Below are 115343 nucleotides of genomic sequence, written 5' to 3' on the forward strand. Positions count from 1 at the left end.
ATCTTGCCGAGAAAATTCTACTTTTGAAGCCCCTTATTCACGGGGAGGATTACCCTAGAAGAGTTCAGACCCTTGCGACTTCCGAACGGTCGCGCGCTTGCTGCATAAAGTTCACATTTCGTTCGCGCTTAGCGCAGGATTTTGAACTGCTCTTGTTCCGACCCCGATGCCGACGCCATCCGCGCCTCTGCCGCGCCAACCCCGGGGCGGCGTACCAACACTCTCCGAATTCGAATCCATAGTTCTGATGGCCATCGGCTACTTCCAGCCCATCACCGGCGCCGAACTCTCAAAATCTTTGGGAAGAAGATCAGCCCCACCCCAGGCGCGCGCTATACCTACGTCACGACGAAGCACTTCCTTTCGACGTTCGGCATGGAAACGCTGCACGATGCCGGATATCGAGGCGCTCGAGGACGCGGGACTGCTCAGCAGAGAAACTGTGCAGGAGGAGGCAATGGCGGCCGTGGGCGAGGGCGAGGAGGAATGAGGGCGCCTACCAAGCGAGACAGATAGCCGACATCATCAGGAGGGCGCGAGACGGGCGGGAGGATGCCGTATTCGCATTATGGCAATGGCCAATCGATCGAAGCAGGACGAGCACCTGAACATGGCGGGCGTATTGACGTCGACTTCCTGGAGAGCAGGTCATAAGAAATAGTCCGGCGGACTCTTCGGTGTCCGATGAAGAGCAAAACAGTCGGGACATTTCGATGCCGGAGAATTCCGAAACCCGTGGGCGGGATGCTGACGTGAGGAGTCAGGTCGCGCGACCCTCGGTACCGCAAGGTCTTGTATCGTTGATCCTCAACGCCGTTGCCGGCTGGGTCGATGCGGTCGGCTATCTCGCCTTGCTGTCCTCAGTCCAGATGTTCTCCTCTTTCATGAGCGGCAATCTGACCAAAATCGTGACCGAAGCCGTGAGTGGCAATGGTGCGACATCGTTGAAAATTGCCGGTGCGGTTCTCGCCTTCTTCGCGGGCGGCGTTGTTGGTCGCCTGGTCAATGCGGGCGAAGCGCGGCGCGATCCGGCGTCGCTGGCGCTGGTCGCAGGCGTGCTCGCTGCCTCGGCGGTCAATCTGGAGATGGGCGGCTCCGCATATCTGACGCTGGTGGCTCTGGCAGCGGCGATGGGCATGATCAACCATGCGTTCAGCGGTCACATGGGTTTCGAGGTTCGCACGTATCTGAGCGGGATATTGGTGACGCTGGCGGGGAAGGTGGCCGATGCGATCGCCGGGCGGGCGCGCTGGCGCGAGGCGGTGGCACCGGTGGCGACATTGCTCAGTGTCCTGGTCGGGGCCTTCTTCGGGGCATTGACGGTCATCCACGCGCCGCTTGTCATCTCAATCGCCCTGCCTGCCGCCGTGATCGCGGTCATCGTCATCGCTTTGCTGTTCGGGCTGGTCGGCCGGAGAGCAGCGTGATGCCGAAGGACTGAAGCCTGCGGCGGCGATCGTGTTGTTTTCCGGATCGGGCCAATGCTCAGCGTTCATAGCGCAGGCCTATGATGGCGAGATTTGTTTTGGCACGGAGAATCCCGTCAAATGACGTCGGCTATGCCGGCGTCGAGGGGTGTGCGATAGGTCAGCAGGATATAGCCGAGTACGGCATAAAAGCCGACGGTGGCGATGAGGTCGAAGACCGCGGGGCGTCCGAGTGCTTCGGCAAGCGCGGCTTCGGTCTCGGGCGAAAGCCGGCGCTCGTCGATCAGCATGTCGACGGCGCGGGCAATCAAGCCGTCCTCGCCCTCCGGCATGGCGCGAAGCGCTGCGATGCGTTCGGCGGAAAAACCGAGCCGTGTCGCGCGGTCGACATGGTGGTTCCACTCATAGCTTGAACCGAAACGGAAGGCGACGCGCAGGATCACGACTTCCGAGCGCTCCGGGCCGAGCGCGGTGTCCTTGACCACATGCTGGCGCAGCGGCGCCCAGGCGCGCAGCAGGTCCGGGTGGTGCGCCATGGTGCGATAGACATTGAGCGCGCCGGCGAAGCCGTTCTTCAGCTCGGCGATTTCCTGTGGCCATTCATTGTCCTCAATCGGCGGCAGGATGGGTTTGTCGGTCATTGCAACAGGCTCCACTCGGTATTGCATACAGCCCAGGGGGCCGAATGATCGTCCCCGCGCTGCGGGAAAGACAGGTCTAAATCCGGCCTGTCCATCCAGCGGACCAGCCGGATCCTGATTTTGCTTCAGCGATTGACCAAATCTGGCGTTAGAAGTTCCGGCAAGTTCGACCAAACAACCACACCAGACCCTCTAGATATGGAATCTTATCGTGGGCGGCCCGGGATGCTTGTGTCACTGGTACATCGTCACCGCTTTCGAGGCCGTCGTTTCAAACACAATCTCACGCTTTCAAGCGATGCGTTGGGCGCGGGGGCTTTCCTCCATCACCGCGATCATCTCTCTCACCAGACGCTCGGACAATCGGCCGCGCACGGACTCATAGCGGGGGTCGGACCATAGATTGTTTGCCTCGTGCGGATCGGCAACCAGATCGTACAGCTCGCCCCATTCGAAATTCATGAAGATGGTCAGCCGCCATTGCTTGGTGATCAAGGTGCGGATGCGGGCGGGCTCTTCGAGATTGTAACGCGCGCCGCTGTCGTGGTGTTCGATCAGCAGGGCGTCGCGAATTTCGCCGCCCTCGGCCATGGCCGGGATCAGGCTTTTCCCCTGCATGCCCCAATACGGCCTGATGCCTGCCCGCTCAAGGATTGTGGCCGCGACATCCACCGTTGAAGCGAGCGATCCGGACTTGGCGATGGCGTCGGTGTTGGTCGGGTCGCTCCAGATAAAAGGCACCCGCGTCAGGCCGCGCATCTGCAACATTCCCTTCAGGAGAAGGTTGAAGTCGCCCATGTAGTCGCCGTGGTCCGAGTTGAAGATCACAACGGTGTTGTCGGCATGCCCGGACTCTTCAAGCGCCTGCATCACCTTGCCGATCTGATCGTCGATCATGGTGATCATCCCCGCGGTAAGCGCCATCGCCTCGCGGATTTGCCGGTCGTCGGCGTAGAACGCGGTTTGCAGAAGCGGAGCGGTTTCCCCGTTCTCCCACATTTTCCTGATGTGTTCGAGAATGGGGTTGGGGTTTTTGTGGGCGGAGTAGGGCAGGCTCACGTCAAAGTCGTCCGGATCATACATGGACCAGTATTTGCCCGGCGGATTGAAGGGGTGATGCGGGTCGGGAAACGAGACAAATGCGAAGAATGGCGTATCGTCGCCCGCGCGATCGCGCAGCCATTCCGCAGCCCTGTCGCCGATCCAGGCCGTGGGGTAACTTTCTTCGGGCACGGGCGTTCGATAGGCCTGAGGACACGTATAATCGTGCGGCAGCTCATTGGCCGGATCATGCAGATCCCGCCAGTCGGGGTGCGTTCGGCGAAACCACTGGCCGTAATGTCCGCCGCATTTGTCGCCATGGCCTGTCACCATCTCCACATGCTGATAGCCATAATAGGGCGTCTTGATGTTGTAGGGCTCCGTCTTTTCGTAGCTGCCGGGCGCCTCCTCATCGTAGCTGGTCTGCTCCGGCTTCCAGGCCTCCGCGATCGGTCCGGCTTCAAACGGCTTGCACCCGAGCGGCCTTGCGTCGGTGAAGGTCTGCAGATGGCTTTTGCCGATTGCGGCGGTGGCATAGCCTGAAGCAGCCAACACCTCCACGAATGTGTTCGCCCGCTGGGTGAGCGCGCAGCCATTGTAACGCAGCCCATGAACGGACGGATACCGCCCGGTGATCAGCGAAGCCCGGTTTGGCATGCAGACGGGCAGCGCAACGTGGAAATCCTCAAACGATGTTCCGTTTTCCGCGATGCGGTCGATATTGGGCGTTTTGACGACGGGGTGTCCGGCGCATCCAAGCCAGTCGGCGCGCTGCTGGTCCGTTATGAAATAGAGAAAATTGGGCCGCTTAGCTGTCATCATCGCCGCTTTCGGTGTCGGTTTCGCCAAGACCCGGAAATGTCTTCTGCGACAGTTTGTGAAGGTTTCTGAAGATGAGCTCCGCCTTGCCGAGCGGCACGAGCGCGTGTTCACGCATGGCAAACTCGGCCCGCGTGCCTTCTCCGTTTCTGATCGCCTCGATAATTCTCTTGTGATCGAACTGGGATGTCGCAAAACCCTCGACCGCTTCCTCATCGCTGAAGGCATGAAACAGCGGAGAGGCGCGAAACGGGCTTTCTTCAAGCCGCCGCGTCAGAACTGAATTGCCGGCCATGCTTGCGATCGTCGCGTGAAACCGGACATTCACCTCGATAAATTCGTTTCGGGCGGATTCACCGCCGTCGCCCCTGGCGATAAGGTCGTCCACGATCGCGATGCAGCGCATCATTTCATCTTCGTATTGTTGAAATCCGCCTCTCTCTGCGGCAAGGCGCGCCGACATGCCCTCAAGCGTGGCCCGGACTTCAATGATTTCCCGCATCTCTTCAATGGTGAACCGCCGCACGCGAAAGCCGCGATGCGGTTCTCCTTGAACAAGGTCTTCCTGCTCAAGCCGCGCCAGCGCGAGGCGCACCGGCGTGCGTGAAACATCAAGCAGCCTGGCGAGTCCGACCTCGGTCAACCGGTCGCCGGGGGATATCTCGCCGGTCATGATCAGGTGACGCAGGCGCTTCGTCACCGCCTCTGTGTTGCTGCTCGACGCAGATCGTGATTGCATGCAATTTACCGCCTCTTTAATCCTTATGATCGGAAAATCGCAGGATTTTGGACGTAATTCAACCCGAAAATTCACATACAACAAAAAATGATTGTTGAATTGCATGCAATTATATGAAATGAGTTGCGAGGGAGAGACGTTCATTTGGATCGGCAAGGCTGTCACCATGCATCCTATCGGCATGCATCGACGCGAAATATGGCCCCGCCGGCCGGTGAAATGAAAATCGGGTGCGACGGGCACCGAGAGGGAGGCGTGCCAATGATATCGAGAACTCTGACCGTTGCCATGGCGGCGGTGCTTTTGACCGGAGCTTCGGCCAAGGCCGAAACCAGCGTGGTCTTCAACAATTATCTTCCCGAGCACAACGAGATCATGCGCAATGTTATTCGGCCTTGGGCAAATGCGGTGGAAGAAACCTCTGATGGCGGCATCGAGATCGATTTCACGGCGTCGTCCCTGGCGCCGCCCCCGCGCCAACTGGAGATGATCCGGGCGGGCGTCGCCGATGCGGCGATGAATATTTCATCCTTCACGGCGTCTCAGTGGCTTGCGCCGCTGATTTCGGAGCTGCCGGTTTTGTTCGATCGCGACAGCGCCAAGGCGCATTCCATTGCTCTCTGGCGCACATATGAGAAGTTTTTTCGCGAAGCGGAGCCCATTGACGGGGTCCATGTCGTGGCTCTGGTGGCGCTCACGGGCAATCACATCTGGAACAACAAGCGTCCTGTCGAGGAGGCCGAGGATGTCAGCGGGCTCAAGCTGCGCGTCAATCCGAATGGCGTCCCCGTGATCGCGGCAATGGGCGGCGTGATTGTGTCGCGTCCGGCGGTCGATACATTTGAACTCGTCGAGCGCGGGGTCGTCGATGGCACCGTCCTGCCGATCTCCTCGGTTGAGGGGCTCGGTGTGCTTGAGGAACTCAAATACGCAACGCTTTATCCGGGCAGCCTTTATCGATCGACGGCATCAATCATCTTCAATCAGAAGGTCTGGGATGCCATGCCGGAAGCTGACAGGGCCGCAATCGAGAAGGTCAGCGGCGAAGCGCTGGCGGCGCTTGCGGGCGGCAATCTTGACGATGCGACCGAACAGGCCCGCGCCGCGCTGGAGCCGGCGGGCATAGAGGTCATAGAAGCCGGCGCCGATCAGATAGACGAGCTGCGTCAAAGCGAAGAGGTTGAAGCGGCAATTGCAAAATGGAAGGAAAAGGTTGCCGGGCTTGGTCTTAATCCTGATGACGTGATCAGCTTCTATCGGGCCCAGCTTGAGGCGTTGGATAACTGAATGGCCGCCGCTCCGGATCCGGCGACCAGCCGCGCCAGCACGGTTTTCGAAACGACCCTGAAGGTTGTCCTGACGGTCACACTGTTGGGCATTCTCGTCCTGACATTCTTCGATGTCGTGGGTCGTTACGTATTCAACGCGCCGATCCCCGGCGCCTTTGAAATTCAGCAATATGGCATGGGAGTCCTGATCTTTGCGGGTCTGCCCCTCATTACGTTTGACCGCGGCCATATCACCGTTTCCCTCATCGATGGTGTTTTTGCGCGGCATGCGATGCTGAAGCGCGTTCAGGGCGCGGCACTGAATTTGATCAGCGCCGCGATCGTGGCGCTTCTGACCTATTGCCTCTGGGATCAGGCGGAAAAGGCAATGCAGTGGGGCGTGACCTCGGCGTTTCTTGAGTTGCCGCAATATCCCGTGATGTTTTTCATGGCGTTCATGGGCGCCGTAACCTGTGTGGTTCTTCTGCTGCAGGCGGTGACCGGCATTCGGGGGCTGGAGGGTGACGGGCAGGGAAGCAAAGCCGGGGGAGGCTGGGAGCTATGATTGCGGGTCTGGTTGGAATGGGCTTGCTTCTGGCCTTGGCGTTTATCGGGGTGCCCCTTGGCTTTTGCATGATGCTCGTGGGCTTCGGCGGTTTCGCGTGGGTGCGCGGAACCGACGCGGCGCTTGCCATGCTGGGCCAGACCGTGACGTCAAACAGCATGTCATACGGGTTTATTGTCGTTCCCCTGTTCGTGTTGATGGGAAACTTCATCTACCGGGCGGATCTGGCCTCGGATCTCTATAGAGCTTCGTATGCCTGGTTCGGCCGTTTTCGCGGCGGGTTGGCCATGTCCACCATCGTCGCCTGCGGCGGCTTTTCCGCCGTGAGCGGATCGTCCGTCGCAACGGCCGCCACAATGGGCAAGGTGGCGTTTCCGGAGATGACAAAATACGGCTACAGCCCGTCATTCTCCGCGGGTACGATTGCCGCGGGCGGGACGATCGGCATTCTCATCCCGCCTTCGGTCATCCTGGTCCTTTACGGGATCATAACGGAGTCGGATATTGGCGCGCTTTTCATTGCCGGAATTCTGCCGGGGATTTTGACGGTCCTCGGATATTTGCTGGTCGTTGTCGGATTGACGACGCTGTTCCCGCGCATCGGGCCCAGAGGGGAAAGTTTTTCCTGGAGATACCGTTTTGCCTCGCTCAAAGGGGTGTGGCCGGTCATGTTGCTGTTTTTCTTTGTGATCAGCGGCCTCTATTTCGGAATGTTCACCGCCACGGAGGCGGGTGGCATGGGGGCCGTGGGGGCGCTTGTCTTCTGCATTATCCGAAAAAGGATAACATTGCGGGGTTTTCTGGAGTCGATTTTCGAGGCCGGCAAAATGACGGCGATGGTATTCACCGTGGCGCTTGGGGCGCTCGTTTTCTCGAACTTCATAGAAATCGCCCGGATGCCGGCAGAACTCAAAATCTGGATGGAGACGCTGGCGCTGTCGCCGATGCAGGTGATGTGGCTGATTCTGGCCATCTATCTCTTGCTGGGCTGCGTGTTCGAAGGCGCGGGCATGGTGTTGTTGACCGTTCCGCTCTTCGCCCCGCTCGTGTCGCTTTTGGGTTTTGACCTCGTCTGGTTCGGCATCGTCGTTGTCGTCGTCACCGAAATTTCGCTTGTGACGCCGCCGATCGGTATGAATGCCTTCGTCATGAAGGCGGTTATCCCGGAGCTTTCACTCAGCGCCATATTCAGGGGAATAGCGCCGTTCTGGGTGGCGGATATCTGTCGCCTGGCGCTGATCGTGTTTTATCCGCCGATAGCGCTTTATCTTCCCTCGGTCATGGGATGACGGGGCCGCGCCTCTTGGAGGGCGGCTCTTAGCCCGAGGGCGCATTCTCGATCGGCAGGGCGGTTTTGTATTTGACCTGCTTCAGGGCGAAGCTCGACTTGATATTCGCGACCCCTGGAATCGTGGTCAGATAATTGATGATGAATTTCTGCAGCAGGTCGACATCGGCGACCGCCACGCGAATGAGGTAGTCGCTGTCGCCTGTCATGAGATAGCATTCCATGACCTCGGGATAGGATTCCATCTTGCTCTCGAACAGTTCGAGCGCGTTTTCCACCTGGCGTTCGAGCGTGACCTGAATGAAGACGCTGATCGACAGGCCGACGGATTTGGGGTCCACCAACGCCACGTAGCGGTCGATAACCCCTTCCTCCTCCAGGGCGCGCACGCGCTGCAGGCAGGGCGAGGGCGAAAGCCCCACGCGGCCGGACAGTTCCACATTGGTGATTTTGCTATCCACCTGCAGCTCGGACAGGATTTTTCGATCTATTTTATCAAGCGTCATCTGCCGCATTTTATTTCCTTGGAATTTCATTTGGCAGCATGAAAACCTGATTATTCTGTTTTTGCAATATATGAACGGCAGAACATATTCCGTCTCTTCGCCTATGATCGAAAAAACACAGCGTCGGGGAGGCGAGCACATGAGTAAAGTTGAACTTCAAATTGGCGGTCATATCGATCCCGATCCTCTGGAGACGCGCGAATGGATCGAAGCGCTCACTGCGGTGATCGACGCCAATGGAAGTTCGCGTGCCCAGTTCCTGCTCAGGCAGTTGGAGGAGGTCGGCCGGCGCAACGGCGTTTTTGTCGGCGGTCAGCCCTATTCCTCCTATCGAAACACGATCCCCGTGGCCTCTCAGCGACATTATCCCGGCAACCTCGCCATCGAGGAGAAGCTGACGTCGATCATGCGTTGGAATGCACTGGCCATGGTGGTTCGCGCCAACAAGGCCTATGGCGGCCTGGGCGGCCACATCGCCAGCTATGCCTCCGTGGCGGAAATTTTCGAGGTTGGGTTCAATCATTTCTTCCGCGCGAAAACCGAGGCGTTCGGCGGCGATCTCGTTTACTTCCAGCCGCATTCGGCGCCGGGCGTTTACGCGCGCGCCTTTCTGGAAGGCAGGCTGAAGGAGGAGCAGCTTGACAATTACCGGCAGGAACTCTCGGGCAACGGGCTCTGTTCCTATCCGCATCCCTGGCTGATGCCGGATTTCTGGCAGTTCCCGACGGGTTCGATGGGGATCGGCCCGTTGAACGCCGTCTATCAGGCGCGCTACATGCGTTATCTCGAAGCCCGTGGATTGGCCGATACCGCCGGGCGGCACGTCTGGGGCGTGTTTGGCGACGGCGAGATGGACGAGCCGGAATCGGTCGCCGGCCTGACGCTGGCCGCGCGCGAAAAGCTCGACAATCTGACCTTCATCGTCAACTGCAACCTGCAGCGGCTTGATGGACCGGTGCGCGGCAACGGCCAGATCATTCAGGAGCTTGAGAGCCTGTTTATCGGTGCCGGCTGGAATGTCATCAAGGTGCTCTGGGGTTCGGAGTGGGACGGCCTTTTCGCCCGGGACAAGGATCTGGTCCTGCTCAGGCGCTTTGCCGAAACCGTGGACGGGGAATACCAAAATCTCGGCTCCAAGGACGGCGATTACAACCGCCATAAATTCTTCGATATCGACCCGGCCACGCGCGATCTGGTTGCGCACATGACCGACGACGAGATTCACACGCTCAAGCGCGGCGGGCACGATCTCAGAAAACTTCATGCCGCTTTTGCCGCCGCCAAGGCGCATAAGGGCCGACCCACGGTCATCCTCGCCAAGACCAAGAAGGGCTACGGCATGGGCAATGCCGGCGAAAGCAGGATGACGGCCCACCAGTCCAAGAAACTCGACATGGAAGCGCTGGTGAGCTTCCGCGACCGGTTCAAGCTGCCGTTGAGCGAGAAAGACCTCGAAGACCTGAAATTCTACAAGCCGGCGGATGACAGCGAGGAAATGCGCTATCTGCGCGAGCGCCGCGAGGCGCTTGGCGGATCGATGCCGACGCGGCGCACCACCGTTCAGGGCGCCGCGCTGCCCAACATTCCCGAACTCGCGGACTATGCGAAATTCGCGCTGGAGGCGGACGGCAAGGAAATGTCGACCACGATGGCGGCGGTGCGCATGCTCAGCGCGCTCTTGAAGGACAAGTCGGTCGGTCCGCGCATCGTGCCCATCGTCGCAGATGAGGCGCGCACCTTCGGGATGGATAACCTGTTCCGCCAGATCGGCATTTACGCGCCCGAGGGCCAGCTCTACGAGCCGGAGGATGCCGGCTCGATGCTGTTCTACAAGGAAGCGAAGAACGGCCAACTGCTCGAAGAGGGCATCACGGAAGCCGGCGCCATTTCATCCTGGGCGGCGGCAGCCACCTCCTACTCGGTTCACGACACGGCGACATTGCCCTTCTACATCTATTATTCGATGTTCGGCTTCCAGCGCGTCGGCGACCTGATCTGGGCAGCGGCCGACCAGCGCGCCCGCGGGTTCCTGCTCGGCGCGACGGCCGGTCGCACGACCCTGTCGGGGGAGGGGCTGCAGCACCAGGATGGCGCAAGCCATGTGATTGCCGCAACCATTCCGAACTGCAAGGCCTACGATCCCGCCTTTGCCTACGAGCTCGCGGTGATCATGCATGCGGGCACCCTGCGCATGATGGATGAGCAAAGGGACGAGTTCTATTATCTGACCGTGATGAACGAGAACTACGCCCAGCCATCCATGCCGGAAGGATGCGAGGAGGGAATCTTCAAGGGTCTGTACAAGCTCGGCGAACGCGGCAAGGCGCGATCCAAAGTCAAGGTCAGGCTTCTCGGTTCCGGCACGATACTCAATGAGGTCATCGCCGCCGCCGATATCCTCGCTGACGATTTCGGCATCGCGTCCGAGATCTTTTCGGCGACGAGTTTCTCGGAGCTTTCACGGGAGGCCCGCAGCGTCGAAAGGCGAAACCGGCTTTCGCCCCAAAAAGAGCGGGCGAAGTCCTATGTCGAGACATGTCTGCCCGGCACACTGCCGATTATCGCCGCGACCGATTATGTCCGTGCCGTTCCCGAAATGATCGCCCCCTATGTGGAAGGCCGTCTTGTCGCCCTCGGCACAGATGGCTTCGGCAGGTCCGATCAACGCGAGGCCCTGCGCCGGTTCTTCGAGGTCGATCGCGAAAGCATCGCCATCGCTGCAATCGAGGCGCTTGTTCGGGCGGGGCACAGCGAGCCCGAGACTTTGACCACGGCGCTCAAGTCGTTCGGGATCGACGGCACGTCGCCGGATCCGTGGACAGTTTGAGGGTGTCGGACATGAGCAAGACCATAGAATTCACGGTGCCCGATATCGGCGATTTCTCCAACGTGCCTGTCGTCGAAATCCATGTCGCGCCGGGCGATACCATAGCGATCGACGACTCGGTCATATCGCTTGAATCCGACAAGGCCACGCTGGATGTGCCCTCCACCATTGCCGGGCGGATCGTCGAAGTGTGCGTCGGGGAGGGCGACAAGGTCAGCCAGGGCTCGCTGATCGCCATCGTCGAGATCAGCGACGAGAATGCGGCTTCGGATGAGGGTGAGACGCGGCGCACTGAGAAAGAAATGGCTGTGGAGTCGGCCACGGCCGAACCTCCGGGCATAGCCGTCGCCGCGCCGGCGCCAAAGCCGGCGTCGGCAACAACGACGGCGGCGGTTGCCGATGGAAGATTGGCCCATGCCTCACCCGGCGTTCGCAAGCTCGCGCGCGAACTCGGCGTCGAGATCGGGTCGGTGAGCGGGAGCGGTCCGAAGGGCAGGATAACGCGCGACGACCTGCATGCCTTTGTGAAATCGAGGCTTGGCGGCAGTGCGCCATCGGCAAATGCTGCCTCCGGCGAAGGCTTGGACCTTCTTCCCTGGCCGAAAGTCGATTACGAGAAATTCGGTGAAACGGAACGGGCGCCGCTTTCCCGTATCGCCCGGCTTTCCGGCCCGAATCTCGCGCGCAATGCGACGATCATTCCGCATGTCACCAATTTCGAAGAGGCCGACATCACCGAACTGGAGGCATTCCGGAAATCTCTCAATGCCGCTTCCAGGGACGGCCTCAAGCTTTCGATCCTGCCGTTCGTCGTCAAGGCGGCGGCGGCCACGCTGAAGCAGCATCCGAAATTCAATGCGTCCCTGGACGGCGATTCACTCGTCCTGAAGAAATATTTCAATATCGGGGTGGCCGCGGATACGCCGGAGGGGCTGGTCGTGCCCGTCGTCAAGGCCGCGGACCAGAAGGGGATCAGCGAGATCGCCGCGGAAATGGTTGAGCTCGCCGCTTTGGCCAGAGCCGGCAAGCTCAAGCCCCAGGACATGCAGGGCGCAACCTTCACGATATCGTCGCTGGGCGGCATCGGCGGCACGAATTTCACCCCGATCATCAACGCGCCCGAGGTCGCCATTCTGGGTATGACGCGGGCCAGGATGCAGCCGGTGTGGAACGGAGAGGATTTCGAGCCGCGCCTGATACAGCCGCTTTCCATGAGCTGGGATCACCGCGCCGTCGACGGCGTGGCCGCCGCGCGCTTCCTGGTGACGCTGAAAGACATGCTGTCGGATTTCCGGCGTATCACCCTTTAGGAGATCTGTTGATGAAAACGGACATCAAGGTCCCCGCCATAGGGGACTTCGCCAATGTGCCCGTCGTCGAGGTGAGCGTCGCTGTGGGCGACATCATCGCAGTCGACGACACGGTCGTGATGCTGGAAAGCGACAAGGCGACGCTCGATATCCCGTCGCCGGTGGCGGGCAGGGTTACGGCCATACACACCGCGGTCGGCGACCGCGTCAGTGAGGGCAGCGCTATCTTGGAGGTCGAATCCGAAGCTGGTTTGACGACCGGGAGAAGCGAAGCGGCAAGAGAGGAGGGCGCGCAGCCGGGTGCGGACGCGGAGGCCGAACTTGTCGTCATCGGGGCGGGGCCGGGCGGCTACACGGCCGCCTTCCGCGCGGCTGACCTCGGCCTGAATGTGACCCTCGTCGAACGCGACCCTTATCTTGGGGGCGTCTGCCTGAATGTCGGGTGCATTCCGTCCAAGGCGCTGTTGCATGCGGCCAAGGTGATTGACGAGGCGGCGGCTATGTCGGGCCACGGCATCGCCTTCTCCAAACCGGAAATCGATATCGATCGATTGCGTGCATGGAAGAGTGAAGTGGTCGCAAAGCTGACGGGCGGGCTGGCCGGCCTTGCCAAGAAACGCAAGGTCAAGATCGTACACGGGTCTGCCGTGTTCGAAGGCGGCAATCTCGTGCGCGTTTCGCATGCGGGCGACGGGCAGACGATCGCCTTCGATCAGGCGATCATCGCCTGCGGCTCCGAACCGGTGCGGCTCCCTTTTTTGCCGGACGATGACAGGATCATCGACAGCACGGGCGCACTCGAACTTGCCGATATCCCGCAGCGTATGCTGGTGCTGGGCGGCGGCATTATCGGCCTTGAAATGGCGCAGGTTTATCACGCGCTCGGCGCGCGCATCACCATTGTCGAGCTCATGGATCAGATCATCCCGGGGGCTGACAGAGATATCGTCGCGCCTTTGATGAAACGTATCGAAAACCGCTACGAGAAGGTGCTCCTGAACACCAAGGTAACCAAGGTGCAATCCGAGACGGCGGGATTGAGGGTCACATTTGAAGGGCCGGACGGAACCCGCGAGGAACTGTTCGACAAGATCCTCTCGGCTGTGGGCCGAAGGCCGAATGGCCGGCTGATCGGCGCTGAAAAAGCGGGGATCAGTGTCGACGAGGGCGGCTTCATCACGGTCGACCGGCAGATGCGGACCAGCCGGGAGAATATATTCGCCATTGGCGATGTCGTCGGGCAGCCAATGCTGGCGCACAAGGCCACGCACGAAGGCAAGGTCGCCGCGGAAGTCGCTGCCGGCCAGAAATCCGCCTTTGATGCAAGGGCCATTCCCTCGGTCGCCTATACCGAGCCGGAGATAGGCTGGGTGGGCCTGACGGAAAACGAGGCCAGGTCGAAAGGCATCGCTTATAAAAAGGCGTCTTTCCCCTGGGCGGCTTCCGGGCGGGCGCTTGCCATGGCCGGTTCGGACGGTGTTTCCAAGCTGCTGTTCGACCCCGATAGCGGGCGCGTTCTCGGCGCCGGCATTTGCGGCCCGAATGCGGGCGAACTGCTTGCCGAAGTGGCGCTCGCCATCGAGATGGGGGCTGATGCCGAGGACCTGTCGCTCACCATTCATCCCCACCCGACCTTGTCCGAGACCATCGGGCTTGCCGCCGAAATCTTCGAAGGAACAATCACAGACCTTTAACGTGAAGCTGCTGTTCGAGCGCGTCTCGTATCGGCTCATTCCTTCTGCATCCAGTCCGGCGTGCAGCATTGTCCACTAGATGGACAAATTCGAATTTCGACTGGATTTCAATCGGATGGCGTCCTTATGGTGGTGAAAGCGACACGGAAACAGGTTCCGGCTCTTACTGAAAAAACGTAGCCCGAGGGTGCGTCGTCACAGTGAAAGCCGGACGGGAGGAGTGGATAGATGTCGATCATTTCCCTTGGATATATGGGTATCAATTCCAAGAAACTGGGCGATTGGGAAGGCTTCGCCACGGATCTGCTTGGTATGCAGAAGGTGGATCAGGGCGGACCCATGCGCATGTTCCGGATGGATGACCGCAAGCAGCGCCTGATCGTGACCGGCGAAGGCGAGGAGGATCTTGCCTTCATGGGCTGGGAGGTCGGCTCGCCCGCGGACCTGGAAGCTCTGGCGGCCAGGCTCGAGAATGCGGGTTTCCCCGTCACCTTGCACGGCGCGTCCCTTTCCGATCAACGCCACGTTTCCCGACTGATTTCCTTCCATGATCCCGACGGCAACCGGCTGGAAGCCTTTTGTGGCCCCGAGATCGCAAGCGATCCCTTCCTGTCCGGACGTCCGATCAGCGGCTTCAAGACCGGGTCTCTCGGCATGGGTCATGCGGTCCTGCATGTCGCCGACGTCGAGGGAATCCTGCATTTCTACAGGGACATACTGGGTTTCAACGTGACCGATTACGGCCTGAAGCCCTATCCGCTCTACTTCTTCCACGTCAATGGACGCCATCACAGTTTCGCGATGGTCGGTTCCGGCCGCAAGGGCATTCACCACTTCATGGTCGAACTGCTCTCGCTCGACGATGTGGGCCAGGGCTATGACATAGCCCAGCAGCGCGACGAGGGGATCGCCTATACGCTCGGCCGGCATTCCAACGACCATATGATGAGTTTCTACACCAACACGCCGTCCAAGTTCTTCGTGGAATACGGCTGGGGCGCGCAGGTGGTTGATCCCGAGACCTGGAAGCCGTTCGAGACGCATGAAGGTCCGTCGACCTGGGGGCATGAGCGCGTCTATCTGCCCGAGGACGATGAAGTCAGAATCCGGATGCGCGAGATGCGGCACAAGAATGCCCGCGACGGGTTCCGCGCGCCCGATCCGAAGCCGAACTGCGCTTGGCTCGATAGCATCGTGCACGCAGAATAAAACAGTAAGTTGAACACATAAAAACCGGAGAGGAGACGACGTTGCGCGTAGCATCATTCATTTTGCCCGAGGGCACTGCATCTTATGGAGTGGTTGAGGGAGATACGATCAGGGATGCCGGCGCCGGACTGCGCGCCAGATACCCCGACCTCAAGGCGGTGATTGCGGCAGATGCGATCGGAGAATTGCGGTCCGCCGATGGCGAAAGCCTGGCGGTCGACAGCGTCAGCTTCATCCCGACGATCCAGAATCCGGACAAGATCATCTGCATCGGGCTCAACTATCTGGGCCACATCAAGGAGACCGGCCGGGACCGGCCGGAATATCCTTCGATCTTCACCCGATACCCCTCGACGGTCGTTGGTCACGACCAGCCCATGATCCGGCCGAAGGCGTCGGACAAGTTCGATTATGAGGGTGAGTTCGCGGTGGTCATCGGCAAGCGCGGACGCGCCATCGCAAAGGACAAGGCCTTCGATCACGTGGCCGGATATACCAGCTTCAATGACGGCTCGATCCGTGACTATCAACGGCATACGACCCAGTTCTGGGGCGGAAAGAACTTCGACCGGTCGGGCTCGATGGGGCCGTGGATCGTCACGCCTGACGAACTGGGCGACGTCGACAGCCTGACCCTGGTCACGCGGCTCAATGGCGAGGTGATGCAGGAAACGTCTATTGGCGACCTGGCGTTCAACGTGCCGGATCTGATTGCCTATGTCTCCACGATCACGGAACTGCTGCCGGGCGACATCATCGCAACGGGCACGCCGAGCGGCGTCGGTTTCTTCCGGGATCCGAAGGTGTTCATGAAAGCCGGCGACCGGATCGAAGTCGAGATTTCCGGCATTGGGACTCTGCGAAACACCATCGCCGACGAATAAGAAAACAAGACAAAAAGGCTGGAGGACAAAGATGATACCGACGCACGCGGATGTTGCCATCATTGGCGGCGGTCCCGTCGGGCTGACCGCAGCAAGCCTGCTGGGCAGACTCGGCATCAATTGTGTTCTGTTCGAGCGCAACCAGACGACCGCCTTTCATCCGAAGGGTCACGTGGTGAATACCCGGACCATGGAGATTTTCCGGATGATGGGCATAGCCGAGGGCGTGGACGCGGAGGCGCTTCCCCTTGAACGACACGCCGGCATCGGATTTGTCACCAGCCTGCTTGGCGATGAAATCGGCGCGATCAAGACGCGCAGCGATCCCGAATGGGCGCGCATCGAGCGCACTCAAAGTCCGGTGTTGAAACGGTCATGCCCGCAGGACAGGCTGGAGCCGGTAATCCGCAACCATGCGGAGGGCTTTGAAAGCGTGTCGCTGAACTTCGGCTGCAATGTCACCGGCATCGAACAGCATGATGATGGCGTCACGCTGAGCTGGGAGGACGCCGGCGGCGCCTCCGGCAGCACGCAGGCAAAATACGTGATTGCCGCCGACGGCACGCGCAGCGAAGCGCGCGATGCGGTCGGCGTCGGCATCAGCGGCGAGTCGATGGGGCAGCAGATCGGCATCTATTTCCACGCCGATCTTTGGGAGTATGTGAAGGACCGGCCTTACCTGCTCATGTGGATCTACAACGCCAGAACATCGGGCGTGCTGATATCGCTGGATGGGCGCAATCGCTGGACCTACAATTTCGGCTATGCAGAAACCGAGACGCGCCACGATTTCACCGAGGAGCGCTGTCTGGAGATACTGCACGCGGTGATCGGGACGGATGATATCGACATCGAAATCAAGAACATCATGCCCTGGCGCATGCAGGCGCGCATTGTCGATTCCATGTCCTCGGGGCGCGTCTTCTTTGCCGGCGATGCCGCGCATCCGTTGCCGCCCACGGGCGGGCAGGGGGTGAACACCGGTGTTGCCGATGTGCATAATCTGGCGTGGAAACTGGATTTCGTGCTCAGGGGATTTGCCCCCGAAGGCCTGCTGGAGACCTATGACACGGAGCGCCGGCCGGTTGCCAAGTTCAACGTCGAGCAAAGCGCGCGCAACGCCCGGGCCATGGAGAAGAAGGGCCTGTCGGGAATGCTGTTCAATGACAGCAAGTTCCTGTCCAACATTGAGGGACCCGCGGGCGCCGCGAACCGTGCCAAGCTCGCCGAGGGCATTCCGGAGCAGCGCGCCCATTTCGACTATCCGGGTCAGACCTTCGGCTTTCACTATGATTCCAGCCTCGTGACGGGCGATGGCACCCCAGAGCCGCCGATCGAGGTTGAAACCTACACGCCGACGGCGCGTCCGGGGCACCGCGCGCCGCATATTCCGGCCCGTTTCGAGGGGCGGGACATTTCGATCATCGACCTCTTTGATCTTGAGGCCTTTACGCTTCTCGCGGGCCCGAAGGGGCAAGCCTGGAAGGCGGCGCTTGATGGCCTGGACGGCAAGACGCTGCCGAAGGTGAATGCCTATCTGGTGGGACATGGCCTCGAGGTCGAAACCGATCTTGAAGCCTGGGAAGACCTCTACGGGGTTTCCGATGAAGGGGCGGTCCTCATCCGTCCCGATGGACATGTGGCGTGGCGCAGCTCCGTGAGCGGCGATGCCGATGCCCTGATTGCCGCGCTTCGCAGATCGATCGGCCTGAATGCCGGATCCGAAGATGAAACCGCTAAGAGAAAGACCGTATTGAATGCCGCATCCTGAGTATCAGACAGCAGTCATCATCAAAGAAGCGGGTGGTCCCGAGGTTCTTGTCGCCGAACGGGTGCCGGTCCAGAGCCCCGGCCCCGGCGAAGTGCTGATCCGGGTCTCCGCGGCCGGCGTGAACAGGCATGACGTTCACCAGCGTGCGGCAGGAAAGCACAGCGACGGTCAGGCTGTTCCCGGCCTCGAGGTCTGCGGCGAGATCGTCGCCGCGGGCGAAGGCGTGCGCGGCGTAGCCGAAGGCGAGCGCGTCATGGCGCTGGTTCAGGGCGGCGGGTATGGCCAGTATGTCACCGCGAATGCGGGACTGGTGATGCCGGCGCCCGACACGCTTTCCGATGCCGAGGCGGCAGGCATTCCCGAGGCGGTGTTCACGACGTGGTGGAACTTCTTCAACCTCATGTCGCTTGAGAAGGACCAGTTCGCCCTGTTTCACGGCGGCACCAGCGGCGTCGGTCACATCGCGCTGCAGGCTATGTCGGCGCTCGGGTACAATGTTCTGGCGACCTGCGGCAGCGAGAAGAAGGTGTCGGCCGCGCTGAATTTCGGGGCCAAAGCCGCCTTTCTCTACGATGATCCCGACCTTGCAGACAAGGTTCTGGCCGCAACCGGCGGCAAGGGCATATCCGCGCTTCTGGATGTCTCCGCCGGCGCGCATGTGGCGCAGGACCTGAAGATGATGGCGCCGGACGGGATGATGGCGCATCTGTCCGGCGGCGGCGGCGCCTCCCTCAGCGTTCCGTTGCGCGACCTCATGGCCAAGCGGATTCGTATCTCCGGTTCGCTTCTGCGCCCGCTGCCGCTGGCGCGCAAGATCGCGGTCGCGAAGATGCTCCGCGCGGATGTCTGGCCGCTTCTCGGACGCCAGGTGCGACCGCAGATCGAGGGCCGGTTCGACTTCAGGAAAGCCGCCGACGCTCATCGCATGATGGAGAACAACAGCCATATCGGCAAGATCATCCTCGACGTCGTTCACGACTGACAGGCCGGCGCAGACATCTCCCGGCGGCGGTTGAACCCGCCGCCTGTTGGCCTAGTGTGACCGCTCCGCCTTTTGTTGCTGTAGTCTTGGATAGACAGGGGCAAGGCGAGCTTTGATCGACCGCCCGGCTTGGCATCGCCCCCGATTTTCCCATAATAGAGCTCGCGGACGCGAAACATGCCACTGGACAAGCCCTGCGCTTGTTTATCCGGAGACGAGTTGAGAATGGCCACCAAGGGCGGATCACGCTACAAAAGGATTCTCGACCAGTTCACCGAAGACCGACCGGCATGGACCGTTGCCGATCTGGCGGAGCAACTGGAAACGGCCAGCAGCACCCTGTACAAATGGGTCGGGGAGCTCGTAGCCCTCGGCTTTCTGGAAGCGACACTCGATGCCCAGTATCGGCTGGGGCCGGCGTTCCTGGAGTTCGAGCGCCGTTTGCGGCGAACGGACCCGTTGCTGCGGGCGGGCGAGGTATTTCTCACGGAACTTGTCGAAAAATCCGGGCTCGAGTGCACGGCAATTCTCGCGCGGCTTTACGGCAACAAGGTCATGTGCGTCGCGGATGCGCACAGCGCGAACATGCAGTTGACCAGCAGTTTCGAACGAGGCCTGCCGATGCCTCTGACGAGGAGCGCCACGTCGCGGGCGATCCTCTCCGTCATCGAGTCGCGCCGTCTGAAGCGTTTCCTGCAGCGCGAAACCGAACTGAAGGGACCGTCCCTGAACCGTTTTCTCGAAGATGTCTTTGCCGCGCGCAAACAGGGCTACTGGATCTCCCGCGGCGAGGTCGACCAGGGCGCGATCGGCATCGCGGTTCCGCTTTTCGACCGGCAGTTGGGGCTCGAGGCGTCGCTCAGTCTCGTGGTAAAGACCGATAACGTCAGCGAGGAAGAGCTTGGCAGAGTGACCGCTCTGCTGACGCAGACCGTTGAGCGGATACAGGCGTTTCTGGCGCAGCAGTATAAAGCGCCGGAAACGACATAACATTTCAGGGCTGCAGCGCTTTGGACAAGGACGGCAACCCTGAAAACATTGTGTTATGACCGCAGAATGGCCTTGCCCCAGGTGTTTAGCGAGCGTGCTTCGTGGGGCCAGTCTTCGCACGGACGGTCATGAATGACTTCGAGTTCGGCGGAGATTTCGATCCAGTTGCCATCCGGGTCCGCGATAAACGCAAACAGATTGTGGCCGGGTCCATGCCGGCCCGGTCCCCACATAAGCTGGATTCCCTTGCTGGCGAAATGCTCGCACCAGTCGCGCAGATAGTTCCATTCGCCGGCTTCGTAGGAATGGTGATCCATGCCCGTGCGGTCGCCGTCAAAGGCGGCGATGGTGTGGTGCTCGTGATTGGACGTCACGAAGATCGTGGCGATTGAACCGTCGTCGCGCACGACACGGTCAACCATGCGGAAGCCGAGCTTCTTGTGGTAGAATTCATGGAAGCCCTCGATGTTCTGCGTGCGATAGGTCATGTGCTGGACGGGGCCCCAGATGGGGGCTGCGGCATTGGCGCGCGGCCAGCCCATCGTCTTTACATAAGCGGCTTTCGACAGTCCGAACACGACGAGATGACCGTCGTAATCGCGCACCGCAAAGGCGCCGTCCTCGAAATAGGGAGACGGGCTGTCGAGGATTTCCACGCCCTGCGAGCGGGCGCGTTCGCGTATCATCTCCAGTCCATCGGTGTCGCGCACCGCAAGGCCGGAAAATCCGAGCTTCTGGTCCTCCCCCTTCAGCACGATCATGCGGCGGGCCGGCCCTTCGCAACGCCACTGGGTCTCGGAGATCTTCTCGACCTCCATCTGCATGGCGTCGCCGTAGAACGCGGCGAGCCTCTCCGGGTTCGCGCTCTCGAATGCGACGTGGTGAAGATATGCGCCGGCTTGGGCGACGGTATCGGGCATTTGTACTCTCCTCAAAGTTTTTACGTTGCAATATTATCTAAAAAAGAGAATACTGCAAATGAATTGACGTGTGGGGAGCAAATCCTCGATGCGCGAGACGTGTATGGGGCATGCCGGCCGCAAACGCCGCAACCCGGAAAGCAGGAGGGCCGAAGCCTTGAAGAATAGCGAAGGAGGCTTTCGCGCGGAGACATCCGCCGTTAGCCGGGCAACGGGCGCATCAGACCCCGAACCGGCAATCAGTTGCGCCGATATATACGATACTTTTCATGCCGCGTTGGGTGTCTGCAGCCTCCAGTTCAGAAATCTCGGAAAGCGGGAGACTTTCTTCGGGCCGGCGGAGACGGTCGCGACATTCGAGGATCATACGCCGGTTCTCGAATGCGTTTCCGCTGCCGGCAACGGGCGTGTCCTCGTGGTGGACGGGCAAAGGTCGCTGACGACCGGCGTGATGGGCGACCGACTTGCGGAAATGGCGAGGATGAATGGTTGGGCCGGCGTCGTCATCAACGGCGCGGTTCGCGACAGCGCGGCCATCGACGCCATGGCATTTGGCGTGAAGGCGCTCGGCGTGACGGCAAAGCGGGGCTGGCAGGCGACTTCGGGCAGCTTCGGCGGACAACTGCGCTTTGGCGATATCACCATTGATCGCGGCGATTGGATATATGCTGATCGGGACGCGGTGCTGGTCAGCAAATCGGAGCTGAACATGGCCCTCGTGAAGGGTGCCGCAGTGGCGGAATGAGATGCCGATAAAGCCGGAAAGGCGCAATGTGAAGGAGGCTCCTGACCCTTCAGAAGAAACGGGCCGCCGAGCAGACCAAGACGCGGTGATCGCGCGGCGGCAGGGAGGATTCCACGTGACTACGGGTAGCAACATGACTGAAGTTATCGAGACCGACGTACTGATTGTCGGCGCGGGACCGGTGGGCCTGTCGCTGGCAAACGAGCTGGGATACCGCGAGGTCGATTATATCCTCGTAGAGGAGGGGGAGGGGAAGATCTTCTTCCCGGCCGGCGAGAATATCTTCTCCCGCACGATGGAGTATCTGCGCCGCTGGGGCATTGCCGATCGTGTGCGCTTCGGCGATGCGATATCGCCTGACTGTCCGCGCAATATGGGGTTCTGCACCACGCTGGAGGGCTGGCCTCTGGCGCTTTTCCCAGGGGTCTCAAACGCCGAAGCCCCACAAAAGGATGCGCATTCGCCGGAAGGCGGGTTCTTCTATCCCAAGAAAGGGTTCGACCCTGCGCTTCGTGAGGCCGCCGAAGAAAAGGGCGGCGATTTGCGATATGGCCACAGGCTGATTTCATTCGATCAGGACACAGACTATGTGACGAGCACCGTCGAAGACCTGCAAACCGGAGAAATCCGTCAGATACGCAGCCGGTATCTTGCAGCCTGCGACGGCGCGCGCAGCACGGTCCGCAAACAGCTTGGCATCAGCTACACCGGAAGCTTCGGCGAGGGCTTCAACTTTGCGGTCTATTTCCGCTGTGAGGGCCTGGGAGACAAACTCAACCGCTTGTTCGGACGCAAGATGGCGCAGGTGCATACCGTGTGCCACGCCAACCGCGCCTATATCACGGCGGTTGACGGCCGGGATGAATGGCGGTTCTCCATGTACACGGAGGAAAAACGGGACTTCGACCCGAGAGAAGTAGTGGCCGCGGTCATCGGCCCGGAGCTCGCCTTCGAGGTGATCCAGGCCCAGCCCTGGACGGGACACCGCGTGGTGGCGGAGCGCTATCGCGATAATCGCGCGTTTCTGCTGGGCGATGCAAATCATCTGCGCTGGCCGAAGGGCGGTTTCGGCGCCAACACCGGCATCGGCGATGCCGTGGACCTGGGCTGGAAGCTTGCGGCGCGCTTGCAGGGATGGGGCGGAGAGGCCCTGCTGGACAGCTATGAGGCCGAACGGCGGCCAATCGCCATACGCAATACCAACGAGGCGGCGAACAACCGGGTGTTCGACAGCATGATCGCGCCGGAGCAGCATGTGGAAGAGGTCGGCGAAGAGGGCGCGGAAGCGCGCCAGCGCTTGAGAGACCGCCTCTTCGCCCTGCGCTACCGGGAGTTCGCAACAGCCGGCATACAATTGGGGCACCGCTATCGCCAGTCGCCGGTCTGCGTTCCGGACAACAGTCTGGAACCACCGGACGATCACATGCTCTATCGCCCGTCAACATATCCCGGCGGCCGGGCGCCGCATGCCTGGATGAACGATGGCCGCTCGACGCTCGACCTGTTCGGCAAGGCGTATGTACTGATGGTCTTCGGCACGATAGCGGGAACCGATGCATTTCTGGCCGAAGCCAAACGAATGGGCATACCTGCCGGGATGCATCTTATCGAGGAGGAAGAAATCGGCGCGCTCTATGAGAAGCCGCTGGTGCTCGTGCGACCAGACGGGCATGTCTGCTGGCGCGGCGAACGGGTTCCGCAAGCAATGACGGAATTGTGGAACACGGTCACGGGCCGGCGTTGCGCTGCGGAACCGTAAATGCGCCGCAGGCGCGCCTGCTGTTGTCCGGTCCCGTCCTGAAGTTCGGGAACCGGCGGATCGCCGCGTCAAACCTTTACCGTGACCGCCGCCCATGCGATATCTCGTCTGGATGCGGCCGATCTCCACAACGCGCGGGTCTGTAGCAAAGATGAGCCAACTCAATCACGTGCGATCGTTGCAGCGCGGTATCGCGATCCTACAGATCATAAACCAGAAGAACGGCCTCAAGGCCGCTGAAATCGCCGCGATCGCGGACATCCCGCGGCCGACCGTCTATCGGCTCCTTGAAACGCTGGAGCAGATGCGCCTGATCGTGAAGGATCAGACAAGCGACAGCTGGCGTGTTGCCATTCACGCGAAATCGCTCAGCTCCGGCTTTCGCGACGAGGACTGGGTCATTCAGACTGCTGTGCCCGAGATGGTGCGGCTGGGGCGCCAGGTGCTGTGGCCGCTTGATCTGGTCGCATTCCGCAATTCTGTCATGGAGATCCGGGAATCCACGCATAATTTCAGTCCGTATTCCCTGGATCACGGCATGGTCGGCCTGGGCCTGCCCGTGCTGGGCAGTTCCAGCGGGCGTGCCTATCTGGCCTTTTCCCCGGATGACGAGCGGGAGCATGTTCTGGCCGGCCTGAGCGTTGAGTTGGGCGTTGAGCCGCCTTTCATGACCGTGGATGGCCCATTGGAAAAGATACTGGAAGAATGCAGAGATCTGGGTGTCGGGTTTCGTCGCGAGGGCTTTCGCAGCGGAACCATGAGCATTTCGGCTCCGGTGGTTTTCAGGAAACGCGTGATTGCATGCCTGACGATGGTCTGGATCAAGTCGGCGCTGAGCTTTGAATCAGCCGTGGCCAGCTATCGCGAACCGCTCATCGAAGCCGCCAACAGGATCTCCGCTCAGGTCGAAAAGCTCGAATACGAGATCGAGGAACTGGGCGATTGATTGTTCCTGCCTGCACGCGCTTTCTGCCGGCGCGCAAGAGGAGGGGTGGCGCTGCCCCGTATCAAAGCGGGGACAGCGCCTGAACGCTTCAGAGTTTCGAAGCGTCGATATTCAGCTTGTTGTCCGTGACAGCCGCCCGCTCGCGCGCCAGCGCGCGCTGGAACGAAGGGCGCGCGCGAACGCGCTCGGCATGGGCTGCCAGCGCGGGATAGTCCTCCATGTTGAACGCGCCCTTGGCCGCCGTGGAGAACACCCAGTATAGATAGACATCGACGATCGACCATTGCTCGCCGTACCACCATGTGGACTTCGACAGCGTTTCCTCGACGAAGCGCGCTTCCTTGTTCAGCTTCTCCAGACCGTCCTCGGCAATGCCGCTGACATTGCCCTTGGTCCATTTCTTGGGATTTCGGATCTGGCGTACCATCGGATGCAGCATGCTGGCGCACCAGGCAAGGTCGCTCAGCCCGCGGGCATCATCAAAAACATCGCCGCTGCGCGGCAACAGGCACGCATCGGGGAAGCTCTGATGCAGGTAGAACAGAATTGCCGGATTCTCGGTCAGGGTCTTGCCGTCGACCGAGAGTGCCGGAACCTTTGCCTTCCGGTTCTGCGCGATGTAGTCGGGGCTATACTGCTGATCCGAGCGAATATCGATCCAGCGATCGAGATAGGGCGCACCGGTCTCCTCGAGCGCTGTCAGTGTTACGCGTGAGCACGCGCCAGGATAGGCATAAAGTACGGTTTGGCTCATGTGTGTCCTCCTCCGGATACGAATTTATCGATTGGCGTGATTGATATTCGCTGGCCGTGAATGCGGCGCGAGCGCCGCCGGATGGCTGGATAAGCCGTGTCATAGCCTGCGTTTAGGCTGGGATGATCAGGCTCGGCTCAACGAACCAGGGAGCGCACATTGGCCGCCGGCGGCAGCATCTCGCGCACCTGTAGATCGCACTCGAATATTTCCCGCAATCTTTCCCTGACCGTGTGGCCATGTTCGACCACCAGGCTTTCCGCGCGCGAGGATTGCCCCCTCCGGACCGCCCCGTAAATCGCCTTGTGCTCTCTGTGAGCTTCCTCCATTCGGGCCAATCCGTCCTCGTCCTTCTTCACGGTGAACAGAAAGGTCGAGGGTGATACGAGCGGCATGCGGCTAAGGTTCGCATAGACCTTGTTCAGCGTCGAGCGATTGGCGGCCTGGATCATGTTGAGGTGGAATTTCTCGTTCGCCCGCGTCCAGCGCGAAAGCTTCTCTGCCGAGGTTCCGGCGCCCGACAACAGGTCGTCGCACTCGGCGATGCATTCTTCAAAGACCTCTATGCCTCTGCCGGTCAGATGCCCTTCCTCCATCGCGGTGCGGATGGCGAGGCCCTCAAGGGCGCTGCGGACGTCGTAGGCGGACAGGATATCGTCAACGGTAAATTCGCAGACGGTGAAACCCCGGTTGGGATGGCCTTCGACAAGGCCATCCGCCTCCAGCATGCCCAGGGCGACGCGCACCGGAGTGCGCGAGACGCCGAATGTTTCGGCGATGTCGCGCTCCTGCACGCGTTTGCCGGCGGACAGTTCACCGCCCAGTATCATTTCGCGCAGCCTCTGCGCCACGATTTCGGTGTTTGTGAGCGTTCCCGCGCGCACCTGAAGTTTGCTTTGAGACTCTGTGTTTGAATTGGCCACCTGACACTCCAGTGTTTCAGACCTCACCTTGTACATCAATTCCGGCCTCTTGGGAGCGCCTGAACATTTGCGGGCAGCGCAAGTCAGCTCTTGTGTAACCGAGGTTTTCGACAAAATAGCATGCCATTTTGCAAAAAATCAATAATTCTCTTTGATTTTTGCCATCCATCAATTAGTTTGGCATGCCAGAATGGAGTTGAGGCAAATCCGGGAGGATCGGGCAAGGATTGCCCGACAGGTGTTTTGTCTCAAAAGCGGGAAGGGGACGCTCGGCGCGGGACAGCATGTTTTTCAGATATATCTGCCGCTCCAATTCGAGTTAACCGAAGCAAATTCCGTTCTGGAGGCGTTCAGTATTCTGATTCTGCAGGGTGATATTCGGGAGAATGACCTGAAGCAGAATTCGAAGGCGCAAAATTAAACTTTCTTTGGGAGGAAAGATTGTCAAAACTTACCAAATTTACCAAGGGGATCGCCGCTGTTGGCGTTGCCTGCTCGATGCTTCTTTTTCCGGTTACCGGCGCTTCTGCGGCGGAAAAGCTGCGCATGGTGACCAGCCTTCCGGCCCCTTCGTTCCTTTACAAGGACATCATTTCGGTCTGGGCGAAAAATGTGACGGATGCCTCCAACGGCACGCTCGACGTCGAGGTATTCCCGGCTGGCGCCTTGGGTCGGGATCCCGCATCGCACCTTGATATGGTCTCCAGCGGCGTGGCCGACATCGGCTATATCGTGGCCGGCTACACGCCGGGCGCCTTTCCGGAAACGACAGTGATGGAGCTGCCTGGCGTCATTCCTTCCGCGACGGTTGGCTCGGTTGCCGGCGCCATGATGGTCGAGGAGGGCCTGTTCAAGGGCGTAGGCATGGACAAGGTGAAGATACTGGGCATGTTCTCGACCGCGCCCACGCTTTTGCACACCACCTCCAAGGTCGAGACCCTTGATGAGGTCAAGGGCATGCGGCTTCGCGGAGCGGGCCCGCAGCTGCTGCATTCGATCGAGGCGCTCGGGGCAACCCCTGTCGGCGGCATCACCAGTTCAAACCTCAGCGAGGCGCTGTCGCGCGGGCTCGTGGCAGGTTCGGTGAATGAATGGGTGGCAGCGACGATTTTCGGCGTTATCGAATCCGCGAAATTTCATCTCGACGTCAATATGGGGACCTCTCCCATCATGGTCGTGATGAACAAGGCGAAATACGACGCCCTTTCGGATGAGCAGAAAGCGGCGATCGACAAGAACGCCGGCGAAGCCTTCTCACGGCTGTGGGGCGAGCAGTTTGACGGGAACAACGAAAAGTTCCGCGCCAAGACCCTGGAAGATCCTTCCCAGCAGATGGTGACCCTTTCGCCCGAGGAGAAGGCCAAGTGGGAGGCCCGCTTGCAGACCGTGGTCGACAGCTGGATCGAGCAGACGCCGAACGGCCAGCAGATCTTCGACAAATACAGCGAGGCGGTTGCCGCGGCGAGCCAGTAGGTTCGCCCGAACACGGGCGGCGGCGCGCGTGAAAAACGCACCCGTCCGCCGTTCGTGTTCGCTTGTCATTCTCTCCAATGCCTTGCCGCGAAACCAGAACCTCACCGTTTTCGAGGGGAGTAACTCCTGTGTCCTCCATAGATAAAATCACGCGCTACGCGACGCGCTGGTTGGCGCTGCTGGGGTTTGGCGGCCTTCTCGTGCTTGCGATCACGACCGCGATCGATGTGCTCTCGCGGTCGCTGCTGTCGGCTCCGATCCATGGCGTCAACGATGTCAGCTCGGTCGTCATGGCGGTGGTGATCGCCTCATGCATACCCGCCAGTCTCTACGACCGCAGCAATATCTCGGTCGAGATACTCGGCTCCATGGGAGGGCCCTCGCTCGAACGGGTGTTCCGGGTATTCGCGAGCCTGGTGGTTCTGATCTTCATGTCGCTGATGGCCTGGTACTTCGTGCCCTATACGGAAGAAACCTACAGGACCGCGCGTCAAACCTGGGTGCTGGCCTGGCCGGTCTGGCCCTGGTGGGCCGCGGCAACAGCGTTCCTCTTTCTTGCCGCCTTCGTTCAATTGCTGAATTTTATCAATGATATAATCGTGATGGTCACCGGCGGGCGGGTCGATCCGCAAGGAGTCGAAACGAAGCTTGTGCCTTCCCGCAACCCGAATTCTGAAAGTGACGCATAAAAATGGAGCCTTCTGTCATTGCCCTGATCGGCTTTGCCGTCATGTTCGCTCTGGTCGCGGCGCACGTGCCGATCGGCGTTTCGATGGCCGTTGTCGGCGTTGTCGGCTTTGCCTTTCTGGCCGGCTGGGGCCCGGCGCTGTCGCTTCTCGCTTCGGAACCCGCCTCGACAATGGCCAGCCTTGATCTCGCGGTTATCCCTTTGTTCATGCTGATGGGCGGTCTTGCCACCGCCGGGGGGCTTGCCAAGGACATATACGAAACCGCGGAAGCGCTCGTCGGGCACCGCCCCGGCGGGCTCGCCGCCACGACCGTCGTCGCGAGCGCCGGTTTCGGCGCCGTCTGTGGCTCGGGCGTTGCCACCACCGCGACTTTCGGGCGCGTCGCGCTGCCGGAAATGCTCAAGCGCGGCTATTCCCCCGGCAGCGCCGCCGGCTCTGTCGCCGCCGGTGGCACGCTCGGCATCATCGTGCCGCCGTCGAGCATCATGATCCTGTACGCCGTGCTGACGGAACAGTCCGTGCTTTCGCTCTTCACGGCGGCGGTGGTGCCGGCCCTCCTGTCGGTGACGCTCTACATGATCGCCATCTGGATCGTCGCCAAGCGTAATCCGGCCGCAATGCCCGGAACGGACCGCCTGCCTTACAGGGACCGGATCAGGGCGATCGGCAAGTCCTGGGGCGCGATAATGCTGGCGGTCATCGTGCTGGGCGGCATCTACTCGGGCGTCTTCACGGTCAACGAGGCGGCGGCGATCGGCGTGGTTCTGGCATTCCTGTTTGCGATCTTCCGCGGGCGTCTGAACCGCAAGACATTTCTGGTCGTGCTCTCCGACGCCAGCGTGTCGACCGTGATGATCTACATCATGGTCTTCGGCGCCATGATCTTCTCCTACTTCATCAGCATATCGGGCGTGACGACCGACATCGTGGTCGGCATCAACAATCTGGACCTGCCGCCGCTCGGTGTGATCTTCATCCTGGTGGTGGTCTATCTCTTCCTCGGGTCGATCTTCGACGAGGTGGCGGCCATCGTCGTCACGCTGCCCTTCGTGCTGCCGATCATCATTGCAATGGGTTATGATCCGGTCTGGTGGGGCATATTGAACGTCGCGCTCGTGGGCGTCGGCATGCTGACGCCGCCAATCGGGATCAATGTGATGCTGCTGAGTTCGATGCGGCCGGACATTCCGCTGTTCACGATCTATCGCGGAATCACGCCCTACTTCCTGGCCGATTGCGTCCGGATCCTGATCCTCGTCCTGTTCCCGCAGGTAACGCTGTGGCTGCTGCATGCCGGCTGAAGCGGCGTCCGCGCCTGGACCCGCATACGATGAGACCGTAAACCCGCCACCGATCTGGCTGATGATGCAGGGAGGCCGCTATCTGCTGGAATACCGTACTTTTCCACCTGCAATCATCTCTGGCCAAGCCAATTCGTTATCTCGTCGGCATGACGGTCTGGTGAACCTTGGCGTAAATTGTCCCGAAAGAATGGCGAAGGACCCCATCGGGAGTTCTCGCCTTTTTCCCTATTGTGATATCTGTCGTTGTCCTTATTGCAGCAAGCGCAACGGAGGAAACGTGACGCTACTGCATCGAACTCGATAATTACCGGAGTTTTAGACTGTGAAAATTCCGCTTCAGAGCCATCGGCGGGCGTCGGCGAACCGAGGTGTGCCAGCCGCCTTTCTCATATTACCGCAAAATCAGTCAAACCGGACATAGCCTCATTTTTGTCATTCTAGCTATGCCAAGCTCTTGTTCGGTCATCAGAATCTTTCCGTAGAAAACCTCATAGCGACTTCGTCGAAGGTTCATATCGTCCCTGATTTTTACATTGCTGAACGTTGTCCCGGGCAGCTGATGAACAGTTCCCATCATCGTTCCGATCAGCCGCTCGATGTGTCCACCGAAGCGCGGTGTCGCTGGCGGTCGTCGCCAGCCCAGGCGGCTGAACCTGTGCATTGCCAGCATTCATAAGCCGCCATTTGTCTCGAAAACCATGAGCACGAGGTTTCGGACAGCTTTTTGTCCTTTACTCGAGTTCACGATGTCATTGCGTTCTTTTTGAAAGAAATGCCGACAAAGTGAAGAGTTGCCCTCTGCTCCGCAAGTCCGGGTGGATTTCACCACACAGGTCTTTGGATGGCAGCTACCTCTCCTTTCTATCGTACCGTACGTCGCGGCATGCCAGGCCTGCGGCGGGAGCGTTTCAGCCGTTCGAAAGCGGCGCTGAGGTGGGAGGTCACAGAGGAGCGCGCCCATCGCTCGTTGCGGGCCCGGAGCGCGTGGAGAATATCCTCGTGCTGCTGAATGCTTTCCTGGATTTCGTTATCCGAGTAGATGTAGAAACCGCCCAACAGTTTGGGATATTCCAGCAGCGAGGTGCCGAAATTGCGCAACCTTGCGCTGCCGCAGGCCTGATAAATCTGCATGTGAAATTCATGGTTCACCGACTGGACGATGTCCCTGAAATTACGGGCTTTGCCTTCAAACGCGCGAGCGATGTCGCGGTTCATCTCTTCCATTTTTGTGATATCGGCGTCCGACATGTTGCGCGTCGCCCAGGCGGCGGCCAGTCCTTCCGCGAGAATGCGCAGCTCGAAGATTTCCTCGATATCATTGTCGGTCCACTGACTGACCACGGCGCCGCGCTTTGGCGCGGCCTCGAGCAGACCTTCCGTGATCAACCGCTGAAGCGCTGCCCGGACGGGGGTGCGGCTGACATGCAGTTCGGCCGCGATATGTTCTTCCCGCAGTTTTTCCCCGGGTGAGAAGTGGCCCGCGATCAACCGGCGCCTCAACTCCGTGTGTACATCGTCACTGACGCTCATGCGACACCTGACCTTATCATTCAACTCTCATAGGCTTGTCCGCGAAAAGACGAGTCTCTCGTCGGTAGCCGGCAGGTTAGAACGCAGGTCTCATGGATACAAGCTGTCATCCGTAACTTGAAACCTTCCCATTCGCCCTTCAACGATAGAGCGCCTGAGGGTTTTCCGACATGATCCGGCGCAGGACGGTTTCATCGCCGGCCGCCGTGCGAATGAAAGAAAGGAGCTTCGAGAAGTCCGGGGGCTTACTCTCGGTCACATGCGGCCAGTCGCTTCCCCATATGAGCCGAGAGGAATCTGCGGCGATCAGCTGCTTTGCGACATCAAGACTATGCGCCCAGGAGAGGTCGTCCATATCCTCATGGTAAGGGCCCGAAAGCTTGACCCAGACATGCGGCAGTTCATAAAGCCGCAGGAGCGCCTCCAGATCCGGGCCAGGACCGGGACGGCAGCGGCCGAGGTGGTTGAGCACAAGCGGGACGCCAAGATCGGCGAGCATCTCATGATGGCGGGAGAGCTCCCTGGCCGGCAGGTGCAGTTCGAGATTCCAGCCGAGATCGCGGATCAGGGCGGCGGTTTTCGGCATGTCTTCGATCTGCGTCGCGCCGGCTTGAACCTGATTGAAGCGCACCCCCCGCATGCCGGCCTCGTGCCACGCTGAAAGCGCTTCGCGCTCGACATCCGGCGTGATCACGCCGGTCGCGCGGTATCCCGCGCCAAGTTCAGCGAGCGCGCGCAGCAGGACCGTATGATCGCCGCCGTAGAGGGAGGGTTGCACCAACACGCCGCGGGTCAGGCCCAGCCCTTTGGTCGCCGCGCGGTAGTCGGCGCAACTGGCGGTCCGGTTCGCGATGACGGCATTGGCAACGACCGGGGCCGCGGCATCGAGGCTGTGAAAATGGCAGTCCCAGGCGCCGGACGCGGTGTTCGTGGTCATTGCAGGCTTTCCGGCAGCCAGAGCGCAATCTGGGGGAATGCGATCATCAGGCCGATCATGGCGATGATTGCGCCGAGGAAGGGCAGGATCCCGATGAAAACGTCGTTTGGCGACCCCGATTTCCGCAGCCCCTGAACGACATAGCAATTGATCCCGATCGGCGGCGTGATCATCCCGGCCTCGATCACCATCATCAGGATGATGCCGAACCACACCGGATCATAGCCGAGACCGATGATGAGCGGCGCGGTGACCGGGACCGTCAGCACGATCATCGAAATCCCGTCCAGCACGCAGCCGAGCGCCATGTAGAACACGATGATAATGCACAGAACGGCCAGGGGCGGCATTGCCAGACCGGAAATATAGTCCGTGATCTGCTCGATAAAGCCGGACATGCCGAGCGCAAAATTCAGGAAATAGGCGCCGATCAGAAGCAGCATGATCATGCCCGTCGAACGCATCGTGCCTTCAATCGCCTTGTTGAGCATGGCGATGGAGAGCGTGCCGTTGAAGGCGCTGAGGATCAGGGAAGCGGCAATGCCGAGCGCGGAGGCCTCGGTCGGGGTCGCAACGCCGGCATAGATCGAACCGACAACGACGATGAAGATAAAGAAGATCGGCAGCAATTGCGGCAGGCTGCCCAGCCGGTCGGCCCAGCCATAGGTCTCTTTCCTGCCGCCCCAAGACGGAAAGAACACGCAACAGAGAATTACCGCCAGCATGAAGATCAGCGCCAGCAATATGCCGGGGATGAAGCCCGCCAGATAAAGCTGCGGGATCGAGGTCTGGGTGATCGCGCCATAGATGATCATATTGATGGAGGGCGGGATCAGCGTGCCCAGCGTTCCGCCGGCGGCGACCGTGCCCAGGAACAGTCGTTCATTGTAGCCGTTCTTCTCGATCTCGGGAAAGGCGATCGTGCCCACGGTGGCGGCCGTGGCCACGCTGGAGCCGGAGGTGGCGGCGAACATGGTGCAGGCGGCGATATTGGTGTGCATCAGACCACCCGGAAGGCGGTTAAGCCATGGCAGCAAGGCGCGGTACATGGACGATGCGCTGCCGCTGTGCAGCATGATTTCGCCCATCAGGATGAACAGAGGAATGGCGACCAGCAAGTCGTTGGTGGCCGTTTCCCAAGTGGTGATCCCGATCACCGAGATGATGTTGACGGGCAGCCAGAACAGGCTGAGCAGAATGCCCGCGAACAGCAGGACAATTCCGACCGGAATGCTTGTCGCGATCAGGCCGAAGAGGCTGCCGATAAATCCGAGAATAGACATGGCTTTTGTTCCGGGGCTTTTTAGAGCCTTTCCGCATTTCACGGAAACGCGGAAAGGCTCTGTCTTTTGTTTTTACGCAATTCCGGACGGTGAACCGGTATCCACTTCACCTGGAATTGCTCTAGAGGTCGCCGAGTTCTTCGAGGCTCTGATGTCCTTGCGCTCCCGGGTGCTCAACCGTCTGGGGAAACCTGCGCAACAGTCCGATGAGGACGAGCGCCGAGACCAGCGTGAAAAGCAACAGCCCGAGCAGGAAGAGCGCATGCGGATAGACCAGCGGAATATTGAGCAAGGTCGAGGTCGCATCGAATTCGATGGCTTCCTTCAACTGAAGCCACTCGTTCCAGCTCAAAATGGCCGCGCCGATCAGCATGGTCATAGCGGCCAGAACATCGAGTGACCCCCGAATGCGGGTGGGCAACAGACGTTGCACGACATCGAGCCGGATATGCGCGGTGAACAGCGCCGCATAGGCAATCGCAACGCCGGTGGCGAATGCGAAAACGAAACCGGTGATCTCGGTCGACCCGGTAATCGAGACCTTGAACAGCTTGCGCGAGATCGTATCCACGCAAATCATCGCAGCGATGCCGAGCAGGCCATAACCACCGGCGCGGGAGGCCAGGATGGTAACCTGTTGCAACAGCGAGCGCTTTTTGGGGACAGGTGCGGATGTCATATGCGGATTTCCCACGTCAGCGGTTTCAGACACATCGAAGCTGCGATGCCGAAAGGCAAAGGGCCCGATCAGGTCTCTTGACCCGACCGGCCCCCGTTGCCAACCGGCTCTACTGCTTCATCTCAATCCCGACAAGCTCGCCGATCGTTGCATTCCACTCCGATACACAGGCTTCACCGCAATTGCCGGCGAAATTCGGCAGCACCTTTTCCTGCGTTAGCCGCGCGACCTCGGCCAGTTCGGCCTCGGTCGGAACCGTGACGGTCGCATCATATTTCTGGAACGCGCCGCTGTCGTCGCATTGCGCGTCGCCGGCGGTGCACCACAGGCCCATATTGTGGTTGCGGATCTGCGTCGGCCAGGCCATTTCCTGCTCGAAATATTCGCTGGCAAGACGCAGCCATTCCTGAACTTCCGGCGCCTGCTTGTTGAACCAGGATTCATTCACGATCCTGATCTGCGGGGCCCAGCCGGTGTTCAGCGCATAGACATATTTCGTGACCTCCGGCAGCTTGGCGATATTGCCGCTGGCGGTGCCGGTGATGCCGCAATCAATAACGCCGCGCTGCAGGGCCGGCGCCATCTCGGCAAACGGCATGGAAACTGCAGTCGCGCCGAGCGCGGTGATCAGATCGGCCTGCGTGCCGCTGAAAACGCGAACGGTTTTGCCCTTCAGGTCTTCGAGGCTTTCAACCTTTGCGCCGCACCACAGAACGAGACCAGTGGTCGGCCAGCTTGCAAGCGCAACCGATCCCGCCTTCTTCGACAGGGTCTCATTGATGACCGGCATGAAGGCGTCGCTGCTGGCGCGTACGCCCTCGATCGTTGGCGTGACGCCGGAAATGTCCATGCCATCCAGAATCTTCATGTTTTCGCTGGCATAGGACGCAACGGTATCGGCCATGTCGTAGACCCCCGAGCGCACCAGGGTGACCATCTGCGAACCGGGCACGCCCAGTTCGGTGATCGAGCTGAGCTTGACGTCGATCCGGCCATCGCTGAGCCGCGGCACGACCTCCTCCCAGAAGGGCTTCTCAAGCATGCTCCATTCCGACGTGCTGCTGTCGATCGCCAGCACTGAAACCTGGGTCTTTTCCGGCAAGGTCTTCGCCAGTTCCTGCAACTGCGCCTCGGTCACCTCGGCCTGCGCCGAGCCGTGGGCTGCAAGCGAAAGCGTCATCGCCGCGGCAAGTGCTGTCAGTGTTTTCTTTTCCATGGTTTTTCTCCTCCTAGAGCGTTAACTGTCAGTCGATATATTCAACGTTGCGGTTGGCCAGAATTTCATTCACCCAACTGCGATCCACCGTGCCGTTGCGGATCGCGGCGATCTCCTGTTGCTCCGCAGCCTGTTTTGCGCGCGCAGCCTCAAGGATTTCCGCCGCCTCGCCGGCCGGAACGCAGAGCACGCCGTCGCCATCGCCAAGGATCAGATCTCCGGGCTTGATCACCATCCCGTCGATCGCAACCGGAACATTGATTTCGCCGGGGCCGTCCTTGTAAGGGCCGCGATGGGAGACGCCGGCGGCAAACATCGCCATGCCGCTTTCGCGGATTTCCTCCGCATCCCGGATCGCGCCATTGATCACGAACCCGGCCACGCGGTTTTCCTGCGCGAGATAGACCATGATCTCGCCCATGATCGAGTTGGTCAGGTCTCCGCCCGCGTCGACGACGATGACGTCGCCCTCTTCCGCCATGTCGATCGCCTTGTGCACCATCAGATTGTCGCCGGGACGGGTCTTTACCGTCAGCGCCGGGCCGGCCATGATCCGCCCTTCGGCATGGTACGGACGCAGCCGCGACCCGGCGGCGGTCATCCGGTTCATCGCGTCCGAAACATTGGCGACGGGAAGGCTTGCAAACCCCTCCACGAGAGCGCTTTCGACCCTGGATTTGCGGGCATGAATTCTGAAGCCGGCAGTCATTTCTTCTCTCCGATAGTCAAATGGTGGTGTGTGGGAAGCGGCCGCCAGGCTTTCAGAAAGCGGCGCAAACGGCGCCCGGTCACGACAGACCTGCGGAAAGCCAGCGCACCGCCTCCGCTACATTGGCTGGTGCCGCAGGCCTTTCCTGTGAAATCCGCTGCGATGTTCTTGCATAAGCGGCCAGAACCGCATCGGACACCGGGGTCTGCAGCCCGAAACTGCGCGCCTGGGCGATGGCATCCTCGACCTCATGCTCGCGCCGGGCGGCATGCAGGACATGTGTCCGCACCATGGCATCGAGCAGGTCGGGAAAGGGTCGTGCGCTGATATCGGCAAGATTTTCGCGCAGCTCCGCCTCAAGCCCCATGCGCTGCGCGGTCGCGTAGCACTCGACGGCCAGCGCTTCGATGCCCTTGGACATCAGCGTGCGCAGGAGCTTCAGTCCGCCGGCTTCTCCCGGAAGAGAATTGGCCATTGCGCGGGTGTTGAAGCCAAGACGATTGAGCGCCGCAGACACGTTTTCGGCCTCAGCGCCTGAGAGAATGATCGGCGAACCTGCCCCGGACAGATCGACCGACCCCATGATGGCGCCATCGACGAAAGCAACCTCGGTATCCGCCAAAATCGCATCGCAGTCGCGCATCAGCGTCATCGGTGAAGACGACAGGTCGGCATAGGTGAAAGCGCCGGCCCGCTTCGCGACATCGCGCGCCACGCTTGCGGCGACGGCCGAGGGAAACACGCCGAGCACCAGCGAGCCGGGCGTTATATGGTCCGGCAAGGCTGGTACGACCTGATGCCGTTCATCGCGAGCGGTGGCAACCGGATCGACATAAAGAGGCTGCTCGCCGGCCTGTTCCAGTTGCTGGCCGAAGGCGCGGCCGACCTCTCCATATCCGATGATGATGATTTCGCTGGCAGCGGCAATTGCAGTCATGGAATCTCCCCTTCGGGCCGAGATAATCCATTTTTGGATACAAAATGCAACGATAAAATACAAAATGGACCGATAATCGGCGTAAATTCCGAAAATGATATTTATAATGTTTTTGTTTTGCATTTTCCGCCGATTTGCGGACCTCCCGGATTCCCTCCCTGCAACCGCGCGCCGCGAACTGGATCAAGCGCAGTCAAGCAATCGCTCATATTACGAGCGCGCAATGAATATTAGAGCTCTCGGCGGTTCCTGCGGTTGCGGTGTCCAGTTCTTTTGAAAGCCCACTGAGACCGAAGGCCGGATTTGGACACGCCTTGTCCAAGACCCTGGGTCGACAGCGGGCCAGCCGGAGCCATGATTTGCCTTACTTCGTCAGCAGATCAGGCGTGACCACCGACATTTTGGCCGGGATCAACAGTCTGGGCCTTTTCGCAAAAAAAATGGAATTGACCGCGGGCGGCTACGGGGCGGGTCCTTGCCACGTTGGGGTCACGCTATGCGTGCATATTCGCCGATGGCGTTGGCTTTCAGATAGAAATCCTTCGGGCGGCGGATGTGGCTTTCGATGATGCTCCACAGCCGGTCGGCGTCGCCAGCGACAAGGGCATCGATCATTTCGAAATGCTCGGCGATCGCAATCTCGCGGATTTCGCCGCTGGTGAAAGCGCGGGTGCGGATGGGATGGGTTGCGAAGGTGTAGTGCTGAATGGCATCGGCAAGCTGGCGGTTGCCGCATGCCCGGTAGAGCGTCTCGTGGAACCTGTTGTTGAGTTCGAATACCGCGCCGAACTGCTGCTGGCGCGACGCCTCGCGGTGGCGGCCTGCAATCTCGGTCAGTGCTTCGATCGTGTCAGCGGAGGCCGGCTCCCTGAAGCGGCGGGCCGCCTGCCGCTCCAGGCATTCCCGGATTTCGTATAGCTCCTCGATCTCGCGGATCGAATAGTCGCGCACATGCACGCCCTTGTTGCGCTCGCGTACCACGAGGCCGGTCTTTTCCAGCTCAGAGAAGGCGAGTCGGACGGCGTGGCGGGTGGCGCCGGTCCGCGCGATGATCTCGTCTTCCACCAGTCGTTCGCGGGGATGGCGGTGTCCGGAAATGATCTCGCGCTGCAGTTCGCGGTGCACATCCTCCCAGTTTTTTGCTTGTTCTGACACGTTCTGCCCACTCCCGACCCGATTCACAGATTTGCCGCGACATTAGCATATCTCAAATGGAAGACAATTATCGTTGACATTATCGATAATAATGCCGATAAAGCCGGAAACGGGAGGAAAATGTGTATCGGATAGGCAGTGGAGCGGGCTTTTCAGGCGATCGGGCGGATGCCGCCATCGCCGTCGTCGCGGCGATCGCCGCGGCGGGGGAGGGTGGAGCGATCATGTTCGAGACGCTCGGCGAACGCACCCTCGCGCTCGGCCAGATCGCCCGGCGCAAGGACGCCGCGCGCGGCTACGAGCCGCTGCTTGAAGACATGCTCGCTCCAATTCTGCGACCGGCCCACGAAGCCGGCATCACCATCGTCGGCAATTTCGGGGCGGCCAATCCCCCCGCCGCCGCCGCCGCCATCCGCGCGCTCGCCGACAGGCAGGGCATTGCCGGGCTGAAGATCGCCATCGTCACGGGCGACGATCTCCATGGCCGCATGGACATCGCAACCGCCGAACGCTGGGACGGTGACGGACGCCTTCCGGAATTCACTGGCGAGATCGTCGCCGTCAACGCCTATATCGGCGCCCGCGCCATCGCCGAGGCGATCACGTCCGGCGCCGATGTGGTGGTCACCGGCCGTGTGGCCGATCCGGCGTTGGCGCTCGGGCCGCTGGTTGCCCATTTTGACTGGGACTGGAACGACCTCGACCGGATCGCTGCCGGCACGCTCGCCGGCCATCTGCTGGAATGCGGCGCGCAGGTCACCGGCGGCTATTTCGCTGATCCCGGCTTCAAGGATGTGCCGCGCCCGGCCGAGATCGGCTTTCCGATCGCCGAGGTGGAGGCCGATGGAAGCTTCGTGATCACCAAGCCCGCTGGTACCGGCGGTCTTGTCAGTGAGCGCACGGTCAAGGAACAGCTTCTTTACGAAATTCACGATCCGGCCGCTTATCTCACGCCCGATGTCACGCTCGACATCAGCGAGGTGACGGTGCGCCAGATTGGTGAGGACCGGGTCCGGGTCGAGGGCGCGCGCGGCAGGGCAGCGCCGGAAAAACTCAAGGTAACGGTCAGCTATCACGGCGACTACTTCGGCGAGGCCGAGATTTCCTATGCCGGCGCCAATGCGCTCAACCGCGCGCGCCTTGCGCAACGGACGATCCGCGAGCGGGTCGAGCTTCTGGGGCTTGATGTGCGGATGCGCTCGGACATTTTCGGCACGGTCAGCGTTTTTGACGCCGATTCTGGCGTGATGCTTTCACAGTTTGCCGGCGGACCGGATGGCGACTATCGCGTCCGCTTCGCCTTTGACAGCGAAGATCGCAAGGCGGTTGAACGCGCCGTCGCCGACGTCAACGCGCTTTACTGCTGCGGTCCAGCCGGCGGTGGCGGCGTGCGCCAGAGCGTGCGCCCCCGCGTGCGCACGCTATCCTATCTGGCCCCGCGCTCGCTGGTGACGCCGTCGTTCTTCTTTCTCGGCGAGGAGACCGCATGACCCCTGGCAAGACGGTTCTCCTGCATCAGATCGCCCATGGCCGTTCCGGCGACAAGGGCAACCGTTTGAATGTTAACGTGATTGCCTATGAACCACGGCACTGGGATGTGCTTCGGGAGCAGGTCACCGAGGAACGGGTCGCTGCCCTTTTCGCCCATCGCGGGGCAACACGCGTGAAGCGTTACGAACTGCCGCGCCTCAACGCGCTGAACTTCGTCATCGACGACGCGCTGGAGGGCGGCGTCAATGCAAGCCTTTCGACAGACACGCATGGAAAATGCCTGTCGTTTCTGGTGCTGGGGCTTGAGATCCGGCTGCCGGCCGAAACGGCGCCGGCATAGCAATTTAACGGCCCGCGAAGGGCAAAGGGAGGAGAACCGAAATGGCATTCTGGACAAAAACCACCAAGACGCTGCTGCTGTGTGGCGTTGCCGCCGGCGTAAGCGTTGCCGGCGTTAACGCTCAGGACTATCCGCAGGGCGGGACGCTGCGCGCCGCGATCTCGCAGATGGCGCCGTCGCCGGACCCCGTGGTCACCACTTTCGGCGTCAACTGGATGACCGCCACCATCGCATGCGAAGGGCTTTTCGCCATTGACGAGAGCTGGACGCCGCAGCCGATGCTGGCCGACAGTTTCGAATACAGCGACGACGGCAAGACGCTGACGGTTACGCTGCGTCCCGAGCTGAAGTTCCACTCCGGCGCGCCGGTCACATCGGCCGATGTCGTCGCCTCGCTCAATCGTTATCGCGATTCCGCCGGCATTGGCGCCGCGCTGAAAAACGCCACCGCATCGATCGAAGCGGTCGATGACATGACCATCCGCTTCAACCTCAACACGCCGACCGCCATCGTGCCCGGCCTGATCGCCAGCGCCCAGGCCGCGATCATGTCGGCGCAGTCGCTGGAAGACGCGTCCGCGACACAGGCGACCACCGGGCTCGATTGCACCGGCCCCTACCAGTTGACGAGCTATCAGCCCGATCGCGGCGCGGTGCTGACCCGCTGGGATGACTACCAGGCGCGCGCGGAACCGTCCTCGGCCTTCACCGGCAAGAAGCACGCCTATGCCGACGAAATCGACCTGATGCTGATGCCGGAGCCATCGGTGCGCCGCGATGCGCTGCTGACCGGCCAGATCGACATCGCCTACGAACTGCCGACTGATTTCTACGACGCGCTGCAGGCCGATACCGGCACTGAGGCCGTGGTCGTGCCCAACAACCAGTCGCTCACAGTGGTGTTTAACACCAAGGAGGGGCCGGCGGCCGACATCAATCTGCGCCGCGCGATCTACTATGCGCTGGAAATGGACCCGATCATGCTGGCCTCGGTCGGCAATCCGGAATTCTACACGCTCGATCCGAGCTGGATCCCCGATCCGAACTCGTTCTGGTACACCAAGGCCGGCGTGCCCGACGGTTTCGGAACGCCGAAGCCGAATCTTGTGCAGCAGTATCTTGATGCGTCCGACTATGATGGCGAACCCATCCGCTGGCTGGTCGCGGCCGAGCAATACCAGAAGCACTTTCTGACCGCGGTCGTAGCCCAGCAGCAACTCGCCGACTACGGCATCAATGTCGAGCTGGTGGAAAGCCCGATGGCCAACTATATCCAGTCGCGCGCCAATCCGGCGGACATGGATGCGTTCTCGAGCTTCCTGCCGACCTATGTCGACCCGACCTCGATTGCCTATCTCAATCCGAGCTATCCGGGCTTCTGGACCGATCCGGAAAAGATGGAGCTGATGGACAAGATCGCATCGACCATCGACCAGGACGAGCGCAAGGCGATCTTCGAGAAGATCCATACCCTGATCTATGATCAGTTCCCGTTCATCAAATACGGAACGGAAGCCAATATGTACGGCATCCGCAGCGGCGTCGGCAATGCGCCGGCCGTGCCGAGCCGCGGCTACGACCTCTACAACGTCGCACCGCCCCAGAGCTGAGATGAGCGTGACCGAGACCGATACCAACGAGCCGGGCATTGGCGAGCGTGAAACGTTCGCCAGCGCCAACAGGAGCGTCTGGCACAGGCTGGCAACCAACCCGACAGCGGTGATCTCGATCGCGCTTCTGGTGTTGATCAGCCTCAGCGCCATCCTCGCGCCTGTGATCGCGCCCGGCAATCCGATGCGCATCAATCCGGTGGACAGGTTCCAGCCGCCGAGTTTCGCCCATCCCTTCGGTACCGACAATCTCGGTCGCGACATGTTCAAGATGGTGCTTTACGGGGGGCGGACATCGCTCCTCGTGGGCCTGATCGTCACCGCGATCTCGATGAGCATCGCGGTGATCTTCGGCGCGATCTCCGGCTTCTACCATAAGGTGGACATGGTGCTGATGCGGTTCGTTGACGGGCTGATGGCGTTTCCGGGCATCGTGCTGGCGACCGCTGCCGCGGCGATCCTCGGGCCATCGAGCCGCACCGTCATCATTTCGCTGTCCATCGTGCTGATCGCGCCGTCGCTCAGGGTGGTGCGCGGCCAGGTACTTGTGGTGCGCGAACTGCAGATGATCGAGGCGGCGCGGGCCGTGGGCGTGCCGACGCTCAGGCTGTTCACCCGCTATATCCTGCCGGCCGTCAGTTCGCCGATCCTGGTGCAGGCGTCCTTCATCTTCTCCGCCGCCGTGCTCGGCGAGGCCGCGCTCAGCTTTATCGGCGTCGGCATCGGCCCGCGTGAGTTGAGCTGGGGCAACGCACTGACGGAGGCCCGCAACTATATCGCCGCCGCGCCCTGGATCGTGGTGTTTCCCGGGCTGGCGCTGATGCTGACCATCCTCGCGCTCAACCTTCTCGGCGACAGCCTGCGCGATATTCTCGACCCCCGACTGGCAAGGAGGCGCTGACATGCTGCGATATCTGGCAAAACGCTTCCTGATGATCCTGCCGACCATCTTCGTGCCGCTGATCCTCGTCTTTCTTCTGCTCCGGCTGTCGCCGGGAGACCCGGCAGGAATGATGCTCGGCGATCAGGCAACGCCGGAACAGATCGCGGCGCTGAGGGCCGAGCTCGGGCTCGACCAGCCGATCTGGACTCAGTTCTTCATCTGGCTGAAAGATATTCTGACCCTTAACCTCGGTGACTCCATTTTCTTCCGCAAGCCGGTGATGGAGGTGATCCCGCCCTATGCCGCCGTCACCATCCAGCTTGCCGCCGTCGGGCTGGTGCTGGCCATCATGTTCGGCGTCACGCTTGGCACGCTGTCGGCGATGAAGCGCAACAAGCCCGTCGACCGCGCCGTGGTCACCTCCGCCGTGCTCGGCATCTCGCTGCCGGAGTTCTGGTTCGCTCTGCTGTTGATCTTCGTCTTTGCGGTCACGTTGCGCTGGTTTCCGGTCGCGGGCTACAATCCGCCGTCGGCCGGGCTGATCGCCTTCGCCTCGACCATCTTCCTGCCGGCGCTGGCGCTCGGCATTCGCCAGTCCGCGCTGATGACCCGGATGATGCGCTCCTCCATGCTTGATGTTCTGAACGAGCCCTATATCACCACCGCGCGCGCCCAGGGCCTGCCGGAAAGCAAGGTCATCGGCCAATATGCGATGCGCACGGCCTCGATCCCGGTCGTGACTGTGGCCGGCCTTTCGGCGGGCTACATGCTCGGCGGCGCGGTGGCGATCGAGATCATCTTCGCGCTGCCCGGCCTCGGCCGGATGCTGGTGGAGGCCGTGGGCCGGCGCGACTATCCGCTGGTCGAGGGCGGCGTGCTGACGATCTCGCTGGTGCTCGCCGTTCTAAATCTGGCGATCGATATCGTCTATGCCTGGCTCGACCCGCGGATACGCTACCAATGACCGAGACAACACCACCCGTCGTCCTCGATGTCGAGGGCCTCAACCTGTCCTTCCGCACCCCGAACGGCCTGTTGCCGATCATCACGGACGTTTCCTTCAATGTCCGTCAGGGCGAGGCGGTGGCGCTGGTCGGCGAATCCGGCTGCGGCAAATCCGTCACCGCCAGCGCGGTCATGGGGATCGCGCCTGACAATGCCGTGATCAGCGGCCGGATCACGCTCAACGGAAAGGTGATTTCCAACCTGCCGCCGAAACAGCGCCGCGCGCTCTGTGGCCGGCATATGGGCTTCATCTTCCAGGAGCCGATGACGGCGCTGCACCCAACGCTCACCATCGGCCGGCAGATGACAGATTCCATCCGTCACAATCTCGGCCTTGGGCGGACGGCCGCGACCGACCGCGCCGCCGAACTGCTGGACCGCGTCGGCATTCCGCGTCCGCGCGAAATCCTGAAGGGCTATGTCCACCAGCTTTCCGGCGGCATGCGCCAGCGGGTTATGATCGCGCTGGCGATCTCCTGCGGCCCCTCGCTGGTGATCGCCGATGAGCCGACGACGGCGCTCGACGTCACCATCCAGGCGCAGGTGCTGGACCTGCTCGACGACATGCGCCGCGAGCTTTCGCTCGGCATGCTGTTCATCACCCACGACCTCGAAGTGGTGGGCGATTTCTGCGACCGGGCGGTGGTGATGTATGCCGGCGACGTGGCGGAGCGGGGCCGGGCGGCCGATATCGTCCGCCGGCCGGAGCATCCCTATACCAACGGACTGCTCGCCGCCGTGCCTGCCGATGACGATCTCCGCGACCGGCTGACGCCGATTCCCGGCAGCGTGCCGCCGGTGGGCCAGTGGCCGGAAGGCTGTCGGTTCGCGCCGCGCTGCGCCCGCGCCGACGCGGTCTGCCTTGAACGGCCCGTGCTTGAACCCAAACGACAGACCGAAGCCCGGTGTTGGCACCCGATGGAGGAACAGGCATGAGCGAACCTCTCCTGAACGTTACCGGCCTTTCGAAAAGCTTCAGCGCGGTTCAGGCCGTGCGCGGCGTCGACCTTGCCATCCCCAAGGGCAGCACTTTCGGCCTTGTCGGCGAATCCGGCTCCGGCAAGTCGACCACCGCCCGGCTGGTGCTGCGGCTGATCGAGCCGACATCCGGCGAAATCCGTTTTCGCGGGCGCGACCTGTCGAAACTCGGCGCGGCCGCGTTGCGCGCCGAACGGCGGCATATGCAGATGATCTTCCAGGACCCGTTCGGCTCTCTCAATCCGCGCATGTCGGTGCGCGAGACGCTCGTCGAGCCGCAGCTCGTACACGGCGTCGGCACGCCGGCTGAGCGCGTGCGCACCGCAGCCCGCCTGCTGGACGAGGTGAGCCTGCCGCAGGCCGCGCTCGACCGGTTTCCGCACGAGTTTTCCGGCGGCCAACGCCAGCGCATCGCGATCGCCCGCGCGCTCGCCACCAATCCCGAGCTGATCGTCGCCGATGAGCCGGTATCCGCGCTTGACGTCTCGGTTCAGGCGCAGGTGCTGAACCTGATGCGCGACCTTCAGGATCGCCACAACACCACCATGCTGTTCATCTCCCATGATCTGAGGGTGGTACGGTTCATGTGCGACGAAATCGCGGTGATGTATCTCGGCGAGATCGTCGAACAGGGCCCGAGCGCGCGCATCTACAGCGCGCCGGCGCATCCCTATACGAAGGCGCTGCTCGATTCCGTGCCCGGCAAGGGCCAGGAACGGCGTGCGCGGCTTTCCGGCGAGATTCCGAGCGCGCATGCCATTCCCTCGGGCTGCGCGTTTCGCACCCGCTGTCCGCTCGCCTTCGACCGCTGCACCCGCGAAGCGCCGGCGATGCACGAAACCGGCGACGGGCAGCGCGCGGCCTGTCATCTTCTGGAAGAGAGGGCGGCATGAGCGCTTTTGAGGAGATTGCCGCAAAGAGCCGAAAAGCGACCTATCACGGGCTTTCAGACGGGAAAACGGCGCGGTTCATGAATATCCGTTATGCCGCGCGGCCGCTTGGGTCGTTGCGCTTCCGTCCGCCGCGCCGGACCGAAAACGAGGGCGATATCGATGCCCGAAAACCCGGCTTCGCTCCGCCGCAGCAGCGCAACGATCCGCCCGCCTGGGCGCCGCGCGGCGAAGGATTTCAAACCGGCGAGGATTGCCTCAACCTCAATATCTGGACGCCGGCGGTCGACGGGGCAAGGCGGCCGGTGATCGTCCACGCCTTCGGCGGCGGGTTTCAGACGGGGTCGGGGCAGGGGACGTTTCATGACGAGCCCGGCTTCGTCGCCCGCGGCGATGTCGTTCTGGTGCGCCCCAATATGCGCGTCGGCGCGCCGGGCTTCCTGCACCTGGCCAAGGCCTTCGGTCCGGATTATGCGAGCGCCAATCGCGGCATGCTGGATTTCGTCGCGGCGCTTGAATGGGTGCGCGACAATATCGCGGCCTTCGGCGGCGATCCGGACAATGTCACGCTGGCCGGCATGTCGTCCGGAGCTTTCACCATTTCGGCGCTGTTCGGCGTCGATGGCGTAGCCGACCTGTTCCGCCGCGTCTGGGTGATGAGCGGGCCGGCAAGCCGGATCATCGATCCCGACACGGCGACCGACATGGCCGCCGATTTCCTCGACCGCGCCGGCGTCGCGCCGGGCGATGAGGCAGCCCTTGAGGCGATCGGCATCGACGATATTCTCCGCCTGCAGAGCGCGGTGCTGGCCACCCATCTCGGTGAGCGTAACGCGCCGGGCGGGCGTACATTCGGCATCGTTCTCGATGGCGTCAGCCTCAACCGCCACCCGATGGAAGGCCTCGCCACGGGACGCTTCAGGACGCACGGCATTGTTACCGGCTGGACCCGCGACGAGGCGCGGATGTGGTATGCCATGGGCGTGATGCCGGAGGTCAAGGATCGCGCCGGCGTGCTGCGCACCATCCGGCTGTTCTTTCCCGACGACGCAGACGCGAGGCTCGCCGCGCTGGAGCAGGAACGACCGGGCGCAGGTTTCAGCGAATACGAGGAAGTCTTTCTGTCGCGCACCATCTACCGCGATCCGGCCATCGCCATGCTCGCCGCCCACAGCGACATTGGCGGCGTCGGCTACGGCTACGAATTCCGCTGGTCCCCGCCCGGCGAAAACGCCCGCCTCGGCGCCGCCCACGGCTTCGACGAACCCTTCGTTTTCGACAGCACGGATCGTTTCCCGCTTGTCCGTGGGGACGAGGATGCCCCCGCTCTCGCCCGCGCCATGTCCCGCGCCCTTTTCAGCTATGCACGCAACGGCGATCCGGGCTGGCCATGTTTCGGCGCGGAGGCTTTCCGCAAATCATGGGGCAGCGCAGACGGCGGCTGAACCTTTCGCCCACCGCCAAGGAGGCGCCCCTATTCCATTTGGAGTGCGCCTGAGATCGCATTCCGGCCCGCCGAATGACACCCGCTTTCCCGTTTTCTGCCCATATCGGCCATTCCGCAGCGCAACTTATTGCAGGAACTAAAAAATCAACGCCAATACAGTTGGCGACCGACAGGTCACCGGTTCATATCCCCTCAAGACCTTGCACTTGGTGCAGAATTTGAACTCCCTCTTGTTCTGCCCCACGTTGAACTGCCGACCGCCGCCGCGGGACGCAGGGTTTACCAGCAGCAGAAGCCGCCATCGACCAGCAGGTCAACGCCGGTGCAGTATGAGGCGGCGTCGGACAGCAGGAAGACGGCGGGGCCGACCATTTCGTCGACGCTTGCCATGCGCTGCATCGGCGTCTGGCTTTCGAATTCCTTTGTCTGGTGCACCATTTCGGGGCGGGTGTTCATAGGCGTGGCGGTATAGCCGGGGCTGATCGAATTGACGCGGATGCCGCGATCGACCCATTCCATCGCCATCGATTTCGACATGTGGATCACGCCGGCCTTGGATGCGTTGTAATGGACCTGGTTGAGGCCGCGATTGACGATTACGCCGGACATCGAGGCGATGTTGACGATCGAGCCGCCCATACCATGGGAAAGCATGGCGCGCGCCTCGGCCCTGCAGGAGAGCCACACACCCTTCATGTTGATGTCCATCAGCGTCTGATACTGATCCTCGGACATCTCCTCGCAAGGATTGGCATTCGCGATGCCGGCCGCGTTCAGCGCCAGTCGCAGCGGCCCGAGTTCGGCTTCGGTTCTCGCAACGGCGTCTTCAAGGGCCGCCTCCGAGGTCACATCGGCCGCGATCTGCAATGACCGGCGACCGGTTTGCGCTATGAAGGCGGCGGTATTGGCAAGCCCGTCATCGGTGCGCCGGTCGACGAGTGCAACGTCGGCGCCGCACTGGGCAAGCCCCATGGCGATGCGCTGGCCGATGCCGCTGCCGGCACCCGTCACCAGGGCCACCCGACCCGAAAGATCGAACAGAGCCGGGGCGTTCAAGGTAATTTCGGCGGTCTCATTCATTGTCTATGTCTTTCTGCTATGCGGCTGGCATGGGCGGTCATCATCATGGCCCGAGAGGGTCACGACATGATCAGCCCGCCATCGACATTGATGGTCTGGCCGGTGATGTATTCGGCATCGTCACTGGCGAGGAAAGCGATCAGGCCCGCGACATCCTTGCCTTCGCCGGCGCGCTTCATCGGAATGTTCTCGACCCAGCTCGCCATCAGTTCGCCGGGGCCGAAATCGCCGAGCATCTTACCCCAGACGCGGTCGTTGTAGTCCCACATATCGGTCTTGATGATGCCGGGGCAGATGGCGTTGACAGTGATGTTGTCGAGCGCCACTTCCTTGGCCAGGCTCTGGGTCATGCCCATCACGCCGAATTTCGATGCGGCATAATGCGGCGTGTAGATGAACCCGTCGCGCGCCTGGCCGGAGGCGATGTTGATCAGCCGCCCGCCCTTGCCCGACGCCCGCATATGGCGGATCGCCTGCTGGCAGCACAGGAACGCGGCCTTGGTGTTGACCGCCATGGTGGCATCCCATTCGGAAACTGTCAGGTCTTCGACCTTGGCGATGGTGATGATGCCGGCATTCTGCACCGAGATATCGACGCTCCCGAAGTCGCGCTCCGCGCGGTCGTAAAGCGCTGCCACCGCTTCGGGATCGGTGACGTCGCAGATCACGCCGGTCGTCTTCGCGCCGGTTGCGTCCGAGAGCGACTTTGCCGCCTGTTCGACCTCGGCCTCGACGGAGGCGATCACGAGATTGGCGCCCTCCTGCGCAAAGCGTGTGGCGATCGCAAAGCCGATGCCCTTGTTGCCGCCGGTCACGACGACGGTTTTGCCCTTGAAGCGGTTCATGATGAGCTCCCTGTATGTGTCAGGCCGTGGCCAGTTCCATCACCGAGACGTCATTGGCCTCGCTATGGTCGAGAATACCCGTCTGCCGTCCGGCCGCCATCACGAGTATGCGATTGGAGACGCCGAGCACCTCTTCAAGATCGGAGCTGACGACGATTACTGCGACGCCGTTTTCCGCCAGGCCGTGAATGATTTCATAGATCGAGGATCGCGCACCGACATCGATGCCGCGCGTCGGCTCGTCGAGCAGCACGACGCGCGGATTGCGGGCGAGCCATTTGGCGATCACGACCTTTTGCTGGTTGCCGCCGGACATCTCGCCGGCCTTCTGGTGGCCTTTGCCCTTGACCCCGAACTTCGCGATATTGTCGTCGGCGAAGGCGCGGATACGGTTCCTGCTCAGCCAGCCGCCGCGGCCGACCGTCTCGAAATTCGAATAGGCGATATTTTCGGCGATCGTGTGATCGAGGATCACGCCCTGCAGCTTGCGGTCCTCCGGCACCAGAACGATGCCGTTTGCGATTGCCTCGGCCGGCGAGGCGGGGGTGATGTCCTCGCCGTTAAGCTTGATCGTGCCGGCGGCGATCGGGTCGGCGCCGGCGATGGCACGCACCAGTTCGGTGCGCCCAGCGCCCACGAGGCCGGCAATGCCGAAGATTTCGCCGCGCCGGACCGAAAAACTGACATCATTGAACCGCCCGCTCGGCCCCGAAAGGCCCTTGACCTCCAGAACAGTCTCTTCGCTCGGCGTATGCAGCGGCGGAAACATCTGCTCCATGCTGCGCCCGACCATTGCCTCGACAATGGTGCGCACGGGAAGATCGGCGGTATCGAATTCCTGAACCTTGTCGCCGTCGCGCATGACCACGATCCGGTCGGCGATCTGCTTGATCTCCTCCAGCCGGTGGGAAATGTAGATGATGCCGACGCCCTCGGCCTTCAGCCGCTCAATCTGCTTGAACAGGAGCCGGGTTTCCTCGCCGCCAAGCGCGGCAGTTGGCTCGTCGAGGATGAGGAGCTTCGCATTGAGTGTCAGCGCCTTGGCGATCTCGATCAGCTGCTGGCTTGCCGTCGACAGGTTCTCGACCTTGCGGCGCGGCGATATGTTGAGGCCGAGCCGTTCCAGGCCATGCTGGGCGCGCCGGTTCATTTCTGCGCGGTCGACGCGTCCGTTTTTCATGGGATAGCGACCGACGAAGATATTCTCGGCAATCGTCAGATGCGGCAGCAGCAGCAGTTCCTGATGGATCATGCCGACGCCGGCGTCGATCGCCTCGCGTGGGTTGGCGGGCGCGTAGGTCGCGCCCTGCCAGGTCATCGTTCCGGATGATGGGAGGACCGTTCCGGAGATGACATTGGAAACGGTGGACTTTCCAGCCCCGTTTTCGCCGAGCAGCGCCACGACTTCGCCGGCATGGATATCCAGATCGATCCCGTGCAGCACTTCGACAGGTCCATAGGACTTGCGAATGCCCCTGAGGGACAGGATTGGAGATGTGCCGTTTTCCGTCATGGCGCTGCCCTTTTTCACAATCGTTTCACCCGAAGGCGTTACGGATGCTTCTCGACATACTGCGGAGCGGTTTCGCAGGTCGTCAGAACCGCATTGGGGGTCTGGCGCTCCGGCACGCTCTCGCCTGCTGCGACCTTGATTGCCGAATCAACGGCAAGCCGGCCCATCAACTGGGTGCTCTGGGTGGCCGTCACCACAAACGGACCTTCGCATTTGGCCAGATATTCGAGCGCGGCCACATCGCCGTCATAGCCGCCGATGATGACCTGATCGTCAAGACCGGCAACGTCGACAGCCTTGGCCGCACCCATGGCGAGACCATCGGCCTGGCCGAAGATGATCTTGATATCGGGATGGGCCTGCAGCATGTTCTGGGCAATCGAGAAGCCCTCATCCGGCGACCACATCTGGCTCCACTGTTCGGTGACCAGCTCGACGCCCGGATTTTCTTCGACAGCGCGCATGCAGCCCTTGGTCCGATCGACTTCCGGCGTCGTACCCTTCTGGCCATGGATCATCGCCATCTTTCCTTCGCCGCCGGCGAGATCGATGATGTGCTTGCAGACCTGATAGGCGGATTCGATGCTTTCGCCGGCAATGAACGTGTCGCCGGGCGCGCCTTCGGGCGTGCGGTCAACATTGATGACCGGAATGCCCTCGGCGCGGGCGAGACGGGTCGGGACGGCGGCGGCAGCGGCGCCGGCAGGGATGTAGATGAAGGCGTCAATGCCCTGGGTCATCAGGTCCTGCACCTGGCTGACCTGGGTCGCCGTGTCGTTCTTGGCGTCGACAACGATCACCTCGATGCCCTTTTCCTTGCCGTAGCCTTCAACGCCGAGCTTGATCTGGTTGAAGAAGTCCGCCTGAAGGTTGGGAACGGCAAGACCGATCTTCTTTACTTCATCGGCCAACGACGGGCCGGCGAGAGCGACGGACGCAAGCGCAACCGCCATGAATTTCTGGTAGGCTTTCATGATATTCTCCTCCTGGTGTTTCGGGCTTCAAGGCCCGGTTTAAGCCCGGTTGCGCGGGCTTGGTTTTTGGCCGAAAAACCGGCCGAATGCTCAGTTTCCCCTGTGCTTGAAGGTTTCGGCCGCAACGGCGAGCACGATGACCGCGCCGATGATGACGGCCTGAAGGAACGGGGATACGGAAAGAAGATTGAGGCCGTTGCGCAAAACGCCGATGATCAGCACGCCGACAATCGTGCCCACGACGCCGCCGGATCCACCCGAAAGGCTGGTTCCGCCGATTACCACCGCCGCGATGGCATCGAGTTCATAGGAGACGCCTGAGCTTGGCTGCACGGAATCAAGACGCGCGGCCAGCAACACGCCGGCAAGCCCCGCAAGCGCAGCGCAGCTTGTGTAGACCAGTGTCGTGGTGCGACGGACATTGATGCCGGCAAGACGCGCGACCTCCTGGCTGCCGCCGATGGCATAGAGCATGCGGCCGCCCTGGCGATAGCGCAGGAACAGGATCGCGATCACGAACACCACGAGCATGACCGCGACCGTCATGGTCAGGAACCCGCCATAGCGGATGATCGCGCTCATGTTGAACCAGGGCGCGAAGCCGATGATCTGCGAGCCGTTGGTGATCATGTTGGCAAGACCGCGCGCCACCGACATCATCGCCAGCGTGGCAATGAAGGCCGGCACCTTGAATTCGGTGATCATCAGCCCCGAAACGATACCGCAAATCGCTGCGGCGGCGAGCGCGCCAGCAATCGCGACCATCATCGGCATCCCGGCCTCGACGTTGAGATAGCCGAGCACCATCATCGCCAATGCCAGCACGGAACCGACAGAGAGGTCGATGCCGCCGATCAGGATGACGAAGGTCATACCCACGGCCATGATGCCAAGCACGGTGATCTGGTCGAGAATGTTCAGGAAATTACGGAAGGACAGGAAACTGTCGGTCGCGAAGGTCAGGAAGATGCAGAGCAGCACCAGGCCGATCAGCGGACCCGTTGCGCCGGAAAGCGATACGATTTCCGACGGACGCGGTTTTTGCGCAGGAGATTCCTGTGTAACTGCCATGTTTTCCTCCTCCATGCGCATATCTATTCACACTTGATGGGAAATCCATAAAGGATGATTGATGAGCTGTCAAGCAGTCGTCGACCCTTGTGGTCTGGTCGACTGAATGAACAGGCTTATATATATAGCATATGCACGCTCCGTCGGTAACAGGGGCAACTTGTCGCGGCATCAGTCAGCCGCAGCTCGACATCTTGACAAACGGCGCGACCGCATGTTTAATGCTTACAGCATAATTATTCATAGGTGACTTATGGACCCCCAGGAACTGCGCGTTATCGCCAATCGCATCCGACGGCGCGATCTCAAGGCTGTCTACGAGGCGGGGGCCGGTCATATCGGCGGAGAGATGTCGGTCACCGACCTTCTGACCGCGCTCTATTTCCACATCATGTGGGTTGATCCATCCGCGCCGCTCGATCCCGCGCGCGACCGGCTGGTGCTGTCAAAGGGGCACACGGCGCTCGCGCTCTACATCGTGCTCAGCGAAAAGGGCTTCATCGACAAGGACGAGATTTCGACCTTCCTGAAGCACCGCTCCCGCCTCAACGGCCACCCCAATCGCGTCAAGGTTCCAGGCGTCGAAACCAATACCGGGCCGCTCGGCCATGGTCTTCCGGTCGCCGTCGGCATGGCAAAGGCCGCAAAGCTCGACAATGCCACCTGGCGCACCTTCGTGATCACCGGCGACGGAGAAATGCAGGAAGGCTCGAATTGGGAAGCAATCATGGCCGCCGCCCATTTCGGCCTCGACAACCTGACGCTTATCATCGACCACAACCGCCTGCAGCAGGGCGCGCGGCTGGCCGACACCAACAATATCGCCCCGCTTGCGCCGAAGCTTGAAGCCTTCGGCTGGGCAGTCGAAGAAATCGACGGCCACGACATGGAGGCGATCTGCCGCGCGCTTGCGCCGGAGACCGTCACCGCCGGCAAACCGAAATGCATCGTGGCGCACACCAACAAGGGCAATGGCATTTCCTTCATGTCCGACAATGTCGCCTGGCACCACAAGGTGCCGAGTGAAGAACAATACCGGCAGGCCATGGCCGAGCTTGAGGAGGCCATTCGATGAACATGTCTTTTGACACCGCAAAGCTGCACGACTGCCGCAATGCCTTTACCGAAACGCTGGAAGAGCTTGCCGCGCACGACAACAACATCGTCGCGGTCTGCAATGATTCCGTCGGCTCGTCCAAGCTTGGCGGCTTCGGCGAGAAATTTCCCGAGCGGCTTATCAATGTCGGCATTGCCGAGCAGAACATGGTCGGCGTCGGCGCGGGTCTTGCCAATGGCGGCAAGATCCCCTTCGTCTGCGCGGCGGCACCCTTCCTGACGGGACGCGCGCTGGAGCAGATCAAGGCGGATGTTGCCTATTCCGAGACCAATGTGAAGCTGGTCGGCATTTCATCGGGCATGGCCTATGGCGAGCTTGGCCCGACCCACCATTCGATCGAGGATTTCGCCTGGATTCGCGCGCTTCCCAACGTGCCCGTGATCGCGCCCGCCGACCGCATCGAGACGGCCGCCGCCATTCGCTGGGCCGCCGAACATAAGGGCGGCTGCTTCCTGCGGCTGAGCCGCGTCGGCGTGCCGGATCTGCTGCCGGAAGGCCATGTATTCAAACTCGGCAAGGCCGACATGCTGTGCGATGGCGACGCGCTCACCATCATTGCCAACGGCGTGCTGACCCACCGGGCCCTGCTCGCCGCCGCCATTCTTCAGGAACGCGGCATTGCCGCCCGCGTGCTCAACATGGCAAGCGTCCGCCCGATCGACGAGGACGCGATCATCGCGGCGGCGCGTGAGACCGGCGCGATCCTGACCTGCGAGGAGCACACCACCTTCGGCGGGCTCGGCAGCGCGGTTGCCGAAGTCGTGGTCGAGACAGCGCCCGTGCCGATGAAACGGCTTGGCGTCCCCGGCGTTTTCGCGCATACCGGTTCGGCAAACACGCTGCTCGACGATTTCGGCATGGCGCCGGCCGCGATCGCGGACAGCGCTGAAGCGCTGATTGCACGGAAGGGATGACATGACGGGCAAGGCGATCCTTGCGATCGATGAAGGCACCACCAATTCGAAGGCGGTGCTGGTGTCGCATGAAGGCGATATCATCGCCAGCGGCTCGTCCCCGGTGCCGATCAGTCATCCGAAATCCGGCTGGGTGGAGCAGGATGCCGAGGATATCTGGCAGGCGACCGCCACCGCGATTGCCGAATGCCTGAAAAAGGCGCCGGGCACCGAAATTGTCGCGCTCGGCATCTCCAACCAGCGCGAATCCATCCTCATCTGGGATCGCGTCACCGGCCGGCCTCTCGGCCCGGTCATCAGCTGGCAGTGCCGCCGCACGGCCGACGCTTGCAAGGCATTGCGCGAGGCCGGTCACGAGGCCGATTTCATCGCCCGCACCGGCCTGCCGCTCGACCCGATGTTTCCGGCCACCAAGGTCGCCTGGTTGCTCGACAATCACGGGCGAGGGGCGAGCGACATCTGCATCGGCACTGTTGACAGCTGGCTGATCTGGAAGCTTTCCGGCGGCAGCATCCATGCCACCGACCGGTCGAATGCCGCCCGTACACAGCTCTTCAACCTAGCCGAAGGACGCTGGGACGATGATCTCTGCAGGCTCTTCGGCGTCGATCCCGCCATGCTGCCTGCTGTCTTCGACAGCGCCCATATCTTCTCCATTACAAAAGACGCCGGCGTCCTTCCAGACGGCCTTCCTATAGCGTCGGCCATCGGCGACAGCCATGCGGCGCTGTTCAGCCATTCCGCCTTTGCCGCTGGCGACGGCAAGATGACATTCGGGACCGGCTCTTCGGTGATGACGACGCTTGCCGACTACATCGTGCCGCCGGACGGGATCACCACCACGATCGCCTGGTCGATCGCCGGGCGTCCGACCTTTGCCTTCGAGGGCAATATTCTGGTGAGCGCCTCGATCTTCCCATGGACGGCGGAGTTGCTCGGCCTCGAAGATGTCGAGGCGCTTTTGGCGCTTGCCGAAACTGTCGAGGATAGCGGCGGCGTAGCGCTGGTGCCTGCCCATGTCGGGCTCGGCTCTCCGCATTGGGACGCCGATGCGCGCGGTCTCGTCTGCGGCCTTTCATTTTCCACCAAGCCGGCGCATATCGCCCGGGCCGCGGCCGAAAGCCTCGCCTTTCAGGTGCGCGATGTCTACGCGATCATGGCGGAGGCGGCCGGCCATGTCGGGCGGATTTCCGTCGATGGCGGGCCGAGCCGCAACCGCTTCCTGATGCAGCTTGTTGCCGATTATATCGATCGCCCGGTCACGCCCTGCCGCAATGCCGAGGCGTCGGCGCTCGGCGCGGCGCATCTTGCGGGGCTTGCCGTCGGCTTCTGGCCCGACGTTGATGTGCTCGCAGCCCTTGCCCGGCGCGAGCCCGAAATTGCCCCTGCGATGCCGGCAGAACGGCGCGATCGTTCTATTGGAGAATGGACAAAAGCGATTGCCCGGACCACATTCGCCGTGTAGAGAATAAATATTCACACAATCCACGACGAGTTAGCAGAGACCATGTCCCGCCTCAATGAATTACGGATGATTGCCCGCGTGGCGCAGATGTATCATATCGAGGGACAGCGCCAGTCGGAAATCGCCAAGCATCTCAGGATTTCGCAGGCGACGGTGTCGCGCATGCTGAAGCGCGCGCAGGAGGAGGAGATCGTCCGCACCACGGTGGTCGCGCCCTCCGGCACCTATGCCGAACTCGAATCCGGGCTACGCGGCCGGTACGGCCTCTCCGAGGCGATCGTGGTGGAATGTTCGGAGGATCGCGACGGCGCGATCATGGCGCGGATCGGCGAGGCGGCGGCACATTTTCTCGAAGCGACGCTGCAGACCGGCGAGATCATCGGCGTCTCAAGCTGGTCGGAAACCATTCTGCGCATGGTGGACAATATCCATCCGATGAAATCCGGCAAGGCGCGCTATGTGGTGCAGACGCTCGGCGGCATGGGCGATCCGACGGTCCAGATCCACGCCAACCAGCTTACCACGCGGCTCGCGCGGCTGACCGGCGCGGAGGCCCATCTCCTGAGCGCGCCGGGCGTGGCTCAGTCGCGGGAGGCCAAGCTGGTGCTGCTCGGCGATACCTATGTGCGCCAGACCATGGAGCTGTTTTCTAGGATCACGCTCGCAATCGTCGGCATCGGCGCCATGGAGCCTTCCGGCATGCTGGCCCGCAGCGGCAATGTGTTTTCCTCGCGCGAGCTTGCCGAAGTCGCCGAAGCCGGCGGCGTTGGCGATATCAGCCTGCGCTTCTTCAATGCCGAGGGCGGCTTCGTGAAGACGCCGCTGCATGACCGGGTGATCGGCATGACGCTGGAGGAACTGTCCAAGGTCGATCGCGTCATCGCCCTTGCCGGCGGCCGCTCCAAGACCGAGGCCATTCGCGGCGCGCTCCGCACCGGCGTCATCGACCTCCTGATCACAGACAGGTTTACCGCCGAGCGGCTGCTCGAGTCGTAACCGTAAGCTTGAACGGCTGGACCTACCGGCTGATACGCACGTAGCTGGTCGATGAACAGATGGCGCGGCTTTGGCCATATAGTTAAAGTATAGCAAGCGGAAAGCGGCCGATACGAGTCCGCCCAAAAAAATCGTCGTTCCTGGACTTACCAAGAACCTGGACACGTAGAGTCACGGCGAATACCCGTCAGAAGCGGCGTTTCAAGAGGATGAGCGATAGTCATCACGCCTTTCTTATCGAGCCGAATGCAATCGCGCAGGATTCTACAGTTGCCTATTTGAGGGCGGTTTCGGATGTGAAGCTGAACCCGTAACCTGTCCCTGAGGAGTGGACGACCGACCAGCGCTCGTATGCCGATATCGCCGCGCTCGAAACCCTCCTGCGCAGTGTCTGGGCAATTCCGCATCGGCTTTGACGGAAGCCGACGTCACGGGCCGGGGTATCCCTGACAGGGAGCCGGTGAATGCAATGGCGGGCCTGCGCGGCGGATGTCGGCAGGCCTTTCATTTTTTGTCAGTCATGGTGGAAGCATATCTGGATCGAGACCGGGGCGGGGCGGACGGAGCGACTTTTGGCGAACGATAGTCTGATCTTTGGCTCTTGTTCCGTGCGAGACGCCTGCGCCAAGAATGCAGGTGATTTCGTCAATATTTTAATATTGTATTATTGTAGTTTTGTGGTAGAGAAGATTCCGGTTGATCGGTCTGCGTGAGGATGCGGCCGGGCACAGCGGCCGGAGGAGGGGGCATTGAGAAACTCAGTCAGAAAAGACGGACGGCTCGACTATTTCCGCAAACGTGCATCGATCGTCCAAGGGCGGATTTGCGGATGAGGCGCGCGCTATCCGGCCTCAATCAGGAGAGGGTGGTCTTCCTTCTCTTCGTGGCGATCTTCCTGATTTTCGCGCTCGCGTTGCCGGGCTTTCTGAACACACAGAACCTTGTTCTGCTGATGCGCGGCGTGTCCGTTCTTGGCATTCTCAGCGTCGGCATGTGCATCGTCGTCATCGGTCGCGGGATCGATCTTTCGATGGTCGCGACGATGGCGCTGTCGGTGGCCTGGGCCCTGCAGCTGAACGCCGACGGCATGAGCCTGACGATGGCGATGACCATCGGGATCGCAAGCGCGGTCTTCGTCGGGCTGATCAACGGCGTGTTGATCGCCTACGCAGAAATCCCGCCGATCTTCGCCACGCTCGCCACCGGCGCCTGCGTCTACGGGTTCGGGCGCTTCGCCCTGATCCACAGCGATCTGGTCTATGTCACACCGTCCGTCGGTAGCCTCGTGGAGCTCGGCCAGGGCCGTTTTCTCGGCCTGCCCATGCCTGTGGTTGTGTTCGCAGTCGTCGCGGCACTGGTGGGCGGCATTCTGCATTTCACCAAGTTCGGCCGCTTCACCTATGCGGTCGGCGATAATTACGCCACGGCCCGCGTCAGCGGCGTGCCGATCCGCCATGTGCTCATCGGCCAGTATGTGCTGAGCAGCCTCGTCGCCTTCGTCGCCGGCCTGACCCAGGCCATGACCGTCAGCAGCATGAATACGAGGATTTCGGACACGCTGCTGATCTACGACGTCATTCTCGTCGTCGTGCTCGGCGGCGTTGGCCTCTCCGGCGGGCGCGGCGGCATCCGCAATGTCATCGTCGGGACGCTGCTGATCGGGACCTTCCTGAACGGCATGACGATCATGGACGTCCAGTTCACCGTGCAGAACGCCATCAAGGCGGTGATCCTGCTCGTGGCGATCACCATCGACACGCTCGTCAACCCGCGCGACGAGCAGACTTCACAGCACGGGGATATCTGAGCCGGCGAGGGGCCGGCGGCAAACGGGAATCAACAGGAGGAGAAGGCATGTTTTCATTTGATCAACTGAAGCCCGGGTCCGTGTACAAGCGGTTTCTGGCGCTCGGAGCGGCAATCGGGCTCGCCGGTTTGTCGGCCCTTCCGCAAACCACGGCGGCGCATGCGGAAGGATTGGAGGATCCGACGCTCGCACCCTATCTCGAAGCCTTCAAGGGCAAGAAGATCGGCTATGTGCCGTTCTCGATGAGCTTCGACCTCGCGCAGGGCTGGCTCGCCGGCATGCAGAAGCAGGCCGATGAACTGGGCTACGAGATCATCGTGCGCGACCCCAACTGGAATACGGATGTCGGCTCGCAGGCGATGAACCAGCTCATCAACGAGAAGCCCGACATCATCGTCTACATGAACCCCGATCTGCAGTCCTACGCCAAGATATTGAAGAAGGCGAAGGCGGCCGGGATCCAGCTCGTGGCGGTGAACCTCAAGTCGGTCGTGCCCACGCACTATATCGGTGAGGACTGGCAGCTCAACGGCGCTGCGGAAGCGGAATACATCGTGTCCAAATGCGGCGAGGGCACCGGTCGCTCCGGCAAGGTGGCGATCCTTCAGGGCATCCTGACCTCGGCCGCCAGCGCCTATCAGCTCAAAGGCGTGACCGATGTGTTCGCCGAGCATCCGGAAATCGAGGTCGTATCCAACCAGTCCGCCAACTGGGATGCCGGCAAGGCCCACGAGATCACCCAGACGGTGCTTCAGCAGCATCCTGATCTCTGCGGCGTCGTCGGTTTCTGGGATGGCATGGATATCGGCGCGGGCGCAGCCGTCAAGGAAGCGAACCTTGACGAGCCGGTCTATGTGGTCACCTCCGGCGGCGGCGCCAAGGAAGCGGCCTGCGACAAGCTCTTGGACGGTACCTATTCGGCTTATATGAGCTACGATGTCCGCACGATGGCCCATGACATCAACACGGTCATCAAGATCCTGCTGCAGTCCAACCCGCCGGTCGACATGCCGGCCTTCAGCCTGCCGACCGATATGGTGGTGCTGACGAAGGACAATCTGAAGCCCGATTCCTGCTGGGTGATGGACGACTTCAAGTAAGGCGCAAGGCGCGCGATCACCGGGCTGGCATCGCCGGCCCGGCACACCTTCCCATTGCTTCGAGATCAGGCCGTCATGGAAACCATCAGTCAGTCGTCGAAATCCTCGTCCAGCGGTTCCGCCGAACGAAACGTCACGGATATGTTCGTGCGTTGGCGTCACAAGTGGATCCCGACCCATATTTTCGGCGAGTTGCTGTCGAAAAGCTGGATCGACAACATTGTGCCGGCCGCGATCCTGGTCGCCATCGTCGTGGTCTTCGGCAGCATCGTTCCCAATTTCTTCCTGCCGGCGAATGTCTCTGACGGCACCCGCCAGATCGGCGAGCTCGGTTTCGTCGTGCTCGGTATGATGCTGGTTGTGCTCGGCGGCGGCATCGATCTCAGCGTTGGCTCCAATTTCGCGCTGGGCAATCTGTTCGCCCTGGCGCTGACCAATATTTTCGGGCTACCGGTGGGCGTGGTGTTCGTCGCCGTGGTGGCGCTTTGCTCCTTCGTCGGGCTTATCAACGGCCTGCTCGTCGGAGTGCTGAAACTGCGGGCGTTCCTGACGACGCTGGTGATGCTGATCGGCATAAGAGCGCTCGTCGACACGCTGCTGCTGAAATACGCCCTGCAAATCTCCGCCGGATATTACGACAACGCCATCTGGGATTTCTTCGGCGCTGGCAGTATCCTCGGCATCCCGGTCAGCTTCGTGCTGTTCCTCGTCGCGGCCGCCCTGATGCATATCGTCATCAGCCGCACCCGGCTCGGCTGGCATGTGATGGCGGTTGGCGGGTCGCGGCGGTCGGCCCATAATGCCGGCATCAACGTGCCCTATACCGTCTGTATCACCTATGTGCTGTCCGGCGCGTTCTGCGGCATATCGTCATTCTTCTACGCCGCCCGGCTCGGCAATGGCGGCTCCTATCCCGGCGTCGGGCTGGAGGTTCTGGCGCTGACGGCGGTGATCGTCGGCGGCATCAGCCTTGGCGGCGGCCGCGGTTCGGTCGCCAAGGCCGTCATCGGGGCAATGATCGTGCAGATCGTCAGCCTGGCGGTGGTCCAGCTTGGCCTGCAGAGCGGCGCGGGCCAGTTCGTGCTGGGGTTGATCCTGCTCGCGGCGATCGGCTTCGATGTGCGCTGGGTCAAGAACCGCGACAAGATCCTGTCGCGCGTCTACATGTCGCCGACCTATTATGGGTTGCCCGCCCCGCCCTCGACGGAGGCTGGGTCGGGTTCGCCGTTTGCAGCCAATGACAGGCTTGGCGCGGTCGACGTTCACGGCGTTGGCCAGCTCGACGGTCCGGAAGACGTGATCTTCGACAGCGCCGGCAATCTCTATTGCGGCGACCGCCATGGCAATATCATGCGGCTTGACGGGCCGGATCACCAGGAGGCCTATGTTTTCGCCCATATCGGCGGCCATCCGCTCGGCATGGCGATCGACGCCCAGGACAATATCGTTGTCTGCGTTGGCGGCATGGGGCTTTACCGCGTTCACCAGGACAAGAGCGTTGAAAAACTGACCGACGAGACCAATCGCTCGCTGTTTTCGATCATCGACGACTCGCGCCTGCGGTTGACCGATGACTGCGACATTGCGCCGGACGGGCGGATTTTCTTCAGCGAAGCGACAACCCGTTTCGATATGGCAAGCTGGCCATCTGATGCGCTCGAAAGCAGGCCCAGCGGACGCATCGTCTGTTACGATCCGGCGAAGAAGACGACCCATACGGTCGCCCGCCACCTGACTTTCCCGAACGGTATCACGCTCAGCCACAACGGCCAGTCGATCCTGTTTGCCGAAAGCTGGGCCTGCCGTATCAGCCGCTACTGGTTCGACGGGCCGAAGGCCGGCAAGGTCGAGCCCGTTGTCGAAAACCTGCCGGGCTATCCCGACAACATCAATCGGGCGAGCGACGGGACCTATTGGATGGCGGTGATGGGCATGCGCTCGCCGGCGCTCGATCTGGCGCTGCGCATGCCCGGCTTCCGCAAGCGGATGGCGCAGGAAGTTTCGGCCGATGAGTGGCTCTATCCCAACATCAACAATGGCTGCATCCTGCGCTTCAGCGAGGATGGGAAGGTGCTGGAAAGCCTCTGGGACAAGGCTGGCGAAAACCACCCGATGATTACCTCGATGCGCGAACATAAGGGCCGGCTCTATATCGGCGGCATCTTCAACAACCGCATCGGCAGCCTGAAACTCGACGGCGTCGACGAGAGCTGGACCGGCTTCACCAGCTACTGGGGGCGGGCATGATGAATTTTATGAGCAGGCTTATCCGCAGGGATGGCGCGACGGTGCCTTCGATGGATGGCGTTTTGCGTCCGAATTCGAGGCTCGACGAGGCCCCGGTGCTCGCCGCTGTGGCGGAACCTGACAATCTCGCGGTATCGGGCGATGACCTCGTCTTCTCCAGCGCCAGCGCCCTTTACCGTCTGACGCCCGCTTCAAAAGGAGAGCCGGAGCAGATCCAGGCGTTCGACGCCGCCGTGACGGCGCTCGCCGCAAGCCCTGACGGCGCGCTTGCCGTCGGGCTTTCGGGTGAGGGGATCAGGGTCATCGGCGGCGCCCATGACGGCGTGCAGGTCGAACGGTTCGGCTCGCTGCCCGCATCCGGCCCGACCGCGCTCTGCTTCGACGGACCGCATACGATTTTCGTGGCATTCGGCTCGGCGCATAACGAAGCGGACGAATGGCAGCGCGACCTGATGGAACGGCGCTCCAGCGGATCGATCTGGAGAATCGATCTGAAAACCGGGGCCGCGACCGCGATCGCGGAAGGGTCGGCGTACCCCAACGGGCTGCTTGTCCATGATGGCGCGCTGGTGGTTTCCGAAAGCTGGAACCATCGTCTGTTGCGGTTCGATCTTCAGAAACCGAAACCCCGCCCGCAGATCGTGGTGGACGACCTGCCGGGTTATCCCGGCCGGCTGTCGGCGTGCTCCGATGGCGGTGCATGGCTTGCCGTGTTCGCGCCGCGCAGCCAGCTTATCGAGTTCGTACTTCGTGAACGCGGCTACTGCAGCCGCATGCTGGGGGGGCTTCCGAAGGAATACTGGATTGCGCCGTCGCTGCGCTCCGGCCTGTCGTTTCGCGAGCCGATGCAGGGCGGCGCGGTCAGGGTCCACGGTATCTACAAACCCTGGGCGCCGACACGTTCCTATGGGCTTGCCGTGCGGCTCGGGCCCGATCTGCAGCCGCTGCAATCCTTCCACAGCCGCGCGGACGGAAACCGCCACGGCATTGTCAGCCTTTGCGAATGGAACGGCGCAACGGCCTTCGCCAGCCGCGGCGACGGCTTGATCGGGGCGATTGCGTCTGACCATGGGAACCCTCCGGGAGAAGTCCGATGACGCCTTTGCTCCAGCTCAAGAATATTACCAAGGAATACAGGGGCGTACCCGCGATTTCCGAGGTGTCGATTGAACTTGAGGCCGGGCGTGTTCATGCCATCCTCGGGGAAAACGGCGCCGGCAAGTCAACGTTGACGAAGATGATCGCGGGCGCGGTTGCGCCGACCAGTGGCGAGATCCTGCTGGATGGCAAGCCGATCACCCTTTCATCGCCCGGCGACGCGCTGCGCCATGGCATCGCCATGGTGTTTCAGGAAACCAGCCTGGTTCCCTCGCTGACGGTGGCGCAGAACCTGTTTCTCGGCGACGAGCAGGTCTTCAACCGCCTGCGCGGGCTCTACATTGCCGCGCAGCAATTCCTGCAATCGCTCAATTTTCCGGTCGATCCGACCGCCAATGTCTCAACCCTCGGCGCGGCTCAGCGGCAGATGGTGGAGATTGCCCGCGCGGTGCGCAAGAACGCAAGAGTGATTATTTTCGACGAGCCGACGGCGACGCTGACTCCGGAAGAAAAACACTATTTCTTCGAACTCATCGAGCGGTTGAAGCAGCGCAATGTCTCGATCGTCTTCATTTCGCATGCGCTGGAAGAGGCGCTAGCGATCTCCGACAGGATCACGGTGCTGCGCGACGGCCAGCACGTCATCACCGACGACACAGCGAAATTCGACCGTGACCTGATCATCCGTTCCATGGTTGGGCGGACGTTGTCGAGCCAGCTTTACGAGCGGGCGGCGGACCGTCCGACGCGGCCCTACGGCAGGAAGGTTTTGAGCGTGCAGAACCTTTCCATGGGGCGGATGGTGCGCAATACCTCGTTTTCCGTCTATGCGGGCCAGATTACCGGCGTTTTCGGGCTTATCGGCTCGGGCCGGACGGAATCCTTCAAGGTCGTGTCCGGCGTTGTGAAGCGAAACTTCTTTCACGGCGGCATCGTGCGGCTGATGGGCAAGGCGTGCGTTACCGGATTCCCCGGCCGGCGGTGAAGGCGGGTGTCTCCTATGTCACCGAGGATCGCAAGGTCGAGGGCATTTTCGAGACCATGTCGATTGCCGAGAGTATCCATATCGGCGCGCTTGCCGCTGACAAGGGGGGCTCGTGGTTCGTGAGCAGGCGGAAGATGCGGCAGCTCGCCGACCACTGGACAAGCGCGCTCTCGGTCAAGTCGATCGATCCCAATGCCCGGGTGCTGGAGCTTTCGGGCGGAAACCAGCAGAAGGTGGTGATTGCCAAGGCGCTGGCGCAGGATCCGAATATCGTGATCTTCGACGAGCCGACGCGCGGCGTCGATGTCGGCGCGATTGCCGAGATCCACGAGATCATCCAGAAACTCGCCGATGACGGCCTCGCCGTGGTGGTGATTTCCTCATACCTGCCTGAGGTTCTCAACCTCTCCGATCGCATCCTGGTGGCGCGTCAGGGCCGCATCGTCGAGGAGTTCTCGATGGAGGAGGCGAGCGAGGAAAAGATCATGTACGCCGCCGTTCACTGAGGTCTGCTTTCTGGCGCCGAACCGGTGACGCGGATGATGCCTGTGATCAATGTGAGGCTTTATGTCATATTTTAATATTGTATTATTGTCGTTATATGCTACGGATTGTTGAAGCACGGTGGGAGACGGCGCGAAACGGGAGGTGATTTCATGCTGGAAGGACTGCGCGCCATTGTCACGGGCGGCGGAAATGGGCTCGGACGCGCGATCGCGCTCGACCTGATAGCGCGCGGCGCAACCGTCGGCGCATTGGACATCGATGGCGACGCGCTTGAGCGGATGGCAGACGAGGCTGAGGGTGGCGGGATTGTACCCCTGCGCTGCGACATCTCCGATCGCGCCGCAACGGTGGCTGCGATCGAAGGCTTCGCCGAAAACGGCGGGCTGGATATCCTCGTCAACAATGCCGTGGCGTTCCACTATGCCGAGCTGGAGGTCTTTCCACCCGAAAAGATCGAGCGGATGCTGGATGTAGGGCTCAAGGGAACGTTCTGGGCGTCGCAAGCGGCCATTCCATTTCTGAAGAACAGCGAAAACGCCAGCATCGTCAACCTGTCCTCGATCGCGGTATCGATCGCGATCGGCACGGCCTCGGTCTATACCTCGATCAAGGGCGCACTCGATGCGCTGACCCGCCAGCAGGCGGCCGAGCTTGGTCCCAAGGGCATCCGGGTCAATGCCGTGGCGCCCGGTTCCGTGCGCACGCCCGGCGCGTCTGCCGTGATCACCGACAGCGGCTGGGAGGAGCGGACGGCGAAATCGCTGCTCGGCCGCCTCGCCGAACCGGAGGATGTCGCCCGCGCCGTGGCCTTTCTGGCCTCATCCGACGCTCGCTGCATCACCGGCGTCACCCTGAAAGTGGATTGCGGCATGACGATCAAGGGAGCGTGACGGCGCTTCGCACCGAAGCCGGCAAACGAAATAACAGGGCGGTTTGCCCGATGGGAGGGAAAATTTCATGACCGCACGAACCGTTCTGACGGATCTGGTCGATCAGGCTTTCGAGAAGAACGAATTTCCCGAGGCCGCGCGCGAAAAGGCTGTGATCTGCCTTGCCGATTTCCTGTCATGCGCCATTGAAGCGGCGGACCTGCCATGGAGCCGGCAATCCCTTGCGCTTGCCACCGGGCGGGCCGGCGAGTGCGCAATCGTTGGCGAGGCTGGCGGATTTGTTGCGGAAGATGCGGCCTTTGCCAATGCCGTGCGCGGTCACGGGCTTGTGCGCGAGGACATGCATGCCGGCAGCCTTTCGCATATGGGCGTTGTAATCTGGCCGGTGCTTCTGGCGCTTGCCGGTGAGGCGGCGGACCTCAAGACACGACCGCTTGATGCAGCGATTGCCGGATACGAGATCGGCGGTCGTGTCGGCCGGGTTCTGATGACGCCCGAAATGGCGCGGCTCTTCCGCCCGACTGGGCTTATCGGACCGCTTTCCGGCGCGCTCGCCGGCGCGATGCTTCTCGGCCTCGACAGAGAGACCACCGTCAACGCGCTGGCGCTGGCGATCAATTCCGCCGGCGGCCTTAACGAATGGCCGCACAGCGGCGCGGACGACATGTATTTTCATCCCGGTTTCGCCTCCCGCAACGCGCTGACGGCCCTTCGGCTGGCGCAACTCGGCGCGCATGGCTCCGCGAGCGCCGTTGATGGCGTGGCCGGGCTTTTTGCCGCCTTCGGACGCCAGAAGGCGCCCTCGCAAATCGTCCTCTATCCCGAGGGCGAATGCGAGATCATGGCGGTGTTCAACAAGGAGGTGCCGGCCTGCAATTTCGCCCAGTCGCCCTGCCAGGTGGCGCTGGCCGCCGCCAAGCGGGTGGGCGAGGGCGACAGCATCAAGTCCATCCATCTGTCGACCTACGATGCCGCGCTGAACTATCCGGGCTGTAACTATCGCGGCCCCTTCGAGACGCCGCTACAGGCGAAGATGAGCATCTTCTTCGGCATGGGGGCGGCGATTGCGCGCGGCGAGATTGCCGAGGCGAACTATGCGCTGCTCGACGATCCGCGCATCGCCGAACTGATCGGGATGACCACGGTTTCGATTTCCGACGCGCTCAACAACGCATTCCCGGCGCGCCAGGGCGCAAGGGTGAAGATCGAGACGACATCGGGCGCGGTGATCGAGGAGGCGCTTGACGATATCCGCTCGGCATCGCCCGGCGTCGTGCGCGAACGGCTTTCGAAGGTGGCGACAGAGCGGCTCGGAGCCGGTCAGGCAAGCGATCTCGATCGCGCTGTCGATCAGCTTGCCGCCAATGACGCCGCAAGCCTCACCGCAGTCGCCCGGCTTGCTGCGGCCAAGAGCAGGGAGGGCGTCCCGTGACGGATTTCCAGTTCTTCATCGAGAACGTCCTCCAGCTTTTGATCACCGGCGTGTCGCTCGGCGCGATCTACGGGCTGATGTGCGTCGGTCTGGCGATGATCTTCGGGATCATGCGGGTCATCAACTTCGCCCAGGGCGATTTCATGATGGTCGGCATGTATGCCGCCTATTTCGTGTTCACCGCGCTCGGCTTTCAGGCGCTGTTCGGAAGCGGGCTCGGCCCCTATCTCTCCGTCATCGCCGCAGCGCCTGCCATGTATGTGTTCGGCTGGCTGATCCACCGTTTCCTGATCCGCCGGGTCACCGGTCGGCAGTCGATCGAGATGGAGGGCGATGGCCATTACGCCCAGCTCATCCTCACGCTCGGCATCGCGCTGATCCTGCAAAACGGCGCGATGATCCTGGTCGGGGCCGATCTGGTTTCGATCCGCACGCCGCTTTCAAGCGAGGCCTGGGTGCTGGAGCCGTTCGGCGAGAGCATGCCGATCATGCTGTTCTTCAACAAGTCGCGCATCTTCGCCATGCTGGTTTCCAGCGCCGTCATCATTGCGCTGTGGCTGCTGATCCAGCGCAGCTTCCTCGGCAAGTCGCTGAGGGCGGCCGCCGATAATGCGGAAGCCGCGACCTACATGGGCATCGACGTCGACCGGGCGCACCGGATCGCCTTTGCAATCGGCACGGCGGTCACCGCGATCGCCGGCGGACTTCTCGCCACCAGCTATCCCTTCAGCCCGTTCGTCGGCCTGGAATATGTGATCATCATGTATGCCGGCGTCGTTCTTGGCGGCATCGGCAGCATTATCGGCGCGTTCTGGGGCGGGATGATCATCGGTCTGGTACAGCAGTTTTCGACGCTGGTTCTGCCGACGCAGCTTCAGAACGCGACAATCTTCGTGTGCTTCCTGCTTGTGGTGATGCTTCGCCCGCAGGGCCTGTTCGGCCGCAATGTGGATCGGACATGATGATGAAGACAGGCAGCAAATCTCTTCTCTATTTCATCGTTCCGGCGCTCGCCTATCTGGCGCTATCGGCGTTCGTCACCAATTCCTACTACCAGCTCATGCTCACCCTCATCCTGATCTGGGCGACCTTCGGGCTGAGCTGGAACATTCTGAGCGGCTATACCGGGCTGATATCCTTTGGCCATGCCGCCTTCTTCGGCGCGGGCGCCTTCGCCACCGTGCTGGCGCAGATCTACTGGTCGATCACGCCATGGGTGATGTTCTTCGCCTCGGGCGCGATCGGCGCGGTGCTCGGGCTTTTGATCGGCTTTCCGACTTTCCGCCTGCGCGGCCATTACTTCGCGCTCAGCATGCTCGCCTATCCGCTGGCCTTCATGTACGTCTTCCTCTGGCTCGGTTTTCCCGAAGTCAGCGTGCCGCGCGTGCATGAAAATCCTGCAGCCTACATGCAGTTCTCCGACGGGCGGATCTACACGATGATCGCGATGGCCTTTCTGATCGTCGTCGTGCTGCTGTCCCGCAAGATCGAATCCTCCCGCTTCGGCATGGCGCTGATCGCCATCAAGCAGAACGAGGCTGCGGCCGAAGCCGCCGGCATCGACTCGCTGCGCTGGAAGCTTCGCGCCATCGCCGTCAGCGGCGCGATCGCGGCCATGGCCGGTTCGCTCTATGCCGTCGTCATTCTGGTGATCACGCCGCAATCCGTGTTCGGCATGCTGGTGTCCGCCCAGGCGCTGACGGTGGCCATGTTCGGCGGGATCGGAACCTTCTGGGGTCCGATCATCGGCGCGGGCTTCCTGATACCGATCGCGGAAATCCTGCATGCCGAACTCGGCAGCATCCTGCCCGGCATTCAGGGCGTGGTCTATGGCGTTGCCATCGTGGTGTTGATCACGCTTGCGCCGGAGGGGATGTTCTGGAAGGTGCGCGACTGGATGGGCAAGGCCCGGAAGAAGGGCGAGCCCGAGACGCATCCGGCGACGCAGCCGCTGGACCTGACCGCTGTCGAACCGCGGGATTTCTCTCCGGCCGCCGACGATTCCGACATCGTGCTCGACGTGCGGAACATGTCCAAGAATTTCGGCGGGTTGAAGGCGGTTCAGGATGTCAGCTTCCAGGTGCGGCGCGGCATGATCCTAGGCATCATCGGCCCGAACGGGGCCGGAAAGACCACGCTTTTCAACCTTCTGAACGGCTTTCAGACGCCGACCTCCGGCCAGGTTTTTGTCAACGGCAAGGACATGGCGCGCAGCAAGCCGCATGTGCTGTGCCGGGCAGGGGTGGGCCGCACGTTCCAGATCATGCGTCCGTTCACGCGCATGACCGTGCGCGACAATGTCCGCACCGGGGCCTATGTGCGGGCCGAGAGCGAGGCCGAGGCGGCGGAGGTTGCCGATGATGCCCTGCGTCAGGTCGGGCTGTCGGCGATCTCGGACCGGCTCGCCGGCGAACTCACAACCAAAGAACTGCGCCTGATGGAACTGGCCCGCGCGCTTGCCGGCAAGCCGCACACGCTGCTTCTTGACGAGACGCTCGCCGGCCTCGGCCGCGACGAGGCCGCCGAGGTCGTGGCGGTGATCCGCCGGCTTTCCGCCAGCGGCATGACGGTGGCGATCATCGAACACACGATGCAGGCTATGGTGCAGCTGGTCGACCGCTTCCTGGTCCTCGACCACGGTCAGGTGATCATGGAGGGAGCGCCCGAAGAAGTCACCAAGAACCCCCACGTCATCGAGGCCTATCTCGGCAAGAAGTGGAGCGCCCATGCTGAGGATTGAGAAACTCACCGTCGGCTATTCCGCAAGCGTGCCGGTGCTGCACGACGTTTCGATCAGCATCGAGGCCGGCCAGTTCATCTCCGTCGTCGGGCCGAACGGCGCGGGCAAAACGACGCTGTTCAAAGCGATCTCCGGAACGCTGACCCCCATCGGCGGCAGGCTGAGTTTCGAGGGCCAGGACATTTCGAGCCTTGAGCCGTCGCGGCGGCCCCATCTCGGAATCGCCCATGTCCCTGAGGGCCGGCAGGTATTTCCCTCGATGACCGTGCTGGAGAATCTCGAAATGGGCGCCGTGCCCAAGGCCGGGCGGGATGAATGGGCCACAAATCTGGAGCGAATCTACACCTGGTTTCCGGTGCTGAAGGAGCGCGCCGGACAGTATGCCGGCACGCTTTCCGGCGGCCAGCAACAGATGCTCGCCATCGGCCGCGGCCTCGCATCGTCGCCCAAGCTGATCATGCTCGACGAGCCGTCCATGGGGCTTGCGCCGTCGATCGCGGACTTCGTGTTCGAGAAGCTGATGGAGATCAGGCGGGATCTCGGCCTTGCCATCCTGCTGGTCGAGCAGCGCGTGGCGGAGGCGCTGCAATTTGCCGATCGCGGTTACGTGCTGGAAACCGGTCGCATCGTTCTGGAAGGAGACGGCGACACGCTGATGGCCGATGACCGCATCCGCCAGGCCTATCTCGGAATGTAATGAGAACTGAACAAAGGAGGAGGAAAACATGACCAACCATTTGAAGAGAAGTCTTGCTTTTGCCCTTGCGGCAAGCACCGCCGCGATGGCCGGCGTTTCAGCGCTGGCGCAGGAAAAGCCGATCCAGATCGGCTTGATCGCGCCGACATCGGGCATTTACGCCCGTCCCGGTACGGTGATGAAAATGGGCGCGGAGCTCGCCGTGCAGGACGTCAACAAAGCTGGCGGGATATCCTGCCTGGACGGCGCCCCGCTGGAGCTCGTCGTGATCGATTCCGGCGATACCGTCGAGAAGGCCACGAATGCCGCCCAGCGCATGGTCGCCGAATATCCGGAACTGGTGGGCGGTACGGGCGCTTATCTCAGTTCGTTCACCCTGGCCGTGACCGAGGTGACCGAGCGCGCCAACCTGCCGATGCTGACGCTGTCCTATTCCGACCAGATCACCGATCGCGGTTTCAAGAATGTGTTTCAGACCTCGGCCACGGCCGGCGTGCAGGCGCAGCTTGCCCTGCCGATCATTCTGGACCTTGCCGAGGAACAGACCGGCAAGCGGCCCGAGACGGTTGCGATCGTCACCGACAATACTGCCGCGTCGCTGTCCTCGGTCGAGCGCATGACCAATGGTCTGCTGGACGATGTCGGGCTCGAAGTGGTGCTGGAGGAAGTGTTTACCCCGCCGCTGGCGGACGCCACCTCGCTGGTCCAGCAGGTGCGCCAGAAGCGTCCGGACCTTCTGTTCTTCCTGCCGACCGTGATTTCCGACAGCAAGCTGATCCTGGAGAAGATGAAGGAATTCCGGGTTCAGGTTCCGGTGATCTCGTTCGGCATCGCGATCGCCGAGCCGGAGGTGCTGAACACCATGCCGCCGGAAATGCTGGAAGGCGTGATGTCGGCGGTGGCCAACTGGGGCACCAAAGGCCAGGAAGAGCTGATCGAGCGGCTGAACACCGTCTACGGCGAACCGTGGATGACCCAGAACGCCGTTTCCACCTATGGCGATATCTGGCTTTTCAAGGAAGCGCTGGAACAGAGCTGCAGCCGCGATCGCGCCGCTCTTGGCGATGCCTTGCGCGAACTCGACGCCGGCCCGGCGGAATACTATCCCGGCGGCACGCTGAGCTTTGACGACAAGGGCCGCCGTGAGGGCGCCAGCCTGACCGTCATCCAGTGGCAGGACGGCGTGCCGGTCACCGTGTTCCCGGAAGACCTGGCTTTGTCCGAGCCGATCTGGCCGAAGAAGTAGTATCCTGCGTCCGGCGGTCGGGTGATCGCCGGACGCGTTTTCCCGCGCCGGCGGGATGAATTGTTGAAGCGAGAGCAGCATGAGCGACAGATACGAAATCCTGGCCCTGAAATACGCCCGCAACGACCGTCCGGCGTCGCAGAACTTCATCGGCGGCGATGCCCACGACCACTCGATGCCGATCGACTATTATGTCTGGGTGATCCGCAACGAGGCGCGCACAATCGTTGTCGATACCGGGTTCAACGCGCAATCGGGCACCCGGCGGGGACGTGAGCTCATCACGCCGGTCCATACCGCGCTCACCGCCGTTGGGGTGGATTTCAATGCCGTCGAGCATGTGATCACCACGCATATGCATTACGATCACGCCGGCAATAACGAGCTGTTTCCGAATGCCTGCTTCTACATGCAGGAAAGCGAGATGCGCTACGCGACAGGCCCCTGCATGTGCCATCATTTCCTCAACCACCCCTACGAGGTTGACGATGTCGTCGACATGGTCCGGCGCACCTATGCCGGCAAGGTGTCATTCTGCCTGGGCGATCGCGAACTCTTTCCGGGCGTGACCGTTCACCACATCGGCGGCCACTCGCGCGGGCTGCAATGCGTGCGGGTGGAGACCAAGCGCGGTCCGGTCGTGCTCGCGTCTGACGCCAGCCACCTTTACCAGCACTTCCAGACCGGCCGGGTATTTCCGACCTGCGATAGCGTTTCCGACACCGTCGTCGGTTACCAGCGCCTGAAAGAGCTCGCCGGGAGGGACAGCCACATTGTGCCGGGACACGATCCCGCGGTGATGAACCGCTATCCGTCGTTCAGCGAGCAGACCGCGGCCTTCGCCGTGAGGCTGGATGAGGACGAGCGCGTTCAGCACCGATAGTTTCAGTCTGTGAAACAGGCTGACATAACCGCCGGAAATGATTTTGTATTATTGACGTAATGTCCTAGCAAAAATAGACTCCTACCCAATCAAGAGAAGGGATTGCCGAATGATCGTGGAACTCCGGATTTACTATTGCGCACCGACCCGCCTGCCTGCGCTTCTGGACCGTTTCCGGTCCAAGACCCTCGGCTTTTTCGAGAAGTACGGCATCGAGCAGATCGGTTTCTGGACCACCGTTGTCGGCCCCGACAACCATGCGCTCACCTATCTGTTGAAATGGGAGAGCATGGCAGAGCGCGAAGAACGCTGGAACGCTTTCCAGTCGGATCCTGATTGGATCACCGCGCGTGCTGAATCCGAACGAAACGCGCCGATCGTCGCCCGGGTCGAGAACAGCTTTCTCGCGCCCACCGACTTTTCGGCCCTGCGCTAGAGCCTCGCCGGGGAGGGCATATCGGGAATGGAACTCTGGTCATCGAAACGCGGGGCGACCGCGTCATGAGCATGCAAAAAGTCGGCTTCATCGGGCTTGGGATGATGGGCGCGCCAATGTGCGGCTGCATCGCGGAAGCCGGTCACACATTATTTGTCGTGGATGCGGACCCGGCGCGCGTTGGCGAGATTTGCGCGAAGCTGTCCGCCGAGCCCCTGACGGAGACGGCGGCAAGAGACCTCGACATTCTGATTACCATGCTCCCGAACTCATCCATCGTGGAATCCGTTCTGCTGGATGAGGGCTGGGCCGATCGGCTCAAGCCCGGCGCTCTGGTGATCGATATGAGCTCCTCGGAACCGGTGCGCTCGCGCGAACTCGCCGAGACGCTTGCCGGGCGCGGGCTTCACTATCTTGACGCGCCTGTTTCCGGCGGCGTCAAGCGGGCGGAGAACGGCACGCTGGCAATTCTGGTGGGCGGGGACCAGGCGCAGATGGATGCCGCCCGGCCGCTGCTCGAGACGATGGGGCAGTCGATCCTGTTCATCGGGCCCGCCGGCGCCGGTCATGCCGCCAAGGCGCTCAACAATCTGGTCTCGGCCTGCGGGCTGATGATCACGGTCGAGGCGCTGCAGGTCGCAAGGCGTTTCGGCATCGCCGAAGATGTCATGACCGACGTGCTGAACGCCTCGAGCGGTCGCAGCAATACCTCCGAAAACAAGGTCAAGCAGTTCATGCTTTCCGGCACGTTTGGCTCCGGTTTCTCGCTGAAGCTGATGGACAAGGACCTCTCGATTGCGGGCAAGCTTGCCGAATCTGTCGGCTACACGCTGAGCTTCGGGGCCTATGGCATCAGCACCTGGCACCGCATTGCCGAAGGCGTTTCGCCCGCGACCGATCATACCGAGATGTACCGCCTCCTTTCGGAGGACGCGCAATGAAAGACGTCGCCCGGCTTTATGTCGACGGTATGTGGGGCAAGAGCGATTGCCTTTGGTGTTTTGAGAATTGGACGACCGCTTGAAGCGGGGGAGATTGGATGTCATGCCGACTGAAAGCGAAATGTTCGAAAAGGGGTTCCAGAACCGCAAGACGGTGCTGGGCGCTCCGCATGTCGAAAAGTCCTGGGAAAACGCGGATCAGTTCAACCGCCCCGCACAAAGACTTGTGACGGAATACTGTTGGGGAGAGGTCTGGGGCGACGAGACGCTGCCGTTCCGCACCCGCAGCATGCTGAACCTTGCAATGCTGACCGCGATGAACCAGCATCATGAGTTGGCCGTTCACGTCCGCGGCGCCCTCAACAATGGCGTCACGCCCAAGGAAATCCAGGCGGTGCTGCTGCAGGCCATGGTCTATTGCGGCGCGCCCGCCGCGCTCGCGGCCTTCAGAACCGCAAGCGCCGTCTTGAAGGAATGGTCCGCGGAGCAGGAAAAACAGGGCGGTTCGGCGGAGTAAGGTCTCGCGTCACTCGTTCATCGGGACGGAACGGCGGCCGGTGGGGCCGTCGCACCGTTTGAAAACAGCAGGTTCAGCAAGGGTCGCTACATATGGCAATCGACAAGGTAGGGTTAATCGGACTTGGAAATATGGGCGGGCGGATGACCCGCTGCATCGTCGCGGGCGGCGTCGAGGTGCTGGGTTTCGATATGGATGAGGCCGCCGCGGGACGCTTCGGAGCCAAGCGGGCGTCTTCCGCTCGCCAGATCATGGAAGAGACCGACATCATTTTTCTCTCCCTGCCCGACAGCACGGTGATCGAGAAGGTGGTGGAAGGCGAGGGCGGGTTGCTGGACCACGTTCGCCCCGGACAAATCGTCGCCGACATGAGCACGGCGTCTGCCGCCTCCACCCGGCGGATTGCGGCGAAATTCGCTGAGAAGGGTGCCTTTTATGTCGATGCCGGCATTTCCGGCGGCGCGGCGGCGGCCGAAAAGGGCGCGCTTACCCTGATGGTCGGCGGCGATCCGGATGCGATCGGACGGCTCGAGCCGGTCTTTTCGCTGATCGCCAAGAAGGTCATCGTGATGGGAGAATGCGGCGCGGGTCATACCGCCAAGCTGTTGAACAATTTTCTCAATGCCGTCAGCCTTGCCGCCACGGCCGAGGTCATGGTGGCCGGCAAGAAGGCCGGCCTCGACCTCCATCGCCTGCTCGAGGTGCTGAACGCCAGCAGCGGCGTCAACTTCGCGACTCTCAACCGCTTTCCGAAGATCGTCGACGGAGATTATCTGGAAGGCGGGCTCACCTCGAAGCTGATGACCAAGGACGTGCTGCTCTATTGCGACCTGCTGCACGAACTTGGCGTTTCCTCGCTGAATGCATCCGGGCCGATGGCGAGTTTCGGCCTGGCGACCGCGCTTGGCTATGGCGATGTCATCTCCAACCGCGTCGTCGATGCCATTGGCGATATTTCCGGCAAAGTTCGCCTCCACGAGAAGGATTGAAGATATGAAGATTTTCCATGGCCGGCAGGCTGGCGCTCCATCGGAAGTCAAATCCGATACTTTCACCGGAACGGTTCATGCCGATCCCGTGATGCCGCCAACGGATGGCGTTGTCATCAACAACGTGTTCTTTTCGCCCGGCGCGCGCACCTACTGGCACACCCATGAAACCGGCCAGATCCTCACCGTCATTGCCGGCAAGGGCTGGGTCTGCAAGGAAGGCGAGGCCGCACAGGAGCTCAAGGCCGGAGATACGGTCTGGATCGCCACCGGCGAAAAGCACTGGCACGGTGCTGCCGCCGACAGCTATCTGCTGCACACCGCTATTTCGATCGGCAGGACCGATTGGCTGGAGGAGGTCGCCGAAGCCGACTATCAGGCGGCGAACGCGTAACAGTTTTAGCGACAGACAACCGGGAAGTCGGGCGGCCTGGCGGCTTGTTGCGCAGCGGTGTTTCGTGTTAATTGGCGGATGGTCATAATGTAATACGGGAAGGCCTGATGAGTTCACGAGGGACAGCGCTGCAACCAGACACATTGCGTCGACAGATCGAGAACGCAGTCCGTCAGGGAATAACGTCCGGCCGGTACAAGCCGGGCGCGCGCCTTGTCGAGCGCGAACTGTGCGAGGAACTTGGCGTGAGCCGCACATCGCTGCGTGAAGCCCTGCGCAAGCTGGAAGCCGAGAAGCTGCTCGAGATCGTTCCGCACAAGGGACCCGTCGTCGCCGTCATTTCGCTGGAAGAGGCGAAGGAGCTATACGCTCTGCGCGGGGTGCTTGAAGGGTTTGCCGCGCGCGAATTTGCGCTGAACGGTTCCGATGAAGCCATCCGGCAATTTTCGAAGGGCGCCGAGGCGCTTCGCGAGCACGCCCTGTCCGGCGACAAGGCGGAGGTGCTGGAGGCCAAGAGCCGGCTCTACAACATCATGCTCGGCAATTGCGGCAATAACCTTGCCCGCGAGGTGCTGCAAAGCCTGTTTTCCCGGATCAACATCCTGCGCGCGACTTCCTTGATGCATCCCGAGCGCATCGAGCAGAGCCTTACCGAGATCGACGATCTGGCAGCCGCGCTTGAAAAGCGCGATGCAGAAGAGGCCGCCAGGATTGCGTCATTGCATGTGACGAACGCCTGCGTCGTCGCTCTTCAACTGCTCAGGGAACAACGGGCCGCCATCGAGAACGAAGCCTAGCAAAATGGGCGCCGGTGCATTTCTGCTTCTTGCCGGTTGGTCCTCGGGATAAGCGGCCAGGAAGGGCAACACTTATTAAGCCTGTTTCGGCAGTATGAAGCAACAATCCAGATCATGATAATCGTTTTTGCTCAACAAGATGGTCAAGCAATGCACTTGGCGGCGGGTCTTTGGTTCATATCTCTTCAAGTCCTTTGGGCTGAAAGCAAATGCCGGAGGCTTATACTGCCGGCCGGGGGTGCTGAGCGCAGCCAACCGTTGAGAGGACAGTGCCTGTAGGTCGTGGTTTACCTGCCCGTACTAAACGCTGCTGCGTTTCGCTTCCAGTTTGCTTCTGGACCGTGCTCAAACGCGATATCTGGAAAAAGCAGCCGGGCGCCTCTTGATTATAGCGCATCGTGTGGAGGCGGCTTGGCCCAGAGACCGAACCCCTCGATTGGGAGTATTAATGCGATCAATCTTTGCGGCCTTTTTTGTGATGACTGTCGCGGTTGCCACGGGTGCTTCGGCCGCCGAGCCGACGCAGAGCACCGGTGTGTCGGTGGGCGAACGGACCCTTCTGGCCTGCACCCAGGAGGCCAATGTGGACAGTTGTTGGCGAGCCGGCGTGGCGGCGGAAAAGCGCGGAGATGCGCAGGCGGCGCTGGCAGCCTATGAATCGTCATGCAGTGCGGGCTTTCAGGTGGGCGGCTGTTATGAGGCCGGCAAGATCTATTTCCTGAACGTCGCGCTTCGCGACTATGAAGCGGCGCAAGAGAGGATGGAAAGGGTGTGCGAATCCGATGATGTCGGGATCGGTCCCTATGCCTGCAAGTATCTGGGTATCATCTACCGCAACGGCCTCACCGGAGAGCCGCGGATCGACCGGGCCTTCGCGGAGCTTTCGCGCGCATGCTTCTTGCACAATCCCGCGCCGTTCATCGACGGAAACGGGTGCGAAATCCTCGCCGACAGCATTCCCGACGCGGACGAGATGGGCGTTGACGACGAAATATGGCAGCCCGAGTATATCGCCTATCTCGCCTTTGCGATGGGCTGCAGCGACGATATGCCGGGGCTGTGCGACCGGGCGCTGGAAATCCACAGACGGGCGGTCGCGCAATCCGCGCGCTGGCTCGGCCGTTGTGCCGAGGACGTCGAGGCCGTGGGATTTGCGGGACGATGCGAGGACCTGAGCCGTGCAGCCTCCGTTGCCGACTATGAGCAGCGCCAGACGTTCCGCCGCCGTCTCGTGAGCATGTACCATCGCGCCACGGAATTCGCGGGATAGCGCGTGAGGGAAGCAGCGGTTTGTCGGCGACAGGTTTGCGGGCAAATTGAAACGGCATCTCTCGAGTTGGCCCGGCGCGTGAGCGATCGGCAACCGGGTCGCCCGTGCGAACGATCGAAGGGCTGGACGGCAAACAGGCAAGGCAAGCTCTCATGAAAATACTCTCCCTGCTGTTCGGAATCCTGCTCCTCATCGGAACATTTGTGTGGTTCTCCTATTTCGTGCCCCTGGGCTGCGGGATGAACCCCACCGGATGCAATGAGGAGTTCAGCGTCTGGAGCCAGATCGGCCTCATCCATTTCTGGGCGCCGTTGGCCGTGGCGGCAGCGGCCATAATTTATGGGGTCAGGCGGGCATAAGACCGGGGCTATCACTCAGCACTGTCGAGGACCATGCGATTTGTTCGGGAGAATGCTGCAGGCTATAAGGTGCCGATGGCAGGATTCGATTTTTGCGTGATGGTCGGATGGTCTTGGTTGTTCGCAGATTTGCGGCCGGTTTCGTTGCCGCGCTGATCGGCTTTCTCGCGCGCCTGATCACCGCCGTTCGTGGTGTCCGGCACAGCGATGAGGCCGACACCGAGCCCTGTGTCTTTTACGCCAACCATGCGAGCCATGGCGACTTCATATTGATTTCGACTGTGCTTCCGCCGGGCTTGCGGGCCGCAACCAGGCCTGTTGCAGGAGCGGACTACTGGCAAGCCTCCCGTCTGCGCCGGTGCATCGGCGCCGACGTCTTCCGGTCACTCCTGATCGCCCGCAATGGCGAGCATGCCGATATCGATCCGCTCACTGCGATGGCGGAAGCGGGCTGGCATGCCCGAGCTGGGCTGGGCGGCCGCGGTGCTTGCCATTTTCACGGCCTATCTTCATTCCTTTGCGCTATCGCTCGGCCAGCCCGCCGACTACCGTGGTCCGACGGCAAAGACCCAGCGGATGGCGACGCTGACGATTGCCGCATTGCTGTGTCTGACGGCACCCATGCTTGGGCTCTCCATCGGCTTCGTGCTTGAGGCAGCGTTGTGGCTGATCGTCTCGCTTGCGGCGGTCACCTGCTGGCGCCGGGGAAGACGGATCCGCAAGCTGCTGCGGGCCGAGGCCCGCCAACCGCAATAGACTGTTGAAGTGCGAAAACAGGAGAGAAGGGCAGGGCGGCTGAAAGGCGTTCTCGACAGGGCCCAGGCAATCGCTCTCAAGAGTCAGCCGAAGCAGTGTGCCGGCCAGCGCCATGATGATGGTTTCGTCCCTGCACCACGATTGTCGGCTGTGTGCCCGACCACGCGTGTGTGGTCGCTTCCGCCTTTCGCGGACATCGGCAATCGTCTTGCGAAAGACAGTATGCAACGACCTTTCGGCCGACGAGGTTTCGCTCGTCTGGCGTCTGCATGCCGTTATCTAACTGCCCGTTCATGGTCCTCCGCGAACTGGCGGGCGGCGAGCAGAACCGGCATCAGGGCCTGGCCGCGCTCGGTCAGGCGGTATTCCACCCGGGGAGGCGTTTCGCCGAAATCCGTTCGCAGGATCAGTCCGTCCGCCTCCAGCGCGCGCAGATGCTGGGTAAGCATCTTTTGCGACACGTCAGTCATGTCGCGCAGAAGCTGTGAGCTTCGCAACACTTCGTCAGCATAGAGGCGAAACAGGATCGGCAGCTTCCAGCGCCCGCTGATCATCCGCAGGCAACGCGTAACATGCGCGACCGCCCGCAGCGTCGGCGCTATCGATCACTGCACTGACAATTATATCCTGGGCATGTTGGAATGGTTCGAGTTCCCGGATATCGCAGCCGCTATCGACAACACCAAAGTACTGATCGTCTCGGACTCCCTGAGCAACTGAAACGACGAGTCCCGGCAGGTCGCCGGGGCTCGCCCCCAAGCGTATCAGGCGGTGGTCGCCTTATACGCTTGGGAGAATGTCGGTCTACTGCCGGTCGGGCAGCGGCATCCAGTCGGGCGTGGCGACATCGGCGTGGGCGAAGGCAGGCAGTTTTTCGCTGAGCTCCTGCATGTTCTTGATGTCGTCATCAAGAAGCACCTGCTGGGTGATCAGCGTCGGCGGCACGATGACGTTGTGGCCGGGGTCCTCGCCGGCGAGCATCATTGCGAGCGCCCGCACGGAAACCTCGCCGACGACGGCGGGATTGGTGGCCGCGGTGGCGGCCCAGGCGCTGCCCGGCTCGCGCATGGCGGCGATATCCGAGGTCGAGACGTCGGCCGAATAGATCTTGATCGAATCCGACATGCCGGCCTCGTCAACGGCGATCTTCACGCCCTTTGCGAATTCGTCATAGGGCGCGAACATGACGGTGATGTTCGGGTTGGCCGACAGCACCGAGCGGGCCTGGTTGGCAACGGAGTTGGCAATCGGGTTGTCGAGCGTGCCGAAAGTGGCGACTTCGTCGATGCCCGGATACTTTTCCTTGAATTCCTGCCAGACCTCGTCGCGGCGGTCGAGCGGCGCGATGCCCGCGACATAGACATAGCCGGCGGTGAAGCTATCGCCATTGTCCTCGATCGCCTGTTCCAGCGCCAGCCGGGCGAGATCATGGTCCGACTGTTCGATCTGCGGGATCGCGTCGTTTTCGACATTTACGTCGAAGGCGACGACATCGATGCCGGCATCGACGGCGCGCTGTGCGGCTTCGCGCATGCTTTCCGTCAAGCCGTGCTGGATGATGATGCCATCAACGCCGAGCGCGATTGCCTGGTCGACCATGTCGGCCTGAAGGGCGGCATCCTGGCGGCTGTCGAGCACGCGAAGATTGAGGCCGAGCGCCTTCGACTGGGCTTCGACGCCAGCCAGATAGGACTGGAAGAAGTCGCCGGTGGAAAGATAGCGCACCAGCGCGATGGTGACATCTTCCGGCTTGTCGAAGGGCGCCGGCATATCGGCGGCCATTGCCGGCATGGCGGCGGCGGAAAGCATCGCGCCCGCCGCCATGGTATTGAACAGTCTGCGTGTGATTTTCATTTTCTCATTCCCTCCACGTCTGAGATCCAGATTTGAGATCGCTTGCGCCTCCTCCCGCAGTGCCCGATACCGGCGCCAGTATCGGTCCTGTCGACGGGCGGTGAACACCGCCCGTTCATGTTCAGTGCTTATGCCGCGTCGAGAGCGCGAAGGTGAAGACCAGCGCGATCACCAGCACAGCGCCCTTCACGAAATCCTGGGTGTAATAGGGTGCGTTCATCATCGTCAGACCCTGCAGCAGAATGCCGACGAACAGCGCGCCGATCGCGGTGCCAAAGGCATTCGGCTTGGCAGCGCCCAGCACGGCAAAGCCGATCAGCGCAGCGGCCACGGCATCGAGCAGAAGATTGTTGCCGGACGCGATATCGCCGCGGCCGAGACGGGCGGCCAGCAGAATGCCGCCGATCGAGGCGAACTCTGCCGAGATCACATAGGCGAGGATCTTGTAGCCATTGACCGGCGCGCCGGCGAGGGCTGCAGCGCGCTCATTCGAGCCGACGGCATACATCATCCGGCCATACCGGGTGAACTCGAGAAACAGCCAGATCGCAATCGCCAGAACGATCAGCACCACGACCGAGACCGGCACGAGATTGGGCAGGATGAAATCGAAGCGGTGACGGCCGAGCGCCAGAAAGGCGGCGCTGAACGCGCCCTCGGCCTGCGAGCCATCCGGCAGCGTCATGCCGGTGGCAATCGAACGCCCTTCGGTCGGAATACGCTGCAGGCCAAGCAACAGGAACATCATGCCGAGCGTGGCCAGCAGATCGGGAACGCGGCCATAGACGATCAGAATGCCGTTCACAAGACCGATCAATCCACCGATCACGAGGCAGACGGCAACGGCCTCGAACGCGTTTCCGCCCATGACCACCATGACATAGGAAGACGCCATCAGCGCCGTGGTCGCGACCGAGCCGATCGAGAGGTCGAAGCCGCCAACCACCAGCGTTGCCGTGACGCCGAGCGCCAGGATGCCGGTGATCGATACCGATTGCAGGATGAAGACCGCGCTCTGCGGCGAGGCAAAGCCACGGGCCGAGATCGAGAAGATCAGCACCAGCGCAAGCAGCAGCGCCAGAAAGCCATAACGGATTGCCAGTGCGCGGAGATTGCCGGATTTGCGACCCTTCTTCTCCGGGCTCGCATCGGCGGAATTTCGGGCGAGTGTGTTTTCGTTATTGGTCATTGGCTCACCATTTCCAGACGCCCGGCAATCTGGGCGAGAAGTGTATCAAGATCGACTTCGAGGTTTCTGTGCTCGCCGACAATCGTGTGCTCGGACATCACCAGAATACGGTCGGCAATCTCGAACGCCTCGTCGAGTTCGGTCAGGAAGACGAGCGTTGCCCGGCCGCCGGCCGATTGCCTCAGGGTCGAGGCGATATCGCGGCGGGCGGCGATGTCGACGCCCTGAAACGGCTCGTCGAGGATCAGCAGCCGCGCATCATGGCTCAGCCAGCGCCCGACCATGACCTTCTGCTGGTTTCCGCCCGACAGCGTCTGCATGGCATCGCGCTCCGTGCGGCAGACAACGTTGAGGCCCGAAATCTGATCCCGCGCCTGCGCCTTTTCGCGCGACCGGCTCATGATCCCGAAGGATGACAGGCGCTTCAGAAACGGCAGGCTGATGTTTTCGTAGATGTTGAAATCCGGCACGATGCCGCTGACGGCGCGGTCCTTGGCGACCAGAAACACGCCGCTTGCAATGGCAGCGCCCGGATTTTTCGGCGCATAGGCTCTGCCCTCCAGCATCATCTGCCCACTATGAGGCCGGCGCGCGCCGAACAGCGTTTCCGCCAGCACGGTCTTGCCGACGCCGACAAGACCGGTGACGGCCACGATTTCGCCCTCGCGCAGCGCCATCGAGAACGGCTTCTTGCCGGGGGCAATCTGAAGGTCTGTTGCGAAAAAAACCTCGGCCCCGCCGTCTTGCACGTCCACATGGCCATGGCTGATGGTGCGGCCGAGCATGGCGTCGACGGCGCCCTTGTAGTCCAGCTCCGGGCCTTCGAAAACGCCGGAAATCCGCCCGTCACGCAGCGTGACGATGGTATCGGCCAAGCGCCTGATATCCGACATGCGGTGCGAGATATAGAGGATCGCGACGCCATCGGCGCGCAGCCTGTCAAGCAGGGCAAAGAGACGATCGGCCTCCGCACTCGAGAGCGACGAGGTCGGCTCGTCGAGGATCAGAACGCGCGGCTTGTGGGCCATGGCGCGGGCGATTGCCACCATCTGCCGGTCGGCGAGCGACAGGTCGGAAACCTGGGCCGAAAGATCGAGCGAAAGCCCCATGGCCTCGGCGACGACACGGGCCTGTTTGCGGATCCTGTAGGGATTGAAAAACACCGAAGCGCCGCGCCCTGTCAGCCGGTCGAGCACCAGATTGGTCGCGACATCGAGATCGGCGGCAACGCCGTCATTGATGTTCTGGTGCACGGTGACGACGCCGGCGCGAATGGCTTCAGCGGGGGTAGCGGGGGTAAACGGCTTCCCGGCCAGCGTGATGGTGCCGCTGTCAGGGCGATAGAGACCCGTGACGGTGCGCACCAGCGTGGATTTGCCAGCGCCGTTGGCTCCCATCAGCACTGTCACTTCTCCGGAGCGCAAGCGCAGGTCGACGCCATCCAGCACCTGGATCGGCCCGAACGCCTTGCGCAGCCCGTCTATGCGGAACACTGCGGTCATGAAATTCATTTCCTCCCGCCATCATCCTAGAAGCGGAAATCATCAAATGTCAACAGCAATGACATTTGCCAGAAAATAAAAATAGCAAATGTCATTAGTGTTGACAAATGACAGATCGCGGCGCTACCGTGCTGAAAAAGCCCCGCGAGCGCAATCCGCCGGGGCGCATTTGGGAGGATGTCTATGGCGCTGGAAGAGGCCTTTGCGGCACTTGAGCCCGAAACCCTGCCGTCACGGCTGGGGACGCTCGAAATCCTGACGGACAAGCTGGGACCACCCTCGGGCTGGCAGGTCCGGGAGGTCGGCGACGGCAATCTGAACCTCGTCTTCATCGTCGAGGGCGGCGGGAAAAGCATGATCGTCAAGCAGGCGCTGCCCTATGTGCGGCTTGTGGGCGAAGGCTGGCCGCTGCCGCTGACGCGCTCCTTCTTCGAGTATAACGCCCTCATCCGCCAGGCGGAACGGGCGCCGGGCAGCGTGCCGGAAGTGTTTTATTTTGATGAGCGCCAGGCGATCATCGTTCAGGAATTCCTGAGCCCGCACATCATCCTGAGACGGGCGCTGATCGAAGGCCAGATACTGCCCCGGCTTGCCGAAGATCTCGGCCTGTTCATGGCGCGCACGCTTTTCCGGGGCTCCGACCTTTCGATGGAAGCGGCCGCGCGCAAGAAGGACATGGCGCTTTTTGCCGGCAATGATGCGCTGTGCGACATCACCGAGGCGCTGGTCTTCACCGACCCCTATTACGACGCCGAGATGAACAGCCACACGACGCCGGAGCTCGACGGCATCGTGGCAAGGCTGCGCGCCGATCGCGACCTGAAGGTGACGGCGCAGGAAATGAAGCACGCCTTCGTCACCCGCGCCGAGACCATGCTGCATGGCGACCTGCACACCGGTTCGATCATGGTGACCGAGGACGAGACGCGGGTGATCGACCCCGAATTCGCCTATTACGGCCCGATGGCCTTCGATGTCGGCATGCTGCTCGCCAATTACTGGATGAGCTTCTTCTCGCAGCGCGGCCATGAACAGAACGGCGCGCGTGGGGATATGCGCCGCCACCTGCTGAATACGATCACGGGCACATGGACCGTTTTCCGCGAGGAGTTTTCGCGGCTGTGGCGCGAAGAGCGCACCGGGATCCTGTTTCAGCGCGCGCTCTACGAGGACCAGGGCGACGCGCTTGGCGCGGAGCAGGCGCTGGAGCGGTTCCTGCATGCGCTGTTCGAAGACATGCTGGGCTTTGCCGGGCTGGAAATCCATCGCCGCATTCTGGGCCTCGCCCACAATGCCGATTTCGAGACCGTTGCGGACCGCGCGCAGAAGGCGCGTTGCGAGACCGCAGCCCTCGAATTCGGCCGTCACATCGCCGTCAACCGCCGCCATATCAGCAGCCTTGACGCACTGGAAAGACTGGCCATCAGGCTGGAAGAGGAGAGCGCCCCATGAAGGTTGGCGATAAACACTACCGCACGATCTGGCCCCACCAGGATGGCCGTTCCGTGGAGATCATCGATCAGCGCTGGCTGCCGCATGATTTCCGTGTCGTGACCCTGTCCACGGTTGACGAGATCGCCACCGCGATTGCCGACATGTGGGTGCGCGGCGCACCGCTGATCGGCGTGACGGCCGCCTATGGCGTCGCGATCGCCATGGCGGACGATCCCTCGGACACAAATCTCGATGCCACCTACAACAAGCTGCATGCGACCCGGCCGACGGCGATCAATCTGAAATGGGCGCTCGACGAGATGCGCCATACGCTCTCGAACGTCGCAACCGAGAAGCGCGCGGAAACCGCCTACCGCCGCGCCGCAGAGATCGCCGATGAAGACGTGGAACTCAACCGCGCGATCGGCCGCCACGGGCTGGAGATCATCAAGGAGATCGCGGCGAAGAAGAAGCCGGGCGAACCGGTCAATATCCTCACCCACTGCAATGCCGGCTGGCTTGCCACCGTCGATTACGGCACGGCGACCGCGCCGATCTATCTGGCGATGGAGGCCGGCATTCCGGTTCACGTCTTCGTCGATGAAACCCGGCCGCGCAATCAGGGCGCCTATCTCACCGCCTGGGAAATGGACGGCCATGGCGTGCCGCATGACCTGATCGTGGACAATGCCGGCGGCCACCTGATGCAGCACGGCGAGATCGACATGGTGATCGTCGGCACCGACCGCACCACCGCATCCGGCGATGTCTGCAACAAGATCGGCACCTATCTGAAGGCGCTGGCGGCGAAGGATAACGGCGTGCCGTTCTACGTCGCCTTGCCCTCGCCCACGATCGACTGGACGGTGAATGACGGCGTGGCCGAAATCCCGATCGAGGAGCGCAACAGCGACGAGGTGAGCTTCGTCCAGGGCGAAAACGCCGAGGGCGAGATCATCTCGGTGCGCATCTCGCCGAAGGGCTCGCCGGCCCGCAACCCCGCCTTCGACGTCACCCCTGCCCGCCTCGTCACCGGCCTGATCACAGAGCGCGGCGTCGCAGAAGCATCGAGTGCTGGCCTTGCCCGCCTGTTCGAAAAAGAGAACTGATCCCATGTCCCTGACCAACGAAAAATCCACTGAGGATATCGCGCACGGCATCCGCAAGCGGGTGTTCCTGCACACGATGCGCAACAATGGCGGCTATCTGAGCCAGGCCTGTTCTGCGGCCGAAAGTCTCGCCTTTCTCTATAACGAGGCGCTGCATCTGGGCGCCCCGACACTGCCGCCGGTTCCCAAACCCTTCGCCGGCGTGCCGTCGGCCGACAATCCTGATGCCTTCACGGGCGCGGGATATCACGGGGCCTTTGCACCCGAATATGACCGCTTCTTCGTCTCGCCCGCCCATTATGCGCTGGTGATCTATTCGGCGCTGATTGAGGTCGGCCGGATGGACGAGAACGCGCTCGACCACTTCAACAAGGATGGCGGCTCGGTGGAGATGATCGGGGCCGAGCACAGCCCCGGCATGGAGGTCACCACCGGCTCGCTGGCGCAGGGGCTTTCCATGGCCTCCGGCGTCGCCTTTGCCCGCAAGCGCGCGGGCGAGAAGGGCAAGGTCTGGGTCTACATGTCGGATGGCGAGTTCCAGGAAGGCCAGACCTGGGAATGCATCTCCGCAATGCGCCATCACGCAATCGACAACATCCGCGTCATCGTCGACGTCAATCGCCAGCAATGCGACGGCGCCATGTCCTCGGTGCAGGAACTCTACGACCTGCCGGAACGGATCGCCGCCTTCGGCGCGACCTGCCGCTCAATCGACGGGCATGACCTCGATGCCATGCGCAAGGCCGCCGACAGCGCCGAGCCCGGCAAGCCGCTGGTGATCCTCGCCAATACCTCGCCCTATCAGGGCATGGACTTCCTGAAGAAGCGCTTCCCGCGCCTGCATTACGTGCGCTTCAAGAGCGCAGACGAGCGCATCGAGATGCGCGATGCGCTGGCGGTCGAGCTTGGCGTCGACCTCAATGAAATCGAAGAGGCCTGATCATGGTGGATATCGTCAACAGACCCTACGCCACGGCGTTCGAAACCTTCGCCACCGCCCGGCCCGAGGTGATGTGCCTTTCGGCCGACCTCACCTCGTCCTGCGAGGTCGACGGTTTTCGCGACCGCCATCCCGACCAGTTCCTCTCGATGGGCATGGCCGAGCAGAACATGCTTTCCTTCGCCGGCGGGCTGGCGATGCAGGGCTACCGGCCCTTCATCCACACCTTCGCGGTGTTCCTCTATCGCCGCCCCTATGACCAGCTCATCAATTCGATCGCCTATTCCAACCGCAAGGTGCGGATGATGGGCTTTCTGCCCGGCATCACCACGCCCGGCGGCATCACCCATCAGGCGATCGAGGATATCGCGGTGATGCGCGCGATCCCGAACATGACGGTGCTGGAAACCGGCGACGCGACCGAGGTGGAAACCGTGCTCGAGGTTGCCGACAGCATTGACGGGCCGGTCTATGTGCGGGTGCTGCGCGGCCAGGTGCCGCGGCTGTTTTCGACCCCGTTCGCATTCAACAAACTCCGTACGCTCAGCAAGGGCGACGATGTGCTTGTGCTGACATCCGGCGTGTGCACGGAGGAGGCCCTGCGGGCCACGGCAGCTCTGTCGGAAAAGGGCGTCGGCGTCCATCACCTCCATGCTTCGACGCTTAAACCGTTCGACCGCGACACCTTCATCGAGGCCGCGCGCGGCAAGAAGGGCGTGGTCACGCTCGAAAACCACATCATCACCGGGGGCCTTGGCACGATTGCGGCGGAAATCATTGCCGAGGAAGGGCTTGGCGTGAAGCTGCGCCGTCTCGGCCTCAACGACACTTTTGCGCATGGCGCTTCCAAGCCCTATCTGATGAAGAAATACGGGCTTGATGCCATCGCCTTGGTGCGCGCGATCGAGGATGTGCTCGGCCGCAGTCTCGACATCACCGACGATGCGCTTGAGGCCGTGCGCCTCGATGCGGTCCATTCGGCTGAAAAGGCGGAGGCGCTTTGATGGCGGAGCGCTTTTCCGCGGGCTACCTGCTCTCCGACGCCGATTACGAGACGGCGAAACAGCGCGCGCTCAACATCACGGTCGAGCAGACGGTTGAAATTCCGCGCGATATCGTGCCCGCCGGCTATGTCGAGGATGAAATTCTCGGCCGGCTGGACGCGCTGGAGGCGGCCGGCGGCGGATATGTGGCCGAAATCTCCTACAGTTTCGACGATGCCGGCGGCGATTTCCTGCAGCTTCTGAACGTGCTGTTCGGCAATTCCTCGATCCTTTCGAAGACCCGGCTTGTTTGGATGAAGCCCTGCAAGGGGCTTGAGGCGATGACCCCCGGCCCGCGTTTCGGCCGTGCGGGGCTTTACGACCTCGCAGGCGTTTCCGGCGGACCGCTCTTGATGTCGGCGATCAAGCCCGTCGGGCTTTCGACGGCGGAACTGGCGCGGCTTGCGGGCGATTTCGCGCTCGGCGGAATGAACTTCGTCAAGGACGATCACGGGCTCGTGGACCAGAAGACCTCGCCCTTTTCCGAACGGCTTGCCGCCTGCGTGGAGGCGATCGGCGAGGCCAATGCAAAAACCGGCTTCAACACCCGGTTCATTCCCAACATCACCGCGCAACGCGGCCAGACAATCGAACGGGCCTACGAGGCGAAGGAAAAAGGTGCCGGCGGCGTGATGCTCGCCCCGGCGCTCGCCGGATACGATGTCGCGCTGCAGCTGGCGGCTGACCCTGAATTCGGCCTGCCGGTGATCTCGCACCCTGCCTTTTCCGGGGCCAATGTCGTGGGCGGCGATTGCGGCTTTTCCCACCGCTTCTATTACGGAACGCTGCAGCGCCTGATGGGCGTGGATGCCGCGGTCTATCCCAATTTCGGCGGCCGCTTCGGCTTTTCGCGGGAGGAGTGCCTCTCGATTGTCGATGGCTGCGCTGAGGAATTTTCGACGCTGAAACCGATCCTGCCCGCCCCCGGCGGCGGCATGACATTCGAACGCGTTCCGGAAATGAAGGCGGCCTATGGCGATGACGTCATCTATCTGATCGGCGGCGCGCTGATCCGCGAACGGGAAACATTGGTGGATGCCTGCAGACGCCTCGGCGAAACGGTCAGGGCGGGATAGGACGCCCTTCTTGCGGCGCGGGAGCGAAGCGGGCAAATTCACTTTTTTCACCCGACATGGATAATGTCCAGATCACGACGAGACCCCAATGCTGATCCGACCGAGCGACCGCATTCTCCACAAAGCCGCCTGGCTCTACTACACCCATGGCCTGCGCCAGGATGAGGTGGCAAAGCAGCTCGACATATCGCGCGCCTCGGTCGCCATGTATCTGCGCCGCGCCCGCGATATGGGCATCGTCACCATCTCCACCTCGACCGAGCTTTTCGCCGATGACGTGCTGGCGCGGGAGATGGAGGACGCGCTGGGGCTGGACGCCGTCTGGATCGTGCCCGAGGACCGTCAGGCGCTCGACCCGGAGACCGAAATGCCGGTCGTTGCCGCGGCGGTGTTCCAGGGGCTTATCAACAAGGGCGACAAGGTCGGCGTTGCCTGGGGGCGGACCGTCTATCACATCGCCGACGCCATGCCGTTTGCCGATCTGCAGGGCGTGACCGTGATCCAGCTCTGCGGCAATCTCGGCGCGCCGTATAACTACCGCCCGGACCAGTGTACCACCGAAATCGCCCGCCGGCTGAATGCCGAGGGCATCAATTTCTACGCCCCGCTGGTGCTGAGCACCGAGGCGCTCTGCGCCCAGTTGCGTAATGAGGAAATCATCCACCAGCAGATGGCGATGATCGGCGAATGCGATCTTGTGCTCTATTCCGTCGGCGGCATTGCGCCCGACAGCCATCTGGTGAAATGCGGCGCGCTATCCGCCGCCGAGATCGAGGCGCTTGGCGAAAAGGGCGCCGCCGGCGTGATCGCCGGACAGGTGATCGACCGCGACGGCGCGATCATGGATTGCGAGCACAATCGCCGCTGCATCTCCGCCGATCTCGATACCGTGCGCCAGATTCCAAAACGGCTGATGGTGGTGCAGGAGGCCGAGAAATTCGAGGCGCTGAAGGCAGCGCTTCGGGGTGGCTTCGTGTCTCACCTGGTGGTGACGCGGTCCATGGCCGAACAGCTTATGGATGCCTGGAAAGCGTGAGCGCCGACCACTGAACGAAGATTAAGAGAAAGACCGAAGCCAGCGGCTTCAGGGAGGATAATCGATGGAAAATCTGTGGCGCGACGATGAAGCGAAAGCGGCGGTCGAACGCTATGGCGCAAACGGCGTCAACGAAGACCTGGCGCTCTGCACCTACACCACAAGGCTTCTGGGCGGCGAGCCGCGACTGGTGCTGCATGGCGGCGGCAATACTTCGGTGAAGACGGTCGCGACAGACCTTGTCGGCGAGCGTTTCGACGTGCTTTGCGTCAAGGGCAGCGGCTGGGACATGGGGACCATAGAGCCGGCAGGACTGCCGGCGGTCAAGCTCAACCCGCTCCTGAAGGCGCGCGCCTTCGACAGGCTTTCGGATGAGGACATGGTCACGCTGCAGCGCGCCAACCTTATCGATCCCGCCTCTCCCAACCCTTCCGTCGAAGCCCTGCTCCACGCCTTCCTGCCGCAGAAATTCGTCAACCACACCCATTCCACAGCGGTGCTGGCGATCGTCGACCAGGCCGAGAGCCGCCGGCTTGCCGATGCCGCTTTTGGCGGCAAGTTCGCCTTCGTGCCCTACATCATGCCCGGCTTCGCGCTCGCCAAGGCGTCGGCCGAGGCGTTCGAGGCAAAGCCGGATGCCGACGCCCTGATCCTCGACAAGCACGGCATCTTCACCTTCGCCGAGACCGCGAAGGAGGCCTACGACCTGATGATCGACTACGTTTCGCGCGCCGAAGATTATGTCCGCCGCGAGGGCAAGCCGGCCTTCCACGCCGTAAGCCTGCCGGACGGGCTCGCTGACGCGGACATGATTGCGCCGATCCTGCGCGGCGCGGTGGCCATCAGGGAGAAGGGCAAGCGGTTCGGGCGCATGGTCAACGACTTCCGCACCTCGCCCGAAATCATGGAATTCGTGAACGCCGAGGAGCTTTCCGATATGGCCGGGCGCGGCGTGTCCACGCCGGACCTTTCGATCCGCATCAAGACCGGGCCGATGGTTCTGCCGGCCCCACTAGCGGACGATCTTGAAGGCTTTGCCGCCGCGACGGCTGATGCGGTGGAGCGCTATGCCGCGGCTTACACCAAATATTTCAACGACAACAACGACCGCGACGACGTCAACCGGACCATGCTCGACGCCATGCCGCGCCTGACGCTGGTGCCGGGCGTCGGCCTTTTCGGCCACGGACGCACCGCCAAGGAGGCAAAGATCGCCGCCGATCTCGGCGAAATGTGGATCGAGGCGGCGCGTGACGCCGAAATGGTCGGCCGGTTCGAGCCGGTCAGCCGACCGGAGCTGTTCGAGCTGGAATACTGGTCGCTGGAACAGGCCAAGCTTGCCGGCAACAAGCCGAAGCCGCTGACAGGTCAGGTGGCGCTCGTCACCGGCGGCGGCGGCGCGATCGGCGCGGCCGTTGCCCTGAAATTCGCAGCCGAAGGCGCGCATGTTGTCGTCGCCGATCTCGATGGCGCGCGGGCCGAAGAGGTCGCGCGCGCGGCCGGCAATGGCGCAATCGGCGTGGCCATGGATGTCACGGATCCGGCCTCGGTAAAGTCCGGATTTGCGACCGCGGTATCCCGCTTCGGCGGGGTCGATATCGTGGTATCGAACGCCGGCGCCGCATTCCAGGGACCGATCGCGACCCTTGACGACGCGGTGCTGCGCAAGAGCTTCGAGCTGAACTTCTTCGCCCATCAGAGCGTGGCGCAGGAGGCGGTGCGGGTCATGAAGGCGCAAGGCACCGGCGGCGCGCTTCTGTTCAACGCCAGCAAGCAGGCGGTCAATCCCGGCGCGAATTTCGGCGCCTACGGGCTTTCCAAGGCGGCAACCCTGTTCCTGTCGCGCCAGTATGCGCTGGAACACGGCAAGGACGGCATCCGCTCCAACGCCGTCAATGCCGACCGCATCCGCTCCGGCCTACTGGACGACCGGATGATCGAAAGCCGGGCCGCCGCGCGCGGTCTCACGGTGGAGGAATATATGGGCGGCAACCTGCTGCAGCGGGAAGTGACCGTCGAGGATGTGGCCCGCGCGTTCTTCGATCTCGCCTGCGCCGAAAGCACGACCGCCAACGTCACCACCGTCGACGGCGGCAATATTGCGGCTGCCTTGCGTTAGGTGCCTGGTCCCAGCATTTGATCGATCGCATCAATGATGAAACGATCCGGTTCGATTGTCCCTCGTTTACTTTGAAGATCCGGTTTGACAACCATTTCTGCCGCATGAACTGCCTGGGGCGTTGTCTCATTCACTTTGTCATGCAAGGAAAGGCCCGTGCGCTTAGATTTCTCAGGCGTTGAAAGCTACCAATTTCCAGACATCGCATACTTCGAGGCGATGGTGGCGAATTGTTTGAGCGGCACGGCGGCGCGGTGGAATTGGAAAGCAATTGCGGGTAGCCGGACGGCTGAACTTAGGAATGTCAGCTTTGTGGGTGACGCCAAGTCGCGTCCGGTTGCAATCCATTGGAACTCACGGCGAGATGCGAGTTTGCGCCGCTGACACTAATGTCGGACTTTGTTAGGCCACGAGTCGGAAGTTGTCATTTTGTCGGGAGCGTCGTTCTACCTTCTGACGAAACCCACGTTGTTTTGTATTAGAATCTTGACGTGGATCGATATCGCAACGACCGGGTCGTTGGTTCGCATCCCTTCAAGACCTTTGATCCCGTCCGGATGCTCGGCAGGCAGTTGTGGTCTATTGCGGCTATGCCCACAGAACTGGTGGACCGAAAGTCCGCTTGATCAAGGGTTTAAGCCTGTGGAATAGGCAGCGGCTCCAGAGCTGTTCGAGAAACCTCTTCTGTCTAGATGCGCTCGGGAACTGGCTTGCTGCCCCTCAATGGGGCTGCCCGTCCGGGACGGATATCGGACGGGCAGGGGAGATATCAACCGCCTGTCTTGAGGTTTTTCTCCCAGTAATAGTGAAGTGCGGCTACGTCGCCGCTGGTGAGGAATGGCAGCGCTGGGCGGAGTTGGTCGTCGGTCCAGTCCCACCATCTAAGTTCGCGCAGCCTAACAATGTCCGAGTCGTCGAAGCGTTTGCGGATCATCTTGGCCGGGTTTCCGCCGACAATAGCGTAGGGCTCCACGTCGCGGGTCACAAGGGCGCGCGTGCCGATCACGGCGCCGTCGCCGACCCTCACGCCGGGCATGATGATTGCCTCGGCGCCGATCCACACGTCGTTTCCGATGACAGTGTCTCCGGCCGGCTGATAGCCGTTTTCCGCGCCTTCGAAGGCGGGCACTTCGCCCATCCAATAAAACGGGAAGGTGCTGATCCAGTCATTCCGGTGGCCCTGGTTGCCGGCCATGATGAAGGCAGTGCCCGAGCCGATAGAGCAGAAGCTGCCGATTACCAGCCTGTCCACACCGAGATCTGGAAGCAGATAGCGGGCGCAATCGTCAAAGCTGTGGCCGTGGTAGTAGCCGGAATAATAGCTGTATCGGCCAACGATGATGTTGGGGTTGTTGATCTGACGGTCGAGAGTCATGCCCTTGAAGGGGCTTTCGAAAAAATTGTTCATGATTGTTACCATTGAATCTGTGCCGCAGCGGCGGCGAAATTCCGTTTGCGATCACGCAAACAAATGAGCGCCGGCAGGCTCAAAGGGCCGGGCCAGCGCAACGGCTTCTCACGGCGAGGCGCGGAAGCGGATTCAGATGGTACAATCTGCAGACTTCATGAGGACTTTATGCGCTGGATATCCACTCCGAGGCAAGTGCGGATATTCAGGGCGGGCCAGGAGCCCCTAAGAACCAGCGGGCGGTTTCAGTCCCAGCGTCTGCAGTTGCATCACGATCAGTCCGAGGACGATCAGCCCGAGGCCGGCAAGGCGCGGCCACGAGACGGGCTTTTGCGGCAGGCCGACCAGCCCCCACTGGTCAATGATCATCGATGCCAGCATCTGCCCGGCAATGACCGCCATGACGAAGCCGGCGGCGCCAAGCTTCGGCGCGAGCATCAGCGCACCGGTGATATAGACGACGCCGACAACGCCACCGATCCATATCCAGCGCGGCGCCTGGGCGAGGTTCATAAGCGCTGGCGCCTGGACCTTCGCCAGATACATGACCGGCACGATGCAGACGAAGCTGACGCAAAGGGATATAAGCGTGCCCCAAAGCGGGTGGCCAAGCGCCCGCCCGAGGGCCGCATTGGCGCCTGCCTGAAACGGAACGACCGCGCCGGTGGTGATGGCAGCAATGATGAGAAGCAGTGCATTGGTTTGCATGGTGAACAACCTCCGTTGCGCACTGGATGCACTATTTGCTTCATTGATGGAAATTCCTATGTAATATCATCCGTATGCACAGTGAGAATAATCTTCGCAGCGTCGATCTTAACCTTCTGGTGGTTCTCGACGCTCTTCTGGCCGAGCGACATGTCTCGCGCACAGCCACCCGGCTGAACATGAGCCAGCCTGCGGTCAGTCATGCACTGGCGCGTCTGCGGCTGCTGTTCGATGATCCCCTGCTGATCCGTCGCGGCGGGCAGCTTGTCCCTAGTTCGAAGGCGCTTGAGATCGCGCCCACCCTGAGCGCGGCCCTGCGGCAGATGCGGGAGGTTCTTGGCCCGGGCGGCTTCGATCCTGCCGAGGAAAACCGGGCCTTCCGTATTGTCATGTCGGATTACGGCTCCGCCGTTATCCTTCCCGGCCTGCTAAAGACGTTGCGCTTCAAAGCGCCTGGCATCGACCTGGTGATTACGCAATCGAGCCGGGAAGTCATGTTGCGTCAGGTGCTGGACGGGGAGTGCGATCTCGCCCTCGGTGTCTTTCCCGAACTTCCCGAAGGGCTGGAAGCCGGCCAACTCTTCGTGGAGCACTTCGCTTGCCTTGCGGATCGGGAGAGGATGGGCGGCAAGGATCGCCTCGATCTGGAAGCCTATCTCTTGCGGCCTCACGTTCTCGTGGCGATGAAGGATGGCGCCAACACCGAAATCGACACGGCGCTCTCCGCCATCGGCCATCAACGCCGCGTCGCGGTCACGCTGCCGCATTGGGGCAATGCGCCGCGTCTGATCCATGGAACGGACCTGGTTCTGACGGTCGCGCGCAATACCCTCGTCCCTTATGAAGGTGACCAGCGCCTCATCGTCTTCGAACCCCCGTTTGCAATACCGCCCTTTCCCTTCGTTCAGGTCTGGCACGAGAGACGTGGTGGCGACCCGGCTCATCTGTGGCTGCGCAAGGCCGTCGCGGACGTCGCGCGCGCTCCGGAGCCATGAGCGATGCGCTGTCGCGTCTCCTCCTCTGCAGTCCACCGGACACATTCCTCTCGAGCCCCGGGACCATATTGTGCCATGCTGGACGCGCCGGCGTCGGTCGCATAACCTGAACCGGAACGGGCTCTTGCCATCCGGCGTGGTTACATCCTGCGCCTTTCGGCCCTCCATTCATTGCCCAGCTTTCGCGAGAAGGAATTGTCGTGCGTTCATCAGGCTCGCCGGAAGGCGGAAAGGAAGTCAAGCGGTCGCTCGAGGCCCGGATCTACGCGATCTATTCAACGCTGACGCCCGCGGAAAAGCGGCTTGCCGATATTCTGCTGCAATATCAGATGGATCTGCCGAGCTATACAGCCGGTGAACTGGCGGAACGGGCGCATGTCTCGAAGGCGACGGCGGCGCGCCTGATCCGCACGCTCGGCTACAAGACCTATCCGGATGCCAAGCGCCAGATACGGGAGGATCAGCACTGGGGTTCGCCGCGCGCCGTTCTGGAAGGCGAGAACGAAGCATTCGCAAAGAAGCCTTCCATCGCCACAACGGTTCAGATGGATTTGGACAATATTCGCGCCACCGTCGAGGGGCTTCCGCCGGAAACACTTGCGTCGATCAGCAATGCCATCGTTTCGGCGCGCCGTGTCTGGATCATGGGCCTCAGGAGCGGCTATGGCCTTGCCCATCAGGCCGCCCACTATTTCACGCTCATGAAGAATGACGTCCAGGTCATCCCGGTCGGCGGCGGCAGCTATTCCCATGAGATCGCCTCGATCGACAAGGGCGATGTCCTGCTCGTCATCGCCTTCCGGCGCCGGCCAAGGCTTCTGCCAACGATTCTGAAGGAAGCGCGGGCGGCCGGCGCCACCACCGTCCTGATCACCGATCTCAGCGCCTCGGCAAGCGCCAAGGCGGCCGAACACGTGCTGCGCTGTCGGTGCCAGTCGCCATCGCCGTTCAACTCCTTTTCGGCCGCCCTCACGATTATCAACTATCTCGCCTGGAGCGTGGCGACCGCGATGGGCGATGCCAGCCTGAAGCGCTACGAGCGGATCGACTGGCTGGTCAAGAGGCTGGACGACGTATCAACCCCGCAGACGCCGGGAGGGCCCGTGTAAAAGATCTGCCTATTCGGCCGCAAGCAGATGCGTTCGCACTGGCGGCGCCCATATGCCGGCGCGCGACGTGGAAATGCCGCAGCGCACCAGCATTTCGGCGAGACCGACCGCGGCGGTGACCCCGTCGACCACGGGAATGCCATGGCGCGCCTGAAGCGCTTTTGCAAAGCCCGTCATGCCGGCGCAGCCGAGGGCAACACCTTCCGCGCCGGCGGCGATCCCCGTTTCGATGAAGTTCGAAATGGTCTCGAAGGCTCCGCTTTCGGGGTCTTCCAGAGCCAGGACGGGGATATCCGAGGCGAAGACCCGGCGGCAGCGCCGGTCAAAACCGTAGCGCAGAATGTTGTCCTCGATGACCGGCGCGGAACGGGTGAGCGTCGTCACCACGCAGAAGCTGTGGGCGAGAAGCGTCACGGCATGGAACGCGGCCTCGCCGATGCCGATCACCGGCCGTGTAGCGATGGCGCGGGCGGCGTCGAGGCCGGTGTCATCGAAACAGGCGATCACATGTGCGTCCGCGCCTTCGGCCTCGGCGGCGGTGATCGCCTTCAAAAGACCCGGCACGGCGAGCGCCCCGTCGAACGGACCCTCGATGGCATCCGGGCCATGACGGGACTGGCGTTCCAGGATGTCCGTTCCGGGGCTGGCCACGGCGCGCGCTGCCTCGGCAATGCGGGCGGTCATGGCGGTCGTTGTATTGGGGTTGATGACGGCGATGCGCATCGGTTTCTGCTCTCTCGAACGTGTTCAGGCCGCTGTCGGCCGCTGGTCGATCAGTGTTGCGTAGGGGATCGGGGCGTCGGTGAGATGGCCATCACAGATGCCGACCTGCCAGCGCTGATAGGCATCGCTGTCGATGCGGGGCGAGGTCCACATGCCGTTGGCACAGTAGATATCGGTAAGCTTCACCAGCAGATCGGGCGCGAATTTCGGGAAGGTGGCCGCCAGGAAATCGCGATAGTCTTCGGCCTCGTGGTCAAGGATCCAATCCATGCCGCGACCGAGCGCGCGGGCAAAACGCGCGTGGGTGTCGCGCCGTTCATCGTTTGGCTCACCCTCGCTATAGTAGACGCTCCACGGGACATTGCCGCCAGTAACGGGAAGCGGCTGAACCACATGACCGCCGCCGGCCGTTTCGAGCGTCACCGCGGAGGGGAAATCGATGACCAGATAATCGCCCATGCCGCCGGTGAAGAGGTCCGTCAGCATCCTGCCGTCGAGATCCTGCACGAAGTTGACGGCCTTCGGGTCGACGCCGTTCTCGCGCAGCAGCATCTTGATGAACAGACCGACGCTGGCGCCGTTGCTGCCTTTCATCGCGATGGTGCGGCCGGCGAGGGCTGTCCATTCGAACTCCGCCGGCGGTTCGCGCCCGACAATCGCCAGCGGCGCGCGGGCCGCCACCTGGGCGAAGGGCACATAGCGCTTGCCGCGCCCGTGAAACATGGAGGGAACCCAGATGCCGCCAAGGGCTGCCTCAGCCTTTCCCGTGCCAATATCGTCGAGCACGCGATCCCAGGGTGAGGGGACCTCGGCGGTTACCTTCAGGCCCTCCTCCTCGAAGAAGCCCTGATCGACCGCGACATATTCGGGCAGGTAGTTGAGGCTGTGGCCGGTCGCGGAAATGTGAAATGTCTGCATGATGGTCTCTTTGTCGGAAAAATGCCCGGTCAGGCGAGACGCCGGCCGTCTTCGATGTCGAAGAGCAGGGCGTCCTCGCTCCGATAATCGAGCGAGCAGGTCTCCCCGATCGCCATTTTGAGATGGCCGGAGACCCGCACGAAAACGAGGTCGGTTTCCAGCAGCCGGTCGTGGTCTTCCTCGCCGGTCATCAGCCGGCAGCCGATCACGGTTTCGGCGCCGAGACGCTCGACCACCGAGACGCGGGCGGGGAGCCGGCCCTCGCCGGAGGCATGAATCGAAAGCTTTTCCGGACGGATGCCGAAGGTCACTTCGCGGCGCTTCGGCAAGGGACCCGGATGGTTGACGGCGAGGCTGCCGGACAGCTGCAACTCGCCCTCCCGGATCGTTGCCGGGATGAGGTTCATCGGCGGTGAACCGACGAACTGGGCGACGAAGGTGTTGGCCGGCTGGTCGTAGATCTCGTCGGGTGTGCCGACCTGCTGGACGATGCCCTTGTTCATGATGATGATGCGAGTCGCCATGGTCATGGCTTCCACCTGGTCATGCGTCACATAGACGAACGTCTTTCCGACCTTGTGGTGCAGCGCCGAGATTTCCGAGCGCATCTGGGTACGCAGCTTAGCGTCGAGGTTCGAAAGCGGCTCGTCGAGCAAATAGAGCGACGGGTTGCGCACCAGCGCGCGGGCAAGCGCCACGCGCTGGCGCTGGCCGCCGGAGAGGCTTGCGGGCCTGCGGTCGAGCAGCGGCTCGAGTTCGAGCTGGCGGGCAATGCGCAGCGTGCGTTCGGCAATGTCGGCGCGCTTCATCAGCCGTGCGCGGGCGATCATGTTGACGACCGGCAGATGGTACCACGGGCGGAACGCATCCATGATCAGCGGAAAGGCGATGTTCTCGCGGACCGTGGCATGCGGATAGAGCGCGTAAGTCTGGAACACGAAGGCGACGCCGCGCCGGCGCGGCTGCCAGTCATTGGCGATTTCGCCATCGAACAGCAATTCGCCGGAGGTGATGTCGCTGAGGCCGGCGATCATCCGCAAAAGCGTGGACTTGCCGCAGCCGGAGGGACCCAAAAGGACGAGAAACTCGCCATCATGGATATCGGCATCGAAGGTCTTGATGACGGTGTTGTCGCCGAACGACTTGGAGACGTTCCTGAAGCTCAAGGCGGGCATGGCGTTATCCTTTAACCGCGCCGGCCGTCAGGCCGGCAACGATCTTGCGCTGGATGAGGAGGAAGAAGACGATAGCCGGAATGCTGAATACGAGGGCAGCGCCCATCACCGCCGACATCGGGGTTTCATACTGGCCGACGAAGGACGCAAGCCCGACGCTCGCCGTCCATTTGTCGCGGTCCATCAGGAAGGTCGAGGCAAACAGGAACTCGTTCCATCCGGCGAAGAAGGCGACGACGGCGGCCGCGGCGATGCTCGGCATGATCAGGGGCAGGATGATCATCGTCAGGATCGAGAAACGCGGGCAGTTGTCGATGATCGCGGATTCCTCGATCTCGTAGGGCACCGCGTCCATCGCGCCCTTGAGCACGAAACAGGCGACCGGCAGCGAGAAGCCCACATTGGCGAGCACCAGTCCCGCAAGGCTGTTGAGCAGGCCGAAGGTGATGAACATCGCATAAAGCGGTACCAGGATCAGCGCTTCCGGCACCACCTGGGTGACGAACAGGAAGAACCCCACCAGACCCTTGCCGTGAAAGCGGAAGCGACTGAGCGCGTAGCCCGCCAGCGATCCGAGCACGAGGCTCAAGACCGTGCCGCCGGCGGCAACAAGCAGCGTGTTGAACAGCCAGAGCCCGATCGGCACCTCGCCGAGATCATGTAGCAGCGCGGGAAAATGCTTCAGTTGCGGAAAGAAGGACTGTCCGGAACCGTAAAGCTCGGAATTGGCGGAAAGCGCGGTGGCCGCCATCCAATAGACCGGAAAGCCCGCGCAGACGAGGAGCACGCCGATCAGCAGATAGCGCAGCAGCTTGAGGGTCAGGTGTTTCTTGGTCATCAGCGCGACATCCACTTCATGCGGCGTTGTTCGAACAGGAAATGAAGTCCGGCGATGGCAAGGGCCAGAACCAGCCCGACCGCGCCGTAGGCGCTGGCAAGTCCGAGTTCGTGGTTCTCGAATGCAACCTGGCGGATCTTCACCACAAGCGTGCTGGTGGAACCGACGGGCCCGCCGCCGGTGAGCAGGTAAATGATATCGAAGCGGCGGATCGACCAGACGCAGACCAGAAGCGAAGCGAGCTGGATCGCCGGCCGGATATGCGGCAGCGTCACCATGCGGAAGGTGCTGAGGCCATCGGCTCCGTCAATGGCGGCCGCCTCGCGCACTTCGCCCGGAACGGACTGGAGGGCTGCGAGAACGACCAGCATGACAAAGGGCGCGACCTGCCAGACGGTCACCACAACCACGGCCGCAAGCGCCAGGTCTGTGCTCGTCAGCCAGGCATAGCGGCCAAGCCCGAGCGCCTCGGTGATCCGGTTCAGCACGCCGGAGCGGTCATTGTACATCCACAGCCAGATCAGCGAGGCGGCGACATTCGGCACGGCCCAGCCGAACAGAAGAATGCTGCGCACGATCGCCCGGCCCCGGAACGGGCGGTCGATCGCCAGCGCCGAGATGACGCCGAGCGATACGCCGAAGATGACCGCAAGCGCGGCATAGACGAGCGTGACGCGGACGGACTGGAAGAAGGACGGGTCCGAAAACAGCCGCTCGTAATTGCCAAGGCCGATAAACCGTCCGTGGTTGGGATTGATGATCCGCGTATTGGTGAGGCTCATATACATCTGCCGCCCCAGCGGCCAGAACATGAACACCACCAGATAGAGCATGGGCGGGAGAATGAAACCATAAGCGGCGAGCCGCGGCAGGCTTATGCTGCGTTTATGACCCTTCATCATCACTCTTCCGCCCTTTCGCTCAGAGCAATTCCGCGTTTCACGGAAACGCGAAAAGGCTCTATCTCTTTGTTTTAACGCAATTCCGGACGGTGAACCGGTGTCCACTTCACCTGGAATTGCTCTAGAACTGCCGGTCGACCTGCGTCTGGGCCTCGGCCAGCGCGTCTTCTGCGGAGGTATCCGTCAGAATGGCCTTTTCCACGGCCTGCATGACGAAGCGCATGATCTGCGGCGTTTCGACCTCATAACCTGGGATCAGCGTGCTGCGCGAGGTTTCGGCGAGCTTGGCGAAGGTCGGCGCCCAAGGGTTGGCGGCAGCAAATTCTTCCGTCACCGGCACATCGGTCGCCAGCGTATCGGGGCCGGAGGCACCGCGCAGCGACTGCTGACCCTCGGGGCTGACGAGCCATGTCAGGAAGGCGATGGCTTCGTCCTGATGATCGCTGTGCGAGCTCACGCCGAGGAAGATCTGCTGATGGGCGCCGGGATGGGCAAACGGCAAGGCGGCCGCGCCGATATCGGCGCTTGGCAGCGCGCCGCCCGAGGCAATGTTGAGCGTGCCGCCGGAATTGTCGATCGAGAAGGCGACCTGCTTTTCCTTGAAGCGGGTGCGCTGCGTGGGCATGCTGTCGCCGATCGGGATGATGCCCGAGTCATAGGTTTCCTTGAAGGCTTCGACCGCCGCCACCGCTTCCGGCGTGTTGATGGTGAGGTTACCGTCTCCGTCAACCCAGTTGACGCCGTAGCCATAGGCCCAATTCTGGAAATCCATGAACCAGCCGGTGAAATCGTTGATCTGGTGACGGGCGGTGAAGCCGATCACGCCCGGGTTCTTTTCCATAGATTGCTTGGCGGAGGCGATCAGTTCCTGCACGGTGGCCGGGATCGCGACGCCCTCCGCCTCGGTGACCTCCGTGTTGAAGATGAGGGCATAGACGGCGCGCTGCCAGGCGATGCCGTAGCGCACGTCATCAATCACGCCGTTTTCATTGGTGCTGTTGAGATCTACGCCTTCGACCGCACTGCCGACATCGACGAGAAAGCCTGCATCGGCCATGGTGTAGAACAGGCCTTCCTGCATGATCGCGATATCGGGGCCCTGGCCGGCGCCCATTTCGGTGGTCAGCTTGTCGGCGAATTCGGCCGAGGGGATGGCCTCCTGCTCCAGCGTCACATCCGGGTTGACCTCTTCGTATTTCTTGATTGCGGCCCAGAGATTCTGGCCGCGCAGCGCATCAAGCCACTGCGAATTGGCGATCACCACCGTGGTCTTGTCGCCCGATTGGGCCAGGCTCGTTGCGGGATTGCCGAGCGTGGCGGCAAGGCCGATGAAAAGGGCGGAGGCGAGCAGGCCTCGTCTGCGAATTCTGTCAATCATGTTTGTTCTCCTGCTGAAGTTTGCTTTTTGTTTTGGGTCTTGAGAAGGGGGTCAGTCCGCTTTCACGCGGTGGGGCGCAAGCGGTGTGTGGCAGCTGAGGTTCTCGGCCCCGTCCGCCGTCACAAGGTAGCAGTCGCCGACATTGCAGCCGGCGACTTCCGGCTCCAGCCACTGTGCATGGAGCACGAAGGTCATGCCTTCTTCCAGAAGGTCGTGATTGTTGGATTGGATGTTGTAGTTCTGGAATTTCTGCATCGAAACCGAATGGCCGACATTGGGATTGTGCGGCCCGAGCGTCGCCGGATAGACATGCATCAGTTTCCGGCCCTGACGCTCCCAGTCTTCGTCGGGCACGTGCTTGCGCGGCACCAGCCGCGGCTTGCCGTCGTCTTCGGAAACCCAGTTATAGGGCATGGTCCGGCTGTCGGCGGATGTGAGGTAGCCGCGTTCGATGTAGGGCTCGAAGGAGGCATTGGCGACGTCGGAGACAAGCGCGCCGGGCCGCACCAGCGCGGCGGCCTTCTCCACGCCCTCGACGCACATTTCGAGGACTTCCTCCTGCTTGTCGGTGATATCGCCGACGGCGATCATGCGGGCGATCTGGGCGGTGTAGCCCTGATAGATCACGGCCGAGATATAGAGGTTGATCAGGTCGCCGTTGCGCACGACATGGCCGTAGGGCTTGCCGCAATGGGTGCCGAAGCGATTGATGCCGATCTGGTAGCCGTCGCCGGTCTCACCGCCGCGCGCCATCTGGGCATAGGTGAAGGCGGCATAGATTTCATGATCGGTGACGCCGGGCCGGATCACGTGATAGGCGGCCTGGATGCCGATATCGGCGAGTTGGGCAGCGGCGCGCACCACGGCCTGCTCGCGCGGCGAGCGGATTTTCTGCATCCGGTCGATGATCGCGGAGCCGTCGGCAAAGGCGCTTTTGGGCAGATGTGCCTTCAGCCCGTCCCAGTAAGGCTTCGAGGTGGCGTCGCCGACGAGGCCGATCTGGGCAACGGAGAACCCCTCGCGTTGAAGGAAATCACCGACCGCCTGCACCACCTTGTCGACGGTTTTGCCGGGGCGGTTGTAAGTCTCGCGGCCCCAGGTGCCGACCTGCCAGATATCCTCGACCAGAACCGGCTCGCCCGCCGGCGGCAGCAGGACCGAGCTGCTGAAGATCGAAAACAGCGTCAGCGGCTTGTCATCATCCGTCGGAACCACCAGAACGCCCTCGCGCGCCCAGTCGCAGACATAGCGCAGATAGGAGTTCGACACCTTGTAGGAGCCAATCGAATCCGCATGGATGAGGATCACGTCATACCCGGCCACGGTCGCTTCCCGCCGGATGCGGCGCAGCCGGTCGACAAACTCGCTTTCCGGCAGCGGGCCGACCGGCTCGAACGCGAAGGACGGCTCGAAACCATCCAGAAGTCGCTCGAACCGAAGATCGGCGCGGAAGGCGGAAGGGGCGGGACTGAGGGCGGTCATGGTATGTCTCATCAATGCTTTGGATGAGAATAGAGTACAGGTGAAACTTTTTTTGCAAATAGCGCGACTGCATGAAGTTTCGGCATTGTGCGCACCGCGTGTGCAGAGTCGAATTTTTGCCGCGTTTTTGTTTCCAAGAGTTCCAAAACCGCAATTGATGCCTTCATTCAGGCTATTGGAAAAGAACGTTCTTTTCTCAATTCATCGTTCCAAATATTGAAAAAAATATTTCATTTAATTGCGAAAAGTCGTCATCTCTCCATTCGGCCCTGCCTGTTTCGCAGTCAGCGCTGAGGAAATAGGGAAGCAGGAATGAAAGGTTCGTCGTGAAGAAGTGTAGCCGCTCGCGGTGAAGGCTGGTCCGAGGTTGAAATAGTTCTCCAGGTCCTCGCCGCCGTTCAGGGCAAATAGGGTCGGCCCTGCCGAACAATCTGCCAAACTGGCCGCACCTTCTTGTTCAGTGCCTGGTTCGCTCTATTGGTCTGCTCCTGCGAGAGATGAATGCGGTGCCTCGACCGCTTGCGCGGCCTCGCCCGGTATGTGTCTGGCCCGTGAACCTGATCATCGCGCATGCCCGGTGGTGCGCACGTCCGCAGCTTTCACGCGCGATCGTCAAAGGTTACTCTTCAGTCATGAAGCAGCGTCAACGCTCTCGCGACAGTCCTGCGCGAACCTGGCCTCTTCGGACGGTGCCGCTCCGTGAGCCCGAGAAATGCTCTCGGCAAGATCAACCCCATTCATCAATTTGTTTGGCGCGTTCCAATCGTCCGCTCACCTGGCTGGAGCCGAACAGGGATGCAGCGGGTGGTTGGAACTGCAACCCCTTCATTCATTCGGTTCTGCCCTCTTTGAGAAAACGCCCGTGTTTCGGACGCATCAAGCCTGTCGGGAGGCATGGCTTTTGACGTACTTCAATTTCGTATAATACAAAATAGAATACAAATATTGACATTGGTCAAAATGTAGCTACAAATGGCCACGGAGGAGTTCACATGACCACGGTGCCGCAATTTTCGGATGATATGCCCCTGCACGTTCAGGTGCGCGAGTTGATCCGCCAGCAGGCGATCAGCGGCGAGATCGTTGATGAAAACGGGCGGTTGATGACGGAGGCGGCACTGGTCGAGCGGTTCGGCGTCAGCCGGGTCACGGTGCGCAACGCGCTTGCCCCGCTGGTCGAGGACGGCATGTTCGACCGCAGCCCCAAGCGCGGCACGTTTCTGCGGCCCAACTACGCCGAGCGATGGGTCGGTCGGCTGATGGGGTTCCAGGAGATCATGGCGGAGGCCGGCTATCGCCCCGGCGCCGCGATCCTGCAGAACGGCATGACCCATCAGCATGATGATGAAGTGCGCGAGCTGCTGCAGGAGCGAGCAGTCTACGAACTGAAGCGCATCCGCTACGCCGACGATACGCCGATTGCGATCGAGCACGCCTTCTATCCGCCGGATATCGGCATCGAGCTCAGCAAGCGCGAGCTGATTACCATCAAGATGTATCAGGTGTTTGAGGAAGAGCTCGGTCTCGAGATCAAGGACGCCGTCCAGACCATCAGCGCCCGTATATCCTCGCCCGAGGACGAGGCGGCGCTGGAGCTCGAACAGGCGTCCGCCCTGATCGAAATGCAGCGGACCACCTATGGCCCCGAAGGTCGGGTGCTCGAGCTGCTGAGGGCCGTCTACCGCCCGGATTTCTTCCAGTTGACCATCAATTTGAGCCGGAGAGGCTTCTGAGCCGTCCGGGTCAGTTTCAACAGCACAGGTAATGTCACGCGATGAGCAAGCCGAACGTCATCATCATTCTCAACGACGATATGGGGTACTCCGATATCGGCTGCTATGGCGGCGAGGTCGAGACTCCCAACCTTGACCGGCTCGCGCAGAACGGCCTGCGCTATTCCCAGTTTTACAACACCGCCCGCTGCAGCCCGTCGCGCGCCTCGCTGATGACCGGCCTGCATCCGCACCAGACCGGGATTGGCGTCCTGACCTATGACATGGGTCCGGAAGGCTATGCCGGCAATCTGAGCGAGGATTGCGTCACCATTCCGGAAGCGCTGAAGGGCAGCAATTATCGCTCCTACATGAGCGGAAAGTGGCACATCGCCTCGGATCTGAAGAAGCCCAACGGCGCCTGGCCGATTGAGCGCGGCTTCGACAAGTTCTACGGCACGATCATCGGGGCAGGCAGCTTCTATCATCCCAACACGCTGACGCGCGGCAACGAGAATATCGAGCACGAGGCGGTGGAAGATCCCGAATTCTTCTACACCGATGCGATCAGCGATCAGGCCGCGCGCTATGTCCATGAGCATCAGGACGAGCATTCCGACCAGCCGTTCTTCATGTATGTCGCCTACACCGCGCCGCACTGGCCGCTGCACGCGCATCCGGAGGATATCGCCAAATACAAGGGTCGTTTCGATGCCGGCTGGGACACGTTGCGAAAGCAGCGGCTCGACCGTCTCGTCAAGGCCGGCATCCTTGATGCCTCATGGAAGCTGAGCCCGCGCGACGAGACCCAGCCGCCCTTTGAGGAAGCGGAAGACCGCGAATGGCTGATCCGCTGCATGGAGGTCTACGCCGCCCAGATCGACAGGATGGACCAGGGCATCGGGCGGTTGCTGAAGGCGCTGGAAGAAACCGGCCAGGCCGACAACACGGTCGTGATCTTCCTGTCCGACAATGGCGGCTGCGCCGAGGATATTCCCGAGAACGTCGATCCGAAGCAGCTCGTCGAGCAGTTGATGATCGCCCAGTACAAGACCCGCGACGGCCGCGATGTGCGGATCGGCAACGACACCTCGATCATGCCCGGCCCGGAGGATACCTATCAGAGTTACGGCACGGCCTGGGCCAATCTCTCCAACGCGCCGTTCCGCTACTACAAGCACTGGACCCATGAAGGCGGGATCGCGACCCCGCTGATCGTTCACTGGCCGGAAGGCATCGCCGACAAGGGCGGCATCCGCCACACGCCCGGCCAGCTTCCGGACCTGATGGCGACGATCATGGAAATCACCGGCGCGACTTATCCCGAGACGCGCAACGGCACGGCGGTTCCACCCTGCGAGGGGGCGAGCCTCGTTCCTTCGTTCACCGATCCGACGGCCACCCGCAAGCCGCTGTTCTTCGAGCATGAAGGCAATGCGGCAGTGCGCGACGGCAAATGGAAGCTGGTGCGCAACTACCCGGCGGAGTGGGAGCTCTACGACATGGACGCAGACCGCACCGAGCTCAATGATCTCGCCGACCAGCACCCCGATCGGGTGCGCGACATGGCTGCCATGTATGACGAATGGGCCGCGCGTTGCGGGGTTATTCCGCGCGAGAAGGTGCTGGAAATCATGAAGAATGCCGGCGAACCGGCGTTCTGGGAAGACGAAGACGCCTGACGCGGCGGGCAAGAACCCGACGCAATCTGAAACCGCGACGGGACCCGGAGGAAGGGCCCGACGCACCGACAGACTTGTTGACATAGACGTTCCAACCTGGGAGGAAATCATGAGGAACATAACAAAGAAAATCGCGCATCCGTCCGGCCTTCTGGCCTTGTCGGCCCTGCTGATGGCCGGCATTGCGCCAGCCCATGCGGAGATCACGGAAGACTATACGTTCCGCCTTGCCAATGTGCTGTCGCCGAGTGATGTCACGGCCTTCGGCATCGACAAGTTCGCCGAACTCGCGAACGAGAAATCGGACGGCAAGATCACCATCGAAGTGTTCCATGGCGGCCAGCTTGGCTCGGGCGTCGAGACGTTCGAGGCGGTGAAGAACGGCCATATCGACTTTGCCGCGGATTCCTTCGCCAATCTGGCATCGATCACCCCGGCATTCGAGGTCTTCCATTTCCCGTTCCTGTTCGAATCGCGCGACCAGCTTCTCAACGCCATGGGGAGCGACGCCGTTCAGGAAGAGGTCAACGCGGAACTCGAACCGGTCAATCTGGAATGGTTTGCGACCTTTGAAATCGGCGGCCCCCGCGAGGTCGGCACGTCGAAGACGAAAATCGAGACCGCCGATGATCTCGCCGGCATGAAATTCCGCGCCTCGCGCTCGCCGCTGGAGATCGCCTCGCATGAATCCTGGGGCGCTGCCGGCGTCACGGTCGACTGGCCGGAAACGCCGGAGGCCGTCCGTCTCGGCATGGTCGATGGCCTCACCGTGCCCTATGCGAGCTTCTATTCCGCCAAGTTCCACGAGGGCAATCTGATCAACTACATTCTGGACCTCAACTTCCAGAACTATGCCTCGGTGCTGGTGGTCAACCGGGACAAGTATGAAGCCCTGCCGGATGAGGTGCGCGACGTTCTCGAAGATGCCGCCGCCGAGGCTCAGGCGTGGCATGTCGATTTCGTTTCCGATTACATCACCAAGAACATCGAGGAAATGAAGGCCGAGGGCGTCGAAATCTACGCCCTGCCGGATGCCGAATATGCCAAGGTTCGCGACATGACCATCGAGAAGGTCTGGCCGCAATTTGTCGGCAAGGAGGGCATGTCGCAGGAAAAGATCGACCTCATCAAGCAGGAGGCCGGCCCTGTCGGCGACGGCGGCTGGGGCTACACCCGCTGATCTTCGCATCAATCCACATGACGTCCGGGCCGCGCTGGCGGCCCGGATCATCAACAGGGGCCTGATCATGTCTCAATCCCGCTTCTCCAACGCGGTCCGTCTGGTCGACAAGTGGCTTGCGGGTATCGTGAGCGGACTTTGCGTCGCCCTGCTCGGCGCGATCGTCGTGACCATCAGCGCTTCGGTATTCTCGCGCTTCGTCGTGTTTCATCCGCTGAATTTCGCCGATGCGCTCGCCAAGTACTTCCTGCAATGGATGGCATTTCTCGGCGTTGGCCTTGCTCTCCGCAGCGGGGAGCATGTTCTTGTCGACATGCTGGTCATCAAATTCTCGCAGCGCAGCGCCAGGGCGCTGCTTGTCGGGATCAATGTTCTGGTCTCGGTGCTGTTTGCCACAGTCGCCTATTACGGGACGCTCAATGCGCTGAGCGGGCTCAATTCCCACGATCCCTTCGTCTTCGGCATCTCGATGGCGATCCCCTACTACTCGGTCGCCGCCGGCGCGCTTTACGCGCTGATCCAGACCAACCTCACCACCTGGATCAGACTTCAGGATTCCGAAATCCGGTTTCAGCCGAACGAGGTGACGACATGAGCGCGCTTGCCCTATATTTTATCGCTTTTATCGCTCTGATCGCCGCAGCGGTTCCGATCGCCTTCGCGCTTGGCCTGTCGACCCTTTTCGTGTTCGTGCTCACGGATCAGCCGGTGCAACTGTTCACCCAGCGGCTGTGGACCGGTCTCGACAAGTTCACCCTGGTTGCCATTCCGCTGTTCATTCTGGCCGGCGAACTGATGGGCGGTTCCGGAATTTTGAGCAGGCTTCTCGATTTCTCCCGCCTTCTGGTGGGCCGCTTCAAGGGCAGCCTGCTGCAGATCAATGTTCTGGTCAGCATGTTCTTCGGCGGCATCAATGGCTCGGCGATTGCCGATACCAGCGCTGTCGGCGCGATGATGATCAAAGCCACCAAGGACGAATATGGCGAGGCCGACCTTGCCGCTTCCGTGACCGCGGTCAGTTCCGTGGTTGGACCCGTCATTCCGCCGAGCCTGCCGATGCTGATCTACGCCTTTGCCGCGGGCAATGTCTCGATTGCGGCGCTCTTTCTCGCCGGCGTCGTGCCGGGCGTCCTGCTCGGGCTCTCGATGATGGTCGTGACGGCGTTTCTGGTTCGTAAGAAGAACTATCCGGTCTCCCGCCAGCGCTACAGCTTCGGTGATGTTCTCAGGATCACGGGCCGCTTCATGATCGCGGCGATCCTGCCGCTGATCATGGTCGGCGGCGTTGTCGGCGGCATCGCGACGCCGACCGAGGCCGGCTGCATCGCGATCGTCTATGCGCTGGCGGTTGGCTTCTTCGTGACCCGTGAGCTGAGCTGGACGCTGGTTCACCGCGCGATGATGCGGACCATCATTGTCACGGCGGTGGTCATGATCATCATCGCCTTCGGGAATGTCTCGACATGGTGGCTGACGATCGAGGGCGTGCCGCGCGGCATCAGCAACTTCTTGTCGGATTTCACAAGCAGTCCGGTGGTGTTCATGGCCCTGATGTTGGTGATCTACCTCGTCATCGGCCTGTTCATCGAGCAGGCGGCGGCCATGGTCATGCTTGTCCCGATCTTCGCCCCGCTCGCCGCAAGCTACGGCATTGACCCCGTCCATTTCGGCCTCGTCACATGTCTGGCGCTCGCGCTCGGACTGGTAACCCCGCCAGTAGGCCTCTGCCTCTATATCGCAGGCGGCATCGCCAATGTTCCGATCCACAGGGTCTTTGCCACGGCGATGCCCTATCTGGTCGCGATGGCAATGATCCTGCTGCTCGTCACATTCGTGCCCCAGATCTATCTCTGGCTGCCGAGGATGATGGGATTCTAGATGCAATCGAAAAAGGCGGATGCCATGGAACCCGGCCGGTGAATAGCCGAGCGCGCCCGTCAGCTGTACCGGGCGGTCGGTGAGTGCCTCCACCTTTTCTGTCACCCTGCGAAGGCCAAGTTCATGTAGGGGCAGTTTGAATTCTAAGCAGAAAGTTGCCGTGACGACGGGATCGCAGGTTCAAATCCCTTCAAGACCGCACATTCTTTCCAGTTAATATACGCCGCCTGAGTGATCTCCAACCCTGCAGCAGATCTCGGCCACGGCACGCCGTGATCGCCCTGCTTCAGAATAAACGCTTTATGGTCGTCCAAGCATCTTCGTTGTCTTAACCTCTTCCTCTCCTGCTTCCAGCCGGGAAATCACAGCGGAAAAGACCAACACCAAACGATCCAGTGTTCAGGCTCACAACAAAAGAAATCCACTTGGCGCTAGTCAAACCAGTTGACGATTTGCCAGCGCGGTGAAAGCGCCATCCTGCGCGAGCAGTTCGTCATAGCTCCCGCTCTCGACGATCCGGCCGTTTTCAAGAACATAAATGCGGTCGGCATGGCGGATTGTTGAAAGCCGGTGCGCTATGATGATGCGCGTCGCCTTCATGCGTTCAAGCGCGGCGCTGACCTCGGCCTGGGTGACGTTGTCGAGCGCGCTGGTCGCCTCGTCGAACAGAACGATGCGCGGCTTGCGCACCAAGGCGCGCGCGATCAGCAGCCGTTGCTTCTGCCCGCCCGAAAAGGTTGCCGCGCCTTCGCCGACCGGCGTCTGCAGGCCCATCGGCATCGCCCTGATATCCCGCTCGAGACCGGCACCCCTGACGGCCTGCACGATATCGGCCTCGGTGTAGATCCCGTTGGCCGTGATGTTGTCGCGAATGCTGCCGGTCAGGAGCTTGCCATCCTGAAGAACCACGCCGATCTGTCGGCGCAGCGCGGCGGGATCGAGCTTTTCAAGGTCATGGCCGTCATAGGCAACGCCGCCCTTCTGGGGCGTCGCGAAGCCCAGCAGCAAACGCAGCAGCGTCGACTTGCCGCTGCCCGACGGGCCAACGATTGCCACGAACTCGCCGGGACGGATATCCATGCTCACGTCGTCGAGGATCGGCCGGCCGGCCACCTCATAGGCGAAGCTGGCATGGGCGACGACGATCCGGCCGCTCAACTCGCCGGGGTCGATCTTAGCGCCGGAAACCTCCGGCGCGCCCGCCAGAATGGGCTCGGTGCGTTCATAGAGCGGCTTCAGCGACATGAGCGTGACGAACGCGCCGGCAAAGCCGGAGAGCCCGCCGTAAAACTGCCCGAAGGCCGTGTTGAAGGCGATGAAGGTACCGGTCGAGACGTCCTCGACATAAAAGGCGAACACCGCCAGCGCGACGATATGGAAGACGATGAGCACCCCGCTCGTCAGCAGCCCCTCGCTGTAGGAAAGCACGTTGGAGCGCAGCCGGAAATGCATGTCGCGGGCAAAGCGCTCGGTCCAGTCGGCGAATGCCAGCCTTTCCGCTCCGTTGACCTTCAGCGTGGCAATGCCGGACACGAACTGGAAGGTTCGGGCGGACAGTTTTCCGCGCAGTTCGTACTGTTCGCGCTGGTATAGCAGTTGCAGATAGGCGAAAGCCGCACTGATCAGAATGACGAATACCACGAAGCCCACGGCGATGCCGGCGAGCATGGGCTGATAATAGAGCATCATCGCCAGGCTGACGGTGGAGAACAATCCGCTGAACAGGACAGAAAGGGTCGAGCCGCTGAGCGCCCGGCTGAGGGCGTTGATCCCGGATGCGCGGTTCGCGAGATCGCCGACCTCGTATTGTTGGAAGAAGGAGGCCGGCAGGCGCAGCAGCCGGTCCCAGACCGCGCTCTGCACCACCGCGTCGATCCGGCCGCGCATGCGCAGTTGCGTCAGCGCCCGCGCCGTGCCGAAGCCGAGCGTGGCGAACGCCGCCGCCACCAGAACAATGGTGACCTGGCGCAACTGGTCGTATTCGGCTTTCGGAATGATCGTATCGAAGATATGGCCGGACACCAGCGGCGTGAGCAGCGCCAGCAGCGCCGCGCAGGCCGACGCGATCAGGATGGTGGCGAAGGCCCGGACATTGTTGCGGAACACGAAGCCGAGCAGCATACGCGACGTTACATTGCCGTCCGGCAGCGGGCGATAGAAGACATAGGCTTCCGGCGCGAGCGTTTCGGCAAACTGCCTGCCGACCTTGCGCTCGCGGCCCTCGGAATCGATATGGCGATAACCGAAGCGGCCGGGGATGAGGCAGGCGGGTTCGCCGCTTTCGGTAAAGGCCAGGAACGCGCCGTGATCGCCGCGCCACCATTCCTCCGGCAGCCGCGCGCGCCTGGAGCGCACATGGTTGGCCCGGGCGATCGCGGCGATCGCCTCGCCGCGATCGCCTTGCACAAGAGACCGTTGGGCTTTCAGCCGGATACCATCCGCCGCCGCCACGCGCGCCGCACAGCGCGCCAGCGCATCGGGCGCGAGCGTGCCCGCGGGCTGTTTTGCCCTGCGATTAAGAAGCGCCGCCACCTCGCCGGAGGCGGCCTTCAGGCGAAGCTCCGCCGCCTGGTCGCGGCGCGAGACATTGTCGCCGCCATCAAGGCGAGTTGTGGCCAGCGTCGTCGCGATGCCTGAAAGTGCGACGTGCAATGCCTCCGCACGCCCGCGTTGCAGCCATCCCGCCTCGGCAAGTGCCGCGCTATCATGGACCCGCGCCGTGACCGGGGCCTGCGCCTGGACCCAGAAATCCGCGGTCAGCGGCGCCAGACCCGGCCCGAGCTTGCGCCCGTCGCCAGACTTGAGCACACCATCCGCCTCGAGCCAGAGCAACGCGCCGGCGGCGCAGACCGCGGCTCCTGCCGGTATCGAGACATGCTGCCCGGCGCGCAACGGCGCGATGCCGCGCGGCGGCAGGGCGGATGGGCAAGCTGCCAGCAGGCGGCCGATCCACGCGTCGATGCCCGCGCCGGACGACCCCTCTTCGGTTGCGGCGAGGCGGCAGCCGGGCGCGGGGACAACGATGATATCGGGTGCGCCGCCCTCCCAGACGACATCGGCCAGCCCGGTGAATGCGTCGCCGCCGGCAAGGCGCATGAGATGATGCAGCGGCCCGTAGATTTGCGTATCGGGGTCGACCGCGAACACATCGGCAGCGCCCTCTTCGACAACGAAGATGCCCTCAACCGTGTTGAGCGGGATCGCACGCGGCATCCGGGCGGCCGCACGGGCCTTGCGAAGTGCCGGTGGCAGGTCTGTTTGCGGGCTGTCGGTCATCCGGTCTGCTTCTCAGTGGGCGGCCACAAGGCGGGCATAGTGCCCGTCCGGGTCAGCTATCAATCTATCGTGCGTGCCGCGCTGGACGATACGGCCCTGATCGAGAACGATGATCTCGTCGCTGTCGCGAATGGTCGAGAGCCGCTGGGCGACGATCAGGCAGGCACAGCCGCGCCGTCTCAGGTTCATGTCGACGGTTTGCTCGGTGACTGGGTCGAGCGCCGAGGTCGCCTCGTCCATGATCAGCACCGACGGATCGCGCGCCAGGGCGCGGGCGATTTCGAGCCGTTGGCGTTCGCCGCCGCTGAGATTGCGTCCTGCTTCCGACAGGGCGGCATCGATCCCCTGTTCGCGCACCAGCGGCAACTGGTCGAGGCAGGCATCGGCGACCGCGTGGCTGATCGCGGGTTCGGGGATCGATGTATCCCAGAGCGTGATATTGTCCCGCAATGTCCCGCTGAAGACATTGATATCCTGGCTGACCACACCGAGCGACGAGGTCAGCGTCAGACGGTCGATCTGCTTCAGGGGGATGTCATCGAAGAAAATCTCGCCTTGCCATGGCCGGTAGAGCCCGGCAACCAGCTTGCCGACGGTCGATTTCCCCGAGCCGCTGGCGCCGACGAGCGCGATTCGCATGCCCGGCTGCAAAAGCAGCGAGAAATCATCGAGCAGCGGCTTTTCAAGCCGGCTGTATCCGAAGGTGACATTGCGAAGCTCGACCTTGCCGACAAGCCTGGCCGCGGCGGTGGCGGCTTGCGGCCGCGGCACCGCTTCCGGCTCGGCGGCACCGTAATTGATGACATCGTCGAGACGGTTGAGATCGACCTGCGTCGTCTGCAATGACGAACCCAGTCCCACGAGTCCCGAAATCGGCCCGTTGAAACTGCCGACCAGAACCTGAAACGCGACGAGGTCACCCACGGTCAGCCGGCCGTCCAGAACGAACAGCGCGCCGAGGCTGAGAATCGCGATATGCCCAAGCGCTGAGAGGGTTCCCGGCAGCAGGCCGAGCAGGTTGTTCTGCCGCCCGACGGTCTGCGACAGCGAGACGAGCTGGGCCTGAAAGCCGCCCCAGCGGGAAAACAGATCATCCTCGAGCCCGGCGGCCTTGACCGTCTCGATCGCCGACAGGCCGCTCATGATCGCCGAGGTCTGCTCCGCTCCGTTCTTGGCCAGAAGATGGCGCGCGTTTTCCAGCCGCAGCCAGACGACCCGCGCCATGATCAGGTTGATGACGGCCATGGCGACGACAAGCGAGGCCAGCGGCACGCTGTAGGAAAACATCAGAGCGCCATAGACGACGATCGAGATCATGCCGACGATGCTGAACGCCAGCGGACCGGAGATCATCGACGCGACCCGGCTGGCGGATCCGAGCCGGCTCGAAATATCTCCGGCAAAACGCTGGCTGAAAAAGTCCATCGGCAGGTGCAGCAAGCGCCACAGCACCTTGCGCGTCATGTCGATGCTGACCCTGGCGGAAAACCGCATCAGGTAGTGCTTCTGCAGCCAACTCAGAAGCAGGCTCAACCCGCCGGCCACGACATAGGCCGCAAGCAGCGGTCTGACCCAGTCCTCCTGTCCGCCCACAAGGAAGCCGTCGACATAGATCTTGCTGAGCGCCGGTATCACGATGCCGGGAATGACCATCAGGAGCGTCACCAGCAATATGAAGGCGAACGGTCCTGCCGTCCCGCGCGAGAGCTGCCTCAGTTCGCGCAGCACCGATGGTTTCTCGCCGCCGGTTTCGAATTCTGGCCCGGGCTTGACGGTCACCACGATGCCCGTGAAATCCCGATCCATTTCCGACCAGGCGACGCGCCTGCGCCCTTGCGCCGGGTCATTGATCTGGGCGCCTTTGCGGTCGATCTTTTCCAGCACGACGAAGTGATTGAAACGCCAGAAGATGATGGCCGGCAGCGTCACCTCGCGCAGTCGCTCCAGTCCGACCTTGAACCCCTTGGCCTCACAGCCGAAGCGCCTGGCGGCCTCGATGAGGCTCCAGGCGTTCGAGCCATTTCGCGACACGCCGCATTCGAGCCTC

Annotated in this window: 100 protein-coding genes and 4 pseudogenes (1 of these 104 running past the window's edge); 67 read left to right on the top strand and 37 right to left on the bottom strand. The window is 61.8% G+C overall.

Features of this window, described 5'->3' with window-relative positions; genetic code table 11:
• Positions 1–168 precede the first annotated feature (168 nt).
• Together V6765_RS00005 and V6765_RS00010 are read left to right on the top strand one after the other, a co-directional pair.
• Positions 169–490 (top strand): annotated as a pseudogene (locus tag V6765_RS00005) (SMC-Scp complex subunit ScpB); the annotation flags it as partial.
• A gap of 223 nt (positions 491–713) precedes the next feature.
• Positions 714–1427, top strand: coding sequence for a YoaK family protein (locus tag V6765_RS00010; protein ID WP_448425389.1), 714 nt, complete (start codon positions 714–716; stop codon positions 1425–1427).
• A 116-nt stretch (positions 1428–1543) separates the two neighbouring features.
• On the opposite strand, the gene V6765_RS00015 is transcribed toward V6765_RS00010, so the two are convergent.
• The 3 genes from V6765_RS00015 to V6765_RS00025 form a co-directional block, all read right to left on the bottom strand.
• Positions 1544–2068, bottom strand: coding sequence for a carboxymuconolactone decarboxylase family protein (locus V6765_RS00015; RefSeq protein WP_448425390.1), 525 nt, complete (start codon positions 2066–2068; stop codon positions 1544–1546).
• A gap of 291 nt (positions 2069–2359) precedes the next feature.
• Positions 2360–3931 carry a sulfatase family protein gene (locus V6765_RS00020; protein ID WP_448425392.1) on the bottom strand — a complete coding sequence of 524 codons (1572 nt, stop codon included), beginning with the start codon at positions 3929–3931 and terminating at the stop codon, positions 2360–2362.
• Complete coding sequence (locus V6765_RS00025; RefSeq protein ID WP_448425394.1) at positions 3918–4835, bottom strand: GntR family transcriptional regulator; 918 nt, start codon at positions 4833–4835, stop codon at positions 3918–3920. The genes V6765_RS00020 and V6765_RS00025 overlap by 14 nt, the downstream gene beginning before the upstream one ends.
• Before the next feature lie 30 nt (positions 4836–4865).
• Between V6765_RS00025 and dctP (V6765_RS00030) the strand changes: the two genes are divergently transcribed.
• From dctP (V6765_RS00030) to V6765_RS00040, 3 genes are read left to right on the top strand one after another with little or no spacing between them, the layout of a single operon-like run.
• A complete protein-coding gene (dctP, locus tag V6765_RS00030) occupies positions 4866–5954 on the top strand; it encodes a TRAP transporter substrate-binding protein DctP (protein WP_448425396.1) in 1089 nt (362 codons plus the stop codon).
• Positions 5955–6500, top strand: coding sequence for a TRAP transporter small permease (locus V6765_RS00035; RefSeq protein ID WP_448425398.1), 546 nt, complete (start codon positions 5955–5957; stop codon positions 6498–6500). It begins immediately after the preceding gene.
• Positions 6497–7789 carry a TRAP transporter large permease gene (locus V6765_RS00040; protein ID WP_448425400.1) on the top strand — a complete coding sequence of 431 codons (1293 nt, stop codon included), beginning with the start codon at positions 6497–6499 and terminating at the stop codon, positions 7787–7789. Before V6765_RS00035 ends, V6765_RS00040 begins: the two co-directional genes overlap by 4 nt.
• Positions 7790–7817: 28 nt before the next feature.
• On the opposite strand, the gene V6765_RS00045 is transcribed toward V6765_RS00040, so the two are convergent.
• Positions 7818–8303 (bottom strand): Lrp/AsnC family transcriptional regulator, encoded by a 486-nt coding sequence (locus V6765_RS00045; protein WP_448425402.1) that lies wholly within the window; start codon positions 8301–8303, stop codon positions 7818–7820.
• Positions 8304–8433: 130 nt separating this feature from the next.
• On the opposite strand from V6765_RS00045, the gene mdeB reads away from it, so the two are divergent.
• From mdeB to V6765_RS00090, 9 genes and pseudogenes are all read left to right on the top strand, one after another.
• Positions 8434–11121, top strand: coding sequence for an alpha-ketoglutarate dehydrogenase (mdeB, locus tag V6765_RS00050; protein ID WP_448425403.1), 2688 nt, complete (start codon positions 8434–8436; stop codon positions 11119–11121).
• A gap of 11 nt (positions 11122–11132) precedes the next feature.
• The gene (locus tag V6765_RS00055; protein WP_448425405.1) at positions 11133–12431 is read left to right on the top strand and encodes a dihydrolipoyllysine-residue acetyltransferase; all 1299 of its coding nucleotides are present in this window, start codon (positions 11133–11135) and stop codon (positions 12429–12431) included.
• Between the two features lie 11 nt (positions 12432–12442).
• The gene (gene lpdA / locus V6765_RS00060; RefSeq protein ID WP_448425407.1) at positions 12443–14125 is read left to right on the top strand and encodes a dihydrolipoyl dehydrogenase; all 1683 of its coding nucleotides are present in this window, start codon (positions 12443–12445) and stop codon (positions 14123–14125) included.
• 228 nt (positions 14126–14353) lie between these two features.
• Positions 14354–15334: a VOC family protein gene (locus V6765_RS00065; protein ID WP_448425409.1), complete on the top strand. Its 981-nt coding sequence runs from the start codon at positions 14354–14356 to the stop codon at positions 15332–15334.
• Positions 15335–15375: 41 nt separating this feature from the next.
• Positions 15376–16218 carry a fumarylacetoacetate hydrolase family protein gene (locus V6765_RS00070; RefSeq protein WP_448425411.1) on the top strand — a complete coding sequence of 281 codons (843 nt, stop codon included), beginning with the start codon at positions 15376–15378 and terminating at the stop codon, positions 16216–16218.
• A gap of 31 nt (positions 16219–16249) precedes the next feature.
• Positions 16250–17314, top strand: a pseudogene (locus V6765_RS00075) (FAD-dependent monooxygenase); the annotation flags it as partial.
• A 57-nt stretch (positions 17315–17371) separates the two neighbouring features.
• Positions 17372–17989 (top strand): aromatic-ring hydroxylase C-terminal domain-containing protein, encoded by a 618-nt coding sequence (locus V6765_RS00080; RefSeq protein WP_448426587.1) that lies wholly within the window; start codon positions 17372–17374, stop codon positions 17987–17989.
• A complete protein-coding gene (locus tag V6765_RS00085) occupies positions 17976–18971 on the top strand; it encodes an NAD(P)H-quinone oxidoreductase (protein ID WP_448425413.1) in 996 nt (331 codons plus the stop codon). The genes V6765_RS00080 and V6765_RS00085 overlap by 14 nt, the downstream gene beginning before the upstream one ends.
• A gap of 225 nt (positions 18972–19196) precedes the next feature.
• Complete coding sequence (locus V6765_RS00090) at positions 19197–19961, top strand: IclR family transcriptional regulator (RefSeq protein ID WP_448425414.1); 765 nt, start codon at positions 19197–19199, stop codon at positions 19959–19961.
• Between the two features lie 53 nt (positions 19962–20014).
• On the opposite strand, the gene V6765_RS00095 is transcribed toward V6765_RS00090, so the two are convergent.
• On the bottom strand, positions 20015–20881 hold the full coding sequence (locus V6765_RS00095) for a VOC family protein (protein ID WP_448425416.1): 867 nt from the start codon (positions 20879–20881) through the stop codon (positions 20015–20017).
• 157 nt (positions 20882–21038) lie between these two features.
• On the opposite strand from V6765_RS00095, the gene rraA reads away from it, so the two are divergent.
• The 3 genes from rraA (at position 21039) to V6765_RS00110 (ending at position 24331) form a co-directional block, all read left to right on the top strand.
• A complete protein-coding gene (gene rraA, locus V6765_RS00100) occupies positions 21039–21626 on the top strand; it encodes a ribonuclease E activity regulator RraA (RefSeq protein WP_448425418.1) in 588 nt (195 codons plus the stop codon).
• A gap of 1 nt (position 21627) precedes the next feature.
• Positions 21628–23385 carry an FAD-dependent monooxygenase gene (locus V6765_RS00105; RefSeq protein WP_448425420.1) on the top strand — a complete coding sequence of 586 codons (1758 nt, stop codon included), beginning with the start codon at positions 21628–21630 and terminating at the stop codon, positions 23383–23385.
• 151 nt (positions 23386–23536) lie between these two features.
• Positions 23537–24331, top strand: a complete 795-nt coding sequence (locus V6765_RS00110; protein ID WP_448425421.1) for a helix-turn-helix domain-containing protein — start codon at positions 23537–23539, stop codon at positions 24329–24331.
• An 88-nt stretch (positions 24332–24419) separates the two neighbouring features.
• On the opposite strand, the gene V6765_RS00115 is transcribed toward V6765_RS00110, so the two are convergent.
• Together V6765_RS00115 and V6765_RS00120 are read right to left on the bottom strand one after the other, a co-directional pair.
• Complete coding sequence (locus V6765_RS00115; RefSeq protein WP_448425422.1) at positions 24420–25085, bottom strand: glutathione S-transferase family protein; 666 nt, start codon at positions 25083–25085, stop codon at positions 24420–24422.
• Between the two features lie 137 nt (positions 25086–25222).
• Positions 25223–26008: a GntR family transcriptional regulator gene (locus tag V6765_RS00120; protein WP_448425424.1), complete on the bottom strand. Its 786-nt coding sequence runs from the start codon at positions 26006–26008 to the stop codon at positions 25223–25225.
• Positions 26009–26449: 441 nt separating this feature from the next.
• On the opposite strand from V6765_RS00120, the gene V6765_RS00125 reads away from it, so the two are divergent.
• The 3 genes from V6765_RS00125 to V6765_RS00135 all read left to right on the top strand — a co-directional run bounded on the left by V6765_RS00125 (position 26450) and on the right by V6765_RS00135 (position 29471).
• On the top strand, positions 26450–27481 hold the full coding sequence (locus V6765_RS00125) for a TRAP transporter substrate-binding protein (RefSeq protein WP_448425425.1): 1032 nt from the start codon (positions 26450–26452) through the stop codon (positions 27479–27481).
• A gap of 128 nt (positions 27482–27609) precedes the next feature.
• A complete protein-coding gene (locus V6765_RS00130) occupies positions 27610–28170 on the top strand; it encodes a TRAP transporter small permease (protein ID WP_448425426.1) in 561 nt (186 codons plus the stop codon).
• 2 nt (positions 28171–28172) lie between these two features.
• Entirely contained in the window at positions 28173–29471 is a 1299-nt protein-coding gene (locus V6765_RS00135) for a TRAP transporter large permease (protein WP_448425428.1), read from the top strand.
• An 864-nt stretch (positions 29472–30335) separates the two neighbouring features.
• Here V6765_RS00135 and V6765_RS00140 read toward each other — a convergent pair.
• The 8 genes from V6765_RS00140 to V6765_RS00175 all read right to left on the bottom strand — a co-directional run bounded on the left by V6765_RS00140 (position 30336) and on the right by V6765_RS00175 (position 37920).
• Positions 30336–31004 (bottom strand): GntR family transcriptional regulator, encoded by a 669-nt coding sequence (locus tag V6765_RS00140; protein WP_448425430.1) that lies wholly within the window; start codon positions 31002–31004, stop codon positions 30336–30338.
• Positions 31005–31143: 139 nt separating this feature from the next.
• Positions 31144–31941, bottom strand: a complete 798-nt coding sequence (locus V6765_RS00145) for an amidohydrolase family protein (RefSeq protein ID WP_448425431.1) — start codon at positions 31939–31941, stop codon at positions 31144–31146.
• Entirely contained in the window at positions 31938–33224 is a 1287-nt protein-coding gene (locus V6765_RS00150) for a TRAP transporter large permease (RefSeq protein ID WP_448425432.1), read from the bottom strand. The genes V6765_RS00145 and V6765_RS00150 overlap by 4 nt, the downstream gene beginning before the upstream one ends.
• Positions 33225–33345: 121 nt before the next feature.
• On the bottom strand, positions 33346–33903 hold the full coding sequence (locus tag V6765_RS00155; RefSeq protein WP_448425434.1) for a TRAP transporter small permease: 558 nt from the start codon (positions 33901–33903) through the stop codon (positions 33346–33348).
• Between the two features lie 109 nt (positions 33904–34012).
• On the bottom strand, positions 34013–35119 hold the full coding sequence (gene dctP, locus V6765_RS00160) for a TRAP transporter substrate-binding protein DctP (RefSeq protein WP_448425436.1): 1107 nt from the start codon (positions 35117–35119) through the stop codon (positions 34013–34015).
• Positions 35120–35147: 28 nt separating this feature from the next.
• The gene (locus V6765_RS00165) at positions 35148–35828 is read right to left on the bottom strand and encodes an RraA family protein (RefSeq protein ID WP_448425438.1); all 681 of its coding nucleotides are present in this window, start codon (positions 35826–35828) and stop codon (positions 35148–35150) included.
• Between the two features lie 79 nt (positions 35829–35907).
• Entirely contained in the window at positions 35908–36765 is an 858-nt protein-coding gene (locus tag V6765_RS00170) for a DUF1932 domain-containing protein (protein ID WP_448425440.1), read from the bottom strand.
• A 489-nt stretch (positions 36766–37254) separates the two neighbouring features.
• Positions 37255–37920: a GntR family transcriptional regulator gene (locus tag V6765_RS00175; protein ID WP_448425442.1), complete on the bottom strand. Its 666-nt coding sequence runs from the start codon at positions 37918–37920 to the stop codon at positions 37255–37257.
• A 122-nt stretch (positions 37921–38042) separates the two neighbouring features.
• On the opposite strand from V6765_RS00175, the gene V6765_RS00180 reads away from it, so the two are divergent.
• From V6765_RS00180 to V6765_RS00215, 8 genes are read left to right on the top strand one after another with little or no spacing between them, the layout of a single operon-like run.
• Positions 38043–39410, top strand: a complete 1368-nt coding sequence (locus V6765_RS00180) for an acyclic terpene utilization AtuA family protein (RefSeq protein ID WP_448425444.1) — start codon at positions 38043–38045, stop codon at positions 39408–39410.
• Positions 39407–39751: an AtuA-related protein gene (locus tag V6765_RS00185; protein WP_448425445.1), complete on the top strand. Its 345-nt coding sequence runs from the start codon at positions 39407–39409 to the stop codon at positions 39749–39751. The genes V6765_RS00180 and V6765_RS00185 overlap by 4 nt, the downstream gene beginning before the upstream one ends.
• Before the next feature lie 41 nt (positions 39752–39792).
• Entirely contained in the window at positions 39793–41361 is a 1569-nt protein-coding gene (locus V6765_RS00190) for an ABC transporter substrate-binding protein (protein WP_448425447.1), read from the top strand.
• 1 nt (position 41362) lies between these two features.
• The gene (locus V6765_RS00195) at positions 41363–42262 is read left to right on the top strand and encodes an ABC transporter permease (RefSeq protein WP_448425449.1); all 900 of its coding nucleotides are present in this window, start codon (positions 41363–41365) and stop codon (positions 42260–42262) included.
• 1 nt (position 42263) lies between these two features.
• Positions 42264–43208 carry an ABC transporter permease gene (locus tag V6765_RS00200; RefSeq protein WP_448425450.1) on the top strand — a complete coding sequence of 315 codons (945 nt, stop codon included), beginning with the start codon at positions 42264–42266 and terminating at the stop codon, positions 43206–43208.
• Positions 43205–44185 carry an ABC transporter ATP-binding protein gene (locus tag V6765_RS00205; protein WP_448425452.1) on the top strand — a complete coding sequence of 327 codons (981 nt, stop codon included), beginning with the start codon at positions 43205–43207 and terminating at the stop codon, positions 44183–44185. Before V6765_RS00200 ends, V6765_RS00205 begins: the two co-directional genes overlap by 4 nt.
• Entirely contained in the window at positions 44182–45120 is a 939-nt protein-coding gene (locus V6765_RS00210; RefSeq protein ID WP_448425454.1) for an ABC transporter ATP-binding protein, read from the top strand. Before V6765_RS00205 ends, V6765_RS00210 begins: the two co-directional genes overlap by 4 nt.
• Positions 45117–46562 (top strand): carboxylesterase/lipase family protein, encoded by a 1446-nt coding sequence (locus tag V6765_RS00215; RefSeq protein WP_448425456.1) that lies wholly within the window; start codon positions 45117–45119, stop codon positions 46560–46562. Before V6765_RS00210 ends, V6765_RS00215 begins: the two co-directional genes overlap by 4 nt.
• A gap of 281 nt (positions 46563–46843) precedes the next feature.
• Here the strand turns inward: V6765_RS00215 and V6765_RS00220 are convergent, their stop codons facing one another.
• The 5 genes from V6765_RS00220 to V6765_RS00240 form a co-directional block, all read right to left on the bottom strand.
• Positions 46844–47644, bottom strand: a complete 801-nt coding sequence (locus tag V6765_RS00220; RefSeq protein ID WP_448425458.1) for an SDR family oxidoreductase — start codon at positions 47642–47644, stop codon at positions 46844–46846.
• A gap of 59 nt (positions 47645–47703) precedes the next feature.
• Positions 47704–48489: an SDR family NAD(P)-dependent oxidoreductase gene (locus V6765_RS00225; protein WP_448425460.1), complete on the bottom strand. Its 786-nt coding sequence runs from the start codon at positions 48487–48489 to the stop codon at positions 47704–47706.
• A 19-nt stretch (positions 48490–48508) separates the two neighbouring features.
• Entirely contained in the window at positions 48509–50002 is a 1494-nt protein-coding gene (locus V6765_RS00230) for a sugar ABC transporter ATP-binding protein (RefSeq protein ID WP_448426589.1), read from the bottom strand.
• Between the two features lie 38 nt (positions 50003–50040).
• The gene (locus V6765_RS00235) at positions 50041–50976 is read right to left on the bottom strand and encodes a substrate-binding domain-containing protein (RefSeq protein WP_448425461.1); all 936 of its coding nucleotides are present in this window, start codon (positions 50974–50976) and stop codon (positions 50041–50043) included.
• Positions 50977–51066: 90 nt separating this feature from the next.
• Positions 51067–52047 carry an ABC transporter permease gene (locus V6765_RS00240; RefSeq protein WP_448425463.1) on the bottom strand — a complete coding sequence of 327 codons (981 nt, stop codon included), beginning with the start codon at positions 52045–52047 and terminating at the stop codon, positions 51067–51069.
• A 253-nt stretch (positions 52048–52300) separates the two neighbouring features.
• Here V6765_RS00240 and V6765_RS00245 point away from each other — a divergent pair, with 253 nt between their 5' ends.
• The 24 genes and pseudogenes from V6765_RS00245 (at position 52301) to V6765_RS00360 (ending at position 77874) form a co-directional block, all read left to right on the top strand.
• Positions 52301–53122, top strand: a complete 822-nt coding sequence (locus tag V6765_RS00245; protein ID WP_448425465.1) for a transketolase — start codon at positions 52301–52303, stop codon at positions 53120–53122.
• The gene (locus V6765_RS00250) at positions 53119–54078 is read left to right on the top strand and encodes a transketolase family protein (protein ID WP_448425467.1); all 960 of its coding nucleotides are present in this window, start codon (positions 53119–53121) and stop codon (positions 54076–54078) included. Before V6765_RS00245 ends, V6765_RS00250 begins: the two co-directional genes overlap by 4 nt.
• A 1-nt stretch (position 54079) precedes the next feature.
• On the top strand, positions 54080–55543 hold the full coding sequence (locus V6765_RS00255) for an FGGY family carbohydrate kinase (protein ID WP_448425469.1): 1464 nt from the start codon (positions 54080–54082) through the stop codon (positions 55541–55543).
• 42 nt (positions 55544–55585) lie between these two features.
• Complete coding sequence (locus V6765_RS00260) at positions 55586–56539, top strand: sugar-binding transcriptional regulator (RefSeq protein WP_448425471.1); 954 nt, start codon at positions 55586–55588, stop codon at positions 56537–56539.
• Between the two features lie 829 nt (positions 56540–57368).
• The gene (locus V6765_RS00265; RefSeq protein WP_448425473.1) at positions 57369–58346 is read left to right on the top strand and encodes an ABC transporter permease; all 978 of its coding nucleotides are present in this window, start codon (positions 57369–57371) and stop codon (positions 58344–58346) included.
• A 47-nt stretch (positions 58347–58393) separates the two neighbouring features.
• Positions 58394–59446: a sugar ABC transporter substrate-binding protein gene (locus tag V6765_RS00270; protein ID WP_448425474.1), complete on the top strand. Its 1053-nt coding sequence runs from the start codon at positions 58394–58396 to the stop codon at positions 59444–59446.
• Between the two features lie 75 nt (positions 59447–59521).
• Positions 59522–61693 carry an ABC transporter permease gene (locus V6765_RS00275; RefSeq protein ID WP_448425476.1) on the top strand — a complete coding sequence of 724 codons (2172 nt, stop codon included), beginning with the start codon at positions 59522–59524 and terminating at the stop codon, positions 61691–61693.
• An 8-nt stretch (positions 61694–61701) separates the two neighbouring features.
• A complete protein-coding gene (locus tag V6765_RS00280; protein ID WP_448425478.1) occupies positions 61702–62790 on the top strand; it encodes a strictosidine synthase in 1089 nt (362 codons plus the stop codon).
• A pseudogene (locus tag V6765_RS00285) lies at positions 62787–64282 on the top strand (sugar ABC transporter ATP-binding protein). The gene V6765_RS00280 and the pseudogene V6765_RS00285 overlap by 4 nt, the downstream one beginning before the upstream one ends.
• Positions 64283–64432: 150 nt before the next feature.
• The gene (locus tag V6765_RS00290) at positions 64433–65173 is read left to right on the top strand and encodes an SDR family NAD(P)-dependent oxidoreductase (protein WP_448425480.1); all 741 of its coding nucleotides are present in this window, start codon (positions 64433–64435) and stop codon (positions 65171–65173) included.
• 67 nt (positions 65174–65240) lie between these two features.
• Entirely contained in the window at positions 65241–66605 is a 1365-nt protein-coding gene (locus V6765_RS00295; RefSeq protein ID WP_448425482.1) for an MmgE/PrpD family protein, read from the top strand.
• Positions 66602–67567, top strand: a complete 966-nt coding sequence (locus tag V6765_RS00300) for a branched-chain amino acid ABC transporter permease (protein ID WP_448425483.1) — start codon at positions 66602–66604, stop codon at positions 67565–67567. The genes V6765_RS00295 and V6765_RS00300 overlap by 4 nt, the downstream gene beginning before the upstream one ends.
• Before the next feature lie 2 nt (positions 67568–67569).
• Positions 67570–69345 carry a branched-chain amino acid ABC transporter ATP-binding protein/permease gene (locus V6765_RS00305; protein WP_448425485.1) on the top strand — a complete coding sequence of 592 codons (1776 nt, stop codon included), beginning with the start codon at positions 67570–67572 and terminating at the stop codon, positions 69343–69345.
• Positions 69332–70042 carry an ABC transporter ATP-binding protein gene (locus tag V6765_RS00310; RefSeq protein WP_448425487.1) on the top strand — a complete coding sequence of 237 codons (711 nt, stop codon included), beginning with the start codon at positions 69332–69334 and terminating at the stop codon, positions 70040–70042. The genes V6765_RS00305 and V6765_RS00310 overlap by 14 nt, the downstream gene beginning before the upstream one ends.
• Positions 70043–70070: 28 nt before the next feature.
• Positions 70071–71288, top strand: a complete 1218-nt coding sequence (locus V6765_RS00315) for an ABC transporter substrate-binding protein (protein WP_448425489.1) — start codon at positions 70071–70073, stop codon at positions 71286–71288.
• Between the two features lie 79 nt (positions 71289–71367).
• Positions 71368–72171: an N-acyl homoserine lactonase family protein gene (locus V6765_RS00320; RefSeq protein ID WP_448425491.1), complete on the top strand. Its 804-nt coding sequence runs from the start codon at positions 71368–71370 to the stop codon at positions 72169–72171.
• 109 nt (positions 72172–72280) lie between these two features.
• On the top strand, positions 72281–72607 hold the full coding sequence (locus tag V6765_RS00325; protein WP_448425492.1) for an NIPSNAP family protein: 327 nt from the start codon (positions 72281–72283) through the stop codon (positions 72605–72607).
• Between the two features lie 65 nt (positions 72608–72672).
• On the top strand, positions 72673–73548 hold the full coding sequence (locus V6765_RS00330; protein WP_448425494.1) for an NAD(P)-dependent oxidoreductase: 876 nt from the start codon (positions 72673–72675) through the stop codon (positions 73546–73548).
• A 103-nt stretch (positions 73549–73651) separates the two neighbouring features.
• Positions 73652–74065, top strand: a complete 414-nt coding sequence (locus tag V6765_RS00335; RefSeq protein WP_448425496.1) for a carboxymuconolactone decarboxylase family protein — start codon at positions 73652–73654, stop codon at positions 74063–74065.
• A gap of 92 nt (positions 74066–74157) precedes the next feature.
• Positions 74158–75054: an NAD(P)-dependent oxidoreductase gene (locus tag V6765_RS00340; protein WP_448425498.1), complete on the top strand. Its 897-nt coding sequence runs from the start codon at positions 74158–74160 to the stop codon at positions 75052–75054.
• A 4-nt stretch (positions 75055–75058) separates the two neighbouring features.
• Positions 75059–75448, top strand: coding sequence for a cupin domain-containing protein (locus tag V6765_RS00345; protein WP_448425500.1), 390 nt, complete (start codon positions 75059–75061; stop codon positions 75446–75448).
• Positions 75449–75555: 107 nt separating this feature from the next.
• Complete coding sequence (locus tag V6765_RS00350; RefSeq protein WP_448425502.1) at positions 75556–76245, top strand: GntR family transcriptional regulator; 690 nt, start codon at positions 75556–75558, stop codon at positions 76243–76245.
• Between the two features lie 448 nt (positions 76246–76693).
• On the top strand, positions 76694–77515 hold the full coding sequence (locus V6765_RS00355) for a hypothetical protein (protein WP_448425503.1): 822 nt from the start codon (positions 76694–76696) through the stop codon (positions 77513–77515).
• A gap of 152 nt (positions 77516–77667) precedes the next feature.
• Positions 77668–77874 carry a hypothetical protein gene (locus tag V6765_RS00360; RefSeq protein WP_448425505.1) on the top strand — a complete coding sequence of 69 codons (207 nt, stop codon included), beginning with the start codon at positions 77668–77670 and terminating at the stop codon, positions 77872–77874.
• Positions 77875–77936: 62 nt separating this feature from the next.
• On the opposite strand, the gene V6765_RS00365 is transcribed toward V6765_RS00360, so the two are convergent.
• Entirely contained in the window at positions 77937–78131 is a 195-nt protein-coding gene (locus tag V6765_RS00365; protein ID WP_448425507.1) for a hypothetical protein, read from the bottom strand.
• 199 nt (positions 78132–78330) lie between these two features.
• On the opposite strand from V6765_RS00365, the gene V6765_RS00370 reads away from it, so the two are divergent.
• Positions 78331–78630 carry a hypothetical protein gene (locus V6765_RS00370; protein ID WP_448425508.1) on the top strand — a complete coding sequence of 100 codons (300 nt, stop codon included), beginning with the start codon at positions 78331–78333 and terminating at the stop codon, positions 78628–78630.
• A 275-nt stretch (positions 78631–78905) separates the two neighbouring features.
• On the opposite strand, the gene V6765_RS00375 is transcribed toward V6765_RS00370, so the two are convergent.
• The 4 genes from V6765_RS00375 to V6765_RS00390 form a co-directional block, all read right to left on the bottom strand.
• Positions 78906–79232 (bottom strand): winged helix-turn-helix transcriptional regulator, encoded by a 327-nt coding sequence (locus V6765_RS00375; RefSeq protein ID WP_448426590.1) that lies wholly within the window; start codon positions 79230–79232, stop codon positions 78906–78908.
• A gap of 202 nt (positions 79233–79434) precedes the next feature.
• The gene (locus tag V6765_RS00380; RefSeq protein ID WP_448425510.1) at positions 79435–80484 is read right to left on the bottom strand and encodes a substrate-binding domain-containing protein; all 1050 of its coding nucleotides are present in this window, start codon (positions 80482–80484) and stop codon (positions 79435–79437) included.
• Between the two features lie 121 nt (positions 80485–80605).
• Complete coding sequence (locus tag V6765_RS00385) at positions 80606–81673, bottom strand: ABC transporter permease (protein WP_448425512.1); 1068 nt, start codon at positions 81671–81673, stop codon at positions 80606–80608.
• On the bottom strand, positions 81670–83184 hold the full coding sequence (locus V6765_RS00390; protein WP_448425513.1) for a sugar ABC transporter ATP-binding protein: 1515 nt from the start codon (positions 83182–83184) through the stop codon (positions 81670–81672). Before V6765_RS00390 ends, V6765_RS00385 begins: the two co-directional genes overlap by 4 nt.
• 174 nt (positions 83185–83358) lie before the next feature.
• Here V6765_RS00390 and mtnK point away from each other — a divergent pair, with 174 nt between their 5' ends.
• The 7 genes from mtnK (at position 83359) to V6765_RS00425 (ending at position 91932) form a co-directional block, all read left to right on the top strand.
• Positions 83359–84627: an S-methyl-5-thioribose kinase gene (gene mtnK / locus V6765_RS00395; RefSeq protein ID WP_448425515.1), complete on the top strand. Its 1269-nt coding sequence runs from the start codon at positions 83359–83361 to the stop codon at positions 84625–84627.
• Entirely contained in the window at positions 84624–85718 is a 1095-nt protein-coding gene (gene mtnA / locus V6765_RS00400) for an S-methyl-5-thioribose-1-phosphate isomerase (protein WP_448425517.1), read from the top strand. Before mtnK ends, mtnA begins: the two co-directional genes overlap by 4 nt.
• A 4-nt stretch (positions 85719–85722) precedes the next feature.
• Positions 85723–86658: a transketolase gene (locus tag V6765_RS00405; protein WP_448425519.1), complete on the top strand. Its 936-nt coding sequence runs from the start codon at positions 85723–85725 to the stop codon at positions 86656–86658.
• Between the two features lie 2 nt (positions 86659–86660).
• Positions 86661–87662: a transketolase family protein gene (locus V6765_RS00410; RefSeq protein ID WP_448425521.1), complete on the top strand. Its 1002-nt coding sequence runs from the start codon at positions 86661–86663 to the stop codon at positions 87660–87662.
• Positions 87662–88777, top strand: coding sequence for a RuBisCO large subunit C-terminal-like domain-containing protein (locus V6765_RS00415; protein WP_448425523.1), 1116 nt, complete (start codon positions 87662–87664; stop codon positions 88775–88777). Before V6765_RS00410 ends, V6765_RS00415 begins: the two co-directional genes overlap by 1 nt.
• Positions 88778–88865: 88 nt before the next feature.
• Positions 88866–89813 carry a sugar-binding transcriptional regulator gene (locus V6765_RS00420; RefSeq protein WP_448425525.1) on the top strand — a complete coding sequence of 316 codons (948 nt, stop codon included), beginning with the start codon at positions 88866–88868 and terminating at the stop codon, positions 89811–89813.
• A 64-nt stretch (positions 89814–89877) separates the two neighbouring features.
• A complete protein-coding gene (locus tag V6765_RS00425) occupies positions 89878–91932 on the top strand; it encodes a bifunctional aldolase/short-chain dehydrogenase (protein WP_448425526.1) in 2055 nt (684 codons plus the stop codon).
• Positions 91933–92103: 171 nt separating this feature from the next.
• Here V6765_RS00425 and V6765_RS00430 read toward each other — a convergent pair.
• From V6765_RS00430 to V6765_RS00440, 3 genes and pseudogenes are all read right to left on the bottom strand, one after another.
• Positions 92104–92214, bottom strand: a pseudogene (locus V6765_RS00430) (IS6 family transposase); the annotation flags it as partial.
• Positions 92215–92701: 487 nt separating this feature from the next.
• Entirely contained in the window at positions 92702–93340 is a 639-nt protein-coding gene (catB, locus tag V6765_RS00435; RefSeq protein WP_448425528.1) for a type B chloramphenicol O-acetyltransferase, read from the bottom strand.
• Positions 93341–93565: 225 nt separating this feature from the next.
• Entirely contained in the window at positions 93566–94048 is a 483-nt protein-coding gene (locus V6765_RS00440; RefSeq protein WP_448425530.1) for a DMT family transporter, read from the bottom strand.
• A gap of 119 nt (positions 94049–94167) precedes the next feature.
• On the opposite strand from V6765_RS00440, the gene V6765_RS00445 reads away from it, so the two are divergent.
• A complete protein-coding gene (locus V6765_RS00445) occupies positions 94168–95043 on the top strand; it encodes a LysR substrate-binding domain-containing protein (protein ID WP_448425532.1) in 876 nt (291 codons plus the stop codon).
• A gap of 200 nt (positions 95044–95243) precedes the next feature.
• Positions 95244–96152: a MurR/RpiR family transcriptional regulator gene (locus V6765_RS00450; protein WP_448425534.1), complete on the top strand. Its 909-nt coding sequence runs from the start codon at positions 95244–95246 to the stop codon at positions 96150–96152.
• Between the two features lie 9 nt (positions 96153–96161).
• Here the strand turns inward: V6765_RS00450 and V6765_RS00455 are convergent, their stop codons facing one another.
• The 7 genes from V6765_RS00455 to V6765_RS00485 all read right to left on the bottom strand — a co-directional run bounded on the left by V6765_RS00455 (position 96162) and on the right by V6765_RS00485 (position 103568).
• Positions 96162–96875 (bottom strand): aspartate/glutamate racemase family protein, encoded by a 714-nt coding sequence (locus tag V6765_RS00455; RefSeq protein WP_448425536.1) that lies wholly within the window; start codon positions 96873–96875, stop codon positions 96162–96164.
• A 24-nt stretch (positions 96876–96899) separates the two neighbouring features.
• Positions 96900–97793: an ABC transporter substrate-binding protein gene (locus tag V6765_RS00460; protein WP_448425537.1), complete on the bottom strand. Its 894-nt coding sequence runs from the start codon at positions 97791–97793 to the stop codon at positions 96900–96902.
• 29 nt (positions 97794–97822) lie between these two features.
• Positions 97823–98968 (bottom strand): ABC transporter ATP-binding protein, encoded by a 1146-nt coding sequence (locus V6765_RS00465; RefSeq protein ID WP_448425538.1) that lies wholly within the window; start codon positions 98966–98968, stop codon positions 97823–97825.
• Between the two features lie 4 nt (positions 98969–98972).
• On the bottom strand, positions 98973–99806 hold the full coding sequence (locus tag V6765_RS00470) for a carbohydrate ABC transporter permease (RefSeq protein WP_138750054.1): 834 nt from the start codon (positions 99804–99806) through the stop codon (positions 98973–98975).
• Positions 99806–100705 carry a carbohydrate ABC transporter permease gene (locus tag V6765_RS00475; RefSeq protein ID WP_448425540.1) on the bottom strand — a complete coding sequence of 300 codons (900 nt, stop codon included), beginning with the start codon at positions 100703–100705 and terminating at the stop codon, positions 99806–99808. Before V6765_RS00475 ends, V6765_RS00470 begins: the two co-directional genes overlap by 1 nt.
• Before the next feature lie 124 nt (positions 100706–100829).
• A complete protein-coding gene (locus V6765_RS00480) occupies positions 100830–102086 on the bottom strand; it encodes an ABC transporter substrate-binding protein (protein ID WP_448425543.1) in 1257 nt (418 codons plus the stop codon).
• A gap of 51 nt (positions 102087–102137) precedes the next feature.
• Positions 102138–103568 carry a M24 family metallopeptidase gene (locus V6765_RS00485; RefSeq protein WP_448425545.1) on the bottom strand — a complete coding sequence of 477 codons (1431 nt, stop codon included), beginning with the start codon at positions 103566–103568 and terminating at the stop codon, positions 102138–102140.
• Positions 103569–104560: 992 nt separating this feature from the next.
• Between V6765_RS00485 and V6765_RS00490 the strand changes: the two genes are divergently transcribed.
• The 5 genes from V6765_RS00490 to V6765_RS00510 all read left to right on the top strand — a co-directional run bounded on the left by V6765_RS00490 (position 104561) and on the right by V6765_RS00510 (position 110020).
• Positions 104561–105301 carry a GntR family transcriptional regulator gene (locus V6765_RS00490; protein ID WP_448425547.1) on the top strand — a complete coding sequence of 247 codons (741 nt, stop codon included), beginning with the start codon at positions 104561–104563 and terminating at the stop codon, positions 105299–105301.
• A gap of 41 nt (positions 105302–105342) precedes the next feature.
• Positions 105343–106962 (top strand): arylsulfatase, encoded by a 1620-nt coding sequence (locus tag V6765_RS00495; protein ID WP_448425550.1) that lies wholly within the window; start codon positions 105343–105345, stop codon positions 106960–106962.
• A gap of 109 nt (positions 106963–107071) precedes the next feature.
• Positions 107072–108142, top strand: a complete 1071-nt coding sequence (locus V6765_RS00500) for a TRAP transporter substrate-binding protein (RefSeq protein ID WP_448425552.1) — start codon at positions 107072–107074, stop codon at positions 108140–108142.
• A 67-nt stretch (positions 108143–108209) separates the two neighbouring features.
• On the top strand, positions 108210–108737 hold the full coding sequence (locus V6765_RS00505; RefSeq protein WP_448425554.1) for a TRAP transporter small permease: 528 nt from the start codon (positions 108210–108212) through the stop codon (positions 108735–108737).
• Entirely contained in the window at positions 108734–110020 is a 1287-nt protein-coding gene (locus V6765_RS00510; protein ID WP_448425556.1) for a TRAP transporter large permease, read from the top strand. The genes V6765_RS00505 and V6765_RS00510 overlap by 4 nt, the downstream gene beginning before the upstream one ends.
• Before the next feature lie 435 nt (positions 110021–110455).
• Here V6765_RS00510 and V6765_RS00515 read toward each other — a convergent pair whose 3' ends face one another.
• Complete coding sequence (locus V6765_RS00515) at positions 110456–113296, bottom strand: NHLP bacteriocin export ABC transporter permease/ATPase subunit (protein WP_448425558.1); 2841 nt, start codon at positions 113294–113296, stop codon at positions 110456–110458.
• A 12-nt stretch (positions 113297–113308) separates the two neighbouring features.
• Positions 113309–115343, bottom strand: the 3' portion of a protein-coding gene (locus tag V6765_RS00520; protein WP_448425560.1) for an NHLP family bacteriocin export ABC transporter peptidase/permease/ATPase subunit. Its footprint extends 113 nt past the window's final position; the window shows 2035 of its 2148 coding nt (coding positions 114–2148); the start codon falls outside the window, past its right edge; the stop codon is at positions 113309–113311.

Source organism: Martelella sp. FOR1707, assembly GCF_053484265.1.

Coding starts and splice junctions, on each gene's coding strand:
- V6765_RS00405 (WP_448425519.1), top strand. CDS start 85,723: ATGTCCCTGACCAACGAAAAATCCACTGAGGATATCGCGCACGGCATC.
- V6765_RS00200 (WP_448425450.1), top strand. CDS start 42,264: ATGCTGCGATATCTGGCAAAACGCTTCCTGATGATCCTGCCGACCATC.
- V6765_RS00135 (WP_448425428.1), top strand. CDS start 28,173: ATGGAGCCTTCTGTCATTGCCCTGATCGGCTTTGCCGTCATGTTCGCT.
- V6765_RS00205 (WP_448425452.1), top strand. CDS start 43,205: ATGACCGAGACAACACCACCCGTCGTCCTCGATGTCGAGGGCCTCAAC.
- V6765_RS00275 (WP_448425476.1), top strand. CDS start 59,522: ATGGAAACCATCAGTCAGTCGTCGAAATCCTCGTCCAGCGGTTCCGCC.
- mdeB (WP_448425403.1), top strand. CDS start 8,434: ATGAGTAAAGTTGAACTTCAAATTGGCGGTCATATCGATCCCGATCCT.
- V6765_RS00500 (WP_448425552.1), top strand. CDS start 107,072: ATGAGGAACATAACAAAGAAAATCGCGCATCCGTCCGGCCTTCTGGCC.
- V6765_RS00230 (WP_448426589.1), bottom strand. CDS start 50,002: ATGACGGAAAACGGCACATCTCCAATCCTGTCCCTCAGGGGCATTCGC.
- V6765_RS00080 (WP_448426587.1), top strand. CDS start 17,372: ATGCTGTTCAATGACAGCAAGTTCCTGTCCAACATTGAGGGACCCGCG.
- V6765_RS00150 (WP_448425432.1), bottom strand. CDS start 33,224: ATGTCTATTCTCGGATTTATCGGCAGCCTCTTCGGCCTGATCGCGACA.
- V6765_RS00105 (WP_448425420.1), top strand. CDS start 21,628: ATGCCGATAAAGCCGGAAAGGCGCAATGTGAAGGAGGCTCCTGACCCT.
- V6765_RS00220 (WP_448425458.1), bottom strand. CDS start 47,644: ATGAATGAGACCGCCGAAATTACCTTGAACGCCCCGGCTCTGTTCGAT.
- V6765_RS00410 (WP_448425521.1), top strand. CDS start 86,661: ATGGTGGATATCGTCAACAGACCCTACGCCACGGCGTTCGAAACCTTC.
- V6765_RS00475 (WP_448425540.1), bottom strand. CDS start 100,705: ATGAAGGGTCATAAACGCAGCATAAGCCTGCCGCGGCTCGCCGCTTAT.
- V6765_RS00085 (WP_448425413.1), top strand. CDS start 17,976: ATGCCGCATCCTGAGTATCAGACAGCAGTCATCATCAAAGAAGCGGGT.
- dctP (WP_448425396.1), top strand. CDS start 4,866: ATGGCCCCGCCGGCCGGTGAAATGAAAATCGGGTGCGACGGGCACCGA.
- V6765_RS00035 (WP_448425398.1), top strand. CDS start 5,955: ATGGCCGCCGCTCCGGATCCGGCGACCAGCCGCGCCAGCACGGTTTTC.
- V6765_RS00020 (WP_448425392.1), bottom strand. CDS start 3,931: ATGATGACAGCTAAGCGGCCCAATTTTCTCTATTTCATAACGGACCAG.
- V6765_RS00390 (WP_448425513.1), bottom strand. CDS start 83,184: ATGAATTTCATGACCGCAGTGTTCCGCATAGACGGGCTGCGCAAGGCG.
- V6765_RS00365 (WP_448425507.1), bottom strand. CDS start 78,131: ATGGCTCGCATGGTTGGCGTAAAAGACACAGGGCTCGGTGTCGGCCTC.
- V6765_RS00015 (WP_448425390.1), bottom strand. CDS start 2,068: ATGACCGACAAACCCATCCTGCCGCCGATTGAGGACAATGAATGGCCA.
- mtnA (WP_448425517.1), top strand. CDS start 84,624: ATGAAGGTTGGCGATAAACACTACCGCACGATCTGGCCCCACCAGGAT.
- V6765_RS00455 (WP_448425536.1), bottom strand. CDS start 96,875: ATGCGCATCGCCGTCATCAACCCCAATACAACGACCGCCATGACCGCC.
- V6765_RS00370 (WP_448425508.1), top strand. CDS start 78,331: ATGCCCGAGCTGGGCTGGGCGGCCGCGGTGCTTGCCATTTTCACGGCC.
- V6765_RS00470 (WP_138750054.1), bottom strand. CDS start 99,806: ATGACCAAGAAACACCTGACCCTCAAGCTGCTGCGCTATCTGCTGATC.
- V6765_RS00025 (WP_448425394.1), bottom strand. CDS start 4,835: ATGGTGACAGCCTTGCCGATCCAAATGAACGTCTCTCCCTCGCAACTC.
- V6765_RS00495 (WP_448425550.1), top strand. CDS start 105,343: ATGAGCAAGCCGAACGTCATCATCATTCTCAACGACGATATGGGGTAC.
- V6765_RS00460 (WP_448425537.1), bottom strand. CDS start 97,793: ATGCAGACATTTCACATTTCCGCGACCGGCCACAGCCTCAACTACCTG.
- V6765_RS00515 (WP_448425558.1), bottom strand. CDS start 113,296: ATGACCGACAGCCCGCAAACAGACCTGCCACCGGCACTTCGCAAGGCC.
- V6765_RS00210 (WP_448425454.1), top strand. CDS start 44,182: ATGAGCGAACCTCTCCTGAACGTTACCGGCCTTTCGAAAAGCTTCAGC.
- V6765_RS00040 (WP_448425400.1), top strand. CDS start 6,497: ATGATTGCGGGTCTGGTTGGAATGGGCTTGCTTCTGGCCTTGGCGTTT.
- V6765_RS00170 (WP_448425440.1), bottom strand. CDS start 36,765: ATGACTGCAATTGCCGCTGCCAGCGAAATCATCATCATCGGATATGGA.
- catB (WP_448425528.1), bottom strand. CDS start 93,340: ATGAACAATTTTTTCGAAAGCCCCTTCAAGGGCATGACTCTCGACCGT.
- V6765_RS00225 (WP_448425460.1), bottom strand. CDS start 48,489: ATGAACCGCTTCAAGGGCAAAACCGTCGTCGTGACCGGCGGCAACAAG.
- V6765_RS00115 (WP_448425422.1), bottom strand. CDS start 25,085: ATGAGCCAAACCGTACTTTATGCCTATCCTGGCGCGTGCTCACGCGTA.
- V6765_RS00315 (WP_448425489.1), top strand. CDS start 70,071: ATGACCAACCATTTGAAGAGAAGTCTTGCTTTTGCCCTTGCGGCAAGC.
- V6765_RS00245 (WP_448425465.1), top strand. CDS start 52,301: ATGGACCCCCAGGAACTGCGCGTTATCGCCAATCGCATCCGACGGCGC.
- V6765_RS00165 (WP_448425438.1), bottom strand. CDS start 35,828: ATGACTGCCGGCTTCAGAATTCATGCCCGCAAATCCAGGGTCGAAAGC.
- mtnK (WP_448425515.1), top strand. CDS start 83,359: ATGGCGCTGGAAGAGGCCTTTGCGGCACTTGAGCCCGAAACCCTGCCG.
- V6765_RS00335 (WP_448425496.1), top strand. CDS start 73,652: ATGCCGACTGAAAGCGAAATGTTCGAAAAGGGGTTCCAGAACCGCAAG.
- V6765_RS00505 (WP_448425554.1), top strand. CDS start 108,210: ATGTCTCAATCCCGCTTCTCCAACGCGGTCCGTCTGGTCGACAAGTGG.
- V6765_RS00190 (WP_448425447.1), top strand. CDS start 39,793: ATGGCATTCTGGACAAAAACCACCAAGACGCTGCTGCTGTGTGGCGTT.
- V6765_RS00360 (WP_448425505.1), top strand. CDS start 77,668: ATGAAAATACTCTCCCTGCTGTTCGGAATCCTGCTCCTCATCGGAACA.
- V6765_RS00270 (WP_448425474.1), top strand. CDS start 58,394: ATGTTTTCATTTGATCAACTGAAGCCCGGGTCCGTGTACAAGCGGTTT.
- V6765_RS00010 (WP_448425389.1), top strand. CDS start 714: ATGCCGGAGAATTCCGAAACCCGTGGGCGGGATGCTGACGTGAGGAGT.
- V6765_RS00265 (WP_448425473.1), top strand. CDS start 57,369: ATGAGGCGCGCGCTATCCGGCCTCAATCAGGAGAGGGTGGTCTTCCTT.
- V6765_RS00255 (WP_448425469.1), top strand. CDS start 54,080: ATGACGGGCAAGGCGATCCTTGCGATCGATGAAGGCACCACCAATTCG.
- V6765_RS00185 (WP_448425445.1), top strand. CDS start 39,407: ATGACCCCTGGCAAGACGGTTCTCCTGCATCAGATCGCCCATGGCCGT.
- V6765_RS00045 (WP_448425402.1), bottom strand. CDS start 8,303: ATGCGGCAGATGACGCTTGATAAAATAGATCGAAAAATCCTGTCCGAG.
- V6765_RS00055 (WP_448425405.1), top strand. CDS start 11,133: ATGAGCAAGACCATAGAATTCACGGTGCCCGATATCGGCGATTTCTCC.
- V6765_RS00440 (WP_448425530.1), bottom strand. CDS start 94,048: ATGCAAACCAATGCACTGCTTCTCATCATTGCTGCCATCACCACCGGC.
- lpdA (WP_448425407.1), top strand. CDS start 12,443: ATGAAAACGGACATCAAGGTCCCCGCCATAGGGGACTTCGCCAATGTG.
- V6765_RS00110 (WP_448425421.1), top strand. CDS start 23,537: ATGAGCCAACTCAATCACGTGCGATCGTTGCAGCGCGGTATCGCGATC.
- V6765_RS00065 (WP_448425409.1), top strand. CDS start 14,354: ATGTCGATCATTTCCCTTGGATATATGGGTATCAATTCCAAGAAACTG.
- V6765_RS00420 (WP_448425525.1), top strand. CDS start 88,866: ATGCTGATCCGACCGAGCGACCGCATTCTCCACAAAGCCGCCTGGCTC.
- V6765_RS00485 (WP_448425545.1), bottom strand. CDS start 103,568: ATGACCGCCCTCAGTCCCGCCCCTTCCGCCTTCCGCGCCGATCTTCGG.
- V6765_RS00350 (WP_448425502.1), top strand. CDS start 75,556: ATGAGTTCACGAGGGACAGCGCTGCAACCAGACACATTGCGTCGACAG.
- V6765_RS00305 (WP_448425485.1), top strand. CDS start 67,570: ATGAAGACAGGCAGCAAATCTCTTCTCTATTTCATCGTTCCGGCGCTC.
- V6765_RS00155 (WP_448425434.1), bottom strand. CDS start 33,903: ATGACATCCGCACCTGTCCCCAAAAAGCGCTCGCTGTTGCAACAGGTT.
- V6765_RS00325 (WP_448425492.1), top strand. CDS start 72,281: ATGATCGTGGAACTCCGGATTTACTATTGCGCACCGACCCGCCTGCCT.
- V6765_RS00480 (WP_448425543.1), bottom strand. CDS start 102,086: ATGATTGACAGAATTCGCAGACGAGGCCTGCTCGCCTCCGCCCTTTTC.
- V6765_RS00195 (WP_448425449.1), top strand. CDS start 41,363: ATGAGCGTGACCGAGACCGATACCAACGAGCCGGGCATTGGCGAGCGT.
- V6765_RS00140 (WP_448425430.1), bottom strand. CDS start 31,004: ATGAGCGTCAGTGACGATGTACACACGGAGTTGAGGCGCCGGTTGATC.
- V6765_RS00240 (WP_448425463.1), bottom strand. CDS start 52,047: ATGGCAGTTACACAGGAATCTCCTGCGCAAAAACCGCGTCCGTCGGAA.
- V6765_RS00280 (WP_448425478.1), top strand. CDS start 61,702: ATGAGCAGGCTTATCCGCAGGGATGGCGCGACGGTGCCTTCGATGGAT.
- V6765_RS00415 (WP_448425523.1), top strand. CDS start 87,662: ATGGCGGAGCGCTTTTCCGCGGGCTACCTGCTCTCCGACGCCGATTAC.
- V6765_RS00090 (WP_448425414.1), top strand. CDS start 19,197: ATGGCCACCAAGGGCGGATCACGCTACAAAAGGATTCTCGACCAGTTC.
- V6765_RS00250 (WP_448425467.1), top strand. CDS start 53,119: ATGAACATGTCTTTTGACACCGCAAAGCTGCACGACTGCCGCAATGCC.
- V6765_RS00215 (WP_448425456.1), top strand. CDS start 45,117: ATGAGCGCTTTTGAGGAGATTGCCGCAAAGAGCCGAAAAGCGACCTAT.
- V6765_RS00320 (WP_448425491.1), top strand. CDS start 71,368: ATGAGCGACAGATACGAAATCCTGGCCCTGAAATACGCCCGCAACGAC.
- V6765_RS00330 (WP_448425494.1), top strand. CDS start 72,673: ATGAGCATGCAAAAAGTCGGCTTCATCGGGCTTGGGATGATGGGCGCG.
- V6765_RS00465 (WP_448425538.1), bottom strand. CDS start 98,968: ATGCCCGCCTTGAGCTTCAGGAACGTCTCCAAGTCGTTCGGCGACAAC.
- V6765_RS00235 (WP_448425461.1), bottom strand. CDS start 50,976: ATGAAAGCCTACCAGAAATTCATGGCGGTTGCGCTTGCGTCCGTCGCT.
- V6765_RS00290 (WP_448425480.1), top strand. CDS start 64,433: ATGCTGGAAGGACTGCGCGCCATTGTCACGGGCGGCGGAAATGGGCTC.
- V6765_RS00385 (WP_448425512.1), bottom strand. CDS start 81,673: ATGACCAATAACGAAAACACACTCGCCCGAAATTCCGCCGATGCGAGC.
- V6765_RS00425 (WP_448425526.1), top strand. CDS start 89,878: ATGGAAAATCTGTGGCGCGACGATGAAGCGAAAGCGGCGGTCGAACGC.
- V6765_RS00345 (WP_448425500.1), top strand. CDS start 75,059: ATGAAGATTTTCCATGGCCGGCAGGCTGGCGCTCCATCGGAAGTCAAA.
- dctP (WP_448425436.1), bottom strand. CDS start 35,119: ATGGAAAAGAAAACACTGACAGCACTTGCCGCGGCGATGACGCTTTCG.
- V6765_RS00295 (WP_448425482.1), top strand. CDS start 65,241: ATGACCGCACGAACCGTTCTGACGGATCTGGTCGATCAGGCTTTCGAG.
- V6765_RS00095 (WP_448425416.1), bottom strand. CDS start 20,881: ATGCCCGATACCGTCGCCCAAGCCGGCGCATATCTTCACCACGTCGCA.
- V6765_RS00355 (WP_448425503.1), top strand. CDS start 76,694: ATGCGATCAATCTTTGCGGCCTTTTTTGTGATGACTGTCGCGGTTGCC.
- V6765_RS00310 (WP_448425487.1), top strand. CDS start 69,332: ATGCTGAGGATTGAGAAACTCACCGTCGGCTATTCCGCAAGCGTGCCG.
- V6765_RS00260 (WP_448425471.1), top strand. CDS start 55,586: ATGTCCCGCCTCAATGAATTACGGATGATTGCCCGCGTGGCGCAGATG.
- V6765_RS00510 (WP_448425556.1), top strand. CDS start 108,734: ATGAGCGCGCTTGCCCTATATTTTATCGCTTTTATCGCTCTGATCGCC.
- V6765_RS00340 (WP_448425498.1), top strand. CDS start 74,158: ATGGCAATCGACAAGGTAGGGTTAATCGGACTTGGAAATATGGGCGGG.
- V6765_RS00380 (WP_448425510.1), bottom strand. CDS start 80,484: ATGAAAATCACACGCAGACTGTTCAATACCATGGCGGCGGGCGCGATG.
- V6765_RS00490 (WP_448425547.1), top strand. CDS start 104,561: ATGACCACGGTGCCGCAATTTTCGGATGATATGCCCCTGCACGTTCAG.
- V6765_RS00145 (WP_448425431.1), bottom strand. CDS start 31,941: ATGACCACGAACACCGCGTCCGGCGCCTGGGACTGCCATTTTCACAGC.